At 66.5% G+C, this 108,662-nt stretch carries 112 protein-coding genes, 2 tRNA genes and 2 pseudogenes (1 of these 116 only partly in view); 63 read left to right on the forward strand and 53 right to left on the reverse strand.

Going from position 1 to position 108,662, the window contains the following annotated elements; genetic code table 11:
- A protein-coding gene (locus AC4OR5_RS14800; RefSeq protein ID WP_079200116.1) for a cysteine hydrolase family protein crosses the window boundary here: on the forward strand, window positions 1-82 show its 3' portion. Its footprint begins 422 nt before the window's first position; 82 of the gene's 504 nt are visible here — the last part of the coding sequence; its start codon lies off the left edge, out of view; the stop codon is at window positions 80-82.
- A gap of 3 nt (window positions 83-85) precedes the next feature.
- On the opposite strand, the gene AC4OR5_RS14805 is transcribed toward AC4OR5_RS14800, so the two are convergent.
- On the reverse strand, window positions 86-601 hold the full coding sequence (locus tag AC4OR5_RS14805) for an ankyrin repeat domain-containing protein (RefSeq protein ID WP_003091630.1): 516 nt from the start codon (window positions 599-601) through the stop codon (window positions 86-88).
- 490 nt (window positions 602-1,091) lie between these two features.
- Between AC4OR5_RS14805 and AC4OR5_RS14810 the strand changes: the two genes are divergently transcribed.
- The 13 genes from AC4OR5_RS14810 (at window position 1,092) to AC4OR5_RS14870 (ending at window position 11,706) form a co-directional block, all read left to right on the forward strand.
- Window positions 1,092-2,213 (forward strand): beta-ketoacyl-ACP synthase III, encoded by a 1,122-nt coding sequence (locus tag AC4OR5_RS14810; protein WP_003104436.1) that lies wholly within the window; start codon window positions 1,092-1,094, stop codon window positions 2,211-2,213.
- 2 nt (window positions 2,214-2,215) lie between these two features.
- Window positions 2,216-2,827 (forward strand): RNA polymerase sigma factor, encoded by a 612-nt coding sequence (locus AC4OR5_RS14815; protein WP_003091628.1) that lies wholly within the window; start codon window positions 2,216-2,218, stop codon window positions 2,825-2,827.
- Window positions 2,821-3,060: an anti-sigma factor family protein gene (locus AC4OR5_RS14820; RefSeq protein WP_003091627.1), complete on the forward strand. Its 240-nt coding sequence runs from the start codon at window positions 2,821-2,823 to the stop codon at window positions 3,058-3,060. The genes AC4OR5_RS14815 and AC4OR5_RS14820 overlap by 7 nt, the downstream gene beginning before the upstream one ends.
- A gap of 405 nt (window positions 3,061-3,465) precedes the next feature.
- Complete coding sequence (locus AC4OR5_RS14825) at window positions 3,466-3,780, forward strand: HvfA family oxazolone/thioamide-modified RiPP metallophore (RefSeq protein ID WP_003091625.1); 315 nt, start codon at window positions 3,466-3,468, stop codon at window positions 3,778-3,780.
- A gap of 18 nt (window positions 3,781-3,798) precedes the next feature.
- Window positions 3,799-4,653, forward strand: a complete 855-nt coding sequence (locus tag AC4OR5_RS14830; protein ID WP_058160255.1) for an HvfB family MNIO-type RiPP peptide maturase — start codon at window positions 3,799-3,801, stop codon at window positions 4,651-4,653.
- Window positions 4,650-5,384, forward strand: coding sequence for an HvfC family RiPP maturation protein (locus tag AC4OR5_RS14835; protein ID WP_003111723.1), 735 nt, complete (start codon window positions 4,650-4,652; stop codon window positions 5,382-5,384). The genes AC4OR5_RS14830 and AC4OR5_RS14835 overlap by 4 nt, the downstream gene beginning before the upstream one ends.
- Window positions 5,385-5,386: 2 nt before the next feature.
- On the forward strand, window positions 5,387-5,977 hold the full coding sequence (locus AC4OR5_RS14840; protein WP_003117603.1) for an HvfX family Cu-binding RiPP maturation protein: 591 nt from the start codon (window positions 5,387-5,389) through the stop codon (window positions 5,975-5,977).
- A 246-nt stretch (window positions 5,978-6,223) separates the two neighbouring features.
- Window positions 6,224-7,540 carry an outer membrane porin OprO gene (gene oprO, locus AC4OR5_RS14845; protein ID WP_003104423.1) on the forward strand — a complete coding sequence of 439 codons (1,317 nt, stop codon included), beginning with the start codon at window positions 6,224-6,226 and terminating at the stop codon, window positions 7,538-7,540.
- A 458-nt stretch (window positions 7,541-7,998) separates the two neighbouring features.
- Window positions 7,999-9,321 (forward strand): outer membrane porin OprP, encoded by a 1,323-nt coding sequence (gene oprP / locus AC4OR5_RS14850; protein ID WP_023106133.1) that lies wholly within the window; start codon window positions 7,999-8,001, stop codon window positions 9,319-9,321.
- A 167-nt stretch (window positions 9,322-9,488) separates the two neighbouring features.
- Complete coding sequence (locus AC4OR5_RS14855; protein WP_003091621.1) at window positions 9,489-9,788, forward strand: hypothetical protein; 300 nt, start codon at window positions 9,489-9,491, stop codon at window positions 9,786-9,788.
- Between the two features lie 124 nt (window positions 9,789-9,912).
- The gene (locus tag AC4OR5_RS14860; RefSeq protein ID WP_003091619.1) at window positions 9,913-10,725 is read left to right on the forward strand and encodes an SDR family oxidoreductase; all 813 of its coding nucleotides are present in this window, start codon (window positions 9,913-9,915) and stop codon (window positions 10,723-10,725) included.
- Window positions 10,726-10,957: 232 nt separating this feature from the next.
- Window positions 10,958-11,380 (forward strand): hypothetical protein, encoded by a 423-nt coding sequence (locus AC4OR5_RS14865; protein WP_003091617.1) that lies wholly within the window; start codon window positions 10,958-10,960, stop codon window positions 11,378-11,380.
- Window positions 11,377-11,706, forward strand: a complete 330-nt coding sequence (locus tag AC4OR5_RS14870) for a YnfA family protein (RefSeq protein WP_003091616.1) — start codon at window positions 11,377-11,379, stop codon at window positions 11,704-11,706. The genes AC4OR5_RS14865 and AC4OR5_RS14870 overlap by 4 nt, the downstream gene beginning before the upstream one ends.
- A gap of 78 nt (window positions 11,707-11,784) precedes the next feature.
- On the opposite strand, the gene AC4OR5_RS14875 is transcribed toward AC4OR5_RS14870, so the two are convergent.
- The gene (locus AC4OR5_RS14875) at window positions 11,785-12,072 is read right to left on the reverse strand and encodes a hypothetical protein (protein ID WP_003091615.1); all 288 of its coding nucleotides are present in this window, start codon (window positions 12,070-12,072) and stop codon (window positions 11,785-11,787) included.
- A gap of 166 nt (window positions 12,073-12,238) precedes the next feature.
- On the opposite strand from AC4OR5_RS14875, the gene AC4OR5_RS14880 reads away from it, so the two are divergent.
- Window positions 12,239-12,622 (forward strand): hypothetical protein, encoded by a 384-nt coding sequence (locus AC4OR5_RS14880; protein ID WP_003091614.1) that lies wholly within the window; start codon window positions 12,239-12,241, stop codon window positions 12,620-12,622.
- Between the two features lie 68 nt (window positions 12,623-12,690).
- A complete protein-coding gene (locus tag AC4OR5_RS14885) occupies window positions 12,691-17,037 on the forward strand; it encodes a DEAD/DEAH box helicase (protein WP_058160254.1) in 4,347 nt (1,448 codons plus the stop codon).
- A gap of 7 nt (window positions 17,038-17,044) precedes the next feature.
- Here the strand turns inward: AC4OR5_RS14885 and AC4OR5_RS14890 are convergent, their stop codons facing one another.
- Entirely contained in the window at window positions 17,045-20,524 is a 3,480-nt protein-coding gene (locus tag AC4OR5_RS14890; protein ID WP_031638922.1) for a PAS domain-containing hybrid sensor histidine kinase/response regulator, read from the reverse strand.
- Window positions 20,525-20,789: 265 nt separating this feature from the next.
- Here AC4OR5_RS14890 and AC4OR5_RS14895 point away from each other — a divergent pair, with 265 nt between their 5' ends.
- The 4 genes from AC4OR5_RS14895 (at window position 20,790) to AC4OR5_RS14910 (ending at window position 26,609) form a co-directional block, all read left to right on the forward strand.
- On the forward strand, window positions 20,790-21,377 hold the full coding sequence (locus AC4OR5_RS14895; protein WP_003119682.1) for a GNAT family N-acetyltransferase: 588 nt from the start codon (window positions 20,790-20,792) through the stop codon (window positions 21,375-21,377).
- Between the two features lie 66 nt (window positions 21,378-21,443).
- Complete coding sequence (locus AC4OR5_RS14900; protein ID WP_003091607.1) at window positions 21,444-22,298, forward strand: AraC family transcriptional regulator; 855 nt, start codon at window positions 21,444-21,446, stop codon at window positions 22,296-22,298.
- 96 nt (window positions 22,299-22,394) lie between these two features.
- Window positions 22,395-24,560 (forward strand): TonB-dependent receptor family protein, encoded by a 2,166-nt coding sequence (locus AC4OR5_RS14905; protein WP_016253145.1) that lies wholly within the window; start codon window positions 22,395-22,397, stop codon window positions 24,558-24,560.
- Window positions 24,561-24,734: 174 nt separating this feature from the next.
- Window positions 24,735-26,609 (forward strand): MFS transporter, encoded by a 1,875-nt coding sequence (locus AC4OR5_RS14910; RefSeq protein WP_003091605.1) that lies wholly within the window; start codon window positions 24,735-24,737, stop codon window positions 26,607-26,609.
- 60 nt (window positions 26,610-26,669) lie between these two features.
- On the opposite strand, the gene AC4OR5_RS14915 is transcribed toward AC4OR5_RS14910, so the two are convergent.
- From AC4OR5_RS14915 to rdgC, 4 genes are all read right to left on the reverse strand, one after another.
- A complete protein-coding gene (locus AC4OR5_RS14915) occupies window positions 26,670-26,879 on the reverse strand; it encodes a cold-shock protein (protein WP_003091604.1) in 210 nt (69 codons plus the stop codon).
- Window positions 26,880-27,093: 214 nt separating this feature from the next.
- A complete protein-coding gene (sugE, locus tag AC4OR5_RS14920) occupies window positions 27,094-27,408 on the reverse strand; it encodes a quaternary ammonium compound efflux SMR transporter SugE (protein WP_003091603.1) in 315 nt (104 codons plus the stop codon).
- Between the two features lie 139 nt (window positions 27,409-27,547).
- A complete protein-coding gene (locus tag AC4OR5_RS14925; RefSeq protein WP_058160253.1) occupies window positions 27,548-28,483 on the reverse strand; it encodes a bile acid:sodium symporter family protein in 936 nt (311 codons plus the stop codon).
- 86 nt (window positions 28,484-28,569) lie between these two features.
- Entirely contained in the window at window positions 28,570-29,490 is a 921-nt protein-coding gene (gene rdgC / locus AC4OR5_RS14930) for a recombination-associated protein RdgC (RefSeq protein ID WP_003091601.1), read from the reverse strand.
- A gap of 164 nt (window positions 29,491-29,654) precedes the next feature.
- Between rdgC and AC4OR5_RS14935 the strand changes: the two genes are divergently transcribed.
- The 4 genes from AC4OR5_RS14935 (at window position 29,655) to AC4OR5_RS14950 (ending at window position 31,642) form a co-directional block, all read left to right on the forward strand.
- Window positions 29,655-29,730, forward strand: a tRNA-Val gene (locus AC4OR5_RS14935).
- A 16-nt stretch (window positions 29,731-29,746) separates the two neighbouring features.
- A tRNA-Asp gene (locus AC4OR5_RS14940) sits at window positions 29,747-29,823 on the forward strand.
- A gap of 256 nt (window positions 29,824-30,079) precedes the next feature.
- The gene (gene bamJ, locus AC4OR5_RS14945) at window positions 30,080-30,841 is read left to right on the forward strand and encodes a BamJ family beta-barrel-assembly machinery protein (RefSeq protein ID WP_003091600.1); all 762 of its coding nucleotides are present in this window, start codon (window positions 30,080-30,082) and stop codon (window positions 30,839-30,841) included.
- Between the two features lie 369 nt (window positions 30,842-31,210).
- On the forward strand, window positions 31,211-31,642 hold the full coding sequence (locus tag AC4OR5_RS14950) for a YkvA family protein (RefSeq protein WP_003109163.1): 432 nt from the start codon (window positions 31,211-31,213) through the stop codon (window positions 31,640-31,642).
- Here AC4OR5_RS14950 and AC4OR5_RS14955 read toward each other — a convergent pair.
- Window positions 31,630-32,376: a substrate-binding periplasmic protein gene (locus AC4OR5_RS14955; RefSeq protein ID WP_034003494.1), complete on the reverse strand. Its 747-nt coding sequence runs from the start codon at window positions 32,374-32,376 to the stop codon at window positions 31,630-31,632. The two genes, AC4OR5_RS14950 and AC4OR5_RS14955, sit on opposite strands and share 13 nt — an antisense overlap.
- A 103-nt stretch (window positions 32,377-32,479) precedes the next feature.
- Here AC4OR5_RS14955 and AC4OR5_RS14960 point away from each other — a divergent pair, with 103 nt between their 5' ends.
- The 3 genes from AC4OR5_RS14960 to AC4OR5_RS14970 are packed head-to-tail and all read left to right on the forward strand — an operon-like array spanning window position 32,480 to window position 33,628.
- Entirely contained in the window at window positions 32,480-32,791 is a 312-nt protein-coding gene (locus AC4OR5_RS14960) for a helix-turn-helix domain-containing protein (protein ID WP_003114792.1), read from the forward strand.
- Window positions 32,792-32,793: 2 nt separating this feature from the next.
- A complete protein-coding gene (locus AC4OR5_RS14965) occupies window positions 32,794-33,159 on the forward strand; it encodes a hypothetical protein (RefSeq protein WP_003114793.1) in 366 nt (121 codons plus the stop codon).
- Window positions 33,149-33,628, forward strand: a complete 480-nt coding sequence (locus tag AC4OR5_RS14970) for an SEL1-like repeat protein (RefSeq protein ID WP_034025192.1) — start codon at window positions 33,149-33,151, stop codon at window positions 33,626-33,628. Before AC4OR5_RS14965 ends, AC4OR5_RS14970 begins: the two co-directional genes overlap by 11 nt.
- A 13-nt stretch (window positions 33,629-33,641) precedes the next feature.
- Here the strand turns inward: AC4OR5_RS14970 and AC4OR5_RS14975 are convergent, their stop codons facing one another.
- Window positions 33,642-35,390, reverse strand: coding sequence for a bifunctional diguanylate cyclase/phosphodiesterase (locus tag AC4OR5_RS14975; protein ID WP_003109167.1), 1,749 nt, complete (start codon window positions 35,388-35,390; stop codon window positions 33,642-33,644).
- 95 nt (window positions 35,391-35,485) lie between these two features.
- The gene (locus AC4OR5_RS14980; protein WP_079992419.1) at window positions 35,486-37,582 is read right to left on the reverse strand and encodes a carboxy terminal-processing peptidase; all 2,097 of its coding nucleotides are present in this window, start codon (window positions 37,580-37,582) and stop codon (window positions 35,486-35,488) included.
- 129 nt (window positions 37,583-37,711) lie between these two features.
- Here AC4OR5_RS14980 and AC4OR5_RS14985 point away from each other — a divergent pair, with 129 nt between their 5' ends.
- Entirely contained in the window at window positions 37,712-38,674 is a 963-nt protein-coding gene (locus tag AC4OR5_RS14985; protein ID WP_019371589.1) for an NAD(P)H-quinone oxidoreductase, read from the forward strand.
- A gap of 66 nt (window positions 38,675-38,740) precedes the next feature.
- Here AC4OR5_RS14985 and AC4OR5_RS14990 read toward each other — a convergent pair whose 3' ends face one another.
- The 6 genes from AC4OR5_RS14990 to AC4OR5_RS15015 are packed head-to-tail and all read right to left on the reverse strand — an operon-like array spanning window position 38,741 to window position 43,931.
- Complete coding sequence (locus AC4OR5_RS14990) at window positions 38,741-39,391, reverse strand: HAD family hydrolase (RefSeq protein ID WP_003091591.1); 651 nt, start codon at window positions 39,389-39,391, stop codon at window positions 38,741-38,743.
- Window positions 39,391-40,386 (reverse strand): ABC transporter ATP-binding protein, encoded by a 996-nt coding sequence (locus AC4OR5_RS14995; protein WP_003109170.1) that lies wholly within the window; start codon window positions 40,384-40,386, stop codon window positions 39,391-39,393. Before AC4OR5_RS14995 ends, AC4OR5_RS14990 begins: the two co-directional genes overlap by 1 nt.
- A gap of 2 nt (window positions 40,387-40,388) precedes the next feature.
- On the reverse strand, window positions 40,389-41,186 hold the full coding sequence (locus AC4OR5_RS15000; RefSeq protein ID WP_003091589.1) for an ABC transporter permease: 798 nt from the start codon (window positions 41,184-41,186) through the stop codon (window positions 40,389-40,391).
- Window positions 41,173-42,012, reverse strand: coding sequence for an ABC transporter permease (locus tag AC4OR5_RS15005; RefSeq protein WP_003091588.1), 840 nt, complete (start codon window positions 42,010-42,012; stop codon window positions 41,173-41,175). The genes AC4OR5_RS15000 and AC4OR5_RS15005 overlap by 14 nt, the downstream gene beginning before the upstream one ends.
- Window positions 42,009-42,818, reverse strand: a complete 810-nt coding sequence (locus tag AC4OR5_RS15010) for an alkaline phosphatase family protein (protein ID WP_003109171.1) — start codon at window positions 42,816-42,818, stop codon at window positions 42,009-42,011. Before AC4OR5_RS15010 ends, AC4OR5_RS15005 begins: the two co-directional genes overlap by 4 nt.
- 54 nt (window positions 42,819-42,872) lie before the next feature.
- Window positions 42,873-43,931, reverse strand: a complete 1,059-nt coding sequence (locus tag AC4OR5_RS15015) for an ABC transporter substrate-binding protein (RefSeq protein ID WP_003091586.1) — start codon at window positions 43,929-43,931, stop codon at window positions 42,873-42,875.
- A 363-nt stretch (window positions 43,932-44,294) separates the two neighbouring features.
- Here AC4OR5_RS15015 and AC4OR5_RS15020 point away from each other — a divergent pair, with 363 nt between their 5' ends.
- On the forward strand, window positions 44,295-45,011 hold the full coding sequence (locus AC4OR5_RS15020; RefSeq protein ID WP_003091585.1) for a UTRA domain-containing protein: 717 nt from the start codon (window positions 44,295-44,297) through the stop codon (window positions 45,009-45,011).
- A gap of 65 nt (window positions 45,012-45,076) precedes the next feature.
- Complete coding sequence (locus AC4OR5_RS15025; protein WP_058160251.1) at window positions 45,077-45,628, forward strand: GNAT family N-acetyltransferase; 552 nt, start codon at window positions 45,077-45,079, stop codon at window positions 45,626-45,628.
- A gap of 42 nt (window positions 45,629-45,670) precedes the next feature.
- On the opposite strand, the gene AC4OR5_RS15030 is transcribed toward AC4OR5_RS15025, so the two are convergent.
- From AC4OR5_RS15030 to minC, 5 genes are all read right to left on the reverse strand, one after another.
- Window positions 45,671-46,960, reverse strand: coding sequence for a M18 family aminopeptidase (locus tag AC4OR5_RS15030; RefSeq protein ID WP_023108577.1), 1,290 nt, complete (start codon window positions 46,958-46,960; stop codon window positions 45,671-45,673).
- Window positions 46,961-47,128: 168 nt separating this feature from the next.
- The gene (locus AC4OR5_RS15035) at window positions 47,129-47,764 is read right to left on the reverse strand and encodes an RluA family pseudouridine synthase (RefSeq protein WP_058160250.1); all 636 of its coding nucleotides are present in this window, start codon (window positions 47,762-47,764) and stop codon (window positions 47,129-47,131) included.
- A gap of 103 nt (window positions 47,765-47,867) precedes the next feature.
- Complete coding sequence (minE, locus tag AC4OR5_RS15040) at window positions 47,868-48,122, reverse strand: cell division topological specificity factor MinE (protein WP_003091581.1); 255 nt, start codon at window positions 48,120-48,122, stop codon at window positions 47,868-47,870.
- Window positions 48,119-48,934, reverse strand: coding sequence for a septum site-determining protein MinD (gene minD / locus AC4OR5_RS15045; protein WP_003091579.1), 816 nt, complete (start codon window positions 48,932-48,934; stop codon window positions 48,119-48,121). The genes minE and minD overlap by 4 nt, the downstream gene beginning before the upstream one ends.
- Window positions 48,935-48,995: 61 nt before the next feature.
- Window positions 48,996-49,787 (reverse strand): septum site-determining protein MinC, encoded by a 792-nt coding sequence (gene minC / locus AC4OR5_RS15050; RefSeq protein ID WP_003109174.1) that lies wholly within the window; start codon window positions 49,785-49,787, stop codon window positions 48,996-48,998.
- Window positions 49,788-49,946: 159 nt separating this feature from the next.
- Here minC and AC4OR5_RS15055 point away from each other — a divergent pair, with 159 nt between their 5' ends.
- Window positions 49,947-50,885: a lipid A biosynthesis lauroyl acyltransferase gene (locus AC4OR5_RS15055; protein WP_003091577.1), complete on the forward strand. Its 939-nt coding sequence runs from the start codon at window positions 49,947-49,949 to the stop codon at window positions 50,883-50,885.
- Between the two features lie 67 nt (window positions 50,886-50,952).
- Complete coding sequence (locus AC4OR5_RS15060; protein WP_003091575.1) at window positions 50,953-52,122, forward strand: patatin-like phospholipase family protein; 1,170 nt, start codon at window positions 50,953-50,955, stop codon at window positions 52,120-52,122.
- 63 nt (window positions 52,123-52,185) lie between these two features.
- Here AC4OR5_RS15060 and AC4OR5_RS15065 read toward each other — a convergent pair whose 3' ends face one another.
- The 4 genes from AC4OR5_RS15065 to AC4OR5_RS15080 form a co-directional block, all read right to left on the reverse strand.
- Complete coding sequence (locus AC4OR5_RS15065) at window positions 52,186-53,043, reverse strand: pirin family protein (protein WP_003116397.1); 858 nt, start codon at window positions 53,041-53,043, stop codon at window positions 52,186-52,188.
- A gap of 139 nt (window positions 53,044-53,182) precedes the next feature.
- Window positions 53,183-53,986 (reverse strand): MlaA family lipoprotein, encoded by an 804-nt coding sequence (locus AC4OR5_RS15070; protein WP_021265068.1) that lies wholly within the window; start codon window positions 53,984-53,986, stop codon window positions 53,183-53,185.
- 3 nt (window positions 53,987-53,989) lie between these two features.
- Complete coding sequence (locus tag AC4OR5_RS15075; protein WP_003091553.1) at window positions 53,990-55,351, reverse strand: alpha/beta fold hydrolase family protein; 1,362 nt, start codon at window positions 55,349-55,351, stop codon at window positions 53,990-53,992.
- Window positions 55,352-55,493: 142 nt separating this feature from the next.
- Complete coding sequence (locus AC4OR5_RS15080; RefSeq protein WP_003091551.1) at window positions 55,494-55,715, reverse strand: DUF2061 domain-containing protein; 222 nt, start codon at window positions 55,713-55,715, stop codon at window positions 55,494-55,496.
- A 292-nt stretch (window positions 55,716-56,007) separates the two neighbouring features.
- Here AC4OR5_RS15080 and AC4OR5_RS15085 point away from each other — a divergent pair, with 292 nt between their 5' ends.
- From AC4OR5_RS15085 to AC4OR5_RS15115, 7 genes are all read left to right on the forward strand, one after another.
- Window positions 56,008-56,865, forward strand: a complete 858-nt coding sequence (locus AC4OR5_RS15085; protein ID WP_021265067.1) for a glycine betaine ABC transporter substrate-binding protein — start codon at window positions 56,008-56,010, stop codon at window positions 56,863-56,865.
- A gap of 217 nt (window positions 56,866-57,082) precedes the next feature.
- Entirely contained in the window at window positions 57,083-57,394 is a 312-nt protein-coding gene (locus AC4OR5_RS15090) for a DUF485 domain-containing protein (RefSeq protein ID WP_019484618.1), read from the forward strand.
- Window positions 57,391-59,046, forward strand: coding sequence for a cation acetate symporter (locus tag AC4OR5_RS15095; protein WP_034015757.1), 1,656 nt, complete (start codon window positions 57,391-57,393; stop codon window positions 59,044-59,046). Before AC4OR5_RS15090 ends, AC4OR5_RS15095 begins: the two co-directional genes overlap by 4 nt.
- 89 nt (window positions 59,047-59,135) lie before the next feature.
- On the forward strand, window positions 59,136-60,935 hold the full coding sequence (locus AC4OR5_RS15100) for a CBS domain-containing protein (RefSeq protein ID WP_058160249.1): 1,800 nt from the start codon (window positions 59,136-59,138) through the stop codon (window positions 60,933-60,935).
- Window positions 60,932-61,558, forward strand: coding sequence for a 3'-5' exonuclease (locus AC4OR5_RS15105; RefSeq protein ID WP_003091543.1), 627 nt, complete (start codon window positions 60,932-60,934; stop codon window positions 61,556-61,558). Before AC4OR5_RS15100 ends, AC4OR5_RS15105 begins: the two co-directional genes overlap by 4 nt.
- A gap of 108 nt (window positions 61,559-61,666) precedes the next feature.
- The gene (locus tag AC4OR5_RS15110; protein WP_003091542.1) at window positions 61,667-61,825 is read left to right on the forward strand and encodes a DUF3309 family protein; all 159 of its coding nucleotides are present in this window, start codon (window positions 61,667-61,669) and stop codon (window positions 61,823-61,825) included.
- 198 nt (window positions 61,826-62,023) lie between these two features.
- Window positions 62,024-63,148 carry a GNAT family N-acetyltransferase gene (locus AC4OR5_RS15115; RefSeq protein WP_003109183.1) on the forward strand — a complete coding sequence of 375 codons (1,125 nt, stop codon included), beginning with the start codon at window positions 62,024-62,026 and terminating at the stop codon, window positions 63,146-63,148.
- A gap of 32 nt (window positions 63,149-63,180) precedes the next feature.
- Here AC4OR5_RS15115 and AC4OR5_RS15120 read toward each other — a convergent pair whose 3' ends face one another.
- The 5 genes from AC4OR5_RS15120 to AC4OR5_RS15140 form a co-directional block, all read right to left on the reverse strand.
- Entirely contained in the window at window positions 63,181-63,447 is a 267-nt protein-coding gene (locus AC4OR5_RS15120) for a DUF2790 domain-containing protein (protein WP_003091540.1), read from the reverse strand.
- 281 nt (window positions 63,448-63,728) lie between these two features.
- Window positions 63,729-65,561 (reverse strand): ABC transporter ATP-binding protein, encoded by a 1,833-nt coding sequence (locus AC4OR5_RS15125; RefSeq protein ID WP_010793237.1) that lies wholly within the window; start codon window positions 65,559-65,561, stop codon window positions 63,729-63,731.
- Between the two features lie 62 nt (window positions 65,562-65,623).
- Entirely contained in the window at window positions 65,624-66,187 is a 564-nt protein-coding gene (ppiA, locus tag AC4OR5_RS15130) for a peptidylprolyl isomerase PpiA (RefSeq protein WP_003114812.1), read from the reverse strand.
- Window positions 66,169-66,996 (reverse strand): alpha/beta fold hydrolase, encoded by an 828-nt coding sequence (locus AC4OR5_RS15135; RefSeq protein WP_003091537.1) that lies wholly within the window; start codon window positions 66,994-66,996, stop codon window positions 66,169-66,171. Before AC4OR5_RS15135 ends, ppiA begins: the two co-directional genes overlap by 19 nt.
- 6 nt (window positions 66,997-67,002) lie before the next feature.
- Window positions 67,003-67,932 carry a PA3225 family LysR-type transcriptional regulator gene (locus tag AC4OR5_RS15140; RefSeq protein ID WP_003091534.1) on the reverse strand — a complete coding sequence of 310 codons (930 nt, stop codon included), beginning with the start codon at window positions 67,930-67,932 and terminating at the stop codon, window positions 67,003-67,005.
- 199 nt (window positions 67,933-68,131) lie between these two features.
- Between AC4OR5_RS15140 and AC4OR5_RS15145 the strand changes: the two genes are divergently transcribed.
- Together AC4OR5_RS15145 and azoR3 are read left to right on the forward strand one after the other, a co-directional pair.
- A complete protein-coding gene (locus AC4OR5_RS15145) occupies window positions 68,132-68,449 on the forward strand; it encodes a hypothetical protein (RefSeq protein WP_003091533.1) in 318 nt (105 codons plus the stop codon).
- 146 nt (window positions 68,450-68,595) lie between these two features.
- Complete coding sequence (gene azoR3, locus AC4OR5_RS15150; RefSeq protein WP_003091530.1) at window positions 68,596-69,237, forward strand: FMN-dependent NADH-azoreductase AzoR3; 642 nt, start codon at window positions 68,596-68,598, stop codon at window positions 69,235-69,237.
- Window positions 69,238-69,490: 253 nt separating this feature from the next.
- Here the strand turns inward: azoR3 and AC4OR5_RS15155 are convergent, their stop codons facing one another.
- The 5 genes from AC4OR5_RS15155 to AC4OR5_RS15175 form a co-directional block, all read right to left on the reverse strand.
- The gene (locus AC4OR5_RS15155; RefSeq protein ID WP_031638930.1) at window positions 69,491-70,234 is read right to left on the reverse strand and encodes a DsbA family protein; all 744 of its coding nucleotides are present in this window, start codon (window positions 70,232-70,234) and stop codon (window positions 69,491-69,493) included.
- An 84-nt stretch (window positions 70,235-70,318) separates the two neighbouring features.
- The gene (locus AC4OR5_RS15160) at window positions 70,319-70,705 is read right to left on the reverse strand and encodes a glycine cleavage system protein H (RefSeq protein WP_023106147.1); all 387 of its coding nucleotides are present in this window, start codon (window positions 70,703-70,705) and stop codon (window positions 70,319-70,321) included.
- 111 nt (window positions 70,706-70,816) lie between these two features.
- Window positions 70,817-71,656 (reverse strand): SDR family oxidoreductase, encoded by an 840-nt coding sequence (locus AC4OR5_RS15165; RefSeq protein ID WP_058160248.1) that lies wholly within the window; start codon window positions 71,654-71,656, stop codon window positions 70,817-70,819.
- A 145-nt stretch (window positions 71,657-71,801) separates the two neighbouring features.
- Complete coding sequence (locus tag AC4OR5_RS15170) at window positions 71,802-72,419, reverse strand: glutathione binding-like protein (protein ID WP_058160247.1); 618 nt, start codon at window positions 72,417-72,419, stop codon at window positions 71,802-71,804.
- Between the two features lie 75 nt (window positions 72,420-72,494).
- Entirely contained in the window at window positions 72,495-73,049 is a 555-nt protein-coding gene (locus AC4OR5_RS15175) for an NAD(P)H-dependent oxidoreductase (RefSeq protein WP_003091518.1), read from the reverse strand.
- Between the two features lie 101 nt (window positions 73,050-73,150).
- Here AC4OR5_RS15175 and AC4OR5_RS15180 point away from each other — a divergent pair, with 101 nt between their 5' ends.
- Complete coding sequence (locus AC4OR5_RS15180; protein ID WP_023106151.1) at window positions 73,151-74,104, forward strand: LysR family transcriptional regulator; 954 nt, start codon at window positions 73,151-73,153, stop codon at window positions 74,102-74,104.
- Between the two features lie 79 nt (window positions 74,105-74,183).
- On the opposite strand, the gene AC4OR5_RS15185 is transcribed toward AC4OR5_RS15180, so the two are convergent.
- The 3 genes from AC4OR5_RS15185 to AC4OR5_RS15195 form a co-directional block, all read right to left on the reverse strand.
- A complete protein-coding gene (locus AC4OR5_RS15185) occupies window positions 74,184-75,077 on the reverse strand; it encodes a DMT family transporter (protein ID WP_003130462.1) in 894 nt (297 codons plus the stop codon).
- 9 nt (window positions 75,078-75,086) lie between these two features.
- Window positions 75,087-75,422, reverse strand: coding sequence for a tRNA-binding protein (locus AC4OR5_RS15190; RefSeq protein ID WP_003091512.1), 336 nt, complete (start codon window positions 75,420-75,422; stop codon window positions 75,087-75,089).
- Between the two features lie 64 nt (window positions 75,423-75,486).
- Complete coding sequence (locus AC4OR5_RS15195) at window positions 75,487-76,251, reverse strand: helix-turn-helix domain-containing protein (protein WP_003091511.1); 765 nt, start codon at window positions 76,249-76,251, stop codon at window positions 75,487-75,489.
- Window positions 76,252-76,397: 146 nt separating this feature from the next.
- Here AC4OR5_RS15195 and AC4OR5_RS15200 point away from each other — a divergent pair, with 146 nt between their 5' ends.
- Window positions 76,398-77,210 (forward strand): UDP-2,3-diacylglucosamine diphosphatase, encoded by an 813-nt coding sequence (locus AC4OR5_RS15200; RefSeq protein ID WP_003091510.1) that lies wholly within the window; start codon window positions 76,398-76,400, stop codon window positions 77,208-77,210.
- Window positions 77,207-78,262 (forward strand): glycosyltransferase family 4 protein, encoded by a 1,056-nt coding sequence (locus AC4OR5_RS15205; RefSeq protein ID WP_016263238.1) that lies wholly within the window; start codon window positions 77,207-77,209, stop codon window positions 78,260-78,262. Before AC4OR5_RS15200 ends, AC4OR5_RS15205 begins: the two co-directional genes overlap by 4 nt.
- Here the strand turns inward: AC4OR5_RS15205 and AC4OR5_RS15210 are convergent.
- Entirely contained in the window at window positions 78,252-79,643 is a 1,392-nt protein-coding gene (locus AC4OR5_RS15210) for an adenylate/guanylate cyclase domain-containing protein (protein WP_019485235.1), read from the reverse strand. The two genes, AC4OR5_RS15205 and AC4OR5_RS15210, sit on opposite strands and share 11 nt — an antisense overlap.
- A 218-nt stretch (window positions 79,644-79,861) precedes the next feature.
- A complete protein-coding gene (locus AC4OR5_RS15215; protein WP_003091504.1) occupies window positions 79,862-80,179 on the reverse strand; it encodes an Mpo1-like protein in 318 nt (105 codons plus the stop codon).
- Between the two features lie 142 nt (window positions 80,180-80,321).
- Between AC4OR5_RS15215 and AC4OR5_RS15220 the strand changes: the two genes are divergently transcribed.
- Window positions 80,322-81,335: an AraC family transcriptional regulator gene (locus AC4OR5_RS15220; protein ID WP_003130464.1), complete on the forward strand. Its 1,014-nt coding sequence runs from the start codon at window positions 80,322-80,324 to the stop codon at window positions 81,333-81,335.
- 22 nt (window positions 81,336-81,357) lie between these two features.
- Here the strand turns inward: AC4OR5_RS15220 and AC4OR5_RS15225 are convergent, their stop codons facing one another.
- From AC4OR5_RS15225 to AC4OR5_RS15245, 5 genes are all read right to left on the reverse strand, one after another.
- Window positions 81,358-82,002: an ABC-type transport auxiliary lipoprotein family protein gene (locus tag AC4OR5_RS15225; protein WP_003130465.1), complete on the reverse strand. Its 645-nt coding sequence runs from the start codon at window positions 82,000-82,002 to the stop codon at window positions 81,358-81,360.
- A complete protein-coding gene (locus tag AC4OR5_RS15230) occupies window positions 81,999-82,937 on the reverse strand; it encodes an MlaD family protein (RefSeq protein ID WP_003091500.1) in 939 nt (312 codons plus the stop codon). Before AC4OR5_RS15230 ends, AC4OR5_RS15225 begins: the two co-directional genes overlap by 4 nt.
- Before the next feature lies 1 nt (window position 82,938).
- On the reverse strand, window positions 82,939-83,733 hold the full coding sequence (locus tag AC4OR5_RS15235; RefSeq protein ID WP_003091499.1) for an ABC transporter ATP-binding protein: 795 nt from the start codon (window positions 83,731-83,733) through the stop codon (window positions 82,939-82,941).
- Complete coding sequence (locus tag AC4OR5_RS15240) at window positions 83,730-84,875, reverse strand: MlaE family ABC transporter permease (protein ID WP_023096529.1); 1,146 nt, start codon at window positions 84,873-84,875, stop codon at window positions 83,730-83,732. The genes AC4OR5_RS15235 and AC4OR5_RS15240 overlap by 4 nt, the downstream gene beginning before the upstream one ends.
- Before the next feature lie 66 nt (window positions 84,876-84,941).
- Complete coding sequence (locus AC4OR5_RS15245; RefSeq protein WP_003091497.1) at window positions 84,942-86,396, reverse strand: TrkH family potassium uptake protein; 1,455 nt, start codon at window positions 86,394-86,396, stop codon at window positions 84,942-84,944.
- A 157-nt stretch (window positions 86,397-86,553) separates the two neighbouring features.
- On the opposite strand from AC4OR5_RS15245, the gene AC4OR5_RS15250 reads away from it, so the two are divergent.
- Window positions 86,554-86,925 carry a YkgJ family cysteine cluster protein gene (locus tag AC4OR5_RS15250; protein ID WP_003114826.1) on the forward strand — a complete coding sequence of 124 codons (372 nt, stop codon included), beginning with the start codon at window positions 86,554-86,556 and terminating at the stop codon, window positions 86,923-86,925.
- A gap of 64 nt (window positions 86,926-86,989) precedes the next feature.
- Window positions 86,990-87,550 (forward strand): nitroreductase family protein, encoded by a 561-nt coding sequence (locus AC4OR5_RS15255; RefSeq protein ID WP_003109199.1) that lies wholly within the window; start codon window positions 86,990-86,992, stop codon window positions 87,548-87,550.
- On the opposite strand, the gene AC4OR5_RS15260 is transcribed toward AC4OR5_RS15255, so the two are convergent.
- The 7 genes from AC4OR5_RS15260 to AC4OR5_RS15290 form a co-directional block, all read right to left on the reverse strand.
- Window positions 87,531-88,007 (reverse strand): hypothetical protein, encoded by a 477-nt coding sequence (locus AC4OR5_RS15260; RefSeq protein WP_003138434.1) that lies wholly within the window; start codon window positions 88,005-88,007, stop codon window positions 87,531-87,533. The genes AC4OR5_RS15255 and AC4OR5_RS15260 overlap by 20 nt on opposite strands.
- A 43-nt stretch (window positions 88,008-88,050) precedes the next feature.
- Window positions 88,051-89,388 carry a sensor histidine kinase gene (locus AC4OR5_RS15265; RefSeq protein ID WP_003091493.1) on the reverse strand — a complete coding sequence of 446 codons (1,338 nt, stop codon included), beginning with the start codon at window positions 89,386-89,388 and terminating at the stop codon, window positions 88,051-88,053.
- A 114-nt stretch (window positions 89,389-89,502) separates the two neighbouring features.
- Window positions 89,503-89,943, reverse strand: a complete 441-nt coding sequence (locus AC4OR5_RS15270; RefSeq protein WP_003091492.1) for a Spy/CpxP family protein refolding chaperone — start codon at window positions 89,941-89,943, stop codon at window positions 89,503-89,505.
- A gap of 128 nt (window positions 89,944-90,071) precedes the next feature.
- On the reverse strand, window positions 90,072-90,749 hold the full coding sequence (locus AC4OR5_RS15275) for a response regulator transcription factor (RefSeq protein WP_003091491.1): 678 nt from the start codon (window positions 90,747-90,749) through the stop codon (window positions 90,072-90,074).
- Window positions 90,750-90,759: 10 nt separating this feature from the next.
- Window positions 90,760-91,134 (reverse strand): hypothetical protein, encoded by a 375-nt coding sequence (locus AC4OR5_RS15280; RefSeq protein WP_058160246.1) that lies wholly within the window; start codon window positions 91,132-91,134, stop codon window positions 90,760-90,762.
- Window positions 91,135-91,309: 175 nt separating this feature from the next.
- A complete protein-coding gene (locus AC4OR5_RS15285; RefSeq protein WP_003091489.1) occupies window positions 91,310-91,609 on the reverse strand; it encodes a YciI family protein in 300 nt (99 codons plus the stop codon).
- A gap of 1 nt (window position 91,610) precedes the next feature.
- Complete coding sequence (locus AC4OR5_RS15290; RefSeq protein WP_003091488.1) at window positions 91,611-92,198, reverse strand: septation protein A; 588 nt, start codon at window positions 92,196-92,198, stop codon at window positions 91,611-91,613.
- A 215-nt stretch (window positions 92,199-92,413) separates the two neighbouring features.
- Here AC4OR5_RS15290 and AC4OR5_RS15295 point away from each other — a divergent pair, with 215 nt between their 5' ends.
- From AC4OR5_RS15295 to AC4OR5_RS15320, 6 genes are all read left to right on the forward strand, one after another.
- Window positions 92,414-93,301 (forward strand): PHP domain-containing protein, encoded by an 888-nt coding sequence (locus AC4OR5_RS15295; RefSeq protein ID WP_003091487.1) that lies wholly within the window; start codon window positions 92,414-92,416, stop codon window positions 93,299-93,301.
- Window positions 93,298-93,927 carry an L-threonylcarbamoyladenylate synthase gene (locus AC4OR5_RS15300; RefSeq protein WP_003091486.1) on the forward strand — a complete coding sequence of 210 codons (630 nt, stop codon included), beginning with the start codon at window positions 93,298-93,300 and terminating at the stop codon, window positions 93,925-93,927. The genes AC4OR5_RS15295 and AC4OR5_RS15300 overlap by 4 nt, the downstream gene beginning before the upstream one ends.
- Before the next feature lie 34 nt (window positions 93,928-93,961).
- The gene (locus tag AC4OR5_RS15305) at window positions 93,962-94,852 is read left to right on the forward strand and encodes a segregation and condensation protein A (RefSeq protein ID WP_023111535.1); all 891 of its coding nucleotides are present in this window, start codon (window positions 93,962-93,964) and stop codon (window positions 94,850-94,852) included.
- A 144-nt stretch (window positions 94,853-94,996) separates the two neighbouring features.
- Entirely contained in the window at window positions 94,997-95,995 is a 999-nt protein-coding gene (gene scpB / locus AC4OR5_RS15310; protein WP_058152172.1) for an SMC-Scp complex subunit ScpB, read from the forward strand.
- Window positions 95,996-96,075: 80 nt separating this feature from the next.
- Window positions 96,076-96,606 (forward strand): hypothetical protein, encoded by a 531-nt coding sequence (locus tag AC4OR5_RS15315; protein ID WP_058160245.1) that lies wholly within the window; start codon window positions 96,076-96,078, stop codon window positions 96,604-96,606.
- 114 nt (window positions 96,607-96,720) lie between these two features.
- Complete coding sequence (locus AC4OR5_RS15320; RefSeq protein WP_003091481.1) at window positions 96,721-96,903, forward strand: DUF1289 domain-containing protein; 183 nt, start codon at window positions 96,721-96,723, stop codon at window positions 96,901-96,903.
- A 6-nt stretch (window positions 96,904-96,909) separates the two neighbouring features.
- Here AC4OR5_RS15320 and gap read toward each other — a convergent pair whose 3' ends face one another.
- On the reverse strand, window positions 96,910-97,914 hold the full coding sequence (gene gap / locus AC4OR5_RS15325; protein WP_003111068.1) for a type I glyceraldehyde-3-phosphate dehydrogenase: 1,005 nt from the start codon (window positions 97,912-97,914) through the stop codon (window positions 96,910-96,912).
- A 129-nt stretch (window positions 97,915-98,043) separates the two neighbouring features.
- Between gap and edd the strand changes: the two genes are divergently transcribed.
- From edd to oprB, 10 genes and pseudogenes are all read left to right on the forward strand, one after another.
- On the forward strand, window positions 98,044-99,870 hold the full coding sequence (gene edd, locus AC4OR5_RS15330) for a phosphogluconate dehydratase (RefSeq protein ID WP_003091478.1): 1,827 nt from the start codon (window positions 98,044-98,046) through the stop codon (window positions 99,868-99,870).
- Between the two features lie 102 nt (window positions 99,871-99,972).
- Window positions 99,973-100,968, forward strand: a complete 996-nt coding sequence (locus AC4OR5_RS15335; RefSeq protein ID WP_003091477.1) for a glucokinase — start codon at window positions 99,973-99,975, stop codon at window positions 100,966-100,968.
- A 34-nt stretch (window positions 100,969-101,002) separates the two neighbouring features.
- Window positions 101,003-101,731 carry a two-component system response regulator GltR gene (gene gltR, locus AC4OR5_RS15340; RefSeq protein ID WP_003091475.1) on the forward strand — a complete coding sequence of 243 codons (729 nt, stop codon included), beginning with the start codon at window positions 101,003-101,005 and terminating at the stop codon, window positions 101,729-101,731.
- 23 nt (window positions 101,732-101,754) lie between these two features.
- Window positions 101,755-103,176, forward strand: a complete 1,422-nt coding sequence (gene gtrS, locus AC4OR5_RS15345) for a two-component system sensor histidine kinase GtrS (RefSeq protein ID WP_003130488.1) — start codon at window positions 101,755-101,757, stop codon at window positions 103,174-103,176.
- Window positions 103,177-103,233: 57 nt separating this feature from the next.
- A pseudogene (locus AC4OR5_RS15350) lies at window positions 103,234-103,586 on the forward strand (endonuclease domain-containing protein).
- A 113-nt stretch (window positions 103,587-103,699) separates the two neighbouring features.
- The gene (locus AC4OR5_RS15355) at window positions 103,700-104,962 is read left to right on the forward strand and encodes an ABC transporter substrate-binding protein (RefSeq protein ID WP_003091472.1); all 1,263 of its coding nucleotides are present in this window, start codon (window positions 103,700-103,702) and stop codon (window positions 104,960-104,962) included.
- A gap of 100 nt (window positions 104,963-105,062) precedes the next feature.
- Window positions 105,063-105,995, forward strand: coding sequence for a carbohydrate ABC transporter permease (locus AC4OR5_RS15360; protein ID WP_003091471.1), 933 nt, complete (start codon window positions 105,063-105,065; stop codon window positions 105,993-105,995).
- Entirely contained in the window at window positions 105,988-106,833 is an 846-nt protein-coding gene (locus AC4OR5_RS15365) for a carbohydrate ABC transporter permease (RefSeq protein ID WP_003091470.1), read from the forward strand. The genes AC4OR5_RS15360 and AC4OR5_RS15365 overlap by 8 nt, the downstream gene beginning before the upstream one ends.
- A 32-nt stretch (window positions 106,834-106,865) precedes the next feature.
- On the forward strand, window positions 106,866-108,026 hold the full coding sequence (locus AC4OR5_RS15370) for an ABC transporter ATP-binding protein (RefSeq protein ID WP_019485242.1): 1,161 nt from the start codon (window positions 106,866-106,868) through the stop codon (window positions 108,024-108,026).
- 43 nt (window positions 108,027-108,069) lie between these two features.
- Window positions 108,070-108,662, forward strand: a pseudogene (gene oprB / locus AC4OR5_RS15375) (carbohydrate porin OprB); the annotation flags it as partial.

Raw genomic sequence — 108,662 nt, forward strand, 5'->3', positions numbered from 1 at the left:
TCGCTCGGGGGAGCTGGGTGTGCGCCTGTGGAAGCATCATTTCGGCCAGGTCGTCAGCCTGGCCGAGGTGCTGGCGGATTGAGGCTCAGTGGGGCCGACTGAGCAGCGCGACCGTGGCCTCGGCATTCATCATCCGCGCCGCCGCCAGCGGCGTCAGCCCGGCGGCGTCCTGGGCGTCACGACGGGCGCCGTGGGCCAGCAGGCTGGCGGCGACCTCGGCCTGGTTGAACATGGCCGCCATCATCAGTGCGGTCTTGCCGTCGGCCGAGGCGCCCTCGACGTCGGCGCCGCCGGCGAGGAGCAGTTCGACCATCGCCAGGTCGCCCTTGAACGCAGCGCCGGCCAGCGGTGTCTGCCCGGCCAGGTTGCGCAGGTCCGGGTCGGCCTTGTAGGCCAGCAGCAGGCGTACCGTGTCGGCGTGCCCATGGTAGCTGGCCAGCATCAGCAGGCTATCGCCCTTGTGGTTACGCAGGTTCGGCGGCAGGCCCTGTTGCAGCAGTTGCTCGAGGCGCTGGCTGTTGCCCTGGCGGGCCAGGTCGAACAGTTGGTGGACGAACTCCTGGGTTTCCATATCCAGTTCTGGGCGAGGGCTATCGGTCATGGGGCTGCTTCCTTGTGAATACCGGGTTTGCCGAATGATAGGCGGCCTTGCCGAGGTGGGCTGTTGAGCATTGCCTATGGGGCGGGTTGGCAAATTCAATCGATGGTTGGGGTGGGAAGGTGCCAGCCTGCTGTGACCGGAAGCCGGCCTGGTTGCGTCGTCTTTACAGTTCGATACGGATATCGGTGGCGAAAACGGGGAAAATAAACCGATCGTGCGCCTATCGGCTGTGCCCGGCGCGCACTCTGGAATATCCTTGTCGCCTTCGATACCACTGAGCGGTGCGCGCGCTTGCCGAAGCGAGGCGGTGGCACACTGCGCAATGGCCGACCTTGCCCGGGCCCTGTACGAAAGCGCGCCGCCAACGTCTTTTCGTAGAGCGCCCGGCATCGCCGCGAGCGAACCCGTTTCCGGTGCCGGCCCCAGGCGGGCACCGCTATGCCTAATCGGCCCCGTTCGACGGCGGCCCAGCGAGAGAAGAGGAACAACTGTGCATAAAGCCGTCATCAGCGGAACCGGTCTTTATACTCCGCCCTACAGCATCTCCAACGACGAGCTGGTGGAGAGCTTCAATACCTTCGTGCGCCAGTACAACGACCAGCACGCCGAGGCCATCGCCAAGGGCGAACTGGAGGCGCTGGCCGAGTCCAGCTCGGCGTTCATCGAGAAGGCGTCCGGCATCAAGAGCCGCTTCGTGATGAACAAGGAAGGCATCCTCGACCCGCAGCGCATGGTTCCGTACCTTCCCGAGCGCAGCAACGACGAGTGGTCGATCCTCTGCGAGATGGCCGTGGCCGCCGCCAGGGAGGCGCTGCAGCGTGCCGGCCGCAGCGCCGCCGACATCGACGGGGTGATCGTCGCCTGCTCCAACCTGCAGCGCGCCTACCCGGCGATCGCGGTGGAGGTGCAGGCCGCGCTGGGCATCCAGGGCTACGGCTACGACATGAACGTGGCCTGCTCCTCGGCCACCTTCGGTATCCAGGCCGCCACCACCGCGATCCAGACCGGCCAGGCGCGGGCGATCCTGATGGTCAACCCGGAGATCTGCACCGGCCACCTGAACTTCCGCGACCGCGACAGCCACTTCATCTTCGGCGACGCCTGCACCGCGGTGATCGTCGAGCGCGCCGACCTGGCCGTGTCGAAGCACCAGTTCGACATCGTCAGCACCAGGCTGCTGACCCAGTTCTCCAACAACATCCGCAACAACTTCGGCTTCCTCAACCGCGCCGACGAGAGCGGTATTGGCAAGCGCGACAAGCTGTTCGTCCAGGAAGGCCGCAAGGTGTTCAAGGATGTCTGCCCGATGGTCGCCGAGCTGATCGGCGAGCACCTGGCGGCCAATGAAATCCAGGTCGCCGAGGTCAAGCGCTTCTGGCTGCACCAGGCCAACCTGAACATGAACCTGCTGATCACCCGCAAGCTGCTCGGCCGCGACGCCGAGGCGCACGAGGCGCCGGTGATCCTCGACAGCTACGCGAATACCAGTTCCGCCGGCTCGGTGATCGCCCTGCACAAGCACCAGGATGACCTGCCCAGCGGCGCCATCGGGGTGCTCAGCTCGTTCGGCGCCGGTTACTCGATCGGTAGCGTGATCCTGCGTAAACACTGATCGTGGCGGCGCCTACCGACGCCGAGCTGCTGCCGCGCCTGCTGGCCGGCGAGCAGCGAGCCTTCCGCGAGCTGGTTGGCGCCTACCAGGGCGCCATGCGGGCCGTGGCCTGGGCGATCATCGGCAGATCGCATACCGAGGAAGTGGTGCAGGACGCCTGGCTCGCGGCGGTTCGCGGGCTGGACGGGTTCCAGGGGCGTTCGAGCCTGAAGACCTGGCTGCTGACCATCACCGCCAATACCGCCAAGAGCCGCTTGCGCCAGGTTCGCCGGGAAGTTTTCCTCGACGACCTGCCGGGGCCCCATGGTACGGTGGATGACCAGCGCTTTGCCGCCGACGGTCACTGGAGCCAGCCGCCGCACGCCTGGCACGAGGATTCGCCGGAAGCCCTGCTCACCGAGGGCGAACTGCGCGATTGCCTGGACAAGACCCTCAACGGTCTGTCCGAACTGCAGCGCAGCGTGCTGACCCTGCGCGAACGCCAGGGCTTGGAGCTGGAGGAAATCCGTGATCTCCTGGATATCACGCTTTCCAATGTCCGGGTGCTGCTGCATCGCGCCCGCCTGAAGGTCTTCGCCACCCTGGAGCATTTCGAGGAGACCGGCCAATGCTGAGTTGCAAGGAACTGGTCGCCCGGTCCAGCGACTTTCTCGATGGGCAACTGGACTTCCGTGGACAACTGGCGGTGCGCAGCCACCTGCTCATGTGCCGGCATTGCCGGCGCTTCATCCGCCAGATGCGCCTGACCCAGGCGACCGTGCGCCATCTGCCGGAAGGGCAGGGGCCGGAACTCGACCGCCTAGCCGCGCATCTCTCCGAGTTGCGCAAGGACGCCGCGCGGCGCTGAGCCGGGGTACCCTCGACACCAAGCCGCCGCCCGCGATTCGTGGGCGGCGGCTTTTTCGTTTCCGCTATCCGGCGTGGGCGAACCGGACCCGGCCTGGCGTGGGCGGCTCTCTCTTCCGCGTGACGAGGTCGAGGAGTGTGGCTGGGCTTGGCGGATATCGCTGCGCGATATGCGCCCTACGGAGGGGCGGCAATCCGTTTCGCTGGGCGGGCATCCGAAGTCGAGGAGAACGCCTGGGACCTGGCGGATATCGCCGACCGATATTTCTCCAGCAGGGGCAATCCCTGAGTTCAGGCAAAGGGACGGGAAATTTTTTTCGACTCCGCTGTAACGCCGCCGGGGGTGCTCCGTCCATTGGAGCGAGGACGCCATACCGGCGCCCGCTACCAACTTCAGGAGTTACCCATGAAAAAGATTTCCCTCGCTTCCTCCGTCGTCGGCGCTGCTCTGCTCGGCGTAGCCAGTGTCGGCGCGCATGCCGCGCAGAATCCCTTCGCCGTGCAGGAGCTGAGCAGCGGCTACAGCGTGGCTGCCGCCGAGAAGGCCAAGGAGGGTTCCTGCGGCGAGGCCAAGTGCGGTGCCGACAAGGGCAAGCGCGAAGCCTCCAAGGCCGGCCATGAAGGCAGCTGCGGTGCGGATCGCAAGGCCAAGGAAGGTTCCTGCGGTGGCGAGAAGAAGGCCGGCGAAGGCAACTGCGGCGCCGACAAGAAGAAGTCGTAAGGCCTGAGGAGACGGACCATGCAACGGGAATTCGTCAGCGGCGCCGGGCTAGGCCTGCGTCGCGCGCTGCTGGAGCCGCTCGGCGTCGGCGATGAGGTCCGGGTCGACTTCCTCGAGGTCGCCCCGGAGAACTGGATCGGCATCGGCGGCCGTCTCGGCCGCCAGTTCCGCGAGCTGACCGAGCGCCTGCCGTTCCTCTGCCATGGTCTGTCTCTCAACCTCGGCGGCTACGCCCCGCTGGACATGTCGTTGCTGCGCGCGATCAAGGGTTTCATCGAGCAGCATGGCATCCGTGCCTACAGCGAGCACCTGTCGGCCTGCGCCGACGACGGCCAGCTCTACGACCTGATGCCGCTGCCGTTCAGCGACGAGTCGGTGCGCCGGGTCGCCGAACGGGTCAGGGTGGTACAGGACGTCCTCGAGCGGCCGTTGATCGTCGAGAACGTCTCGGCGTATGCGCGCTTGCCGGGCGAGCTGGAAGAGGTCGATTTCGTCCGCGCGGTACTGGAGGAAGCCGATTGCCAATTGCTGCTGGACGTCAACAACGTCTACGTCAACGCCTGCAACTTCGGTTTCGACGCCCACGCCTACATCGCCGCGATGCCCAGCCGGAGGATCGCCTACCTGCACATGGCCGGGCACGACGAACAGGGCGCCAGCCTGAAGATCGATACCCATGGCGCGCCGGTCTGCGATCCGGTCTGGGAACTGCTGGCACATGCCTATGCCTGCCATGGCGAACGCCCGACGCTGCTGGAGCGCGATTTCAACCTCCCGCCACTGAGCGAGCTGTATGCCGAAACCGATCGCATCCGCGAGCTGCAGCGGCGCAGCGGTGAAGCGCAACTGCGCAGCCTGGGGTACGGCACATGAACCACACGACCTTGCAACGGCGTTTCGCCGCACGTATCCGCGATCCGCAGCAGGCCTTGCCGCCCGGCATCGCGACGGAGCGCATGGCGATCTACGAGGAACTGTTCTTCAACAACCTGGACGGTTTCATCAGCAGCGGTTTCCCGGTCCTGCGCCAGTTGTTCGACGAGCCGCGCTGGCATCGCCTGGTGCGTGCCTTCATGCGCGAGCATCGCTGCCGCACACCGTACTTCAGCCAATTGGGCGAGGAGTTCATCGGCTGGCTGCAGGACGGCTACCGCGCGGAGGAGGGCGATCCGCCCTTCCTGCTGGAGCTGGCTCACTACGAGTGGGTCGAGCTGGCCCTGTCGCTGGCCGAGGCGCCTGTCGAGACGCTGCCGCAGGCCTGGTCGTGGTCGCCACTGGCCTGGCCGCTGGCCTATCGCTGGCCGGTCCATCGCCTGGGGCCGAGCCATCGGCCGGTGGAGCCGCCGGCCGAGCCGACCTGCCTGCTGGTCTGGCGCGATCCGGCGGAGCGGGTGCGCTTCCTGCACCTGTCGCCATTCGCCTATCGCCTCGCGCAGCGCCTGAGCGAGGAGGGGGAGGCGTCGGTGACGCTGCTGCCGTTGTTGCGCGAGTTGGCCGGAAGCTGCGGCCTGAGCGCCGACGCGGAGTATTTCGAAAATGCCTTCGCCTTGCTGGAGGACTGGCACGCCCAGGGCATCCTCATGGGCGAGGGCGCTCTGGAGTGATGATGAAGACTGTCTTCTTGCGTTTACAGCATGCCCTCGACGTCACCCGTCGAGCGGATTTCCTCGCCCCGCTGGCGCTGCGCCTGTACCTGGCGCCGGTGTTCTGGATGGCCGGCAGCCAGAAGCTGGCGGACATGCCGGCCACCATCGAGTGGTTCGGCAATCCCGACTGGGGACTCGGTCTGCCGTTTCCCGAACTGCTGGCCTGGCTCGCCGCGCTGAGCGAGGCCGGTGGCGCCGTGCTGCTGTTGTGCGGCCTGGCCGTGCGCTGGATCAGCCTGCCGCTGATGGTGACCATGCTGGTAGCGATCTTCGCCGTGCACTGGCCGAACGGCTGGCAGGCGATCGCCGATCCGTCCGCGCCGTTCGCCAACGCCCAGGTGCTGGAGGCTGGCGAGAAGCTGGCGCGAGCCCGGGAAATCCTGCGCGAATACGGCAACTACGACTGGCTGACGTCGAGCGGAAGCTTCGCCATCGTCAACAACGGCATCGAGTTCGCCGCGACCTACCTGGTGATGTTGCTCGCGCTGTTCTTCGGCGGCGCTGGCAAGTGGCTTTCTGCTGACTTCTGGATTGCGCGAAAATTGCGCTGAGATTTCTACCCATATCGAATAACCAGAAAGGCCCGTAGTAGAGGGCTTTTCGCGTTATTCGCATTGGAGATAAAAAGTTCCTCTGTAATGAAACATTTATCTCCATGCAATTTGGCTGCAATCTGCCATCGCCAAGATTCCCCCCAACACAAAGGGGCCGCCTTACGGCCAGCGCGGAACAAGGGGCGCGCTGTAGCCAGGCACTCGCGTGTTGCCAATGCACACACCATTAAGGGGAAATCTTCGATGATCCGTAAGCACTCGCTCGGCTTCGTTGCCAGCGCTCTGGCTCTGGCCGTATCTGCCCAGGCGTTCGCCGGCACCGTGACCACCGACGGCGCCGATATCGTGATCAAGACCAAGGGCGGCCTCGAAGTCGCCACCACCGACAAGGAATTCAGCTTCAAGCTGGGCGGTCGCCTGCAGGCCGACTACAGCCGTTTCGACGGTTTCTATACCAAGAATGGCAACACCGCCGACGCCGCCTACTTCCGCCGCGCCTTCATCGAACTCGGCGGCACCGCGTACAAGGACTGGAAATACCAGATCAACTTCGACCTGTCGCACAACACCGGCAGCTCCGACAACGGCTATTTCGACGAAGCTTCGGTCACCTACACCGGCTTCAATCCGGTCAACCTGAAGTTCGGTCGCTTCGACCCCGACTTCGGCCTGGAAAAGGCCACCAGCTCCAAGTGGGTGACCGCTCCCGAGCGTAACGCCGCCTACGAACTGGCCGACTGGATCAACACCCACCAGGACGGCATGGGCGCCCAGGTCAACTCGACCCTCGCCGACATGGCCTACCTGTCCGCCGGCGTATCCGCCAAGGACGCCGACGACAGCGACGGCGACAGCGTCAAGCAGTTCAACTTCCGCGGCGTGTTCGCGCCGATGCACGAAGCCGGCAATGTTCTGCATGTCGGCGTGAACTATGCCTACCGCGACCTCGACGACACCGCCTTCGACTCGCGCATCCGTCCGCGCCTGGGCATGCGCGGCATCGCCACCAGCGGCGGCAACGACGCCGGTGACAACGGCAACCGCGCGACCTTCGGCGGCGTCTCCAACTCGCCGGCCGGTTCCTACAAGGACGACAGCGTCTGGGGCCTGGAAGGCGCCTGGGCGATGGGCCCGTTCTCGGCCCAGGCCGAATACCTGGCACGCAAGCTGAAGGCCGATGACAACGCCTACAAGGACATCAAGGCCAAGGGTTACTACGCGCAACTGGCCTACACCCTGACCGGCGAGTCCCGCCAGTACAAGCTGGAGGGTGCCAAGTTCGACTCCGTCAAGCCGGAAAACAAGGAAATCGGCGCCTGGGAAGTGTTCTACCGCTACGACAACATCAAGGTGGAAGACGACAACGTCGTCGCCGATACCGCCACTCGCGAAGTCGGCGACACCAAGGCCAAGGCCCACAACCTGGGCGTGAACTGGTACGTCAACGATGCGGTGAAGATCAGCGCGGCCTACGTCAAGGCGAAGACCGACAAGATCACCAACAACAATGGCGACGATGACGGCGACGGCTTCGTGACCCGTTTGCAGTACGTGTTCTAAGAAGCGACAACGATCTGCTCCTGTTTTCGGCCTCGCTCCGGCGAGGTCTTTTTAATCGCTTCCTTACCCGGTTGTGGCGATGTTGGCAGCCTGCAACCGGGTCTTTCTTTCGTTACAGGTCTACCCGCAGGTACTGGCAGGAATATCCGAAAGCCAGACGGTTATCGGCAGAAACTCTTGTTTTTTATTGCAGTCATGCAATCTTCGCAAGGTTGCCGCAATATATGAAACAAGCTGTTACATCTGTCGCCCGGACCTGATGCCTCTAGGCCTGCGCCCTTATCCGACAGCATCATCCAGGCGCTATCCGGCTGCCTGTCACAAAAGCTTTCGCGCTTTGCAGTCTCGCTGTCACAACCCATCCAGATGATCCCCCTCCAGCAGCGCCGGCCGGCGATAGAACCGGCCGTTTCCGCGCTGCTCAAGACCATTCGAAATCCGAACAGGGGACTTACCTGATGATTCGCAGACACTCGTGCAAAGGGGTGGGGAGCAGTGTTGCCTGGAGTTTGCTGGGCCTGGCGATTTCCGCGCAGAGCCTGGCCGGGACCGTGACCACCGACGGTGCCGACATTGTGATCAAGACCAAGGGCGGCCTCGAAGTCGCCACCACCGACAAGGAATTCAGCTTCAAGCTCGGCGGCCGCCTGCAGGCCGACTACGGCCGCTTCGACGGCTACTACACGAACAACGGCAATACCGCCGATGCCGCCTACTTCCGCCGCGCCTACCTGGAGTTCGGCGGCACCGCCTACCGGGACTGGAAGTACCAGATCAACTACGACCTGTCGCGCAACGTCGGCAACGACAGCGCCGGCTACTTCGACGAAGCCTCGGTCACCTATACCGGCTTCAATCCGGTCAACCTGAAGTTCGGCCGCTTCTACACCGACTTCGGCCTGGAAAAGGCCACCAGCTCCAAATGGGTCACCGCGCTGGAGCGCAACCTCACCTACGACATCGCCGACTGGGTCAACGACAACGTCGGTACCGGTATCCAGGCCAGCTCGGTGGTGGGCGGCATGGCCTTCCTCTCGGGCAGCGTGTTCAGCGAGAACAACAACGATACCGACGGCGACAGCGTCAAGCGCTACAACCTGCGCGGCGTGTTCGCGCCGCTGCACGAGCCGGGCAACGTGGTGCACCTGGGCCTGCAATACGCCTATCGCGACCTGGAGGACAGCGCAGTGGATACCCGGATCCGCCCGCGCATGGGCATGCGCGGCGTCTCCACCAATGGCGGCAACGATGCCGGCAGCAATGGCAACCGTGGCCTGTTCGGCGGCAGTTCGGCAGTCGAGGGGCTGTGGAAGGACGACTCGGTCTGGGGCCTGGAAGGCGCCTGGGCGCTGGGTGCCTTCTCGGCCCAGGCCGAGTACCTGCGGCGCACGGTCAAGGCCGAGCGCGACCGCGAGGATCTCAAGGCCTCCGGCTATTACGCGCAACTGGCCTACACCCTCACCGGCGAGCCGCGCCTCTACAAGCTGGACGGCGCCAAGTTCGACACCATCAAGCCGGAGAACAAGGAAATCGGCGCCTGGGAGCTGTTCTACCGCTACGACTCGATCAAGGTCGAGGATGACAACATCGTCGTCGACAGCGCCACCCGCGAGGTCGGCGACGCCAAGGGCAAGACCCATACCCTGGGCGTCAACTGGTACGCCAACGAGGCGGTGAAGGTTTCCGCCAACTACGTCAAGGCGAAGACCGACAAAGTCAGCAATGCCAACGGCGACGATAGCGGCGATGGCCTGGTGATGCGCCTGCAGTACGTGTTCTGAGGCGGTCGGGCCCCTCCGGCGGGCGGGGCCCGTTTCCGCAGGATGTTACCCGCGTCATGAAATTGCCTGGTGGATGTCCGGGCGGGCCGCCCAGCTTGACCCAGGGCACAGATCGCATGGCGGCATCTGGCTATGCTGGTCCCTCGGAAACGCTCTGGGAGGGACTGATGATCGGCTGGGGACGTGCCTGTATTGGCGTCGGGGGACTGCTGTTGCTGGGCCAGTTGCTGGGGGGCGCCCTGCTGCTCGCGGACGACGGCGAAGCGACGCTGGCGGTCGAGCACTTCTGGCAATTCGTCTTCCTGATCCCGGCGATCCTGGTGGCACTGGGAATGTTCGTCCTGCAGCATCACGTGGGTTCCTTCGCCCAGTTGTACCGCCGGCGTCTCGATGGCGCCTCCTACCTGCTGGTTTCCTGCGGCATCGCCCTGGTCCTGGGCAAGCTCTGCGTCCTGCTGCTCGCCTGAGCCCCTCGCGCGGCCCGGCATGTCCGGGTTTGCCCGAGGCATTCAGCTTCCTGATTTAGCCGGAGGCCGCTGAAACCCTTGGTTACACTGGCCTTCATCACACGAACAGGAAGGCAGGACCCCTATGCAAAACCGCATGATGATCACCGGTGCCGGCTCCGGGCTGGGGCGCGAAATCGCCCTGCGCTGGGCGCGTGACGGCTGGCGCCTAGCGCTGGCCGACGTCAACGAAGCCGGCCTGGCGGAAAGCCTGAAACTGGTGCGCGAGGCGGGTGGCGATGGCTTCACCCAGCGTTGCGACGTACGCGACTACAGTCAACTGACCGCGCTGGCGCAGAGCTGCGAGGAGAAGTTCGGCGGCATCGACGTCATCGTCAACAACGCCGGGGTGGCCTCCGGCGGCTTCTTCGGCGAGCTGTCCCTGGAGGACTGGGACTGGCAGATCGCGATCAACCTGATGGGCGTGGTCAAGGGCTGCAAGGCCTTCCTGCCGCTGCTGGAGCGAAGCAAGGGCAAGATCGTCAACATCGCCTCGATGGCGGCGTTGATGCAGGGCCCGGCGATGAGCAACTACAACGTGGCCAAGGCCGGGGTGGTGGCGCTTTCGGAAAGCCTGCTGGTAGAGCTGGCGCTGGTCGAGGTCGGCGTCCATGTGGTCTGCCCTTCGTTCTTCCAGACCAACCTGCTGGACTCTTTCCGCGGCCCGAGCCCCGAGATGAAGCATCAGGTCGGCAAGCTGCTGGAGAGTTCGCCGATCAGCGCCGCCGACATCGCCGACTACATCCACGCCGAAGTGGCCAAGGGCAGCTTCCTGATCCTGCCCCACGAGCAGGCGCGGATGGCCTGGAGGATCAAGCAGCAGAACCCCCAGGCGATCTATGACGAGATGACCGCGATGGCCGGCAAGATGCAGGCCAAGCGTCAGCGCCAGGCCTGAGTGGAAATGGCTGCAGGCCAGCAGGGGCGCGGCTTTGCACCATTGCGGTGCGGCGCAGATAGTGCTTGCCCAAGGCGGTGCGATCGAGTAGCTTGAGTCACCGGCCTGCCTGCCGAAGTACGTTGGACCCCACAAGAAGCCTCGCTCATTTGCGAGGCTTTTTGCTTTTCCGGCCTCGCGCCCTGTGCTAGAAGGCTGCCTCTGCGAGTCCGTTCTGTTCTGGAGTACCCCTGTGGAGTCTGAATCCATCGTCTATGGCTGCATCCGCGACTGGCCGGGCGATTCGATGGAACGGCGCATGCGCCGTGCCGCCAACCGCCGCGTGCTGGACAGCCTGCCGGGCGGCGAGGCCTGGCCGTTCCTCGGCCGCGAGATGTTCAGCCGCTGCGAGCAGTCCGGGGCCGGGCTCTACCAGACCCAGATCATCCACTTCGGTGCCAGCTACCAGGCCATCGAATACGAGTGGAGCCTGTGGGTCGAGCAGTTCGAGGCGTTGCTCAGGCGCCTCTACTGGGCCAGCGCGGTGGTCCACCTGGAGACCGAAGTGAACGGCAGCCATACCTTTCGCTGGGAGTCCGAGCGTGGCTTCCATACCCCCCAGGAGAGCGACCTGCAGGTCCGCTGCGCCTGGGAGCGGGAGGGCGGGCGGCGGTGATCAACTACCTCTGGTTCGTCCTCGCGGCGTTCTGCGAAATCGCCGGCTGCTACGCCTTCTATCTCTGGCTGCGGCTGGGCAAGAGCGCCCTCTGGGTGCTGCCCGGCCTGCTCAGCCTGACCCTGTTCGCCTTGCTGCTGACCCGCGTGGAGGCCAGCTACGCCGGCCGCGCCTATGCCGCCTATGGCGGCATCTACGTCGCCGCGTCGCTGTTCTGGCTGGCTTTCGTCGAGCGCTCGCGGCCGCTATGGAGCGACTGGCTGGGCGTGGCCTTGTGCGTGGTCGGTGCCAGCGTCGTGCTGTTCGGCCCGCGCCTGTCGCAGTGACTCAGGCGGGGTGGGCGGCGCGCCCTTCACGGGCGCCGGACCCCGCCGTCCCGGGCCGCCGCACCCCGAACCGGCGGATCACTGCGAAGTGTTGCGCTGCACGTCGCCTTTTTCCTGATCCAGTTCCTTGAGCATCTGCGCGTAGGCATCGCAATCGCTCGGCCGGTTCTGTTCCGAGCGGGCTTCCTGGCGCTGGCGCAACTGCTCGTTGAGTTCCCTGGCCCGTTGCGGGTTCTTCTGGGTGATCGAGGCGACCTTGGTGGCGACTTCCTTGCCCATCTTTTCCGCCTCCGCTTCGGAACAGGCGAAGACCGGCGTGGCGACCAGCAGGGCGCAGGCGCTGGCGAGGGCGAAAAGCGGTTTCATGGCGTACTCCTGTGGGGTGGTCCTGAGCGGTGGAGCCCGGTCGAGCCGACAAAGTTCAGCCGCAACGCCGGACGGCGACCGATTCGAACCCTCGCGGCGGGTTGCGGGTCGCACGCATAGAGAGGGTGCGAAGGACCCTCGTCGCTTATGCCGCAGGAGGTATGCCATGACTCACGATTGGGATCTGGTCGAACGGTTGCTGCTGGAGGTCCGGCAGTCCGCCCACGAGAACTTCGCCCCGCGCGCCCATGCCGAACGCCTGGCCGAGGAACGCTCCCAGGCCGGGCAGCGGGTCGGCGACATGGATGCGTTGAAGCAGAAGGCCGCCGACTACGAGGCGATCCTGCTGGAGGGCGGTTTCATCGAGCCGCGTCCGGAAGAGCAGGGCGGCAATGGCGAGAACTTCGTCCTCACGCCGCGCGGCGAGCGCCTGCTCGGCCTGATCGGCGGCGAGACGCCGAAGGCCGCCGAGGCTCGCCGGCTGCTCGAGGAGAACGGCAGCGAAGCGCTGCACGCCGAGCGCTTCGACCGTTTCGTCGCCGGGCTCTGAAACTGCGCCCGACGGGCGATCGGCGGGGCTTGTGAGTCGCCCGCGGCGCCACCATAGTGCGGAGCATGATGCCTATTTCATCCTCTTCCGCCCGCCGCGCCGAGCCGGCTCCGCGGCCCCTGGCGGAGTTCCATCCCGCCGTCCGCCAGTGGTTCGAACGCCACTTCGCCGCGCCCACGCCGGCCCAGGTCGAGGCCTGGCCGGCGATCCGCGAGGGGCTTTCGACCCTGGTCGCCGCGCCCACCGGTTCGGGCAAGACCCTGACCGCCTTCCTCGCCGCCATCGATGCCCTGGTGGTGGAGGGGCTGGCCGCCGACGGCCAACTGGCGGATGCCACCCAGGTAGTCTATGTCTCGCCGCTGAAAGCGCTGTCCAACGACATCCGCATCAACCTGGAGCAACCGCTGGCCGGCATCCGCGAGGAGCTGGCGCGTCTCGGCCTGCCCGACGTCGATATCCGTAGCGCGGTGCGCACCGGCGATACGCCGCAGGTCGAACGCGGAGCGATGCGCAAGTGCCCGCCGCACATCCTGGTCACCACGCCCGAATCGCTGTACATCCTGCTCGGCTCGGAGTCGGGCCGGCAGATGCTCGCCGGGGTGCGCAGCGTGATCGTCGACGAGATCCATGCCCTGGCCGGCAGCAAGCGCGGCAGCCACCTGGCGCTGTCGCTGGAGCGCCTGCAGGCGCTGTGTCCGCGACCGCTGCTGCGGATCGGGCTGTCCGCCACGCAGAAGCCGATCGAGAAGGTCGCGCGCTTCCTCGTTGGCGCCAGCGGCAATCCGCGCGATCCGGCCTGCCGGATCGTCGACATCGGCTATACGCGCCCGCGCGACCTGGGCATCGAGGTACCGCCGGTGGCGCTGGAAGCGGTGATGTCCAACGACACCTGGGAGCTGGTCTACGACCGCCTGGCGCACCTGGCCGGCGAGCACCGCACCACCCTGGTGTTCGTCAACACCCGGCGCATGGCCGAGCGGGTCACCCGCTTCCTCGCCGAACGCCTCGGCAGCCGCCAGGTGGCGGCCCACCACGGCAGCCTGGCCAAGGAGCTGCGCCTGGATGCCGAGCAGCGCCTCAAGGCCGGGCAATTGAAGGTACTGGTGGCGACCGCGTCGCTGGAGCTGGGCATCGATATCGGCGACGTCGAGCTGGTCTGCCAGTTGTCGTCGCCGCGCTCCATCGCCGCCTTCCTGCAACGGGTCGGGCGTTCCGGGCACAGCGTCGGCGGCACCCCCAAGGGCCGGTTGTTCCCGACCTCCCGCGACGACCTGGTGGAATGCGCGGCGCTGCTCGACAGCGTGCGCCGTGGCGAGCTGGACAGCCTGGTGCTGCCGCGCCAGCCGCTGGACGTGCTGGCGCAGCAGATCGTCGCCGAAGTGGCCTGCCAGGAATGGCGCGAGGACGACCTCTATCGCCTGGTGATCCGCGCCGAGCCCTACGCCGGGCTGGAGCGCGAGCGCTTCGACGAAGTCCTGCGGATGCTCGCCGAGGGCTACCACTCACGCCTCGGCGTGCGCGGCGCCTATCTCCATCGCGATGCGCTCAACGGCCTGCTCCGTGGCCGCCGTGGCGCGCGGCTGACCGCGCTGACCTCGGGCGGGACCATTCCCGATACCGGCGACTACAGCGTGCTGCTGGAGCCGCAGGGCCTGCTGGTGGGGACGGTCAACGAAGATTTCGCGGTGGAGAGCCTGGCCGGCGACGTGTTCCAACTGGGCAACACCTCGTACCGGATCATCCGCATCGAGCCGGGACGGGTGCGGGTCGAGGACGCCCAGGGCCAGCCGCCGAACATTCCGTTCTGGCTGGGCGAGGCGCCGGGGCGCAGCGACGAGCTGTCGGCCAGCGTGGCGCGCCTGCGCGACACCCTCGACGAGCTGCTCGGCGAAGGTCAGGCATTGCCGGAAGGGCAGCGGCTGGAGCCAGCCATCGCCTGGCTCGGCGCCACCCTCGGGCTGGACGATGGCGCCGCGCGGCAGATCGTCGAGTACCTGGCCCGCGCCCGTCAGGCCCTGGGTGGCCTGCCCGGGAGCCGGCGGCTGGTGATGGAACGCTTCTTCGACGAATCCGGCGGCATGCAACTGATCATCCACAGTCCTCACGGCAGCCGCCTCAACCGCGCCTGGGGCCTGGCGCTGCGCAAGCGTTTCTGCCGCAGCTTCAACTTCGAGCTGCAGGCGGCGGCCACCGAGGACGCGATCATCCTCTCGCTGTCCACCAGCCACAGCTTTCCCCTCGACGAGGTCTGGCGCTACCTGCATTCGGCGAGCGCCGAGCACCTGTTGGTACAGGCCGTGCTCGACGCGCCGCTGTTCGGCGTGCGCTGGCGCTGGAACCTGACCACCTCGCTCGGTTTGCCGCGCTATGCCGGCGGTCGCAAGGTGCCGCCGCAACTGCTGCGGATGAAGAGCGAGGATCTGCTGGCCAGCGTGTTCCCCGACCAGGTGGCGTGCCTGGAGAATATCGTCGGCGAGCGCGAGGTGCCCGATCACCCGCTGGTGGCGCAGACCCTCGACGACTGCCTGCACGAGGCGATGGATTGCGAGGGCTGGCTGGCCCTGCTGCGCGACATGGAGAGCGGCGCGGTGGACTTGCTGGCGCGCGACCTGCCGGCGCCTTCGGCGTTGGCGGCGGAGATACTCACCGCGCGTCCCTACGCCTATCTCGACGATGCGCCGCTGGAGGAGCGGCGTACCCAGGCGGTACAGAATCGCCGCTGGAGCGATCCCGAGTCCGCCGACGACCTCGGCGCCCTGGACCTTGAGGCGATCGAGGCGGTGCGTGGCGAGGCCTGGCCGGAAGCGCGCAACGCCGACGAGATGCATGAGGCGCTGAACAGCCTGGGCTACCTCACCTCGGGCGAGGCCGAGGCCAATCCGGGCTGGGGGGAATGGCTTGCGCAACTGTCGGAGCAACGCCGCGCCGGACGCCTGGACTGCGCAGGCAGCATTCTCTGGCTGGCGGCGGAGCGCCTGCCGGCGATGCGCCTGGTGCATCCCGCGGCGAAGGTGCCCGACGCTTTCCAGGCGCCTCGCGGCTATCCGCCGCCGGACTCGGCGGAAGCGGCGACCGTGGAGCTGACCCGCGCCCGCCTGGGTGGCTTCGGGCCACGTACGGCCGGGCAGTTGGCGGCCGACCTGGGCATCGGCCTGGCCGACCAGCAGTACGCGTTGGCCGCCCTGGAGCGGGAAGGCTATGTGTTGCGTGGCCGCTTCAGTCCTGGCGCGACGGAAGAGGAGTGGTGCGAACGCCATCTGCTGGCGCGCATCCATCGCTATACGGTGAAGCGCCTGCGCCGGGAAATCGAGCCGGTGCAGCGCGCCGATTTCATGCGTTTCCTGTTCGACTGGCAGCGCCTGGCGCCGGGCACCCGTGGCCGGGGTGCGGAGTCCCTGGCTACGGTGGTCGAGCAGCTGGAAGGCTTCCAGGCCGCGGCGGCCGCCTGGGAAAGCGAACTGCTGGCAGCGCGGGTGGCCGACTACGCCAGCCATTGGCTGGACCAGCTGTGCCGTTCCGGACGCATCGTCTGGGCGCGCCTGGCCGGACGCAGCAAGGCCGCCGGCGGTCCGCTGCGCAGCGCGCCGATCGTGCTCCTGCCGCGCCGCGAGCTGGGGCTCTGGAGCGTCCTGCAGCGCGACGCGCCGGAGCCGGAACTGTCGCCGCGCGCGGCCAGGGTACTGGAGGTGCTGCGCGAGCAGGGTGCATCGTTCTTCGACGAACTGAGCCAGGACGCCCACCTGCTGCGCAGCGAGCTGGAGAACGCCCTCGGCGAGCTGGTCTCGGTCGGCCGGGTCAACGCCGACAGCTTCGCCGGGCTGCGCACCCTGCTGATGCCGGCGGACAAGCGCAGCCGCCAGGAGCGCCGCTCGCGCGGCCTGCCGGGCGGCATGCAGGACGCCGGGCGCTGGGCGCCGCTGCGCCGGGCGAAGGCGGAAGAGGCGGGGCAGCGTTTGCCGGCGGAGGTCCTCGAACATGTCGCCCGGACCCTGCTGCGGCGCTATGGGGTGGTCGCCTGGCGCCTGCTGGAGCGCGAGGCCGACTGGCTGCCGCCGTGGCGCGAGCTGCTGCGCGTCTACCATCGCCTGGAAGCGCGCGGCGAGATTCGCGGCGGGCGCTTCATCGCCGGCCTGGCCGGCGAGCAGTTCGCCTTGGCGGAAGCGGTCGGCCTGTTGCGCGAGGTGCGCAAGCGGCCGCCGGATGGGGCGATGCTGGTGGTGTCGGCAGTCGATCCGTTGAACCTGGTCGGCGGCCTGCTACCCGGCGAACGGGTGCCGGCGGTGACCGGCAACCGCCTGCTCTATCGAGACGGAGCGCCGCTGGCGGCGCTGGTAGCCGGCAAGGTGCGGATGCTCGCGGAAGTCGACGGCGAGACCGCGCAGCAGATCCGTGCGCTGCTGATCCGCCGTCACTGAGGCCCGCTCAGCGCAGGCTCAGATGGCGGCTGAGCAGGGCCCGCAACGCGGCCGGCTTGACCGGCTTGGACAGGTAGTCGAGGCCGGCAGCATGGATCTCCGCCACCAGTTCCGGCCGCGCGTCGGCGCTGATCACCACGCCCGGCACCGGCTCGCCCAGGCGCGTGCGCAGCCAGGCCATCAATTGCGTACCGGTCTCGCCGTCGTCCAGGTGATAGTCGATCAACGCCAGTTGCGGGCGCATCTCGCTGTCCAGCAGCGTGGCGCATTCCTCGCGGCTGCGCGCGGTCCAGACCTGGCAGCCCCAGCGGCTGAGCAGGCTGTTCATGCCGGCGAGGATGCTGTCCTCGTTGTCCACGCAGAGCACCTGGGCGCCGTTCAGCGCCTGCGCCGGTTCGGTCTTGTGGCCGTTGGCCAGGGCCGGCGGCGCCTGCCGCGCCAGCGGTACGCGGACGCTGAAGACGCTGCCCTTGCCCGGCCAGGAACGTACCTCCAGCGGATGGCCGAGGACCTTGCAGAGCCGGTCGGCGATCGCCAGGCCGAGACCGAGGCCTTTCTCCGCGCGGGTCTGGTGGCTGTCCAGGCGCTTGAACTCTTCGAAGATGACTTTCTGCTTGTCCGGTGGGATGCCCGGCCCCTGATCCCAGACTTCCAGGCGCAGGCAGCCGTCCTCGCGGCGCACGCCGAGCAGCACGTGGCCCTTGGCGTAGCGGAAGGCGTTGGTCAGGAAGTTCTGCAGGATGCGCCGCAGCAGCTTGATGTCGCTGTCCACCCGCAGCTGGCTGCCGCGCAGGCGGAAATGCAGGCCCTGTTCCTGGGCCAGCGCCTTGAACTCGACGCCGAGGGCATCGTAGAGGTTGTTCAGCGGGAACGGGTTGCGTTCGGCGCTGACCCGGCCGCTTTCCAGGCGCGAGATGTCCAGCAGGTCGGTGATCAGGTCCTCGGCGGAACGCAGCGACGAGTCAAGGTGCTGCACCAGGTCGCGGACCTCTCCGGGCAGCGCGTCCTGGTGGGCGAGGGCGGCGGAGAACAGCCGCGCGGCGTTCAGCGGCTGCATCAGGTCGTGGCTGACGGCGGCGAGGAAGCGGGTCTTCGACTGGTTGGCGGCCTCGGCGTTGCTCTTCGCCTCGCTGAGTTCCTGGTTCAACTGCGAGAGTTCCTGGGTACGCTCCTGGACCCGCTGTTCCAGCGACTCGTTGGCGCCCTTGAGGCCCTGTTCGGCCTCGCGGTAGGCGGTGATATCGGTGAAGCTCATGACGAAGCCGCCGCCGGGCATCGGGTTGCCGATCAGCTCGATGACCCGGCCGTTGGGGAACAGCCGCTCGGAGGTGTGCGGAGTGCCCTGGCGCATCCAGTACAGGCGCTTGGCCACGTGCATGTCCGGATCGCCGGGCCCGCACAGGCCGCGATCGGCGTTGTAGCGGATGATGTCGGCGATCGGCCGGCCGACGTAGATCAGCCCGTCCGGGTACTCGAACAGTTCCAGGTAGCGGTGGTTCCAGGCCACCAGGCGCAGCGACTGGTCGACCACGCTGATGCCCTGGGTGATGTTCTCGATCGCGCCCTGCAGCAGGGCGCGGTTGAATTGCAGCACCTCGGAGGCTTCGTCGGCGATCCGCACCACGTCCTCCACCTGCATCTCGCGCCCCTCGATGGCGGCCTTCACCACCGCCCGCGCCGAGGACGCGCCGAGGACCCCGGCGAGCAGGCGCTCGGTGTGCGCGATCCACTCGTTGTTGGCGGTCTGGTTCGGGGTGAAACCCTTGCCCTGGCGGTAGGCGAAGCGGATGAAGCTTTGCCGCGCGCGTTCCTCGCCGACGAAACGCGCGGCGAGCATCAGCAGGTCTTCCACCTGCACCGCGAGCATGAAGCGCGAGTTCTGCCGCTGGGAGATCTCCTGGCCGATGAAGCGGCTGGCCTGCCAGTGCTCGGACACGCGGGTGCGCGAGAGCACCGAGACCAGGCCGAACAGGGCGAAGTTGCCGACCAGCGAGATCAGCACGCCCTGGGTCAGCGGCTCGATCGGCAGGCCGAAGGGATTGCTTGCCAGCCAGGTCAGGCCGGGGATGCGCTCCAGCGGCCAGCCGAGGCCCTTGGCCACCACCGGCAGGACCAGCGTATAGGCCCACAGCAGCGAGCCGGCGGCGAGGCCGGCGAAGACCCCGCGGCGGTTGGCCTGTTTCCAGTACAGCGCGCCGATCATCGCCGGGCCGAGCTGGGCGATGGCGGCGAAGGCGATCTGGCCGATGGTCGCCAGGCTGGCGCTGGAGCCGAGCAGGCGGTAGGCCACGTAGGCGAGCAGCAGGATCACCGCGATGCTCACCCGGCGCACGGTCAGCAGCCAGTGACGGAAGGCCTCGAAGGGCCGTTCGGTGTCCTTTTCCCGGCGTCGCAGCAGCCACGGCAGGAGCATGTCGTTGGAGACCATGGTCGACAGCGCGACGCTGGCGACGATGACCATTCCGGTGGCGGCCGAGGCGCCGCCGATGAACGCCAGCAGGGCCAGCGCCGGGTGCGCCTCGGCCAGCGGCAGGCTGATGACGAAGGAGTCCGGCATTACCCCGGCGGGCAGGTGCAACTGGCCGGCGAGGGCGATCGGCACCACGAACAACGCGGCCAGCACCAGGTAGATGGGGAACACCCAGCGCGCCAGGTTGAGGTCGCGTGGCTCGATGTTCTCCACCACGGTGACGTGGAATTGCCGCGGCAGGCACATGATCGCGGTCATCGCCACGCCGGTCTGCAGCAGCATCGCCGGCCAGTGCACGGTCTCTTCCCAGTAGTCGGCCAACTGCGGCGCGGCGCGGGCCTGGGAGAAGAGATCGGCGAAGCCGTCGTAGAGGCCGAAGGTGACGAAGATGCCCACGGCGAGGAAGGCGGTGAGCTTGACCAGCGACTCGAAGGCGATGGCCAGGACCATGCCGCGGTGGTGTTCGGTGACATCCAGGCTGCGGGTACCGAAGACGATGGTGAACAGCGCCAGCACCAGCGACACGATCAGCGCCGTGTCCTGGGCGCGGGTACCGGTGGAGTCGGCGCCGGAGCCGATCAGCAGATTCACCCCGAGGACGATGCCTTTCAGTTGCAGGGCGATGTAGGGCAGCACGCCGACCATGCAGATCAGCGCCACCACCACCGCCAGCGCCTGCGACTTGCCGTAGCGGGCGGCGATGAAGTCGGCGATGGAGGTGATGTTCTCCTGCTTGCTGATCATGATCATCTTCTGCAGCACCCAGGGCGCGAACAGCATCAGCAACACCGGTCCGAGGTAGATCGGCAGGAACGACCAGAGCTGGTCGGTGGCCTGGCCGACCGCGCCGAAGAAGGTCCAACTGGTGCAGTACACTGCCAGGGAGAGGCTGTAGACCCAGGCGCGCAGGCGGGGTGAGAGCGGGGTGCGGCGACGGTCGCCATAGAAGGCGATGGCGAACAGGATGGCCATGTAGACCAGGGCGACCACGGCGATCAGCCCGATGGACAGCGACATGCGAACTCCGATGATGTCCCCGCGTGAAGCTGGCGTGAGGCGGGGGTCTTGCTTTCGCGCCAGTTTCGCACTTGTCGGCCCGCGCGTCAGGCCGCCTGCGACCAAGGTCGCACGCATGCTTGAGCCGGACGCGCGGAGTTGGTAGCGTGCCGGGCTGCGTGAGCGCGGACGGCCCCGGCGGCCGGCTGTCCGTTCATCGTAGCCGGTTTCGGCTGCGGCACTAAACGCGGCCGCTACGCTCTGATGGGAGCGGAGTTTTGCGTCGATGTCGAGGAGGGCGCCCATGTTCAAGCCGCTACCGATCACCCTGCAGCGCGGAGCCTTGCGTCTCGAGCCGCTGGTGGAAGCGGACATTCCCGAGCTGGTGAGCCTCGCCGAAGCCAACCGCGAGGCGCTGCAGTACATGGATGGACCGACGCGGCCGGACTGGTACCGCCAGAGCCTCGCCGAGCAGCGCGAGGGCAGGGCGTTGCCGCTCGCCGTCCGCCTCGGCGTGCAACTGGTCGGGACCACGCGCTTCGCCGAATTCCTTCCCGCCTTGCCGGCTTGCGAGATCGGCTGGACCTGGCTCGACCAGGCCCAGCACGGCAGCGGCCTGAACCGCATGATCAAGTACCTGATGCTCAAGCATGCCTTCGACAACCTGCGCATGGTCCGCGTGCAGCTCAGCACGGCGGCGAGCAACCTGCGCGCCCAGGGCGCCATCGACAAACTCGGCGCGCAGCGCGAGGGCGTACTGCGCAACCACCGGCGGCTGGCCGGCGGGCGGCTAGACGACACCTTCGTCTACAGCATCACCGACCACGAATGGCCGCAGGTCAAGGCGGCGCTGGAAGCCAGCTTCACCGGCTGAAGCCGGTTCCGTCGCTCCTGCGGTATGCTGGGCGGCCCGTCCGGACGGGCGAACGAGGAGACGGCAGTGCCGGACGAGACGAGCGGAGAACACACGCATTTCTGGCGCGCCGCCGAACTGGGCGGCGTCGAACTGCTGCACGCGCGCTATGTGGAGCAGCGCTTCGCGCCGCATGTGCACAGCAGCTTCGCCCTGGTCATCATCGAGCAGGGCGCGCAGCGCTTCCGCCATCGTGGCGGCGAGCACCTGGCCCCGCTGGGCAGCATGGTGCTGATCAACCCCGACGAAGTGCACACCGGCTCCAAGGCCCATGATGCCGGTTGGCTCTATCGCGGCTACTACCCGGAAATGGAGCAGATCGACGGGATTCTCGACGAGCTGGAAATCCATCATGGCGGCGTGCCGCGTTTCGCCGACAGCGTGATCCACGACCAGCCCCTGGCACGCGCCTTCGTCCACTTGCACCGCCTGCTGGCCGAGCATGCCGGCAGCCTGGAAACCCAGACCCGCTGGCGCGAGACGATGCTCGCCCTGTTCCGTCGCCACGCCCGCCTGCCAGAAGCGCCGAAGGCCGGGCAGGAGCCGTTGGCGGTGGCCCGCGCCCGCGAACTGCTGGCGGCGCGGTTGCTCGATCCGCCTTCGCTGGAGGAACTGGCGGCGGCGGTCAATCTGTCCCCGTTCCATTTTGCCCGGGTCTTCCGTCGCGCCACCGGCATGCCGCCCCACGCCTGGCTCAGGCAGCGCCGCCTGGAGCAGGCCAGGGCACTGCTCAAGAGCGGCCGGGCGCCGCTGGAGGTGGCCCTGGAGCTGGGCTTCGCCGACCAGAGCCACCTCGGTCGCCAGTTCAAGCAGGCCTACGGGGTGGCACCGGGTGAATACCGCTCGGCCTGCGCGCGCTCGTCCTTGACGACATACGAATAAGTCAAGCTCACATTTGCAAATCATTTGTATTTACGTTCTTTACGATTTGCCGTAATTTTGCGCCCCACTTTTTCCTGCGTCCCTGGGGGAGCCTCGATGTCGTCCGTGAGTTCGTTGTCGCGCCTGGCCGTCGCCATCGCGCTGGGTGTGTCCATGCAGGCGGCGCAGGCCGAAGAGGAAGCCAAGGAACTGGGCACGGTCACCGTGGTCGGCGACTGGCTGGGCGAAGCCGACCAGGCGGTGGTGCAGAACCATCCCGGCGCGCGCAGCGTGGTGCGTCGTCGGGAAATGCTCGAGAGCGGTGCGCAGAACGTCCGCGACGTGCTGCGCAAGGTGCCCGGCGTGCAAGTGCAGGACAACAACGGTACCGGCGGCAGCGACATCTCCCTGAACGTCGGGGTGCGTGGCCTGACTTCACGCCTGTCGCCGCGCTCGACGGTGATGATCGACGGCGTGCCGGCGGCGGTGGCGCCTTACGGCCAGCCGCAGCTGTCGATGATGCCGCTGTCCATCGGCAACCTGGAGAGCATCGACGTCGTGCGCGGCGCCGGCTCGGTGCGCTACGGCCCGCAGAACGTCGGCGGGGTGATCAACTTCGTGACCCGGGCGATTCCGGAGAAGTTCTCCGGCGAAATCGGCACCACCATCGAGCATGCCGGCCACGGCGGCTGGAAGAAGCTCAACCAGGCGTTCCTCGGCGGGACCGCCGACAACGGCCTGGGCGTGGCGCTGCTGTATTCCGGGGTGAAGGGCGCCGACTACCGCGACGGCAACAACGACAACGATATCGATGACGTGCTGCTCAAGACTCATTGGCAGCTCACCGACAGCGACCAGTTGGCGGCCAACTTCCACTACTACGACGCCTACGCCGATATGCCGGGCGGCCTGACCCAGGCGCAGTACGACGACGATCCCTTCCAGTCGGTGCGCGACTGGGACAACTTCCGTGGTCGGCGCAAGGACTTCTCGCTGAAGTACACCCGCCAGGTCGACGACCTCACCCAGTTCGAGGTGCTCACCTACTACAGCGACAGTTTCCGCGGCAGCAGCATCGCCGCGCGCAACCTCAGGACCATCACCTCGTACCCGCGCGACTACCATGTGTTCGCGGTGGAGCCGCGGGTCTCGCGGATCTTCTTCGCCGGCCCGACCACCCAGGAGATCGGCATCGGCTACCGCTACCTGAAGGAAGCGATGAACGAGCGCGCCAGCCAACTGGCCCTGGTCGACAATGTGCCGACCGTGCGTCCCGGCTCGGACGGCCATACCTACCAGGACCGTACCGGCGGTACCGAGGCCAGCGCCTTCTACATCGACGACAAGATCGATGTCGGCAACTGGACCATCACTCCCGGCATCCGCTTCGAGAAGATCGACAGCGACTGGCGCGACCGCCCGGTGCTCGGCCTGAACGGCAAGCCGGTGCAGGAGAAGAAGCGCAGCAAGGACTACAACGAACCGCTGCCGGCGCTGAGCCTGATGTATCACTTGAGCGACGAGTGGAAGCTGTTCGCCAACTACTCCGAATCGTTCGGCAGCCTGCAGTATTTCCAGCTCGGCCAGGGCGGCAGCGGCAACGATACCGCCGCCGGCCTGGAGCCGGAGAAGGCCAAGACCTACGAACTGGGCACGCGCTACGACAACGGCAGCTGGGGCGGCGAGATCACGCTGTTCTACATCGACTTCGACGACGAGCTGCAGTACGTCAGCAACGACGTCGGCTGGACCAACCTCGGCGCCACCAAGCACCAGGGCATCGAGACTTCCGGCCACTATGACTTCGCCGCTCTCGATCCGCGCCTGGACGGCCTGTCGGTCTACGGCAGCCTCACCTATACCCGCGCCACCTACGAAGGCGACATTCCCTCCTTCAAGGGGCGCGACCTGCCGCTCTACTCGCGCCAGGTGGCCACCGCCGGGGTGCGCTACGAGGTCGACCACTGGACCTACAACCTCGACGCCTTCGCCCAGTCCATGCAGCGCGCGCCAGGGCTGAGCACCGACAGCCAGGGCAACTTCACCCACAACTACATCACCGAGCCCAGCGCCGACGGCCAGTACGGCGACATTCCCGGCTACGTGACCTGGAATGCCCGCGTCGGCTACGACTTCGGCCCGCAGGCGTCGAACCTGAAGCTCGGCCTCGGGGTGAAGAACCTGTTCGACAAGCAGTATTTCACCCGCTCCAGCGACAACAATTCGGGAATCTACGTGGGTCAGCCGCGAACGCTGTTCATGCAGGCCAGCGTCGGTTTCTGAATATTCGGATGCGACTTGGCGCATCGTCCGACGACAGGCGTCCTGCGGCAACGCGGACGCCTGTTCTATGATGGGCGCGGAATTTCCATCGGAACGCTGTGGCCTGATCCGCGGTCCATGCAGTCCAATCGATGACGGGCTTCCTTTCGGCGGCCACGCAAGGTAACAAGGACGATGACCCAACATTCGCAATTCGCCCTGCTGGGCAAGCGGCGTTTCCTGCCGTTCTTCATCACCCAGCTGCTCGGCGCCTTCAACGACAACATCTTCAAGCAGTCGCTGATCCTCGCCATCCTCTATCACCTCAGCGTCAGCGGCGACCGCAGTCTGCTGGTCAACCTCTGCGCGCTGCTGTTCATCCTGCCGTTCTTCCTGTTCTCGGCACTGGGCGGACAGTTCGGCGAGAAGTACAACAAGGACGCGCTGATGCGCGCGCTGAAGCTGGCCGAGGTGGGCATCATGCTGGTCGGCGCTGCCGGCTTCGTCTTCGGCAGCCTGCCGCTGATGTTCGTCGCGCTGTTCGCCATGGGCACCCACTCGGCGCTATTTGGCCCGGTGAAGTATTCGATCCTGCCCCAGCACCTGCACGAGGACGAACTGGTCGGCGGCAACGCGCTGGTGGAGATGGGCACCTTCCTGGCGATCCTGGCCGGCACCATCGGCGCCGGCGTGCTGATGTCCCATGCGCATTACGCGGCGGCGGTGGCCACCGCGGTGGTGCTGGTGGCCGCCTGCGGCTACCTGGCCAGCCGCGGCATTCCGCGAGCGGCGGCGGCGCTGCCGGGGTTGAAGCTCGACTGGAACATCTTCGCCCAGTCCTGGAGCATCCTCCGCCTGGGGCTCGGCCAGCGCCCGGCGGTCTCGCGCTCGCTGGTGGGCAACTCCTGGTTCTGGTTCCTCGGCGCGGTCTACCTGACGCAGATCCCGACCTTCGCCAAGGAATGGCTGCACGGCGACGAAAGCGTGGTGACCCTGATCCTCACCGTGTTCTCGGTGGGCATCGCGCTGGGCTCGATGCTGTGCGAGAAGCTTTCCGGTCGCAAGGTGGAGATCGGCCTGGTGCCGTTCGGCTCGATCGGCCTGACCGTCTTCGGCATCCTCCTCTGGTGGCACGCCGGCGGCATTCCCCCAGGCGAGGCGCCCTACGACTGGCTGGCGGTGCTGCGCCACCATGAGACCTGGGCGGTGCTGGCCGACATCCTGTTCATCGGCATTTTCGGCGGCTTCTACATCGTACCGCTGTACGCCCTGATCCAGGCGCGCACCGACGAAGACAAGCGGGCCCGGGTGATCGCCGCCAACAACATCCTCAACGCCTTGTTCATGGTCGCCGCGGCGCTGGTCTCGATCCTCTTCCTCAGCGTCGCCAAGCTGTCGATCCCGCAGCTTTTTCTCGCTCTGTCGCTGATGAACGTCGCAGTGAACGTGTACATCTTCAAGATCGTCCCGGAATTCACCATGCGCTTCCTGGTCTGGCTGCTCAGCCACACCATGTACCGGGTCCGGCATGTGAATCTGGAGGCGATCCCGGACGAGGGAGCGGCGGTGCTGGTGTGCAACCACGTCTCGTACGTGGACGCGCTGCTGATCGCCGGCTCGATCCGGCGGCCGGTGCGCTTCGTCATGTACTACAGGATCTTCTCGCTGCCGGTGCTCAACTTCGTCTTCCGCACCGCCGGCGCGGTGCCCATAGCGGCGCGCCACGAGGACGAAGGGATCTACGAACGAGCCTTCCAGCGCATCGCCGACTACCTGAGGGACGGGGAGCTGGTGTGCATCTTCCCTGAGGGCAAGCTGACCGCCGACGGCGAGATGAATGAGTTCCGCGCCGGGATCGAGCGGATCATCGAGGAAACCCCGGTTCCGGTGATCCCCATGGCGCTGCAGGGCCTGTGGGGCAGCTTCTTCAGCCGCGACCCGAACAAGGGCTTCTTCCGCCGCCTGTGGTCGCGGGTAAGCCTGGTGGCCGGCGAATCGGTGGCGCCGGGGGCGGTGGAGCGCCTCGACCTGCAGGCGCGGGTGACGAGCTTGCGCGGCGAAGCTCGTTGATCGATCCGCAGAAACGAAAAAGCCCCGGCGATGCCGGGGCTTTTTTTGGCGAACTACAAGTTAGATAACTTGTACTTCGTCGGCTTGCAGGCCTTTCTGGCCGTTGACGACCACGAAGGAAACCTTCTGGCCTTCCTGCAGGCTCTTGAAGCCGGTGCCCTGGATGGAACGGAAGTGAACGAACAGGTCGTTACCGCTTTCCGGGGTGATGAAGCCGAAGCCTTTGGCGTCGTTGAACCATTTTACGGTGCCGTTCTGACGATTCGACATGGTGTAACTCCTGAAACAAAGTTGATTGCGGCGACGGAAATATCCGAGCCGGTAGGTACTGAGTTGCAAAGAGTACGAGGAGCCGAGGCGATGAGCGGACCGAGATCTACCACACCAGGTCACGATTCACTGTGACCCAAGCAAGCACAGTGGTCGCAGAGTACGCGATAAAACTGCGGAAAGCGATACCCCTCGGAGCATATTCGATGGATGTCTAATGGCTCAGCTTGAGGCCGACCAGTCCGCAGACGATCAGCGCGACGCTGGCCAGGCGCAGCAATGCCATGGATTCGCCGAACAGGACGATCCCGGCGATTACCGTGCCGACCGCGCCGACCCCGGTCCAGACGGCATAGGCGGTGCCCAGCGGCAGGTGCTTCATGGCCAGGCCGAGCAGGCCCAGGCTGACCAGCATGGCGAGCGCCGTGAGGACCGTGGGAAGCGGCTTGCTGAAGCCTTCGGTGTATTTCAGACCAACGGCCCAGCCCACTTCGAACAGGCCGGCGAAAAACAGGATGATCCAGGACATGGCGATCTCCAGGGCAACGGGTGGCGGGGCCGTCCCCGTTCGATCACCGGCCGGAGGCGGGTGGTGAGGTCGTCCTCACTGCGTGCGGTATTTTGCATGGTTCATCGGTCGGGACAAGGCTTCCCGACCGGGACCCAGTTCAACGCGGCGTATCTTCCATACGCCGGAACAGGGCGGCCAGCAGCGAACCGGAGAGATTGTGCCAGACGCTGAACAGCGCGCTGGGCACCGCTGCCAGGGGCGAGAAATGGGCGTTGGCCAGCGCCGCGCCGAGCCCCGAGTTCTGCATGCCGACTTCGATGGCCAGGGCCTTGCGCTGCGCCAGCGGCATGCCGGTCAGCTTGCCGGTGAGATAGCCGAGCGACAGGCCGAAGCCGTTGTGCAGCATCACCACGGCCATGATCAGCAGGCCGGACTCGGCGATCCGCGCCTGGCTGGCGGCCACCACCGCGGCGATGATCACCACGATGCTGAATACCGAGACCAGCGGCAGCACCTCCGCCACCTGCCGGGTGCGCTCGCCGAGCAGGCGCTGTGCCAGCAGGCCGAGGGCGATGGGCACCAGCACCACCTGGAGGATCGACAGGAACATCGCCGCGAATGACACCGGCAGCCAGGCCGAGGCCAGCAGCCAGACCAGCGCCGGCGTGACCAGCGGGGCGAGCAGGGTGGTCACCGAGGTGATCGCCACCGACAGGGCGACATCGCCACGGGACAGCCAGGTCATCACGTTGGAAGCGGTGCCGCCGGGGCAGCAGCCGACCAGGATCACGCCCACCGCGATCTCCGCCGGCAACTGCAACAGGCGACAGAGCAACCAGGCCAGGCCGGGCATGATGACGAACTGGGCCAGCACGCCGATCAGCACCCGTATGGGGTGCCGGGCGACCTCGCGGAAGTCTTCGCCCTTGAGCGTCAGGCCCATGCCGAACATCACCAGGCCGAGCAGCGGCGCGATGGCGACGGTGAGCGGGAGGAACCAGGCCGGCCGGAAGAAGGCGAGGATGGCGAACAGCAGGACCCAGAACGGGAAGCTGGCGCTGACGAAACGGCTCAGGGCGGTCAGGGCATGCATGGGCTTTCCTTGTTATTGGACGGCCGCCAGTCTGCCATGCCGGGCGCGACTCTCCCAGCGGCGGGCGCCGCCGGGAGAGCGGGGCGTCAGACGCCCTGGGGGATTTCTTCGCCGCCGAGGGCCTCGAAGAGCGCCGGAAGGAATTCGGCGAAGGTCAGCATCATCAGGGTGAAGCTGGCATCGAGCTGGCCGAGGGCGTCTTCGCCGCCGTCCTTTTCCGCCTGCTCCTGCAGCAGGTCTTCGAAGCGCAGGCGCTTGACCGCCAGCTTGTCGTCGAGGACGAAGGACAGCTTGTCCGACCAGGCCAGGGACAACTGGGTGACCAGCTTGCCGGCGGTGAGATGCAGCTGGATTTCCTCGCTGGTCAGGTCCTGGCGCTTGCAACGGACCACGCCGCCGTCCTCGTGGGTGTCGCGCAGCTCGCATTCGTCGAGCACGTGGAAGTCGCCGGCGGCTTCCTGGGTCTTGACCCAGTCGGTGAGGGTCGCGGTCGGCGCGACCTTCACGCTCAGCGGGCGTACCGGCAGGGAGCCGAGCGCTTCGCGCAGCGTCGAGAGCAGGTCTTCGGCCTTCTTCGCGCTGGCCGAGTCGACCAGGATCAGGCCGAGGCTCGGCGCGATCGCGGCGAAGGTGCTGGAGCGGCGGATGAAAGCGCGCGGCAGCAGGGTCTGGACGATCTCGTCCTTCAGCTGGTCGCGTTCCTTCTTGTAGACCTTGCGCATCTGCTGGGCTTCGATCTCGTCGACCTTTTCCTTCAGTGCGTCACGCACGACGCTGCCCGGCAGGATGCGCTCTTCCTTGCGTGCCGAGATCAGGAAGAAGTCCTGGCTGACGTGTACCAGCGGTGCGTCCGGGCCTTTGCCGAACGGCGCGGTGAAGCCGTAGGTGGTCAGCTCCTGGCTGGCGCAGGGGCGGGCGGGTTTTTCGCCGAGGGCTTTCTCGAGGGAATCGGCATCCAGTTGCAGATCCTGGGTGAGGCGGTAGACGAGCAGATTGCGGAACCACATGGGGTCGTTCTCTCCGGGCACAAAGGACCCATTATTCCGCCGCTGGCGGCTCAGGCCAACCCCGGTCCGTCGCTAACTCCTTGGAACGGCAGAAAATTTTTTTCATCGAGGGGCTTGCCAGGGGCCGAATCGCTCCGTAGAATGCGCCCCACTTCGAGAGTGAAGGGTGATTAGCTCAGCTGGGAGAGCATCTGCCTTACAAGCAGAGGGTCGGCGGTTCGATCCCGTCATCACCCACCAATCTCGCAAGTTACGCGCAGCGGTAGTTCAGTCGGTTAGAATACCGGCCTGTCACGCCGGGGGTCGCGGGTTCGAGTCCCGTCCGCTGCGCCATTTCCTTCCTTCGCTTTATCTCTTGCGCTTCCTTCCCGCTTCATAATTCGACGTTTTTCGACGCTTCCTTTCCGCTGTTCTTCTGTCCTCGTTCCACGCGTTCGTTCTGCTATCTCCTTCATTTTTCGGAAAGTTCGGCCTTGAACTTATCCGCGCGCACCTGTTCCTATTGCCCATAGCCACTGGTCGCGACAGCCTGCTAAGCTCGCGGCTTCATCGAATATGCCCGAGCGGCGAACAGATTAAAGGACTCAGCATGAAACAACATCGGTTGGCAGCAGCGATCGCACTGGTCGGTCTGGTTCTCTCCGGCTGCGATTCGCAGACCAACGTTGAGTTGAAGACCCCGGCGCAGAAAGCTTCCTATGGTATCGGCCTGAACATGGGCAAGAGCCTGTCCCAGGAAGGCATGGACGACCTGGATTCGAAAGCCGTCGCCAAGGGCATCGAAGACGCCCTCGGCAAGAAGAAGCAGCAGCTCACCGATGAAGAGCTGACCGAAGCCTTCGCCTTCCTGCAGAAACGTGCCGAGGAGCGCATGGCCGCCATCGGCGACGAAAACGCCAAGGCCGGCAAGAAGTTCCTCGAGGAAAACGGCAAGCGCGACGGCGTGACCACCACCGCTTCCGGCCTCCAGTACGAAATCGTGAAGAAGGCCGATGGCCCGCAACCGAAGGCCACCGACGTGGTGACCGTCCACTACGAAGGCCGCCTGACCGATGGCACCGTCTTCGACAGCTCCATCGAGCGCGGCAGCCCGATCGACTTGCCGGTCAGCGGCGTGATCCCGGGTTGGGTCGAAGCCCTGCAACTGATGCACGTCGGCGAGAAGATCAAGCTGTACATCCCCAGCGAGCTGGCCTACGGCGCGCAGAGCCCGAGCCCGGCGATCCCGGCCAACTCGGTACTGGTCTTCGACATGGAACTGCTCGGCATCAAGGATCCGTCCAAGCCGGACGCGGAGCCCGAGGCCGGTGCCGCAGCGCAGCCCGAAGCCAAGGCGGACGCGAAGAAGTAATTCTTCCGCCGCGATGCATGAAACGCCCCGTCCATGACGGGGCGTTTTCATTTGCGGATTCGGCTGAACCCAGGCGCTGCCGCGAGGGTCTGAAAACAGGTCGAGGGCACGGCCGGTGTTACCCTTATGCACACATTTGTCGCACGTCGACCCGACCTACGGTATTGACCTCGGGTTGTCCGTTGCGCTAGGTCAAACCCTTGATTTTCAATGCTTTTAGAGCATTGTCTAAAAAGTGTCCGATCTGTCGGAAAGCCTGTAGCGACGGGCTTCTCGCCGACGGAAGGGGGGGCTGTTCACAAGGTTATCCACAGTATGCGTGGATAACCCGGAGAGCCTCGGCGGCAAGCGCTTGAGCGAGGTGGAAGGATGGATGCACCACGAGGATTCAGTCGTTACCTGGGGATCGCGGAACGTTTCCTGGCCCGTGGCCGGGTGCCCGCCTTGTTGATTGCGGTAGCACGCAAGCGCTCGCGCCTGAAGCTGGTGAAGAGCGACCTGCGCCTGCTGCAGGAACTGCTGGTGGCCTGGGTTCGCGGCGAATACCGCGGACTCAGCCGCCAGGCGTTGCTCTCGGTGATCGCGGCGCTGGCCTATTTCCTTTCGCCGGTGGATATCGTCCCCGACTTCATCTTCGGTGTCGGCTTGCTCGACGATCTCGCCGTCCTGGCCTGGGTAGTGCGTCGCTGGCAGTCCGAGCTGGATGCCTTCAAGGTCTGGCGCGACGCCCAGGGCGTCGAGACGCAGCAGGCGCTGCGAGAGCTGCCGGCTCCCAGGGCGGAGCGCGTTCAGGGTTCCTGAGGGGGTCGCAGGCTGTTTTCCAGCAGGCGCTCGATGCTGCCGTCCCTGACCATCTCGTCGAGCACCCGGTCCATACTTTCGACGGGGACCGGCAGTTGTCCGCCATAGATGCAGTGCATCCGATAGCTCTGCAGTACCAGCGGACTGACGCTCAGGCCCAGCTCGGGATGCTGGCGCGTCAGGTAGAGCAGCGGGCGGCGCATGTCCACCGCGGCGTCCAGGCGCGAACGCTTGAGCATCTGCACGCGACTGGCCAGGTCGCGGGTATCTTCGCGGCGAATTTCCCCGGCAGCGAAGGCCTGCATGAGATCGTCCGCGTAGACATAGCCTAGACTTGTACCCAGGGTCTTGCCGCGCAGCTCGGCGAAGTCGCGGATCGCCGGACGGTCGTCGCGCTGCAGCAGGACGTCCTGCTCTTCGAAGAGGGCGGGAGACCAATGGTAGCGTTCGGGTTTGCTATCCCATCCGGGGTTGGAGTTGCAGATCACGTGAATATGTCCGCTGGCCATGAAGCCGTCGATCCTTCGGTTCGGCGTTTCTACGAAACGCAGCGACAATCCCAGCCGCTGCGCGACCCGCTCCCCCAACTGGCGGGTGAAGCCGCCTTGCAGCTGGTGATCGACGATGTCCACGTAGGGCATGCCGTCGGCGGGGCTGAAGCCCCAGCGCAGCTCGCCGGCGAAGGCCTGTCCGACTCCCAGCAGGATGCACAAACCAAGACTTCTCCGGCGCACCCGTGGGCTCCTCCACCAGGCAGACTGTGTGACCAGGGCAGCAGTATAGCCAGTCCGCAGCGGCGCGGTGCCTGATAAGATGGCGGCTTGCAAGGAGACCGACATGAATGTCCAAGTGATCACGCGAGACGGCGAGGCGGAATACGCGGTGTTGCCCTGGGCCGAATACCAGGCGTTGCTGGCCGCCGCCGGTCGCCCGGCCGCCAGTGTCGCGGTGGAGACGACCGCGCCGGCGCCGCCTTCCGCGAGTCTGCTGGAGCGCCGCGAGGCGCGCGGCCTGAGCCTGGAACAGGTGGCCCGGGAGGTCGGTATCAGCCCTTCCTACATGGCGATGATCGAACGCGGCGAACGCGAGGCCAGCGAGGCCATCCTGTTCGCCCTGGAGCGTGTGCTGGGCAAAGCGACGGGGGCCTGACCTTGAGTGTGCTGATCAGCCGTAAACACTGGGATAGCCTGCTGCTGGAAATCGAGGATGCGCGTCGCCAGCGTCATCTGCTCACCTACCGGGCGCTGATCGAGCGCCTGCAACTGCCGACTCCGGCGATGACCACCCTCACCGCGGCTCTCGAGCACCTGGCATCGCTGGATGCGCGCTCGGGGCGTCCGTTGCGCAGTTCGCTGGTCATCAGCCAGGGCGCAAGCCGCTTGCCACGCACCGGTTTCTTCGAGTGCGTGGAGCGCCTCGGGCGTTTTTCCGGTCCGCCGGACGGCCCGGCCGCGGCTGGCTGGCATGCGGCGGAAGTGGTCCGTGTCTTCGAATTCGAGTATCCCGATGAACTCTGAATGGATCTGGCGCCTGCGCGCCCGCCTCGGTTACGGCGTGGCTCGGCAGTTGCTGGGCTGGCCCTGGCTGGTCAAGCAGCCGCGAGCCTGGCAGTGGATGCAGGGGCAGTTCTCGCGCATGGCCAACCTCGGACACCGCGACGCCCAGGCGTTCTACGGTCACCTGCTGCTGTTCCGTGGACAGGGCTTCGGCGCGCGCGAGGAGGGCCTGCGCCTGCTGCGCCTGGCTGCCAGCGCGGGCGATGGGAAAGCGGCCTACCAGCTCGGCGTGCAGGCGCTCAAGGGCGACAGCCGGCAAGCGCCCGACGCGCTGGCAGCCAGCCGCCACTGGGCACTAGCGGCAGAGGCGGGCCACCCGCTGGCGGCGCGCAAGCTGGCGGAACTCTACCGCGATGGAGGCCCGGGCCTGGCGCCGGACAGCGAGCGCGCCGAGTACTATGCGCAACGGGCGTCCGCGCTCGGTCTCTAGCTGAACGAACGGTTCAGGCGGCCTCGATCAGGTGCAGGCTGTAGCCTGGCACCGCCTTGGCCTGGCGCTTGGCTTCGGAGGCCAGCGTCGCCAGGTGCGCGGCATCCATTCCCTGGCAGGCTTCGGCCGGTAGATGCACCACGCCGACGGACAATGACAGCAGCGGGTACTCCTCGCGCTGGCCATGGCGGTTGTGCGCAACGAAACAGCCGGCTTCCAGGTGCTCGCGGCTGTAGAAGCGCCGGCATTGGCTCTGGAAGGTTTCCAGCAACCGGTCGATCCGTGTGCGCCAGTCCTCGGGGCCGAGCACCAGCATGAAGTCGTCACCGCCGATATGGCCGACGAAGTCGCTGCCCGGGTCGATCCGTTCGCTCAGGCACTGTGCCAGGCACAGCAGGACCTCGTCGCCGCGGGCGTAGCCGTAGAGATCGTTGAAGGGTTTGAAGCTGTCGATGTCGATGTAGCAGATCACCGCCTCGCGCCTTTGTTGCAGCAGGCGTTCGAGGCATTGCTGGATCGGCACGTTGCCGGGAAGCAAGGTGAGCGGATTGGCGTGCCGCGCCTGCTGGAGCTTTTCCTCGGTGATCAGCCTGAGCACGTCGATCACCCGGCCCATGCCCGCATAGTGCCCGCCGCGGGTGACGATGAAATCTTCCTCGATACGCTGGCGTGCGCGGCTGGTCAGCAGGCGGCTGACCTGCTGCAGGGTCTGGCCGAGTTCCACGGCGAGAAAATCGTCGCTCATCAGGCGGCTGATCGGCTTGCGCAGGAACAGGTCGCAGGCGAAGGGCCGGAGCAAGGCGTCGGTGAGCGCGTGGCGATGGACGATGCCGATGGGACGCCCCTCTTCGTCGAGGATCGCCAGGGAGTTCAGGTTGGCCTGGCGGCGGAAGATTTCCACCACTTCCTGGGTCGAGGTGCGAACGTCGACCGCGCGCTGTTCCAGCAGCAGCGCACGCAGGTCGCCGTGCTCGTCGCTGGAAGACTGGCTGGGGGCGCCAGCGCTGGGCAGCATCTGTTGTACGTCGCTCGCCGGGTGTTCCTGCGGGCGGCCGAACAGATAGCCTTGCACCAGGTCGACCCCCATCTCGCTAAGCACCGCCAGTTCCTCGGGCAGTTCGATGCCTTCGGCGATGACCTGGGCGCGAGAGGCTCGGGCCATCTTCAGGATGGAGCCGACGAACTCGCGTTTCACGGTGTCCAGGTGGATGCCGTCGACGAAGTGGCGGTCGATCTTCACGTAGTCCGGACGCAGTTCCGACCACAGGCGCAGGCTGGAGTAGCCAGCGCCGAGGTCGTCGAGGGCGATGGAGAAGCCCATGGCGCGATAGTGGTGCAGCGCGGTGTCGAGCAGGTCGAAGTCGTCGATGGGGGTCTGTTCGGTCAGTTCGATCACCACCCGGTTCGGCGAGATCCCCAGCTGTTGCAGCAATTGCAGGGTGCGGCCGGGCGGATGGCCGGCTTCGAGGAGGGACTCCGGAGAGACGTTGAGGAACAGCATGGCGTCGCCCTGGATGTCGCGGAAGCGGCTGAAGGCGCGTTGTCGGCAGAGCAGTTCCAGTTCGCTCAGCCGTCCGCATTGGCGGGCCACGGCGAACAACGCCAGGGGCGAGTGCAGCGGGCTGTTGGACGGACCGCGGGTTAGCGCTTCGTAGCCGACCAGACGCCGTTCGGAAAGCGAGAGGATGGGCTGGAACAGGCAGTGCAGGTCGCCGTGGGCCAGGATGCTGTCCAGGGCGCTCAACTGCTCGGTGACGGTCATGGAACGCTCTCGTCGCAATGAAAAAGGGCCGGTTGTGCAACCGGCCCCGTATTTCACGACAGTCCCGTGACTGTTTTATGACGCTCCCGCTGAACTCAGTGCTTGGCCACCGCCGAGTTGAGGTTCAGGTAGTCCAGCAGGATGTGCCCGGACTCGGTGAGGTAGGCGTCGTCCTGCGGCTTGGTCTTGTCGTCCTCTTCCGGCAGGGCGTTCTCGTCCTCGCGCTTGAGTTCCTTCAGCGGCTCCTGGCCCTTGGACTTGCGCAGGGCGTTCTCCATGGCCAACTGGCGGTTCTCGATGCTGGTCTGCTGGGCGCGGCGCTTGGCCTCGTTCAGGCTGACGGTCTTCTCCTTCATCAGCTCCTGGGCCAGCGCCAGGCGCTCGCGGGCGTAGACGAAGTCGGCGTTGTTCTCGGTGCGCGCGTCGTGCTGGGCCTTGAGTTGCGCGAGGAACGGCTTGAACGGGTTGGCCTCGTCCTTCACCACCGGGCGGATGGTGTCCCAGGGCATCGAGTCGGGCAGGGCGCTTTCGCCGATTTCCTTGTCGTCGACGATGGACGGGTAGCTGATGTCCGGGATCACGCCCTGATGCTGGGTGCTCTGCCCGGAGACACGGTAGAACTTCGCCAGGGTCAGCTTCAGTTCGCCGTGGTTGAGCGGCTGGATGGTCTGCACGGTGCCCTTGCCGAAGGTCTGTCCACCGAGGATCAGCGCGCGGTGGTAGTCCTGCATGGCGCCGGCGAAGATCTCCGAGGCGGAGGCCGAGAGACGGTTGACCAGCACGGCCAGCGGGCCGGTATAGAAGGCCTTGCCTTCGTCGTCGTTGAGCACGTCGACGCGGCCGTCGCTGTTGCGCACCAGCACGGTCGGGCCCTGGTCGATGAACAGGCCGGTCAGCTCGGTGGCTTCCTGCAGGGAGCCGCCGCCGTTGTTGCGCAGGTCGAGGACGATGCCGTCGACCTTGTCCTTCTGCAACTCGGCGACCAGCTTCTTCACGTCGCGGGTGGTGCTCTTGTAGTTCGGGTCGCCGGCGCGGTAGGCCTTGAAGTCCAGGTAGAAGGCCGGCAGGTCGATCACGCCGAGCTTGTAGCTGCGGCCTTCGTGGTCGACCTTGATGATGGATTTCTTCGCCGCCTGGTCCTCCAGCTTCACCGCCTCGCGGGTGATGGCGACGATCTTGCTGGTCTGGTCGTTCGGCGCGTTGCTCGCCGGAATCACTTCCAGGCGTACCTGGGAACCTTTCGGCCCGCGGATCAGCTTGACCACTTCATCCAGGCGCCAGCCGACCACGTCGACCATTTCGCCCTTGCCCTGGGCGACGCCGATGATCTTGTCGGAGGTGGCGATCTGCTTGCTCTTCGCCGCCGGACCGGCCGGCACCAGGCGTACGACCTTGACGTAGTCGTTGTCGCTCTGCAGCACCGCGCCGATGCCTTCCAGCGAGAGGCTCATGTTGATGTCGAAGTTTTCCGCGTTGTCCGGCGACAGGTACTGGGTGTGCGGATCGTAGGACTGGGCGAAGGCGTTGATGTAGGCCTGGAAGATGTCTTCGCTGCGGGTCTGCTTCAGGCGCGACAGTTGGTTCTTGTAGCGCTTGGTGAGCTGTTCCTGGATCGCCTTGTCGTCCTTGCCGGTGATCTTCAGGCGCAGGACCTCGTCCTTCACCTTCTTGCGCCAGAGGTCGTCGAGCTCTGCGGTGTCCTTCGCCCAGGGGGCCTTCTCGCGGTCGATCAGCAGGCTCTCGTCGACGCTGAAGTCGATCTTGTCGACGCCCTTGTCGAGCATCGCCAGGGCGTAGTCGAGACGGCTTTTCAGGCGGTCGAGGTGACGCTTGTAGATGACGAAGCCGGGATCGAGATCGCCGCTCTTGAGGAAGTCGTCGAACCTGTTGCGCCAGCGATCGAACTCGGCGATGTCGCCGGCGGTGAAGTACATCCGCGCCGGATCGAGCATCTTCAGGTAGCTGTCGTAGATCTTGGCCGAGCGTTCATCGTTCAGCGGCGGCTTGTTGTAGTGGTGCCGCTTGAGCAGCTCCACCACGTTGAGGCTGGCGATGACCTGCTCGCGGTCCGGCTGCAGGCTGTCCCAGGAATTCTGGGCGCTGCCGACGGAGACGGCGGTCGAGGCGAACAGCGGCAGCGAACTGGCGCCGAGGAGGAGCAACAGGGCGGTACGGGGCAGAAAACGCTTCATGCTGATTCGACTGATCGCGGAGTAATGACGCATATTAGGCCTTATTAGCCGGCGCCGGGTTCCCTTGGCGCAATGCAAAAAGCCCGACTCTGGGTGATCGGGCCGTGACAACCCCACTATGGAGGCAGCGTGAACGCATTGCAAGGTATCGAAGGTCGTGTCGAGTGGTCGGAAATCGCCGCCCCGTCCTGCGGTCAGGGCGAAATCCGCATCCGCGTGGCGGCCGCCGGACTCAACCGCGCCGACCTGTTGCAGAAGGCCGGGCTCTACCCGCCGCCACCCGGCGCCAGCCCGGCGCTGGGGCTCGAGTGTGCGGGTGTGGTCAGCGAGGTGGGCGCGGGCAGCACCTGGCAGGTCGGCGACCGGGTCTGCGCGCTGCTCGCCGGCGGCGGCATGGCCGAGGAAGTGGTGGTGGACGCGCGCCACGTACTGCCGGTCCCGGCAGGGCTGAGCCTGGCGGAGGCGGCGGGGATTCCGGAGGTCTACGCCACGGCCTGGCTGAACCTGTTCCAACTGGCGGCGTTGCAGCCCGGCGAGAAAGTGCTGCTGCACGCCGGCGCCAGCGGCGTCGGTTCGGCCGGCATCCAATTGTGCAAGGCGTTCGGCAACCCCTGCTGGGTCAGCGTCGGTTCTGCCGAACGCCTGGCCTACTGCGAATCCCTGGGCGCCGCCGGTGGCGCGCTGCGCAAGCAGAGCCTGGAATCGCTGCGCGATTTCGCCCCGTTCGACGTGATCCTCGACCCGGTCGGTGCCCGCTATGCCGGGTTGAACCTGGAGCTGCTGCGGAGCGACGGGCGCTGGGTGATCATCGGCCTGATGGGCGGCCGCGAGGCGCAACTGGACCTGGCACAACTGCTAGGCAAGCGCATCCAGTTGACCGGCTCGACCCTGCGTACCCGCGATACCGATTTCAAGGCGCAACTGATTGCCGAGCTGGGATTGAAGGTCTGGCCATTGTTCTCCGCCGGGAAACTCCGTGCGCAGCTGGAGCGAACCTTCCCGATCGGCGACGCCGAGGCGGCGTTCGAGGCGCTGGCGAGCAACCAGGTGCAGGGCAAGGTCGTGCTGGTGGTGGACCCATCGCTGGCCTGAGGAGCCGCTTCGGCACCGTCGAGGCGATGGAAAGCGCGATCCGCTCGCGCTTTCGCGGCGAGCCTGTCAGCGCCAGGCGTTGACCGGCCAGCCCATTTCCTTGGCGTAGGCGAGCAGGGTCGGGTCCGGATTGACCGTGTTCGGATGGCCGACCAGCTTCAGCAGCGGCAGGTCGTTGCGCGAGTCCGAATAGAACCAGGCGTCGGCCAGTTGGCGATCGTCTCCTTCCAGCAGGTCGAGCAGACGCAATACCTTGCCTTCGCGATAGGTGAGGGTGCCAAGGGTGCGGCCGGTGTAGTGTCCGTCGAGCACTTCGAGATCGATGGCGAGGACTTCGTCGACGCCGATCCGCGCCGCGATCGGCTTGACCAGGTGCACCCCGGATGCGGAGACGATCAGCACCCGGTCGTTGGCGCTGCGGTGGCGCGCCAGGCAGGCGCAGGCGTCGCTGTAGATCAGCGGCTCGATGACCTCCTCGACGTAGGCCTCCACTTCCCGCTCGACTTCCTCGACGCTGCGACCGATCAGCGGTTGCAGGGTGTAGTCCATGTACAGGTCCATGGACAGCTTGCCTTCGGCGTACTGCTCCATCAGTTCGGCGTCGCGGCGGACGAAGGATTCGTCGACCCAGCCGAGACTCGCCATGCGCTGGCTCCACAGGCTGGAGCAGTCGCCGTGGATCATGGTCTCGTCCAGGTCGAAGATCACCAGGCTCATCAAGCTACCTCTCGAATACTGTTGCGATCGATGACCAGCGTCAGCTGACTGCCGGCCGGATACAGGCGGTCTGCGCTGCGGTTGAGGACGTCGACGGTGAGTTCCACCCCGGCGGCCTCGACGCGGTAACGGATCACGTTGCCGAGCAGACTGTGCGAGCGTACCAGCGCCGGCACGCCTTCGCTCGGTTCGTTGCCCAGGCGCAGGGATTCCGGGCGGATCGCCACCTGTTGCGCGCAGGGCTGGCCGAGCAGGCGACTGGCCTGTTCGGCGTCGAGCAGGTTGTAGTTGCCGATGAAGCCGGCGGCGAAGGCGTTTTCCGGCGCGGTGTAGAGGGTCTCCGCGTCGCCGCTCTGGACGATGCGTCCGGCGTTCATCAGGACGATGCGGTCGGACAGGGTCAGCGCTTCTTCCTGATCATGGGTGACGAACACCGTGGTCAGCCCCAGCTCCTGCTGGATGCGGCGGATCTGTTCGCGCAGGTGCTTGCGGATGCGCGCGTCGAGGGCCGACAGCGGCTCGTCGAGCAGCAGCAGGCGCGGGCGCGTCACCAGCGAGCGGGCCAGCGCCACCCGCTGGCACTGGCCGCCGGAGAGTTGGTGCGGGTAGCGTGCGGCGTACTCGCCCAGTTCCACCAGTTCGATGGCTTCGGCGACCCGCTGCTTCAGTTCCGCCGCCGGCACCTTCTGCATGCGCAGGCCGAAGGCGACGTTCTGTTGCACGGTCATGTTGGGGAACAGCGCGTAGCTCTGGAACACCATGGCGATCCCGCGCTTCTGCGGCGGCAAAGGCACCACATCCTCGCCGTCGATGAGGATGCGCCCGCTGTCGACCTCGGTCAGCCCGGCGATGCAGCGCAGCAGGGTGGACTTGCCGCAGCCGCTGGGGCCGAGCAGGGTGACGAACTCGCCGCGGGCGGCGGCGAAGTCGATATCGCGGAAGATGCTGGTGGCACCGTAGCTCTTGTCGAGCTGTTCGACGCTGACGAACGACATGATCAGGCCTTGTCCTTGTTCAGTCGGTTGGCCGCCCAGGTCAGGACCAGGACGAACACGAAGTAGGAGACCACCACTGCGCTGGTGTAGTGGCCGCTGCTGTTGCGCATGTTGTTGAGGAACACCTGCAGGGTCTCGTAGCGGGTACCGACCAGCAGGTTGGCGAAGACGAATTCGCCGATGAGGAAGGAGAACGACAGCAGCAGGGCCACCATCACGCCCTTGCGCAGGTTCGGCAGCACGACCAGCAGCGCCGCCTTCCAGGTGCTGGCGCCGAGCAGGTGGGCGGCGTCCATCAGGTCGCGCAGGTTGATCGCCTGCAGGTTGTTGGTGATCGCCCGGTACATGAACGGCAGGGCGATGGTGAAGTAGCAGCCGACCAGCACCCAGGGCGTGCCGATCATTTCCAGCGGCCCGCTGGCATAGAGTTGCAGCAGGCCCACCGAGGAGACGATCGGCGGCACCGCGAAGGGCAGCAGGATGAGCACGTTCATCACGCCGTCCAGGCGCGGGAAGTGGTAGTGGATGACGAACATCAGCGGCAGGATCAGCAACACGCTGAACGCCAGGGCGCCGAAGCAGACCAGCAGCGAGCGGGCGAAGGCCAGCAGGAAGCGCTGGTCGCTCCACAGCGTCAGGTACCACTTCAGGGTCAGGCCGTCCGGCAGCAGGGTCGCCGACCACTGGGTGGCCAGCGAGTAGAGCAGGGTCGCCGCCAGCGGCAGGACCAGGATCAGGAACAGCGCGCAGACCACCAGGCGATGGTAGAGCGCGGCAGGACGTCGATCAGCGCGCGACATGGTAGCTCCTGCGCAGCAGCCATTGGTGGACCAGGGTGATCAGGGTCATCAGGCCGACCAGCACCATGGCCAGGGCGCTGGCCATGTTCGGGTCGGGGAACACGTCGCCGGCGACCAGCGCGCCGATGCGGATCGGGATCACGTTGAAGTTGCCGGTGGTCAGCGAGTACACCGTGGCGTAGGCGCCGAGGGCATTGGCCAGGAGGATGACGAAGGTGCCCAGCAGTGCCGGGGTCAGCACCGGGATGCCGATGTGTCGCCAGTACTGCCAGCCGTTGGCGCCGAGCAGCGCGGCGGACTCGCGCCAGTCCTCGCGCAGGGCGTCGAAGGCCGGGTAGAGCAGCATCACCCCGAGGGGGATCTGGAAATAGGTGTAGAGGATTATCAGGCCGGTCTTCGAGTAGAGATTGAAGTCGTCGATCCAGCCGGCCTGCTTGAGCAACAGGGTCAGCGCGCCGTTGAAGCCGAGCAGGATGATGAAGGCGAACGCCAGCGGTACCCCGGCGAAGTTGCTGGTCATGTTGGAGAAGGCCATGACGAAGTCGCGCAGGCGGCTGTCGACGTGGCGCAGCGAATGGCTGCCGAGCACCGCGATGAGCAGGCCGAGCAGGCTCGACCAGCCGGCGATCTCCAGGCTATGGCGGATCGCCTGGCGGTAGAAGGGCGAGCCGAACAGCTCGAGGTAGTTGGCCAGGCTCCAGGCATCGCTGGCCTTCAGGCTGTTCAGCGCGACCCAGGCCAGCGGCGCTATCTGGAAAATCACGAAGAACGCCGCGAAGGGCAGCAGGAACAGCAGCGCCAGCCATTTGCCGGAGAGTCGTTTCATGGGGCGAGCAGCTCCCGGCAGACGGGTTTGTCGTGGGCGGCGCCGAGGATTTCGCAGAGCGTGCCGCAGAGGTCGGTCTGCAGCGGTTGCGCCAGGTCGTCGCGGCTGAAGGCGTCGCCGAAGACGAACAGCGGCACCTCGCGCTCCTCCTCGAGGATGCCGCCGTGGCTGCGGTCCTCGTTCATTCCGTGATCGGCGGTGATCGCCACCTGGTAGCCGGCCGCCAGCCACTGGTGCAGGTATTCCGACAGCAGCGCGTCGGCGCGCCGCGCGGCGTTGCGGTAGGCGGGGCTGGCGAGGCCGTGCCTGTGCCCGGCGTCGTCGATGTTCATCGAGTGGACCAGCATGAAGTTCGGTGCGTGCCGGCGGCGCAGGCTTTCCGCATCGGCGAACAGGTGCGAGTCCGGATAGTGGTCGTTCCAGTAGAAGTGTCCGCGCTGGATCGGCAGTGCGCTGTCGTCGGTGTGGCGGTCGCGGGCCGGGTCGAACGGCGCGCGGTTGTACAGTTCGCTGACCCAGTGGTAGGCCGCTGCCGCGGTACTCAGGCCGGCCGCGCGGGCATAGTGGAACAGGCTCTGTTCCTGGCTCAGGCGGACCACGTCGTTGTGCAGGATGCCGCTATCGATCGGCGGCACTCCGGTGAGGATGCATTCGTAGAGCGGCCGGGACAGCGAAGGCAACTCGCATTCCAGGCGGTACGACTGGCCGCGGCCGGCGCCGCAGAGGGCCTGGAGATGCCCCATGCAGTCGCGGGCGACGCTGTGGTTGAGGCCGTCCAGCAGGACGAGGATGACGTCGTGGCGCATTCGGGGTATCCGTCGATGCGGGGCGGCCGCCGGCGAGGGCGGCCGCGCTCCGCGTCACTGCATGTTGATGATCACCGCTTCCTGCCACTGCCGCGGCAGGCGCTTGGAGGTTTCCTCCCAGGCCTTGGCGTCCTTGATCGGCTGGGCCTTGGCGTACTGCTCGTTGGGCAGCAGTTGGGCCTTCACGTCGTCCGGCAGGGTCAGGCTCTCGGCGCGGATCGGGCGCGCGTTGCCCTTGGCCAGGTTGATCTGTCCGGCGTCGCTGAAGATGTACTCGCGGGCGAGCTTGGCGGCGTTCGGGTGCTTGGCGTACTTGTTGATGATGGTGGTGTAGCCGGAGATCACCGAGCCGTCCGAGGGGATCAGCACCTCGAAGCGCTCCGGGTCGATCTGCTGGCGGTAGCTGAGGCCGTTGAAGTCCCAGACGATGCCGACTTCGACCTCGCCCTTTTCCAGGGTGGCGATCACCGGGTTGGTCAGCGACAGGCGGCCCTGCTTGGCGATCTTGCCGAAGAACTCCAGGCCCGGCTTGATGTTCTTCTCGTCGCCGCCGTTGGCGATGGCCGCGGCGAGCACCCCATTGACCGCCTGGGCGGCAGCGCTGACGTCGCCGATGGTGACCTTGTACTTGCCCTGCAGCAGGTCGGCCCAGCTGTGCGGTACGTCCTTCACCAGTTGTTTGTTGACGATGAAGGCGATGGTCCCGGTGTAGGCGAGCGCCCAGTGGCCGTCCTGGTCCTTGGCCCAGGCCGGGATCTGTTCCCAGGTGCTCGGCTTGTACGGCTGGCTGACGCCCTGCTGCACGGCGATGGGGCCGAAGGCGGCGCCGACGTCGCCGATGTCGGCGCTGGCGTTGTCCTTCTCGGCCTTGAACTTGGCCAGCTCCTGGGCCGAACTCATGTCGGTATCCATGTGCTTGAGCCCATACTTGCTCTCAAGGTCCTTCCAGGTGTCCTTCCAGTTCGCCCAGCTGTCGGGCATGCCGACGCTGTTGACCTGGCCTTCCTTGCGCGCGGCCTGTTCCAGCGCCTGCAGGTCCGCTTCGGCGGCCAACGCCAGGCCGCTGCCGAGGGCGATGGCGGTTCCCAGCAATGAAGCAAGCATGCGTTTCATTCGGTGCTCCTTCGTTCGAGAGGTTCGGTCGGGCAGCCTCGGGAGTTCTCGACGCTCCTTCGGGCGGGACTGCCGCGGGTGTGGTCTAGATCAGCAAGACCCAGGCCAATCTAGAGCCGCTGGATGACGGTTTCATGTCAGCTAGCCGCGCCTGGCATCGCCGCGGCTTGCATCCGCAGAAGCGTAGACCATGCTTAAGCCCTCGATTCCATGGGCGTCGGGCGCTTCCGGGAAGACCGCTGTCTTGTGCCTGTCACGTCCCGGTCATCTGGGTTTCCTAGCATCGGACGAGCCGGAGGCGCAGAGCGGGCCGGTGGAAGTGCCCCTGATTGGGGCTGGACTAGACCAATAAGGAAGCAGTCGATGCGTGACGAAGCGCTACCCACCGTAACGGCGATCTGCCGGGCGCTCAGCGAGCAGATCGGCCATGGTCTGCTGCCGGCGGGTGGCAAGCTGCCGGCCGAGCGCAAGCTCAGCGAGCTGTTCGCGACGACCCGGATCACCCTGCGCGAGGCGCTGATCCAGCTGGAGTCGCAGGGCCTGATCTACCGCGAGGAGCGCCGCGGCTGGTTCGTCTCCCCCGAGCGGCTGGCCTACAACCCGCTGGTCCGCAGCCACTTCCATGCGATGGTCAGCGAACAGGGCCGGGTGCCGGCGACCGAGGTTCTGTCGGCCCGGCAGATGCCGGCGAGCGCGGCGGTCTGCGAGCTGCTGGAGCTGCCGGCGCTGTCCAGCGTCTACCAGATCCGCCGGGCGCGGCGGGTGGACGGGCGGCTGGTGCTGTATGTCGAGCACTACCTGAACGCGCAGTACTTCCCCGGAATCCTCGGCCACGACCTGACCCGCTCGCTGACCGAACTCTATGCCAGCGAGTACGGCATCCACTATGGGCGGGTGCGTTTCGACATGGTGCCCACTGCACTGCATGCCGAGGCTGCGGCGCCGCTGAAGGTGGCGGTGGGCAGCCCGGCCCTGCGCATCAGCCGGATCAACCGCGACCAGCGTGGTCGGCTGATCGACTGCGACCTGGAGTTCTGGCGCCACGACGCCATCCATATCAGCGTCGAGGTACCGCAGTAACGCCACGCGTCGACGACCTGCGGCACCTTCTGCGAGGATGGGCTCCCGGGAAAAGGAGCCCTCGCATGTTCATACTGCCGATTTCGTCCGACCTGCACCTGGAGCTGCTCGACCAGCCGCGCGCCGAGGAACTGTTCCGCCTGGTGCGCGCCAACAGCGAGCACCTGGCGCCCTGGATGCCGTGGGTGCCACTGACGCAGAGCGCGGACGATACCCGCCGTTTCATTGGCGAAGGCCAGCGGTTGTGGGCGGAGCGCAGGAGTTGCCGCTGCGGGATCGCCGAATCCGGATGCCTGGTCGGCGTCATCGACCTGCACGATTTCACCGAGGACAGCCGCAGCGCCAGCATCGGCTACTGGCTGGCGGCGTCCGCGCAAGGGCGCGGGCTGCTCGCCAGGGCGCTGGGGAAGACGATCGAACTGGGTTTCCTTGGCTACGACCGGCAGCGCCTGGTGATCCGCTGTTCCACCGAGAACCTGCGCAGCCAGCGCGCCGCCGAGCGCCAGGGCTTCCGGCGCGACGGAGTGATCCGGGCCAACGAGATCATCGCCGGGCGTGCCCACGACCATGCGATCTACACGCTGTTGCGCAGCGAATGGCACGCTGCGCACGCCTGAGTGGCCCCGGGCGAATGCCCGGGGCGTGAGTGAGGCTGGCGCTCAGGGCAGCTCGCTGCTGGCGTAGAAGGCGCCGAGCACCTTGACCAGGTGCGCCAGGTCATGGCTGCCGGCCAGCTCGCGAATCGAGTGCATGGCGAAGGTCGGCAGGCCTATGTCGACGGTGCGCACGCCGACCTGGCTGGCGGTGATCGGGCCGATGGTCGAGCCGCATCCCATGTCGCTGCGGGTCACGAAGCTCTGCACCGGCACTTCGCTGTCCTGGCAGAGGTGGCGGAAGAAGCCGGCGGTTTCGCTGTTGGTGGCATAGCGCTGGTTGCTGTTGATCTTGATCACCGGACCGCCGTTCAGCGCCGGGCCATGGTTGGCGTCGTGCCTGTCGGCGTAGTTCGGGTGTACGCCATGGGCGTTGTCGGCCGAGACCAGCAGCGAGCGCTGGATCGCCCGGCTGAAGGCGTCGCCTTCCGGCAGCAGGCGGCGCAGTACCTGTTCGAGGAACGGACCGTCGGCGCCGCAATGCGAACAGGAACCGACTTCCTCGTGGTCGGTGCAGACCAGGATGCAGTTCTCGTCGCCTTCGGCGTTGAGCAGAGCTTCCAGGCCGGCGTGGCAGGACAGCAGGTTGTCCAGGCGCGCCCCGGCGATGAACTCGTCGTTGAGGCCTACCACCGCGGCGGACTGGGTGTCGTAGAACGACAGCTCGTAGTCCAGTACCACGTCGGCGGTGATGCCGTGCTCGCGCAGCAGCTGTTCGTCGAGCAGCAGGCGGAAGTCGGCGGCCTCGCCCGGCGCCAGCTGGGCGATGATCGGCGGCAGTTCGTTCTGCGCGTTGATCGGCCAACCCTCGTTGGCGGCGCGGTTGAGATGGATGGCCAGGTTGGGGATGACCGCGATGGCCTTGCGGAAGTCGACCAGGCGGCTTTCCAGCTTGCCATTGGCGCGGAAGGTGACGCGTCCGGCCAGCGACAGGTCGCGGTCGAACCAGGGGGCGAAGAGGGCGCCGCCATAGACTTCGACGCCGAGCTGGAGGAAGCCGTTGCGAGCGATCTCCGGGTTCGGCTTGACCCGCAGGCAGGGGCTGTCGGTGTGCGCGCCGACCAGGCGGAAGCCGCTTTCCAGGGGCGAGCGACGGCCCAGGCGGATGGCGATCAGCGACGAGTCGTTACGGGTCACGTAGTAGCGGCCGCCGGCTTCGGTGTGCCAGGCGTCGCGCTCGTCGAGGCGGCGGTAGCCGGCGGCTTCCAGGCGGCGGGCGAGGCTGGCGGTGGCATGGAAAGGCGTGGGCGAGGCCTTGAGGAAATCGATCAGGCCCTGGTTGAGTTCTGCGCGCATAGTGGCTCCGGACGGCAATCCATGCAGTCTATCGTATTGTCCGACGGGGTTCAGGTCGTTGGCGGCGGGGCCGGCCAGAAAAAGCGGAAGCTGGTCGTTGTATGGCAAGACGGGGTACCGGAAATCGGCGGGCGGCGTCCCGGCGGGCCGGGACGCGGCGGGGAAGGCTCAGAACGGCGCCGGCGACTCGAAGCGCAGGCGTTCGCCGCTCCGCGGATGGGTCAGGCACAGCAGGCTGGCGTGCAGGCACAGGCGTTCGTGGGCGGCGAGGGCTTCGGGGTTGGCGTAGAGGCGGTCGCCGAGCAGCGGATGGCCGATGGAGAGCATGTGCACGCGCAACTGGTGCGAACGGCCGGTGATCGGCGTCAGCTCGACCCTGCTCCAGCGCTCATGACGCTCGACCACACGCCAGAAGGTCAGGGCGTGGCGGCCGTGCTCGAAGTCCACCACGTGACGCGGCTTGGTCGGCGGGTCGTAGCGCAGCGGCAGTTCGATGCGCCCGCTGTCCAGTTCCGGCAGGCCCCAGCAAAGGGCGGTATAGGCTTTCTCGGTCTCGCGGTCGTGGAACTGGCGGGACAGCTCGCGGTGGCTGTCGGCGTCGCGGGCGAGCACCATCAGGCCGGAGGTTTCCCAGTCCAGGCGGTGGACGATGCGGGCCTCGGGATAGCCGTTTTCCTGCAGGCGGGTGACCAGGCAGTCCTTGTTGTCATCGGCGCGGCCGGGCACCGACAGCAGCAGGGTGGGCTTGTCGACCACCAGCAGAGCGTCATCCTGGTGAACGATTCGAATCTGGGACAGCGGCATAGCGAACGGGCTCATCGCCGGGAGGCGGCAGGGAGCCTGGCGGGCAGGCTCGGTGAAACGACTGCGGCGGCCAATGGCCGCCGCAGTATGGACCCTGGGCGAATCAACGATCCGGCAGGGTGATGTTGAGTTCCAGGATCGAGCAGTTGCCCTGGTTCTCCAGTTCCACCTGGATCTGCTCCTGGTCGATCGGTACGTACTTGCGGATCACTTCCAGCAGGTCTTTCTGCAACTGGGGCAGATAATCCGGCTGTGCGCGCTGGCCACGTTCGTGGGCAACGATGATCTGCAGTCGTTCTTTCGCGATGGAAGCGCTGTTCTGCGATTTCCGACTGCGAAAGAAGTCTAAAAGGCTCATTCACGTCCTCCGAACAGTCTTTGCAGGAATCCTTTCTTCTGCACATCGAGGAATCGATGCGGTATTTCCTTGCCGAGCAGGCGGTCGACCGCATCGCTGTACGCCTGGCCGGCGTCGCTCTGCTCGTCGAGGATCACCGGCACGCCCTGGTTCGACGCCTTGAGCACGGCCTGGGATTCCGGGATCACCCCGAGCAGGCGGATGGCGAGGATCTCCTCGACGTCGTCGACGCCGAGCATCTCGCCCTTGGTGACGCGCTCCGGGTTGTAGCGGGTCAGCAGCAGGTGTTCCTTGATCGGCTCCTCGCCTTTCTCGGCGCGCTGCGACTTGCTTGCCAGCAGGCCGAGCATGCGGTCAGAGTCGCGTACCGAGGAAACCTCGGGGTTGGTCACGACGATCGCTTCGTCGGCGAAGTACATGGCCAGGTGGGCGCCTTTCTCGATGCCCGCCGGGGAGTCGCAGATGATGTATTCGAAGTCCTTGCGCAGCTCGGCCATGACTTTCTCGACGCCTTCCTTGGTCAGGGCGTCCTTGTCGCGGGTCTGGCTGGCGGCCAGGACATGCAGGTTTTCGAGGCGCTTGTCCTTGATCAGGGCCTGAGTGAGGGTGGCCTCGCCGTTGACGACGTTGACGAAGTCGTACACCACGCGGCGTTCGCAGCCCATGATCAGGTCGAGGTTACGCAGGCCGACGTCGAAGTCGACGATGACGGTCTTGAAACCGCGCAAGGCCAGGCCGGTGCCGATAGCTGCGCTGGTGGTGGTTTTACCGACGCCACCCTTACCGGAAGTGACTACGAGAATTTTGGCCAAGGTGATTCACCCCAATGAAAAACGTAAGAATTCTGGTCCCTGAAAGTGGCGGCAGTATCCGTTAAAGGCGGGTGATGTTCAACACGTCACCCGACAGGCTGACGTGCACTGCCTTACCCCACTGCGGGCTGCGTCGCAGGTCCTCCGCGACCTTGTAGTTACCGGCGATGGAGACCAGTTCGGCGGCCAACTGCTGGCAGAAGATTCGTGCCGTGGCGTCGCCTTTCACGCCGGCCAGTGCGCGTCCGCGCATCGGGCCGTACACATGGATGTTTCCGTCGGCGAGAAGTTCCGCGCCGGGACTGACCGCGGCCAGCACGATCAGGTCGCCGCCGGCGGCGTAGATCTGCATGCCGCCGCGCACCGGAGTCTTCACCACCTTGGTCGGGCGGCTGACGGGATCGGCGGGCTTCTCTTCCGCCTTGGCCGGCTCGGGCCTGGCTTCACCGGCGCTCGGGCTGGGCTCTTCGGCAGGCTTGCGCGGGGCGCTGTCCTTGATGTCCAGCGGTCGTTCGCGGGCGCCCGAGGGCGGCAGCACCGGCAGGTCCAGGGCCTGGGCGGCGGCGATGTCCTCCTCGCGCCCGGCGCGGATCGCCAGGGTGCGCAGGCCGTGGCGGCGACAGACCTCGAGGAGCGCCGGCAGGTCGAGGCGGCCTTCGCCTTCGGGCAGCTTGTCGAGGGCCATGACCAGGGGGGTGTCGCGGAAGAAGTTGGGCGCTTGCGCCACCTTGTCGGCGAGTTGCCGTTCGAGCCTCGCCAGGTCGTTGTGCGCCAGTTCGAGGATGGTCACCGCGAGCATGCTGCCCTTGAGCTGGAATACGGGGTCTTGATCGAGGAGGTCGGCTTGGCTCATGGGGCTTGTCGGTCGTTGAATTGCAGGGACTTATAACGAGAACGCCGGATGCCCGCAAGCGTGGCAGATAGCCGGGGCGGCATCGATCGGCAACGCGGCGTCCCGCCGGGACGGCGGGCAGGGTAGAATGGCGGGCTTTGATCGTCGTCGGAACCGTCCATGGATCGCCCCCGTTTCTCCAGCGCTTTCCTCCATCCCCGCTACTGGCCGCTCTGGTTCGGCCTGGGGCTGCTCTGGCTGGTGGTGCAGTTGCCTTATCCCGTCCTGCTGATGCTCGGCCGTGGCCTGGGGGCGCTGATGTACCGCTTGGTCGGCTCGCGCCGCGAGATTGCCGCGCGCAACCTCGAACTGTGCTTTCCGGAAAAGTCGCCCGCCGAACGCGAGCGTCTGCTGAAGGAGAACTTCGCCTCCAGCGGCATCGCCTTCTTCGAGATGGCCATGAGCTGGTGGTGGCCGAAGGCGCGCCTGGCCCGTCTTGCCCATATAGAAGGCCTGGAGCATCTGCGCGAGGCCCAGGCCAAGGGCGAGGGGGTGATCCTCATGGCCCTACATTTCACCACCCTGGAGATCGGCGCGGCGCTGCTCGGCCAGGTGCACACCATCGACGGCATGTACCGTGAGCACGACAACCCGGTGTTCGACTACATCCAGCGCCGTGGCCGCGAGCGGCACAACCTCGATGCCACCGCCATCGAGCGCGAGGACGTGCGCTCGATGCTCAAGGTGCTGCGTGGCGGCCGCGCCATCTGGTACGCACCGGACCAGGACTACGGCGCCAAGCAGAGCCTGTTCGTGCCGCTGTTCGGCATCCCGGCGGCCACCGTCACCGCCACTACCAAGTTCGCCCGCCTGGGCCGGGCGCGGGTGTTGCCGTTCACCCAGAGCCGCCTGGCCGATGGCAGCGGTTACCGCCTGACCATCCACCCGCCGCTGGAGGACTTCCCCGGCGAGAGCGAGGAAGCTGATTGCCTGCGGATCAACCAGTGGGTCGAGCGTTGCGTGCGCCAGCAGCCCGAGCAGTACCTGTGGGCGCACCGGCGTTTCAAGACCCGCCCGCCAGGCGAAGCCAAGCTCTATCCGAAACGGCGCAAGCGCTGAGGACGGGCATTCCGGACGCGCGCGGGGTCTGGCTATACTCGCCGCAGTTCATGACGGAAGCCCCGCTGTGTCCGATCCCCTTGCCCCACGTCCGCCGCTCACCGGCCTGATCCTTTCCGGGGGCGGTGCCCGCGCGGCCTACCAGGTCGGCGTCCTGGCCGCCATCGCCGACCTGCTGCCGGACAGCGCCGGCAATCCTTTCCCGGTCATCGTCGGTACCTCCGCCGGCGCCATCAACGCCGTTGGCCTGGCTTGCGGCGCCCTGCAATTCCGCCAGGCGATCCAGCGCCTGACCGCGGTCTGGCAGGGATTCCGCACCGAACATGTCTATCGCAGCGACTGGCCGGGCGTGACCCGCCAGGCCTCGCGCTTCCTCGGCCATAGCCTGCTCGGCCTGGGGCGGCGGGTGCCGGTGGCGTTGCTGGACAACCGGCCGTTGCATGAGCTGCTGGCACGTGAGCTGGATTTTTCCGGGATTCATGCGGCGGTGCGCCAGCGCCAGTTGCGCGCGGTGGCGGTGACCGCGTTCGGCTACGAGTCGGGGCAGGCGGTGACCTTCTACCAGGGGCGCGCGACCATCGATCCCTGGGTACGCCATCGGCGCCTGGGCATTCCCACCCGCCTGGAGCTTCGGCACCTGCTGGCCAGCGCGGCGATCCCGCTGCTGTTCCCGCCGGTGCGGATCAACCGCGAATACTTCGGCGACGGCGCGGTGCGTTCCCAGGCGCCCATCAGCCCGGCGTTGCACCTGGGCGCCACGCGGGTGCTGGTGATCGGCGTCAGCGGCAACCCGGCCACCGGTGGCGACAGTGCCATGACCGGCCTGCCGCCGTCCGACCGACCGCCGAGCCTGGCGCAGATCGGCGCCCACCTGTTGAACAGCACCTTCATCGACAGTCTGGAAGGCGACATCGAGCAGTTGCAGCGGATGAACCAGATCGGCCAGTTGGTGGCGCCGGAGGTGCGCCGCCAGGCGGGTGGGCTGGAGCCGGTGGAGGTATTGCTGGTGTCGCCGAGCCGGCCGCTGGACGAGATCGCCGCGCGGCACTACCGGGAGCTGTCGCGGGTGCTGCGGCTTTTCCTGCGCGGTCCCGGAGCGACCCGCGCCAGCGGGGCGGGGGTATTGAGCTACCTGTTGTTCGAGCGCGGCTATTGCAGCGAACTGATCGAACTGGGCTACCACGATGCGATGGGCAAGCGGGCGGAACTGGAGCGCTTCCTGCGGATCGAGCGGTAAACCTTATTCAGGACGGGACAGGCGGAAGGAAAAAGCCGCCCCGAAGGGCGGCTCGCGCACGGCTCAGACGGCCAGGACACCGTCGCGATAGTCGCGTAGCGCCTGCTCGATTTCCTCGCGGCTGTTCATCACGAACGGACCGTACTGGACGATCGGCTCGCGCAACGGCTTGCCGGCGAGAACCAGTACCCGGGCGCCGGCTTCGCTGCGCAGGCTCAATTCCCCTTCTTCGGACAGCCGAGCCAGGCGATTGGTGGCGATTTCCACCGGGCGTTCGCCTTCCACCGTCAGGCTGCCTTCGTAGACGTACAGCAGCACGCGATGGCCGTCCGGCAGGCGCGGGGCGATGCGGCCGCCGGCAGGCAGTTGCAGGTCGTAGTAGTGCGGCTCGGTGTCCGGCCTTTCCACGGCGCCGATCTGCTGCGCCTGGCCGTCGTCGAAGCGACCGGCGATCACCGTGACCTTCACGCCTCCGGCGGTTTCCAGGCGCGGCACGTCTTCCGGCTCGATATCGCGATAGCCGGCCGGGGCCAGCTTGTTCTTCGCCGGCAGGTTGACCCACAGCTGGAAGCCACGCATCGCGCCTTCCACCTGTTCCGGCATCTCGCTGTGGATGATGCCGTGGGCGGCGGTCATCCACTGTACGCCGCCGGGCTTGAGCAGGCCGCGATTGCCGAGGTGGTCTTCGTGGCGCATGCGTCCTTCGAGCATGTAGGTCACGGTCTCGAAGCCGCGGTGCGGGTGCGAAGGGAAGCCGGCGACATAGTCGTCCGGGTTCTGGGTATCGAACTGGTCGAGCATCAGGAACGGATCGAAGCGTTCCGGGGACGGGCCGCCGATCACGCGGGTCAGGCGGACGCCGGCGCCATCGGAGGCGGGGTGGCCGGTATGCAGTTCGAGGACATCACGGTAGCGGGTCATGGGAACCTCCTGGTTCGTGTATGGCTCGATGATAGTCCTCTCTGGTCGATATATGGTTGCGAGTTTTATGTAATTCCTATCGATTTATTGAATTGTTCTGAGGAAAAGAAACCGCCGCACAGGGCGACGGTTCTTCGCCTCACTCGGCGATCTGCAGCTTGCGCGCCTCGGTATAGATGTAGCGCAGTTTCTCGTACTCGAACGGCGAGTTCATCTGGCCGTAGCGGAAGCTGGTGTTGTAGCGCCTGTCCACCACGCGCAGGGCGGTGATCTCCGGGTGGTCGCCGCTGGCCTGGGGAACGTTGAGGTAGTTCACCTGGTATTCGCCGACGTAGTCCACCACCAGTCCGCCGGTGTCGCGCAGGTTGGACGGGCCGAGGATTGGCAGCATCAGGTAGGGGCCGCCGCCCACGCCGTAGAAGCCGAGGGTCTGGCCGAAATCCTCGCTGCGCTTGTGCAGGCCCATCTTGGTCGCCGGGTCCCACAGGCCGAGCACGCCGAAGGTGGTGTTGAACAGCAGCCGCGCGGTGGTTTCCATCGCCGCCTTGCCCTTCAACTGGGCGAGGTTGTTCAGCAGGTTGGGCACGTCGCCGAGGTTGTCGAAGAAATTGCTCACGCCGCTGCGGACGAAGTGCGGGGTGACGTACTCGTAGCCTCGTACCACGGGCAGGAACACCCACTCGTCGAAGCGATAGTTGAAGTGGTAGACCCGGCGGTTCCAGGATTCCCAGGGATCGTACATGTTCAGTGCGTCGAGGGTGGCGCGCTCGAATTCGCGTTGATCCAGGCCGGGATTGAACTTGAGTTGGTCCAGCGGACGGCTGAAACCGTCGCCGTCGAGCTGACGTGGCGGCATTTCGACCGGCGCGGCGGCCTCGTCGGCCTGGGCGCTGGCGGCTGCGCTCAGCAGAAGGGCGAACATCCAGTGTGCGGTTCGGCTCATCGATCAGTTTCCTGCCTGCTGGGTGAGGGCCGCGCTGGCGACCTGGGTCTGTCCGGCGGCGGGCGTGGCGAAGAAGTCCAGCATGTCCTGCGCGTTGACCTTGTAGTTGAGGTTGCCGCAGTGACCGCCATAGGGATAGACGGTCAGGCGTTCGCCGAAGGTCCGGCGAAGGAAGCCGAGGTCGCCCGGGCCGAGGATGACGTCGTCGGCGTTGTGCATCACGGCGATCTTCGGGCTGTCGTGCAGATAGTCCTGCAGCTTGTAGAGGCTGACCTGGTTGACCAACTGGGTCAGGCTGCCGCCGTCGTAACGGGCTCGCCACATCGGGATCAGTTGCTCAGTCATGTAGCACTCGAAGTCGCACTGCAGCGCGCGCTTGAAGAAGGGCTCCAGGCTGGTGCCTTCGTTGATCGGGTAGTTCGGCGGGGTGATCAGGCCGCGACGGTTGACCAGGTCCGAGGTGAAGGCGATGTCGGCGGCGGAGAAACGGAACGAGGTGCCGATCAGCATGGCCATTTCCTCGTTGCTCAGGCGCTGCTTCGACTGCTGGAAGTCGTAGAGCATGGCGTCGTTGATGTCGACGTAGCCTTTCTGCCGGAAGTAGCGGGTCAGCTTGCTCAGCACCACCTCGTAGAAGGTGCGCGAGTCGGTGATGCCCTTGACCTGGGTTTCCACCAGTTTGTCGAGGTTGCTCACCGAGGTGTAGAGGTTCACCGGTGGATTGAGCAGCAGCACCTTCTTGAAGTTGAAGCTCTGGCGGCTTTCGTCGAGGTGGCTGACGAACGCGGCGTTCAGCGCCCCCAGGCTATAGCCGGTGAGGTAATAGTCGGTCACCGGCAGGTCGCGCTGCTGCGCGCGCACCGCCTGCATCACCCGGTACAGGTCATCGGCGTCGTCGCTGGAAAAGCCCGGTGTGGCGAAGCGCGAGGCGCTGGCCATGAAGTCCCAACTGGTCGGCGAGGACAACTGCACCACGTGGTAGCCGGCCTGGTAGAAGAGCTTCTTCAGGTATTCCGGGTAGCTGCTGGCATAGTGCGCGCCAGTCCCGGCGATGATGAAGATCAGCGGCGCCGCATGATCCTGGCGGGCCAGGCGGTAGCGCAGCTTCTTCACCGGCCAGAAGTTGTCCGGCAGGGCGAACTCGCGCTCCGGGCGCAATTTCAGGCTGTAGTCCTTCTGGTCGATGTCCTCGCTGTGCGGAAGCTCGGGACGCAGTTCCGGCGGCGTGGTGGCGATGGTCGCCTCGAACGGGTTGGTCAGTGGATAGCCGTAGCTCGCGGCGTCCACGTCCCGGGCCTGCGCCAGATTGGCACAACCGAGGGCGAGGCCGCCGAGCAGGGCAGCGAAACGGAGGAAGTGGGGCATCGGGGGAATCCCTTCGAGGGAAAAGTACTGAGTGAATATACTGCCGCTATGACAACTGCAAGCCTCAGTAGTGCAGTGGGTTATTGCAGCCAGCGTTCCAATCGGTCTTTCCCGCCTCTTGCCGTGCCTCGCGAATATCCCTTCAGGCGTGGCGGTGCAGCCAGCCGTGGGCGCTAGCCGGGCGCGGCGCGCCGTCTTTCTCGAAGCGTTTCCAGATCTTCTCGTGGAAGTAGAAACCGACCGAGTTGCACAGCGGCTCGACCGCCGCCACCAGCCCGCCGACCGCTATGCTGCCGGTCAGCGCGTAGGCCACGCTGAAGGCGATGATGAAATGCATGACGGTGAAAGTCAGGGTCTTGAGCATGGTGGCTCTCCTTTAACGAGAATCGTTCCTCTTTGTAGGGAGCCTATCCAGGCGGCCGGCCAAGCGGAAATCGGCCTGTCCAATCGAGAGCATAGAGCGCTTCGATCGCACCGTCGCGGAGCACATCCTTTGAGGGCCGCAGCGCAGTTCGGGACATGTCGTTATCGGGTGCGATGGGTGTCGTTCTCAGAGCAGTCCGCCGTCCGGGCGCGCCGATGATGGACGGCGGCACCGCAGAGTGCCGCGACCGCCGGGGAGCGTCCCCGGCGGCATAGAACAAGGGGTACGTCTGATGCGAATGATGCGACGACTGTTGTGCTGGAGTGCGGGCCTGGCAATGTCGGCGGCGGTGGGGATGGCGGCCGCGGCGGACAAGCCGGTGATCACCATCGGTTACGTGGACGGCTGGTCGGACAGCGTGGCGACCACCCATGTGGCCGCCGAGGTGATCCGCGAGAAACTCGGCTACGAGGTGAAGCTGATGCCGGTGGCGGCGGGGATCATGTGGCAGGGCGTGGCGCGCGGCAAGCTCGATGCCATGCTCTCGGCCTGGCTGCCGGGCACCCACGGTGCCTACTACGAGAAGATGAAGGATAAGGTGGTCAACCTTGCCATCAACTACCCGGACGCACGCATCGGCCTGATCGTCCCCGAATACGTGAGCGCCAACGGCATCGCCGACCTCCAGGCGCAGAAGGACGCTTTCGGCGGCCGCGTGGTGGGCATCGATGCCGGCGCCGGGGTGATGATCAAGACCGACGAGGCGATCAAGCAATATGGCCTCGACTACAAGCTGGTGGCCAGTTCCGGCAGCGGCATGATCGCCGAGCTGACCCGTGCCGAGAACGAGAAGAAGCCGGTGGTGGTGACCGGCTGGATTCCGCACTGGATGTTCGCCAAGTGGAAGCTGAAGTTCCTCGACGACCCGAAGAAGGTCTATGGCGATACCGAGCATGTCGACACCGTCGCCAACCCGGCGCTGGAAGCCAAGGCCAAGCCGGTCTGGGAGTTCCTGAAGAAGTTCGGCTGGAAGGATGGCAACGAGGTCGGCCAGGTGATGCTGGCGATCCAGGAGGGCGCCAAACCCGAGGATGCGGCGAAGCAGTGGGTGGCGGCCAACCCGGGACGGGTCAAGGACTGGGTGCAGTAGCACGGCTGGTTCGATTGGGGAACGCCGTGCCCGGGCAACCGGGCACGGCGTTTTTCCTTGCCGAAGGCTGGCTCCGGAATCTGCCGGAAGGCCCGGGAATACCGGTCTAGAGCGGCTGGCGAAACGCTACGACTAAAGTCGTCTGGAGCGCTTGCACCAGCGTCCTACAGTGGATATCGACGACATTCCGCGTCACCCCGCTGTGAGGATAAAAACAATGAACGACAGCATCTACCAGCGGATTGATACCAATCCGCGCTTCAAGGAGTTGGTGGCCAAGCGAGAGCGTTTCGCCTGGATACTTTCTTCGATCATGCTTGGCCTCTACGTGATATTCATCCTGCTGATCGCTTTCCAGCCGCAGCTGCTGGGCGCGCGTATCAGTCCCGATTCGTCCGTGACCTGGGGTATCCCGATGGGTATCGGACTGATCCTTGCCGCGTTCATCCTGACCGGCCTGTACGTGCGTCGCGCCAACGGCGAGTTCGACAGCCTGAACCAGGAAATCCTCAAGGAGGCGCAGCAATGATCGCTCGTCTCCTTGCCGCGCTCGGCCTTGCCGCCTTCGCTCCGGTCCTCTGGGCCGACGCGCTGACCGGCGACGTGCAGCGCCAGCCGCTGAACGTCGCGGCCATCGTCATGTTCGTCGCCTTCGTCGGCGCGACCCTCTGCATCACCTACTGGGCATCCAAGCGCAACCGCTCGGCGGCCGACTACTATGCCGCAGGCGGCCGCATCACCGGCTTCCAGAACGGCCTGGCGATCGCCGGCGACTACATGTCGGCGGCATCCTTCCTGGGTATTTCGGCGCTGGTCTTCACTTCCGGCTACGACGGCCTGATCTACTCGATCGGCTTCCTGGTCGGCTGGCCGATCATCCTCTTCCTCATCGCTGAGCGCCTGCGCAACCTGGGCAAGTACACCTTCGCCGACGTCGCCTCCTACCGTCTCAAGCAGAAGCAGATCCGCACCCTCTCGGCCTGCGGCTCGCTGGTGGTGGTGGCGTTCTACCTGATCGCGCAGATGGTCGGCGCCGGCAAGCTGATCGAGCTGCTGTTCGGCCTCAACTACCATGTCGCGGTGGTCCTGGTGGGCATCCTGATGGTGCTCTACGTGCTGTTCGGCGGCATGCTGGCGACCACCTGGGTGCAGATCATCAAGGCCGTGCTGCTGCTCTCCGGCGCCTCGTTCATGGCGATCATGGTGCTCAAGCACGTCAACTTCGACGTCAGCACGCTGTTCTCCGAAGCCATCAAGGTGCATCCGAAGGGCGAGGCGATCATGAGTCCGGGCGGCCTGGTCAAGGATCCGATCTCGGCATTCTCCCTGGGCTTCGCGCTGATGTTCGGCACCGCCGGGCTGCCGCACATCCTGATGCGCTTCTTCACCGTCAGCGACGCCAAGGAAGCGCGCAAGAGCGTGTTCTACGCCACCGGTTTCATCGGCTACTTCTACATCCTGACCTTCATCATCGGTTTCGGCGCGATCCTGCTGGTCAGCACCAACCCGGACTTCAAGGACGCCACCGGCGCCCTGATCGGCGGCAACAACATGGCGGCGGTGCACCTGGCCGACGCGGTGGGCGGCAGCCTGTTCCTCGGCTTCATCTCGGCGGTGGCCTTCGCCACCATCCTCGCGGTGGTCGCCGGGCTGACCCTGGCCGGGGCCTCGGCCGTCTCCCATGACCTGTACGCCAGCGTGTTCAAGGGCGGCAAGGCCAACGAGAAGGACGAGCTGCGGGTCTCGAAGATGACCACCGTGGCCCTGGGCGTGGTCGCCATCGTGCTCGGCATCCTCTTCGAGAAGCAGAACATCGCCTTCATGGTCGGCCTGGCCTTCTCCATCGCCGCCAGCTGCAACTTCCCGGTGCTGCTGCTCTCCATGTACTGGAAGAAGCTGACCACCCGCGGCGCCATGATCGGCGGCTGGATGGGCCTGATCACCGCGGTGGGCCTGATGGTCCTCGGCCCGACCATCTGGGTGCAGATCCTCGGCCACGAGAAAGCCATCTACCCGTACGAGTACCCGGCGCTGTTCTCGATGATCGTCGCCTTCGTCGGTATCTGGTTCTTCTCCATCACCGACAAGTCGGCGGCGGCCGACGAGGAGCGGGCGCGCTTCTTCCCGCAGTTCATCCGTTCCCAGACCGGCCTGGGCGCCTCTGGCGCGGTGGCCCACTAAGCGCTACGTGAAGGCGTAGCCCGAGGCGGCGGCCGGGTTTCCGGTCCGCCGCCTTTCGTTTCAGCGTCCCGGTCACAGCGAGATGAGCCATGCCTGACAGTTTCAACTTCGCCTCGCCGCCCTTCGACCAGTTGCGTCCCCATCAGCGCGAGACCCTCAAGCAGGCCCTCAGCGTAGGCTACTACGCGCCGGGGGAAACCTTGCTGGAGGCCGGTTCGGCGGTCCCCGGGCTGTTCGTCCTGCTCAAGGGCGTGGTCGAGGAGCGCGGCGACGACGGGCGGGTATTCGCCCAATACGCCGCGGACGACCTGTTCGACGTCCGCGGGCTGTTCTCCGGCAGCAGCAAGCACCGCTACCTGGCGATCGAGGAAAGCATCGTCTACGAGTTGCCGGCCAGTTGCTTCCACCAGTTGTGCGGGGAGAACCCGGGGTTCGCCCGCTTCTTCCAGGCCGACCTGGCGGCCAAGCGCCAGTTGGCCCAGCGCGACGGGCAGAACCTTGCCGAGTTCATCCTTACCCGCATCGCCCGCGAGCACTTGCTGCCGGCGCTGGAGGTGGAGGCCTCGCTGTCCCTCGGCGACGCCGCGCGCCTGCAATTGAGCCACGGCGCCGATGCCCTGCTGGTGCGGCTGGAGAGGGACGGGTCCGAACTCGGCATCGTCACCCGCACCGACCTCATGAGCGCGCACTTCCGCGACGGGCGCAGCGAGCTGGAGGCGATCGGGCCGTTGGCCCATGGTCCGCTGGCCAGCGTCGAACTGGGCGATTTCCTGTTCGACGCGATGATCCTCATGACGCGCCAGCGTATCGAGCGGGTCGCGGTCACCGAAGACGGCCAGGTGCTCGGCCTGTTGCACCTGACCCAGGTGCTCAGCCTGTTCTCCACCCATTCCCACGTCCTGGCGCTGCGCATCGCCCGCGCCGACGACCTCGGCGACCTGCGTCGCTGCGCGGAAACCCTGGACACCCTGATCGCTACCCTGGCCGGCAACGGTATCCGCCTGCGCTTCATCATGCAGCTGGTCAGCGCGCTCAACGAGCAATTGCTCGAACGGCTTTTCGAATTGTTGCTGCCGCCAACCCTGCGCGGGCGCTGCTGCTTGCTGGTGATGGGCAGCGAAGGACGCGGCGAGCAGTTGCTGAAGACCGACCAGGACAATGCCCTGGTCCTGGCCGACGATCTGCCGCAGGAACAGGCCCTGGCGATGATGCAGCGCTTCAGCGCGGCCTTGCTGGAGTTCGGCTATCCGCCCTGTCCCGGTGGAGTGATGGCCAGTCGGCCGGAATGGTGCAAGCCGCTGGCGGCCTGGCAGGCGGAGCTGCGCACGACGCTGCTGGAGGGCAAGCCGGAGCAGCTGTTGCGCCTGTCGATCCTGGCCGATGCCTGGCCGGTGGCCGGCAACCTGCAACTGTTCGAGCCGTTGCGTCGGCAACTGCGCGGTTTCGCCGACGGCGGCGAGCGCTGGCTGGCGGATATCGCGGCGGCGGCCCTGCAATTCGATACGCCGCTGACCTTCCTCGGCCAACTGAAGACCCAGGACGCCCGCCTCGATCTCAAGCGCGGCGGGATCTTCCCCATCGTCCACGGCATCCGCACCCTGGCCCTGCGCGAAGGCCTGGAGACCCGCGGGACCCTGGCACGGATCGAGGCGCTGAAGCGACACAAGGTCCTCGAAGCACGCCTGGCGGACGACCTGAGCGAGTCTTTCGAGCTGTTCCTGCAACTGCGCCTGACCCGCCAGTTGGCCGGCCAACGCGACGGTCGCCAGCAGGGCCTGGACGTCAGCGGCATGAGCCGCCACGATCGCGACATGCTGCGCTACGGCCTGCATGTGGTGAAGAAGTTCAAGCAGAGCGTGGCCCGTCAATTCCACCTGGAGACCCGATGAACACCATGGTCAAGTTGCCCGACAGCCGCTGGCCGGGCTGGCGCCGCCGGCTGTATTGGTGGATGCACGAGGCGGTCGAGGCGGAGGAAGTGATCTCCCTCGATCTCGAGACCACCAGCCTCGACCCGCGTCGTGCCGACATCCTCAGCATCGGCGCGGTGCTGGTGCGGCGCGGCAAACTGGTCATGGGCGAGCGCCTGGAACTCTACGTCGAGCCGCCGCCGAGCTTGGACGCGGAGTCGATCCGCATCCACAAGCTGCGCCGCGCCGACCTGGAGGGACAGTTGCAGCTGGAGCAGGCCCTGCGCCAGTTGCTGGCGTTCATCGGCGACCGGCCGCTGCTCGGCTACTACCTGTCGTTCGATGTCGCCGTGCTGAACCGGCACCTGCGCCAGCTCTTCGACCGACAGTTGCACAACCCTTCCATCGAGATTTCGTCGCTGTACCACCGGAAGGTCAGCCGGCATTTTCCCGACGCACACATCGACCTGCGCTTCGACACCCTGGCGCGGGCCCTGGATGTGCCGGTCAGCGGTCGCCATACCGCCCTCGGCGACGCCCAGGCGGTGGCGCTGATGTTCATGCGCCTGCTCAAGGGGCCGGCGCCCAAGGTCATCCACTGAGGCTGGAGGGCGCGGATTTATTGAATCTTCGTTGCTCGGCGGGGGTCGAGAACTACAAGGGCGGAATCTGCCGCCCTTTGCCCCATGAGCCGAACAGGAGCGACGCCCATGAGTCTCGGTACGATTCTTCTGATCATCCTGATCCTGCTGCTGATCGGCGGCCTGCCGGTCTTTCCTCATTCGCGCAACTGGGGCTACGGACCCTCGGGGATCGTCGGCGCATTGCTGGTGGTGCTGTTGGTCCTGTTGCTGCTGGGCATGATCTAGGGCCCGATCGGGAATGCCGTCGTGGTTGTCCGCCGTCGCGACGGGTATCGGCGGATAACGCCGTTGGCGTCATGCGCTCTACGTAGGATGGATCGAAGCCTTCGCTTGGTGAGGGGCGGTTTCATCGCGGGTCCGCCGGGCGCTTTTTTTCCATCGACCGGCTTCACTTGCCTTGCGTATCGCGCCAGACTGGCGCGCATGCCGATCCAGACGCTCGCCACCCTTGCCGATATCGACGCCGCCGAGTGGGACGCCTTGTTGCCTCCCGCCCAGCCATTCCTGCGTCATGCTTTCCTGTCCGCGCTGGAAGACAGCCGCAGCGTGACGCCCGCCACCGGCTGGCGCCCGGCCCATCGCGTGCTGCGCGATCCGCAAGGGCGGCTGTGCGCGGCGCTGCCGGCCTATGTGAAGGCGCACTCGTACGGCGAGTACGTGTTCGACTGGAGCTGGGCCGACGCCTGCCAGCGGGCCGGTATCCGCTACTACCCGAAGCTGCTGGTGGGGGTGCCCTTCACCCCGGTCGCCGGTGCGCGCCTGCTGGGCGAGGACGAAGGGTTGCAGGGGCTGCTCGCGTCCCTTGGCGAGGAGGCCGAGGCGAGCGGTCTGTCGAGCATCCATGTGAATTTCACCGACGCCCGGGCGGACACCTTGCTTGCCGCGCGTGACGGTTGGCTCGAACGCCTGGGCTGCCAGTACCACTGGCACAACCGCGGCTATCGGGACTTCCAGGACTTCCTCGAGGCCCTCAGTTCGCGCAAGCGCAAGCAACTGCGCAAGGAGCGCGAACAGGTCGGCGGACAGGGCATCGAGTTCGAATGGCGGGAAGGCGGCCAGTTGTCCGAGCTGGAGTGGGATTTCGTCTATCTCTGCTACGCCAACACCTACCTGGTGCGCGACCGCGATCCCTACCTGAGCCGCGAGTTCTTCGGCCTGCTGGCCGAGCGCATGCCGGAGGCGATCCGCGTGGTCTTCGCCCACCAGCGTGGCAAGCCGGTGGCGATGGCGTTCAGCCTGGTCGCTGGAGATACCCTGTACGGGCGCTACTGGGGATGCCTGGCCGAGTTCGACCGGCTGCACTTCGAGACCTGCTTCTACCAGGGCCTGGAATTCGCCATCGGCGCCGGCCTGGCGCGCTTCGACGCCGGCGCCCAGGGCGAACACAAGCTGATCCGCGGTTTCGAGCCGGTGCTGACGCGCTCCTGGCACTACCTGGCGCATCCCGGTCTGCGCGATGCCGTGGCGCAGTTCCTCGAACAGGAGCGGGCGGGAGTGCGCGCCTACGCCGAGGAGGCCCACGGCCTGTTGCCCTACCGCCAGGCCTGAAGGGGGCCGGAACGATAGGGCGTGGTGAGCGCTCAGCCGTTGCTGGTGCTGCCGCCCCATTCGAGGAAGCGGATCTTGTGCAGCTCGCCGCTATGGTCCTCGTAGACCACGGTCACCGGCACTACGCCGGTCCTGGTCGAATTGTCGGTACGGTGCAGGACATTCTTCACGTCCAGTTGCATGCCGTAGTGGTATTCCTCGACCGGCAGGCCGCGGCCCGGGTCCTTGTCCACGTCCTGGGCGAAGGCCATGGGGGCGAGGCTGGTGATGACGGCGGACACGACAGAGGCAAGTTTCATTCTGTGATTCTCCGTAGCGATGGGGCGAAACCCCCGGTACCGAGCACTGGCATCCTTGGTCGTCCGTGGCCGACGCCAGGTGGACGGGGACGATGCGGCAGGCGTCGGGATCGAGCCGGGGCACGGGTTCGATAAGAACACCGTTTCGCTGGCGGAAAAAATCGAAGCGCGTGCTAGTCGAGATCGACGGCGGTGATGATTGCCGCGCAAAGGCCCGTTGCAGAGCCTTTGACAAGGTCACCCAGGCCGGGCGGCGCGAGCCGCCGCCCGGTGCCGAGGCTTCAGTCGACGCCGACGAAGCCGCCGGTCTGGTGTTGCCAGAGGCGCGCATAGAGGCCGCCATGGGCGAGCAACTCGGCATGCGTGCCGCTTTCGGCGATGTGGCCCTTGTCCAGCACCACCAGACGGTCCATGCGCGCAATGGTCGACAGGCGGTGGGCGATGGCGATCACCGTCTTGCCCTGCATCAGGGTCTCCAGGCTTTCCTGGATCGCCGATTCGACTTCCGAGTCCAGCGCCGAGGTCGCTTCGTCGAGGATCAGGATCGGCGCGTCCTTGAGCAGCACCCGGGCGATGGCGATGCGCTGGCGCTGGCCGCCGGAGAGCTTCACCCCGCGTTCGCCGACGTGGGCGTCGAAGCCGCGGCGGCCCTCGGCGTCGCTGAGCAGCGGGATGAACTCGTCGGCGCGGGCCTTGCGCACCGCTTCCATGAGTTCCGCGTCGCTGGCGCCGGGGCGGCCGTAGAGCAGGTTGTCGCGGATCGAGCGGTGCAGCAGCGAGGTGTCCTGGGTGACCATGCCGATCTGCGCGCGCAGGCTTTCCTGGGTCACCCCGGCGATGTCCTGGCCATCGACCAGGATGCGTCCGCTCTCCAGGTCGTACAGGCGCAGCAGCAGGTTGACCAGGGTCGACTTGCCGGCGCCGGAAGGTCCGACCAGGCCGATCTTCTCGCCGGGCCGGACCTTCAGGTCGAGACCCTGGATCACGCCGCTGCCCTTGCCGTAGTGGAAGGCGATGTGCTCGAACTCCACCTCGCCGCGCTCTACCCGCAGCGGCCGGGCGTCCTCGCGGTCGACCACCTTGCGCGGCAGGGCGATGGTCTGCATGCCATCCTGGACCTGGCCGATGTTCTCGAAGATGCCGCCGACCACCCACATGATCCAGCCGGACATGTTGTTGATGCGGATCACCAGCCCGGTGGCCAGGGCGATGGCGCCCACCGAGATCAGCTCCTGGCTCCACAGCCACAGGGCCAGGCCGGTGGTGCCGGTGATCAGCACGCCGTTCATCACCGTGATGGTCACGTCCATGGAGGTCACTACGCGCCCGGCGCGTTGCGACTTGAGGGTCTGGTCGCCGATCGCTTCGCGGGCGTAGTCCTCTTCCTGGCGGGTGTGGGCGAACAGCTTCAGCGTGGTGATGTTGGTGTAGCCGTCGACGATCCGCCCCATCAGCTTCGAGCGCGAATCCGAGGCCTCCACCGAGCGGCGCTTGACCTGGGGAACGAAGTAGGCGAGGGCGCCGACGTAGGCGAACACCCACAGCACCAGAGGGATCATCAGGCGCCAGTCGGCCTCGGCGAACAGTACCAGGGCGCTGACGGTATAGATAAGCACGTGCCAGAGGGCGTCCACCACCTGCACCGCCGAGTCGCGCAACGAGTTGCCGGTCTGCATGATGCGCTGGGCGATGCGCCCGGCGAAATCGTTCTGGAAGAAGCCGAGGCTCTGCTTGAGCACGTAGCGGTGGTTCTGCCAGCGGATCAGGTTGGTCATGCTCGGGTTGATGCTCTGGTGCACCAGCATGTCGTGCAGGGCGTTGAACAGCGGGCGCAGGACCAGCGCCACCACCGCCATCCAGATCAGTTCGTTGGCGTGCACGCGGAAGAACTCCGCGCTGGGCGTGCTCTGGGCGAGATCGACGATGCGGCCGAGGTAGCTGAACAGCGCCACCTCGATCAGCGCGACGATCAGGCCGACCACCAGCAGGGCCAGGAACACCGGCCAGACCTGGCGCAGGAAGTAGACATAGAAACGCAGCACTTCGCTGGGCGGCATGCGTTCGGAAGCGCTGCGGAACGGGTCGATCAGACGTTCGAAACGACGATAAAGCATGATGGCTCTCTTCTGGAGCGGGCCCGTCCTGGGCCCGCCGGATCAAGCCCCTGCGGCTGGACTCAGAGGCGTTTGGCGGACAGGATCACCACGTCGTCGCTCGGCACGTCGGCGAAACCGTTGCGGCGGGTGGTGGGAACCTTGGCGATCTGGTCGACCACGCCCATGCCACGCACCACCTTGCCGAATACCGCATAGCCGAAGTCGCGGGCGCCATGGTTGAGGAAGTCGTTGTCGGTCAGGTTGATGAAGAACTGGCTGGTGGCCGAATCGACCACGCCGGTGCGGGCCATGGCGAGGGTGCCGCGCTCGTTGAGCAGGCCGTTGTCGGCCTCGTTCTTGATCGGTGCGCGGGTCTTCTTCTCCTGCATGCCGGCGCTGAAGCCGCCGGTCTGCACCATGAAGCCCGGGATCACGCGGTGGAACAGGGTGCCGTCGTAGTAGCCGCTGTCGACGTACTCGAGGAAGTTCTTCACGCTGATCGGCGCCTTGGCCGGATCGAGCTCTACCTCGATCTCGCCGAGGCTGGTGGCGATCAGGACGTGCGGCTTGGCGGCAGGCGTGGCGGCCAGCAGGGAACCGGCGAAGAGCAGGGTGCAGGCGGCGATCAGGAGACGTTTGAGCATGGTTGTTCCTTGGTTTTATCGATATCGGCGAGGAAGCCGAGCAGGGTGGTGTTGAAAATCTCGGGTTGGTCCATCGGCGTGGCGTGGCGGGAGTCCTCCACCACCACCAGGCGGGCGTCGGCGATCCGCTCGCAATAGGCCTGCTTCAGCGATACCGGCGTGTAGTCGCGATCCGCGCTGATCACCAGGGTCGGACAGGCGATCTCGGCCAATCGTTCCTGCACGCCCCAGCCGATGATCGCGTCGAGGCTGGCCAGGTAGGCGCGCTTGTCGTTCTCCGCCCAGCGCGCCTCGATCTTCTCTCGCAGCCCGGCCTGTTCCGCCTTGGGAAACAACAGCCGGCCGAGGGCGCGGCCGATGGTCCGCAGGCTGAGCAGGCGCGAGAGGAGCCTGCGCTTGGCCACTTCCAGGTGTTCGCGGGGCTTGCGCGGGATGACTTCCGGAGTGCTGTTGACGATGGTCAGGCTGCGCAGCAGGTCGGGGCGGTCGCAGGCCAACTGGAAGCCGATCATCCCGCCCATGCTGATGCCGACCAGGTGCACCGGGCCGCAGCCGAGCCGGTCGAGCAGCGCCGCGCAGTCATCGGCGAAGCCGGCCATGCTGTAGCCGCCGCGCGGCTTGCCGGAGCGGCCGTGGCCACGCAGGTCCGGGACCAGCAGGCGGTAGCGGCCCAGCAGGGCCGGCAACTGGTATTCCCAGTCGCGGGCGCTCGAACCCAGACCGTGCAGCAGCAGGACCGGCGCGCGCTCGGCGGGTCCGGGGTGGTCGTCGTAGACGAGGGTGCAGTCGCGGTGCTGGAAGTCAGGCATCTGCGTTCACTCGGCGGCCGGTTCGGGCGCCGCGAAGGGTGCGTTGAGCGGTACGTTGGCGAACGACTTGAGCATTTCCATGAGGATCTGGCTGGCCGGGCCGAGCGGCTTCTCCTTGTTGGTGTAGAGGTAGAAGCGGCTCTGCCGCACGCCGCCCTGGCTCAGCGGCAGCGGCTTGAGTTGGCCGCTCTGCAGTTCGCGCTCGATGATGTGTCGCGGCAGCCAGGCGAAGCCCAGGCCGTTGCCGACGAAGGTCGCCGCGGTAGCCAGGCTGCCCACCGTCCAGCGCTGTTCGGCACCGAGCCAGCCGTGGTCGCGCGGCTGTAGCCGGCCGCTGTCGCGGATCACCACCTGCATCTGGGTTTCCAGGTCCTGGTGGGTCAGCTCGCGTTGCAGGCGGTGCAGCGGATGGTCGGGGTGGGCCACGGCGACGAACTCGACCACGCTGAGGTCGGCGCCGAGGTGGCCGGGAATGATCAGGCCGCTGATCGCCAGGTCGGCGGCGCCCTGGATCAGCGCTTCCTCGACGCCGGAGAGCACTTCCTCGCGCAGCAGCACGCGACAGCCGCGGCTCTGCGGCATGAAGGCGGACAGCGAGCGGACGATCCGCGCGGTGGGGTAGGCGGCGTCCACCACCAGACGCACCTCGGGCTCCCAGCCCTGTTCCATGTGGTGGGCCAGTTCCTCCAGTTGCCCGGCCTGCTTGACCAGTTGCCGCGAGCGGCGCAGCAGCACCTCGCCGGCCTCGGTCAGCACCGCCTTGCGTCCGTCGATGCGCAGCAGCGGCACGCCGAGCTGTTCCTGCATGCGCGCCACGGTATAGCTGATCGACGATTGCGAGCGGTGCAGGGCTTCCGCGGCCTGGGCGAAGCCGCCGTGGTCGACCACCGCCTGCAGGGTCCGCCATTGGTCCAGGGTTACGCGTGGCGCTTTCATTTCCGCCTCCTCGAATGCAGGGATGCCTCGCCGGCGTTTCCGCGGCCGGCAGGCGATGACGAGTGCGCCGGAGGGGCGACTTCGCTTATCGTGTCGTCGGCATCCTGTACGGGATGGCTGTCCATTCTCTTGACGTACGGGATGCCGTGGTTTTCAGGGTGTTGCCATTTTTCCATCTGTCGCTACCGGGAGTCCGGCCATGAAAAGGCTTTGCTGTTTCGCACTATCGCTGCTGCCCCTGTCCGCTTTCGCCTATCCGATCGAGGTCGACCCGCAACTCAACGGCACCGAGGTCTCCTACAGCACCCAGGACATCGGTCGCGACATGGGCGCCATCCTCCTCACCAACCTGGGTGGCCAGGCGGCGGAATGCACGGCGGTGTTCCGCAACGGCCCGGAGACCCCGAAAGTGCGCAAGGGCGTGATCCAGCCCGGGCAGAACAGCAACTTCACCGCGCAGTTCGGCCGCGACATCATCAAGTTGCGGATCAAGCTGACCTGCAAGATCGCGAAATAGAGCGTTCTCTCACCGAAAGACTAGGTGTTGCCTGTTTATAAATCAATATGGTCGATATTTAACAGCGGTTTTTTCAACTTTTTAATCGATTAATCATTCTCTACCCTCACCTCCATCGTTGTATCGCAGTGAGTGGAGGTCGAGTCATGTCCCGTGTCCTGGTTATCGAGAGCAGTGCCCGCCAACGGGGCTCGGTTTCCCGCCTGCTGACGGCGGAATTCATCTCCCACTGGAAAGCCGCGCATCCCGCTGATCGCTTCCAGGTCCGCGACCTGGCGCGCGAGCCGCTGCCGCACCTCGATGAATTATTGCTGGGAGCCTGGACCACTCCCTGCGATGGCCATAGCGCTGCGGAAAGGCGCGCCCTCGAGCGTTCCAATCGCCTGACCGAGGAGTTGCGGATAGCGGACGTGCTGGTGCTGGCGGCGCCGATGTACAACTTCGCCATTCCCAGCAGCCTGAAGAGCTGGTTCGACCATGTGCTGCGCGCCGGCCTGACCTTCCGTTACGCCGAGCAGGGGCCGGAAGGCCTGCTACAGGGCAAGCGCGCCTTCGTTCTCACCGCCCGCGGCGGAATCTACGCCGGCGGCGGTCTCGACCACCAGGAACCCTATCTGCGCCAGGTGCTGGGCTTCGTCGGCATCCACGACGTCACCTTCATCCACGCGGAGGGCATGAACATGGGCCCGGAGTTCCGTGAGAAAGGCCTGGCGCGAGCCCGCGAGCGGATGCTGCAGGCGCTGGAAACGAACACTTCCCTTTGCGTCCCTCTGCCAACGCTCCGGTGATTGGACGCAGCACCCGGTCGAACCCCTTCCCCCCGCGTGTTCGACCGGGTTTTTTTATTTCGCGATGGTTCCAGGCCCCGGGTTCCGGAGCGCAGACAGTCTGGCAGGGGCTTTCGCGCTGGCGTTGTCGCATCGACACGGGTGAACGGCGCCAGGGGCAGCGGGGACTGCTGCAAGGAGGACGGTGGACCCTGCCCGCAGAATGCTGTTGGCGGGCCGTGCATTGCGCCACCCGCCTCACCGGTCCGGATGTTCAGTCGGTGCGCGCGCCCAGCAGATGTTCGATACGTTCGATCACGCTTGCCGCTGTGGTGGCGCCTGAACTCAGTTGCTTCAGATCACCAGCCAGGTCAAGCAGAAGGGTGGGGAATGCGCGTACGCCCCACTCTCCGCACTGGGCGAATTGCCGATAGACGGCTTGCCGTGCAGCGGCAGTGGTGAAATGCGCGCGGAAGTCTTCGAACGATAGCGAAGCGTCTTCGCAAATGGATCTATAAAAGTCCACGTTCTTGGGGTCCTCGCCCTCGACATAGAACTTGCGCTGCACGGCAGAGAAAAATGCCAGGGTTGCGGAGGCGACAGGCCGCTTCTGGTCGAGCATTTGCTCGGCGACCACAACGGCTCGGCAGGCAGGCTCCGTGTCATAGTCGAAATGCTTTGCCGACAGCAGGGAAAAACCGAATGGTTGACCGGTGACCTTGGCGATATGGGTCCATTCCCGGCGTAGAAACTCCCGGAACTCCGGCCCCCATGCGTCGCCCCCGCCCGCGCGCAGGCCGCCCATGGTGAGGGTGAAGCCGATACCCTTCTGTTCGCAGTACCGTGCGAGTTCTTCGAGCGTGGAGGAAATACCCCAGCACCAGGAGCACATGGGGTCGCCGATGTACCTGAGCGTGACTTCGCCGCCAGGGGCCTGCTTCGCCCCCTGGGGGAGGATGGGAGCAGCGTCGGGAATCCGGCAACTGCCGGTGGCCGGATCGCAGTTCATGAGTGTCATGGTTGGAGTCCACAGGTTGAGGCTGTATGGAGGTCTGCCGCGGCTATCGCGCCGCCAGCGCAGTGCCGGCCAGCCAATCGGTCGTCACGGGGCCCAGAACAGTTCGGCATAAGCCTTCTCGTCGAGCAACGCATCCAGTTGCCCCGGGTTGCTGAGTTTGACCCTGAAGAACCAGCCGGCGCGCAACGGGTCGGTGTTGGCAAGCGTCGGGGTGTCGCGCAAGGCCGTGTTGACGGCGATGATTTCGCCGGAGACGGGGGTGTACAGGTTCGTCACCGCTTTGTCCGACTCGATCTCGGCCGCGGCGGCTCCCTGCGCCAACGTCTCGCCGACGTTGGGCAGGATCACCGAAATCAGGTTGCCCAGGCCGGCCAGCGCCCGTGGGGTGACACCGACGACAACGCTGTCGATAGCGTGGCCATCGAGGGTGTCGGCGAGGCGAACCCAGTAATGGTCTTTGGAAAATTGCATGGACACGGTCGTCTCCCGTTCAACCTGGAAAAACAGAGGTTATGCTGGCGCCCCCAGGCGTTTCTGGTCGGCGCCTGCGACTTTCGACGCCCAAGGCGTCGCAGCCTGGCCCTAGGCCGTCAGGGCGGCGACCTTGTCTTGTGCGTATTCCCGCAGTGTCCGCGGTCTCTCGCCGGTGAGCTTCATGACATCGTCGGTCACTACGCTCATCCAGCCTTGGCGCACCGGGTGGAAGATCGAGGCCATGTGCGCCGCATTGGCGGCGGGCACACCGTTGTTCTCCAGCATGTCGATGAACGCCTTGTCCGATGTCGCGGCGTATCGCACGGGCTTGCCGGTCACTTCGGACAGGATCGCCGCGGCATCGGCATAACTGAGCGCTTCGGGACCGGTGAGGTTGAATGCTTTGCCGTCGAAAGCGGTTGAGGTGAGCGCGGCGATGGCGCTGGCCGCAATATCGCGCACATCGATGAAACTGGTCCTGCTATCGCCGGCTGGCAAGGCGATCTGACCCCGGTCGAGGCCGGCTTTCCAGAAGTGATGGAAATTGTCGGAGAACCAGTTCGGCCGCAAGATCACATGGGGCGTGCCGGATTTCTCCAACAGGATTTCCATTTGGCGCATGGGGTTGGCGTCATTCGCATCCACGCCAAAGGCGCTCTGGAAGACTATTTTCACCTTGCGGCTTGCGGCGGCTTCGACGAACGGCAGGAGCAGATCGCGTACGTTCAGGTAGCCGGCGGGCAGGAGCATGTAAGTGCGATCCACACCCTCCAGGGCGGCGGCGATGGTTTCCGGTTTGCCGAAATCGAAGGGCGTACTCTCGACTCCATCCATTTTCCGATTTGCGCGGGAAGCGGCCTTGACGGCCTCTCCCTTGGCCAGCAGGCCTTCGACTAACGGCTTGCCGACTGTTCCCGTCGCACCTAGAACAAGAATTTTCTTCGACATATCGATCTCCAGGATGTCCGCCTCGAGCAGCGGGACGCGTTCAGGAAAGTCCAGGGGGGCTGACGTCGGCTGCGAAACCCAGCCACGGGTCTCGTCTGTGCTAGCGCTGGCGTCAGTCCGCGTAGAACCGGTACCTAGCGAGGGCTCAGCACTGGTCGGGGTGTTCCTCCAGTCCTTCGGCCTGTAGCGCGGCCCTGACTGCCGGACGGGCTGCAATCCTGGCCATGAAATCCATCAATGCTGGGAATGGGGTCAGCGAAATGCCGAACAGGGCGCACCAGCGCGTAAGGGCGAAGAGATGTGCGTCCGCGACGGTGAACTCGTTACCCAGGATGTATGGGCGGCCGTCCGCGAGGAGGTTGTTCAGGTAGGCCACTTTGGCTATCACTGGGCGCTGCGCGGCCGTGGGATCGTCCGAAGGGGACAGGTAGAACAGCGGGGTGAAGGACTTGTGGTAATCCGAAGAGAGGTAATTCAGTATCTCGTGCAAACGGCTGCGTTCCAGTGTTCCGTTGGCTGGCACCAACGTTGGGGCGTAGCGATCCGCGAGGTATTGGCTGATGGCGGCGCCTTCGGTCAGCAAGCCGCCTTCGAACTCGAGGGCGGGCGCCGTGCCCTTCGGGTTGATCTGGAAGTAATCGCCGCCCGAGGCGGTCTTGTGCTGCCACAGGTCGACCTTGGCCAGTTCGTGAGGCACGTTGGCCTCGCGAAGCACGATGTGGATGGCCAGCGAGCAAGAGCCGGGGGAGTAGTACAGTTTCATGATCGATATCCTTCGAGGTAGTTGCAGGTTCAAGCGACGCGCGCAGGGTGCGCCGTTGATTCATCGGCGCCTGGCTCAGGCGTGCAGCTGTTGTCCGATCCTGGCGACGCGAGCGGCGTAGAGCTTCACGGTCTCGAGATCGCCGCTGGGAATGGCCTGGGCATCCGCGTCGGACGGCGACTGCACCAGCGCGCCGACCGAGGCGCCGAGGTTGTTGATATCCGCGCGGCTCGAGGCCGAGGTGTTGGCGGGAGCCAGGCCCAGGCTGACCCAGATGCCGCCGTGCTGGGACGCCAGCGTGTGCATGAGGATCAGGGAAACCTGCTTGTCGCCGTTCAGGCTTGCGCTGTTGGTGAAGCCGCCGAAGACCTTGTCCTGCCACTGCCGAACAAACCACTTCTTGGAAGTGGCGTCCGCGAACTTCTTGAATTGCCAAGGCACCGAGCCCATGTACGTGGGCGCGCCGAAGAGGATGGATTGCGCCTGGTCGAGCAGGTCCCAGGCTGCCTCGGGAATGTTGCCCTCGCTATCGATCTCGATCAGCGAAGCCTGTGCGCCTTCCGCCGCCGCTTGTGCTACGCGCTTGGTATGGCCATATCCGGAGAAATAAACAACGACTGCTTTTGACATGATGGTTCCCTGGTGGGTGGACGGAAGGAACCATAATTGGGATTGAGAATAAGAAAAATATTATCCAAAGTTACTCTTGGTTCAATAATCGCGAACAATCTATGGACAAACTCACCGCCATGGCCACCTTCGTGAAGGTGGTGGACGCCGGCAGCTTCACACGCGCGGCCGATGCCCTGGGCCTGCCGAAAGCTCGCGTTTCGCAGCGCGTCAGCGATCTTGAAAAGCATCTAGGCGTGCGCTTGCTCAATCGTACGACCCGTGCCCTGAGTCTTACGCACGATGGCAGCGCGTACTTCGACAAATGCCAGGTCCTGCTGCAGCAGATAGACGAACTGGAGGCCACGCTCAGGGGCGGGACGGCGACGCCCATCGGCCGGCTCAGAGTGGACTCCCTGATCACCATCGCCCGATGGGTGATCGCTCCAAGGCTGCACGACTTCCAGGCGCGCTACCCGAGGATCCAGCTGCGGCTGAGTAGTTCGGACCGGATCAGCAATCTGCTGGAGGACGGCATCGATTGCACGATCCGGGGAGGTGCGCTCAAGGATTCCAGCATGATCGCCAGGCATCTTTGCGACATCCAGATGGGCTTGTATGCCTCGCCCGAGTACCTGGCCTCCATAGGCGGTGTAGACAGTCCGGACGATCTATCGCAGTTCAGGCGGTTGAGCTGGTTCAGCGGCAGGGAGCGCAACCCGTTCATGTGGGAGCTGGAGTCCGGCCCGGAGCGTTTCGTGGTGCAGTCCGGCGATGGAATGCAGTTCGACGAACCCGACGTGGCTATTTCGGCCTGCATGGCGGGCAGCGGCATCTGCCCTGGCGCCCCATTCGCGGTGGCTGGATTCGTACGCGCAGGGAAACTTGTTCCGGTACTGCCGCAATGGCACTTTTCTGCGGCGCCGGTGCATGTCATCTACCCGGGCTCCAGGCACCTGTCGGTTCGTGTGCGCTGCTTTGTGAACTGGGTCATGGAGCTGTTCGCGGAGAACCCCGAGATACAGCTCACGCCCATCGCGCTGGCGCTCGAGTCCGGCCTCGCGCAACGAACCTGAGGCCCGCCGCCGCCATTCCGGGGCAGCTCGTACCTTCCGCGATCCGGTGCGCGTGACCCGGATGCAAGGCTCGGCGGGTTCAGCCCCGGTTAGCGGACAAGCCGTTGTCCGGGACCGGCCGGTTCCTGGCGCCGAGCCGCGCCGACAGCACGATGGCGAGGACGATCAGGGCGCCGCCGAGGAACATCCGCGGCCCCGGCGTCTCATGGAACAACAGCCAGGCGAAGGCGATCCCGTAGACTGGCTCCAGGGCGAATACCAGTGCCGCGGTGCGGGCCTTGACCACCGCCAGGCTGGCCACGAACAGGCTGTGCGCCAGGCCGGTGCAGAACACGCCCAGCAGGGCCAGCCAGAGCCAGTCGAGAGCGGGTAGCGCCGGCAGTTCGCCGACCGCGAACGGCAGCAGGCACAGGGCGACTACCAGGTTCTGCCAGAGCGCCGCCTGCACCGGGCCGACCTGCCCGCTGTTGCTGCGGTTGGCCAGCGACAGCAGGGCGAACAGCAGGCCGGAAAGGATCGCCCAGAGCAGGCCGAGGGTGGCGCCGCTGGCGAGGTCGAAGTTCGGCGTGACCAGCACCAGGCCAAGGCTGACCAGGACTACCAGCAGTCCTTCCGCGAGATGAATGCGCTCGCGGAAGAGCAGCCCTTCGAGGATTACCGTGAAGGCCGGGAAGCTGGCGAAGCCGAGGGTGGCGATGGCCACGCCGGCGGTCTTCACGGCGATGAAGAAACTCACCCAGTGCCCGGCCAGGAGCAGGCCGCAGAGCGCCAGGCGCAGCCATTGCGCGGATCCCAGGGCGCGCCAGGCCTGGCCCGCGAGGCGGGCGAAGAGGCCGAGGGCGAGCACCGCGAACAGCGCGCGACCGAACACGATCACCCCGGGGGAGGCGCTGGCCAGCTTGCCGAACACCCCGGTCAGGCCGAAGAGGAGGGCGCCGCCGTGCAGGGCGGCGAGGGCGGAACGTCGATTCATGGGGATCCTTCAGGCCAGGCGCGCACCGTTGGGCAGGGGCTTGTCGAAGCCGGCCAGGACCACCTTGTCCTCGCTATCGTAGACCCCGGTGACCAGGACCTCCGAGCGCACTCCGGCGATCTGCTTCGGAGCGAAGTTGCAGACGCAGAGGACCTGACGGCCGACCAGTTCCTCGGCCTGGTAGTGCGCGGTCAGTTGCGCACTGGAGGTGCGCAGGCCGAGCGGGCCGAGGTCGACCTCGAGGATGTAGGCGGGTTTGCGTGCCTTGGGGTTGGGTGCGGCGCCGAGTATGGTGCCGACGCGCAGTTCGACGCGTTCGAAATCCTGCCATTCGATGATGTCCATGCTGACTCCTGGTCTGTCGATGGGCAGAGAGTAAGGAGTCGCGACGGATTTGTCTGTCGTGCGGCTAGCCGGTTTTGTCGCGGGACTCGCGACGCAATTGCCGAGGGGTGACGCCGAACTCGCGGACCAGCGCCGCGGTGAAGGCGCTCTGCGAGGCGTAGCCGACCCGGGCGGCGATCTCGCCCACCGCCAGGCTGCTCTCCAGCAGCAGTTCGTGGGCCTGGTGCAGGCGTCGGCTGCGCGCGTAGTCCATGGGCGTCTGCCCGGTCTCGGCGAGGAACAGGCTGTGGAAGCGCGCCACCGAAAGACCGGCCAGCCGTGCCAGGTCGGCGACCTGCAACGGATGGGCGGCATGGCGGTCGAGGTAGGCGTCCAGGCTGGCCAGCGGCAGGCGGGGCTGCTGGCGCGGCGGCTGGCGCTCGCTGGCCAGGCTGGCGAGGAGCAGGCCGGCGCCCTGGTGGGCGATCACCGGGTCGTTGATCGGGCCGCTGGCCAGCCAGTTCACCAGTTGGCCCTGGGCGGGCGTCAGCGACAGCGCCTGCGGTCGCTCGAACAGCCGCCGACCGGCTTCGGCGTGTTCGCCCAGGCCCAGCAGCAGGCTGCCGTCGCAGGGCAGGTCGAGGACCAGGCAGCGGCTGCCGGCGGGACTCGAGCAGGCATGCCGGGCTTGCGCCGGCACCACCGCGAAGGTCTGCCGCAACACGCGGCTGCCGCGCCCCTCGACCTCGAACTCGAGGCAGCCGCTGAGGCCCAGGACCAATTGGGCATGGTCATGGCTGTGGACGATCTGGTCGTGGCTGTAGTGGCGCAGGGAAAGGATCGAACCCATGGCGAAGCTCCCGGAGGCAGGCGCCCAGTCTACCCGCTGGCGCCGGCGACAGACAGTCGCGCCCTGTCACGCAACGGTCGCCGGCCTGTCACAGTCGTTTCACCGGCGCCGTCCAAGATCGGAAAAACACCGTCGGAGACCCGCCGATGAGCACCGCGCAACGCTTCACCTCGAACCGCAAGCAGCGGGTTCGGACCCTGTGGATCTCGGATGTCCACCTGGGGACGCGGGATTGCCAGGCCGAACACCTGGCGGCGTTCCTCAAGCGCTACCACGCCGATCGCATCTACCTGGTGGGCGACATCATCGACGGCTGGAAGCTGCGCGGCGGCATCTACTGGCCGCAGGCGCACACCAACGTGATCCGCCGCCTGCTCACCCTGAGCAAGCGCGGCACCGAGGTGATCTACGTCACCGGCAACCATGATGAATTCCTGCGCCGCTATTCGAGCCTGATCCTCGGCAACATCCGCCTGGTCGACGAGGCGGTGCACAGTACCGCCGACGGCCGCAAGCTGCTGGTGATACACGGCGACCAGTTCGACGTGATCACCCGCTACCACCGCTGGCTGGCGTTCCTCGGCGACTCCGCCTACGAGTTCACCCTGCTCCTCAACCGTTGGCTGAACCACTGGCGGCGGCGCTGGGGCTACGGCTACTGGTCGCTGTCGGCGTACCTCAAGCACAAGGTCAAGACCGCGGTGAACTTCATCAGCGACTTCGAGGAAGCCATCGCCCACGAGTGTCACAAGCGCGGGCTCGACGGGGTGGTCTGCGGGCACATCCACCATGCCGAGATCCGCCGCATCGAGGGCGTCGACTACCTCAACTGCGGCGACTGGGTAGAATCCTGCACGGCGCTGATCGAACATTGGGACGGCAGCATCCAGCTCTACCGCCTGGCCGAGGAGCAGGCGCGGCTGGCGGCGCAGGCCGCGGCGGTCGAGCCGGCGGCATGAGGCTATTGATCGTCAGCGACGCCTGGTTACCGCAAGTCAACGGAGTCGTCACCAGCCTGCTGGCCCTGCAGCGCGAGCTGGAACTGCTGGGCCACCAGGTACGGGTGCTGTCGCCCGCCGACTTCCGCTGCCTGCCCTGTCCCAGCTATCCGGAAATCCCCCTGGCCTGGAATCTCTGGCGCCTCGGCGGGCTGATCGAGGCCTTCGCCCCGGATGCCGTGCACCTGGCCACCGAGGGGCCGCTCGGCTGGGCCGCGCGGCGCTGGCTGGGCAAGCGCGGCCTGGACTTCACCTCGGCGATCCATACGCGTTTTCCCGAATACCTGCGTGACCGCTGTCCGTGGCTGCCGCTGTCCTGGGGCTATGCCTTCCTGCGCGCCTTCCATCGGCCGAGCCGGGCGGTGCTGGTGAGCACCCCGCGCCTGCGCGACGAGTTCTGCGCCTGGCGCTTCCAGCACCTGCGGCTGTGGCGCAAGGGCGTCGATACCGAACTGTTCCATCCCGCCGAGACACCCGCGGCGGAAGAGCGGCCGCCGGTGTTCCTGTATGTCGGGCGGCTGGCGACGGAAAAGAACCTGGAGGCGTTCCTCGATCTCGAACTGCCGGGCGAAAAATGGCTGGTGGGCGACGGCCCGCAGCGGGCGGCGCTGGAGCAGCGCTATCCACAGGCGCGTTTTCTCGGCTACCGCCATGGCCGCGCACTGGCCGACGCCTACCGGGCGGCCTCGGTGCTGGTGTTTCCCTCGCTGACCGATACCTATGGCCTGGTGATGCTCGAAGCCCTGGCCTGCGGCGTGCCGGTGGCGGCCTTCGCCGTGCCGGGGCCGCTGGATGTATTGCAGCAGGGCGTGACCGGGGTCATGCACGAGGATCTTGGCGAAGCCTGCCGCCAGGCGCTGGCGCTGGATCGCCAGGTCTGCGGGCGCTGGGCGCGGGAGCAGTCCTGGCGGGTTTCGGCGGAGGAGTTCCTGGCGCTGCAGGCGAGCGGTCCGCGGACTGCGCCGGAATGGCGCGACGAACTGCCGGCGGCGCTCGACGAACTCAGAGGATGACCTTGTCGCGTAGGCGCTCGGCGGCCTGTTGCAGGGCCTGGATGACCCGTTCCTTGTCGTAGTTCTGGATGTTGTTGGTGTCCAGGTACATGGAGAAGCCGGGCAATTCGTGCTCGACGTAGCTGGGCGCGGCGCCGAGGTCGCGGCGCGAGTCCACCACCTGGTAGATCTGCACCGGGCGGCTGAAGCCCTTGACCGCGATCTGGCCCTTGTCGCGGCACATGATCACGTCCTTGATCAGCGAGTAGGTCTCGTGGGAAATGAGGATTTCGCCGGCTTCCGAGGCGCTTTCCAGGCGGCTGGCGAGGTTCACCTCGCGGCCGATGATGGTGTAGTCCATGCGCGTGTCGGCGCCGAAGTTACCCACCGTGCAATAGCCGGTGTTGATGCCCATGCGGATTTCCAGCGGCTTGGTGATGCCCTGGGCCCGCCACTGCTGGCGCAGCACCTTCATGTGCTTGCGCATGGCGATGCCCATCGATACCGCAGCCACCGCGTCCTTCTTCGCGCCCTGAGTGCTGGGGTCGCCGAAGAACACCATGACGCAGTCGCCGACGAACTTGTCGATGGTACCGCCGTACTTGAGGGCGATCTTCGACATTTCGTTGAGGTAGTTGTTGAGCAGGTCGGTCAGGGCCTCGGCTTCCAGCTCCTCGGATAGCTCGGTGAAGCCGCGGATATCGGAGAAGAACACGGTGAGCTTCTTGCGCTGGGTTTCCAGGCGCACGCTCTTCTTGCCGCTGAAGATCATTTCCCAGACCTGCGGCGACAGGTACTTGGCCAGGTTGCGCGCGAGCCGCGCGGCCTTTTCCTGCTCGCGGGCGATCTCCTGGCGCACCTGGGCCAGTCGCAGGCCCTGCTGGTGGCCGAAGAAGGCGGTGATGCAGATGTACAGTCCGCAGAACAGGATGCTGACCGCGGCCACCTCGACCGGGGTATTGCCCAGCAGCGGCGGGGCGACGAGCACGGCGACCAGCAGGGCGCTGCTGGCCGATACCAGCAGGGCCATGCCGAGCAGGCGCAGGCCGCCGATGACCAGCGCGGTGAAGCTCAGCACCAGCAGGAACATCAGGCTGGGCACCACGGAGAAGCCGAGCAGCGCCATGCCCAGGCCGCAGTGCACGGCGTCCACCGCGAGCAGGACGCGGGTCACCTTGCGCGGGTCGTGCTGGCGGAAGCGCTGGCCGAGGTGGTACGCCAGGTGCGGGTAGAGCAGCGCATAGGGCACCATCCAGAGGATGCCGTAGCTGAAATACTGGGTGTAGGTTCCCGCCGCGATGCTGGCGCCACAGGCGATATAGGCCAGCACGCGCGAATAGTATTCACGCATGGACGCGACGGACCGGCTCGTCGGCGAGCGGTCGGGGAGGGTAGGCTTCATGCGCTGGAGAGGATCCCTGTGTATTTTCGTCCTGGCTCGGCTTCGTGAGCTTTCCGCCTGAGGAATGGCGGTTGGCCAGGTTGCTGGCGGAATCTTAACCAAGCGTTTGCGCGGCGGCCAGTGACAGCTGAGCGATAGTTCAGGAAAGCGCACCGATCCGGGACCGACGGTCGTCCCGGCGGAGCGACCGGCCCGGGCGGCCGGCCGCGCGGGACGGGTCAGAAGCGGATGCGGCCGGTGAAGGCGTCCTTGAGCATCACCCAGTCGCCCATGAACGACCACAGCGGGTACTTGAAGGTGGCCGGGCGGTTCTTCTCGAAGACGAAGTGGCCGACCCAGGCGAAGCCATAGCCGACCAGCGGCAGCGCCAGCAGCCATAGCCACTGCTGGCTGGCCACGGCGAGGAACAGCACCGCCAGCACCAGCAGGCTGCCGACGTAGTGCAGGCGGCGGCACACCGCATTGCTGTGTTCCTGCAGGTAGTAGGGGTAGAACTCGGCGAAACTGTGGAAACGCTCGTCGTCAGGGCTGCTCATGGAATGCCTCCTCTCGTTGTGTCCGCGCAGTGTAGTGCGGGCCGCACGATGTCGCGGATGACATACAGGGCCAGTTTAGTATCCTTGGGCCGCCAGGCCGGTCGACGGTCGGCGTGCCTCCCGCCAGAACAAGAAGAGACCGATGCCGGAACGTACAACCTTGTCCAGCTGGGTCCAGGGCATCGTCCTCGCCCTGGAGCTGGAAGGCCTCGACGGACGCCAGCTGTTCGCCGAGCTGGGCCTCGACTACCAGGCCCTGCAGGACCCCGACGCGCGCTTCCCGCAGGATGCGATGAGCCGTCTGTGGCAGCGTGCGGTGGCGCTCAGCGGCAACCCGGCGATCGCCCTGAACATCGCCCGGGTCCGGCGCCCGGCTTTCCACGTCGTCGGCTATGCGCTGATGTCGAGCCGCAACCTGGCGGAAGGCTTCGCGCGCCTGGAACGCTACCAGCGGATCATCGCGGAAGCCTCCGACCTGACTTTCCGCCGCACGCCGCAGGGCTATCGACTCGGCGTCACGGTGCATGGCGATCGCCTGCCGGCGCCGCCGCAGAGTGCCGAATGCTCGCTGGCCTACCTGGTGGACATGGTCCGCTGGATCACCGGCCGGCCGCTGGACCCGCTGGCGGTGGAACTGCCTGGCGCGCCCCGCGAGCCGCTGGCACCCTATGCCGAGCTGTTCCGCGCGCCGCTGCGCTTTCACGCCGAGGAGTTCGCGCTGGTGTTTTCCCGCGTCGACCTCGAGACGCCGCTACCCTCGGCCAACGAGGCGCTGGCCCAGTTGCACGATCGCTTCGCCGGCGAATACCTGGCGCGTTTCAGCACCAGCCGCATCACCCATCTGGCCCGGCAGACCCTGTGCCGGCTGTTGCCGCAGGGAGAACCCAAGCGCGAACGAGTGGCCCAGGCGCTGCACCTGTCGCAGCGCACCTTGCAACGACGCCTCCAGGAGGAGGGCACCAGCTACCAGCAACTGCTCGACGACACACGTCGGGATATGGCCGATCAGTATCTCCAGCAGCCCGGCCTGACCTTGCTGGAGGTCGCCTACCTGCTGGGTTTCGCCGATCCGAGCAATTTCTTCCGGGCATTCCGCCGCTGGTTCGGCTGCACGCCCAACGAATACCGGGCGCGCCGCCAGGAGCGCCCGGGCTAGTCGCCAGGCCAGGCGGTACGCTTCAGGGCTGCCCGGCGGGTTGCGCCGAGGCCTGGCGCAGGGTCCAGTCGAGGACCTGGGCCGACAGCGTATCGCCGGCCTTGCCGAAGGCGCTGACCACCGCCGCGACCTTCTTGCCGTCCACCGGCTGGCTGACCTCGAAACGCCGGCTGGCGACCACGCGCTTGTCGTCGGTACGCACCAGGCGCGCGTCGTAGCGGATCAGCGCGCTGGCCTGGCCGTTCGGGTACTCGGTCTGGAAGGCGCGAAGGTCGCCGCCCAGTTCGAAATCGGCCTGCAGGTTGCTGTCGTCGCTGCTCAGGCCGCGGACCCGGCCGTCGGCCTGGAACGCCTGCATCAGACGGTCACGCAGCAGCGACGGTGCCGGATCGCTCCAGCGCGCGCCCTGGTACACGCTGATTTCGTCGCCGTGCGGGCGCACCGCGATGCGCGGGCTCTCCAGCACCAGGCTGGTACGCGGCCGGGCGATCCGCAGCGACCAGTCGACCGGCCGCGCGGCGGCGCTGGCCGGAGGGTTGTGCACCGGTAGCAGGTAGACCTGGAGGACCTGCGCTTCCGGCAGGATCGAGCAGGCGCCGAGGGTGGCGAGCGCGGCCAGGCCGGCGGCCAGGGACAGGCGACGCAGCGGGCGAAGGGCGAGCCTCATGGGGTGAACTCCTTGGTTTTTTCCCGGCCCAGCAGGTAGTTCGCCGGGTTCTCTTCCAGGCGCCGGCTGATTCCGCGCAGTGCCGCCAGGGTATCGCGCAGTTCGCTGACCGCCGGGCCCAGCTCGGCGAGTCCCTGGATGCCGCCGTCCAGCGAGTGGCGATTCTCGCTGATCAACTGGTCGAGGGTGGCGCTGGTGCGCTCCAGCGAAGCCATGGTCTTGTTGGCGTTTTCCAGCATCCCCTTGCCTTGCTCGTTGAGCAGGCCGTTGGCGCTGCGCATCAACTCGCTGGCCTGGGCCAGCGCGGCGTTGGCCTGCCTGCTCGCCTGGGCCAACTGCTGCATCACCGCGCTGACGTTCTCGCGCTCGGCGGAGAGCGCGCCGGTGGCCTGGTCGAGATGGTCGAGGGTGCGGCTGATGCGCGCTGTGTTTTCCTCGGAGAGCAGGTTGCTGAAGCGCGCGATGAGCTGGTTGATGTTGCCCATCAGGTCTTCGCCGTTGCTCAGCAACTGGGTCAGCGGCGAGGGCGTGGCGACGATCACCGGGATCTTCCCGTCCTTGCCCTCCAGCATCGGGCTGGCGGGCGTGCCGCTGCTGAGCTGGATGATCGAGGTGCCGGTGATCCCGGTGAGCGCCAGCTTGGCGGTGGTGTCCTGCTTGATCGGCGCGCTGGCCACCACGCGGATGCGTGCCCAGACCTTGCGCGGGTCCTGCGGATCGAGGCGGAGGAAGGCCACGTCGCCGACCTTGATCCCGCTGTACTGCACCGAGCTGCCCTGGGAAAGGCCGCTGACCGCTTCGTTGAAGACGATGTCGTAGTAGTTGAACTTGCCCTCCGAGCCGGACTTGGCCAGCCACAGGCCGAAGAGCAGGGCGGCGCCGATCACGATCACGCTGAACAGGCCGATCAACACATGGTGGGCTCGGGTTTCCATCTCAGTGATTCTCCGGCACGGCGGCGGCTTGGTGGGCGGCGCGCCCGCGCGGCCCGTGGAAGTATTCGCGGACCCAGGCGTCGTCGGTGGCGGCGACCCGTTCCAGGGTATCGACCACCAGGACCTTCTTCTGCGACAGCACGGCGACCCGGTCGCAGATGGTGTACAGGGTGTCCAGGTCATGGGTGACCAGGAACACCGTCAGGCCGAGGGCGTCGCGCAGGGTACGGATCAGGTTGTCGAAGGCCGCCGCGCCGATCGGGTCGAGGCCGGCGGTGGGCTCGTCGAGGAACAGGATGTCCGGGTCCAGCGCCAGGGCGCGGGCCAGGGCGGCGCGCTTGATCATGCCGCCGGAAAGCGAGGCCGGATACTTGTCGCCGGCGTTGGCCGGTAGCCCGGCCAGGGCCAGCTTGACCTGGGCCAGGTGCTCGGCGTCGGCGCGCGGCAGGCCGGCGTTCTCGATCAGCGGCAGGGCGACGTTCTCCACCACGGTAAGCGAGGAAAACAGCGCGCCCTGCTGGAACAGCACGCCGAAGCGCCGTTCGACCAGGGAGCGGCGCTCCTCCGGCAGTTGCAGCAGGTCTTCGCCGAACACCCGCACGCTGCCGGAGGTCGGCCGGCGCAGGCCGACGATACTGCGCAGCAGCACCGACTTGCCGGTGCCGGAGCCGCCGACCACGCCGAGGATCTCGCCGCGACGGACGTCGAGGTCGAGGTGCTCGTGGACCGCCTGGGCGCCGAAACGGTTACACAGGTCGCGGACCTGGATGATCGCCTGCGGGTTGTCCTGGCTCACCAGCCCATCTCCATGAAGAACAGCGCGGCGAGGGCGTCGAGCAGGATCACCACGAAGATCGAGTGGACCACGCTGGTGGTGGTGTGCTCGCCCACCGACTGGGCGCTGCCGCTGACCTTGAAGCCTTCCAGGCAGCCGATCACGGCGATCAGGAAGGCAAACAGCGGGGCCTTGCTGATACCGACCAGGAAATGCTGTACGCCGATTCCGTCCTCCATGATCGACAGGAACATCGCCGGCGGGATGTCCAGGGTCCAGGCGCAGACGGTCATGCCGCCGACGATGCCGCAGAGCATGCCGACGAAGGTCAGCATCGGCAGCGATACCAGCAGCGCCAGCACCCGCGGCAGCACCAGCAGCTCGATGGGGTTGAGGCCGAGGGCGCGGATCGCGTCGATCTCCTCGTTGGCCTTCATCGAACCGATCTGCGCGGTGAAGGCGCTGGCGGTGCGGCCGGCCATGAGGATCGCGGTGAGCAGCACGGCGAACTCGCGGAGGAAGGAGAACACCACCAGGTTGACCGTGTAGATGGTCGCGCCGAAGTTGGCCAGCACCGTGGCGCCGAGGAAGGCGATCACCGCGCCGACCAGGAAGGTCAGCAGGGCGATGATCGGCACCGCGTCCAGGCCGCTCTTCTCGATGTTCGCCACCAGCGGCGTGACCCGCCAACTGGCCGGGCGGACCAGGCTGCGGAGCAGGGTCTCCAGGGTCAGGCCGATGAAGCCGAGGAGTGCCTTGAGGTGCAGCCAGAAGGTCTCCATGGCACAGCCGATGCGAGCCAGCAGTTCGATGGCGGTGGTCGGCGGCTTGGGTTTTTCCGGTTCGCAGAAGTCGTGCAGGGCGTGGCCGACGGTCTTCAGCAGGGCCTGGCGCTCGCGCGGCAGGCCGGGCTCCAGCTCGGCGAGGTCGGCCAGCCGCTCGGCGCCGAGCAATTCGGCGAGCAGGGCGGCGCCGGCGGTATCCAGGGCGCCCAACTGGCTCAGGTCGAAGCTGGCGTTGGCCGCCACTTCGCTGCGCAGGCGCGTCACCTCGCGCTCCAGAGCCGTGTAGTGGGCGAGCGTCCAATCACCTATGGCTCTGACGCGGGCGGGCTGGGTGGAGCTATCCAGGCTCACGTGGCCGGGTTGCGGCTGTGTCGTCATGGTGCAGAAGCTTACACCGGCTTTTCAGTCCCTGAGTAGAGCCATTGCAGACAGGCCCGTGAGCGCTCAGTGGCGCCAGAACGCCGGGGTCAGCAGGACCAGCACGGTGATGATCTCCAGGCGGCCGAGCAGCATGCCGGCGGCCAGCAGCCACTTGGCGGCGTCCGGCAGGCTGGCGAAGTTGCCCGAGGGGCCGATGATGGGGCCCATCCCCGGGCCTACGCCGGCCACGGTGCTGGCGGCGCCGGTGAGGGCGGTCATCCAGTCCAGGCCGATCAGCGACAGGCAGAGGGCGAGCAGGCAGACGACGATGGCGAAGAAGAACGAGAAGGTCAGGATCGAGCGGACGATTTCCTCGTCCAGGCGATGGCCGTTGTAGTTCTGCTTGAGCACCGCGCGCGGGTGGATCAACTGGTAGAGGTTGGCCTTGAGCAGGGTGTAGGCGACCTGGAAGCGGAAGATCTTGATGCCGCCGGCGGTAGAGCCGGAGCAACCGCCGATGAAGCCGAGGTAGAAGAACAGCATGATCGAGAAGTGCCCCCACATGCTGTAGTCGCCGAGGGCGAAGCCGGTGGTGGTGACCACCGAGGTGACATTCACCGCGACGATGCGGAAGGCATCCATCCAGGGCAGCTTGGAGGTTACCGCGTACCAGGTGCCCATCAGCAGCCAGGTCACCAGCAGCAGGCCGAGCAGGCCGCGGACCTGCTGGTCCTTGATCAGCGCCTTGCGGTGTCCGCGCAGGGTGGCGACGTAGAGCGCGAACGGCAGGCTGCCGAGGATCATCACCACTACCGCGGTCCAGTGCACCGCCGGCTGCTTCCACTTGGCCAGGGATTGGTCGGAGGTGGAGAAACCGCCGGTGGAAATCGCCGACATGGCGTGGTTGACCGCGTCGAACGGGCTCATGCCGGCGCCCCAGAAGGCCAGGCTGCCGAGCAGGGTGATGCCGACATAGGTGGCGACGATGTACTTGGCGACCATGTGCGAGCGTGGCAGGACCTTTTCCGAGCGGTCCGAGGATTCGGTCTGGAACAGGCGCATGCCGCCGATCCGCAGCATCGGCAGGATCGCCACGGCCATGGCGATGAAGCCGATGCCGCCCAGCCAGTGCAGCAGCGAGCGCCAGATGAGGATGCCCGGGGACATGTCGTCCAGCCCGCTGAGCACGGTGGAGCCGGTGGCGGTGATCCCCGACATGCTTTCGAAGAAGGCATCGGTGTAGCTGATGTGCTGCTGCAGGACGAACGGCAGGGCGGCGAAGATGCATACCAGCACCCAGCTCGATACGGTGAGCATGTACATGTCCCGCGGGCGCAGGTGGACATGCTCGGGACGCCCCGGCAGGACCAGGCCGAGGCCGGTGACGAAGGTGGCGACGCTGGACCAGATGAACGCCTGGATGCCTTCGGTACGGTCGAAGGCGAGCATGGTCAGGATCGGGACCAGCATGCTGGCGGCCAGAGTGATCAGGAAGATGCCGATGATGAAACCGAGGATGCGTAGGGTCGGCAAGGCCATGGATCGTGGGGCTCTGGGCGGTGGCGGACCGGTCATTCTACCAGCCGTCCGCGGAGAGTAAATCTGCCGCTGCGCCCCTCTTCACAGCAGCCGCGAAATCGCTAGAATCTCGCTTCGCCCGCCGGCGCTCGCCGGTTTCTCTGGTGTTCTGCCAACCATGTCCACTGACAATCCGTGTCTTACCTGCGGCGCCTGCTGTGCGCATTTTCGTGTGTCTTTCTATTGGGGCGAGTGCCGTTCCGCAGGCGGCGTCGTACCCGACGAACTGACCGTCCGCATCAGCCCGCAGATGGTCGCCATGAGCGGTACCGAGAACAAGCCGGCGCGCTGCGTCGGGCTGCTCGGCGAGGTCGGTTGCGGTGTTCGCTGCACCGTCTACGAGCAGCGCTCGAGTACCTGCCGCGAGTTCGAGGCGGCCTGGGCCAACGGCCAGCCCAACCCGGCCTGCGATGCCGCGCGCGCCGCCTACGGCCTGCCACCGCTGACCCCGCCGCTGCAGCCGCACCTGGCGCCGGGACGGGTCGCCTGAGAGCGGGCGTGAGCCTGGCGATTGCGTCTACAATGGCGATTTCGTTTCTGACAGGAGTTCGCCCATGGAGGCTCTCGACGCCTTGCTCACTCGCGTTTCCCACGCCCGCCTGAGCGATCCCGCGCCCTCGCCGGAGCAGCTCGACCGGCTGTTCCGGGTCGCCTTGCGTGCCCCGGACCACGGGCAACTGCGGCCCTGGCGCTTCATCGTGGTAGAAGGCGAAGGCCGCCGGGCCCTGGGCGACCTCTACGCCCGCGCCCTGGCGAGCCGCCAGCCGGACGCCGCCGAGGAAGCGCTGGCCAAGGCCCGCAACATGCCGCTGCGGGCACCGCTGCTGGTCGTGGCGGTGGCCTGCCTGCAGGATCACCCGAAGGTGCCGCATGGCGAGCAACTGCTGGCCGCCGGCTGCGCTGCCCACGGCCTGGTGCTGGGCGCCTATGCCCAGGGACTGGGGGCGATGTGGCGGACCGGCGAGATGGCCACCGATCCGGTGGTGCACGCCGGCCTGGGGCTCGGCGAGCAGGAGCGGATCATCGGTTTCGTCTACCTGGGTACGCCGATGGGTGAGTTGCGCACGCCGGCGGAACTCGACCCGACGGCCTTCGTCAGCGCCTGGCCGGGCTGAGCGGCAACAGCAGGCGTACGCACCAATACGCGCCCTGGGCGTGCCAGAGCAGTCGTCCGCCCTGCCAGCCGGCCAGTCGTCGGGCGGCTTCCACGGCCGCCGGCAGCCAGCGCCGGCCTTCTTCCGCCTGGCCGAGGATGTCCAGGCGCAGCCGGCCGTGGCGCGCGTCCAGCGCCGGATTCAGCGTGATGCGCTGCCACGGGCGCGCCTGCGCGGCGCCGCCGAGCAGGCCGTAGAGCGCCTCGTGCAAGGCCGGGCGCCAGCTTTCCAGCGGCCAGGTGCCGCGCTCCGGCAGGCTCAGGTCGAGGCGCGCCCAGCGTTGCCGCAGTTGCTGGACGACCTGTCCCAGCTCGACCGCCAGGACCAGCGATTGCGGCTCGTCGCCGGGAAGTTCCGGCGGTGCGATGGCCTGGGCGAGCGGGCGTTCATCGAGGAACAACGAAGCGGGAAGAGTCATGCCGGATGCTCCAGGGGGAAGTGCCGCGCATCAGGGCGCGGCGTCATTCGGTCGCCTTGCGCCGTAGCGGCAGGCTGAGGGTGGCGATGAAGCCGCCGTCGGGATGGTTGCCCAGGCGCAGGTGCCCGCCGTGGCGCTCGATGGCGCGGCGGGCGATGGCCAGGCCCAGGCCGTGTCCCGGGCTGCTCTGGTTGGGTGCGCGGAAGAACGGTTCGCCCAACTGCTCCTGCAGTTCGACGGCGATGCCCGGCCCATGGTCGCGGACGCTCAGGCGCAGGTAGTCGCCGGCGCTGCTGGCGCGCACCTCCAGCGGTTGGCCGGCGGGGTTGAAGCGCACGGCGTTGCGCAGCAGGTTGTCCACCGCGCGCTCGAACATGTCCGGCCAGCCGTCGATGCTCAGGTCAGGCGCCACTTCCAGGCGGATATCCTGCTCCGGAGCCAGCAGCAGGGCGTCTTCGCGCAGCCGCTGGAGCAGCGGCAGCAGGGCGATCCGTTGGCTCGCGCCGGGTTCGGCGTCGAGCCGGGCGAGGGCGAGGATCTCGCCGATCAGCGCTTCCAGGCGGTCGCATTCCTGTTCCAGGCGCGGCCACATCTGCGCCCGCGCTTGCGGTTCGGCGCGTTCGGCCAGGGCCAGGGCGATGCGCAGGCGCGCCAACGGCGAGCGCAGTTCGTGGGACACGTCGCGGAGCAACTGTCGCTGGCTGCCGATCAGGCTTTGCAGGCGTTCGCCCATGCGGTTGAAATCGCGCGCCAGGGTGCCCAGTTCATCGCCGCGCCGCGCCAGGCGGGCCAGGCTGTCCTTCTGGTAGGCGGTCTGGCCGAGGTCGTGCACGGCGCGCCGCAGACGGTTCAGCGGACGGGTGATGGACAGCGTCAGCAGCAGGCTGAACAGGGTCAGCACCACCAGTGCGATGCCCAGCGCGCTGAGCGGCCAGAGCAGGCTGCCGCGGTGCCAGGCCTCCAGCTCCGGGTGCGGGATGCGGTAGATGAACAGATAGGTATGGTTGCTCTGCGGGCTGACGTATTCCTGGCTCAGTTGGCGCCAGGGGAAGCGCGGCAGGTTGCGGTCGCTGGTGCGCGGCGGGCGGTGGCGGGGGCGCGGCAGGTAGGTGCCGTCGACCAGGCGCTGGCCGCTTTCGTCGAGCACCTGGATGGAAATCCCGTAGTCGCGGCGGCGTTGCTCCAGCAAGCCCTGGGCCGCGTAGCTGCCCTGTTCTTCGTAGAGGGCGGTCCACTGCTCGGCGAGATCCTTCAGGCCGGGATGGCGGGCGATGATCCAGGTGTCCTGGTTCAGCGCGCGACCCAGCAGGATGGAAAGCCCGGCTACCAGCAGCAGGGCCAGCCAGAAGGCGGCGAGGATTCGCCAGAAGAGTGAACGCATGGTTTTCCTGTTGAATCGCATGTCGGGCCGGCCGCGTGGGTAAACCCCTAGGATATGCGATTCCGGCTGGTCGGAAGACCGCTACCGGAGGACCCGGTAGCGGTGGCTCGGACGTCAGTTGGACTTCTTGTCGGCCTTCCATTGCTGGAATTCGGCCCACTCTGCCTTGCGCTGCTCGCGCTTCTTCTGCAGTTCGTCGAACTTCTTCTGCTGCTCGGGGGTGAGCAGGGCGCGGATGTCCTTCTGGGTCTTCTCGTGGCTGGCCTTGAGTTCGTCCTTCAGGGCCTTCTGCTCGGCTGCCGGCAGCTTGGCCAGGTAGCGCTGGGTGATCTCGTGGCGGGCCTTCATCTGTTCGCCCATCAGTTTGCCCATCTGCTGGCGCTGTTCGCGGGTCAGGTTCAGTTCCTTCATCGGTCCGCCATGCCGGGGACCGTGCTGGCCCATCATGTGGCCGCCTTCCATCGGCGGGGGCGGCAGGTCGTTGGCGGCGGGCGCGGCCATGGCGAAGGTCGGCAGGGCGGCGGCGATGAACAGGGCGGTTAGCGTCTTGCGCATGGTGTTTCTCCTTTCTGGGTCCGGCCATTTACCGGATGAGCCCAGTCTAGGGAGGTCAAGGTCAAGCGCGGTCAGGCCTGGGTAAAGCTTGGGTAAAGACCTTGTGTCGGCGGGCTGACGAAACCCGCTCAGTGGCTGTAGTAGTAGCCGCGGCCGCGCAGGGCGAGGATGCGCGGGCTGCCGTCGGGGTGGCTGCCGAGCTTCTTGCGCAGGTTGCTGACGTGCATGTCCAGGCTGCGGTCGTAGAGGGTCAGCTTGCGGCCCAGCGCCAGTTGCGCCAGGGCCTGCTTGTCCAGCGGCTCGCCGGGCTGGCGCAGGAGCGCTTCGAGGATGCGGCTTTCAGAAAGGGTCAGGCTGATCTCCTGGCCGTCGATCTGCGCCACGCCGCGCGTCAGGTTCAGCGACAGGTCGCCCAGTTGCATCTGCGCGCTGGGCTGCGCCGGGTGGGTTCGCCGCAGCACGGCGCGCAGCCGTGCGGTGAGTTCGCGCGGGTCGCAGGGCTTGGCCAGGTAGTCGTCGGCGCCCAGTTCCAGACCGAGGATGCGGTCCAGCGGCTCGCCGCGGGCGGACAGCATCAGCACCGGCAGGTCGGGATGGTCGCCGCGCAGTTGCTTGAGCAGTTCCAGGCCGCTGCCGTCCGGCAGCATCACGTCGAGCACCACGGCATCCGGCGTCTGCTCGGCGAGGGCGCGACGGGCCTGGGCGCCGTCGTGGCTGGCACGCACGGAGAAACCTTCCTGGACCAGCCAGGTACCGAGCAGCTCGCAGAGCTCCCGGTCATCGTCGATCAACAGCAGTTCGCTCATCGGGTGTCGCTCAATTGATCCATTCGCGTCGCTGTCGCCGGCGGCCGCGGCTCAGGGCGCCGAGGACGAACGCGAGCAGGGCGGTGGCGGCGCCGGCGACATACCAGGTCTGCTCTTCTGTGAGCAGCGGCGGTTGCCGCTGCGCCTGGGCCGCCTGCAACTGCTCGCGCAACTGGCGGTTCTCCTGGCGCATACGACTGACCAGTTCGTCGCGCTGGCGTTCCGTTTCCACCAGGCGGCGCTCCAGTTCGGCGGTAGCCTGCGCAATGGAAGGCTGCGCGGCTGGAATCGGTGCTGGCGCGGGTTCCTCGGCCTGGGCCAGGGAAGCTCCCAGGCTCAGGCTCAGGCTCAGCAGCAGGCAATGGGCAGTGGATGGACGCATCATGACTCCTTGTACCGATGAAGCGACGGATTGCACTGTCTTCCGGTTCGCCCTTCCGGCTCGGCGAAAGCGCCGGGCCGGCCTGGTTGCGCTGCGGCGGGCACCGGAAAGCGGCGTCCGGTGCGAAAACGTTTGCCGGGAGGGCGACCGGGCCGGCCGCCGGTACCCGGCGACTGCCTCAGGGCAGGACTTTCTTGAACGGCTTGACCACCACCTCGGCATACACCCCGGCGGCCCGGTAGGGGTCGGCCTCGGCCCAGCTCTGCGCCGCGGCCAGGGAATCGAATTCGGCGACGATCAGGCTGCCGGTGAAGCCGGCGGCGCCCGGGTCGTTGCTGTCGATCGCCGGGTGCGGGCCGGCGAGTACCAGGCGGCCTTCTTCCTTCAGCTGTTCGAGGCGGGCCAGGTGGGCCGGGCGGCTGGCCAGGCGGCGTTCCTGGGAAGCGGGGATGTCACGGGCGATGATCGCGTAGAGCATGTCAGTCCTTGGGCTTTTCGCCGGTATCGGCGTCGTGCAGGTGGCGAGCCAGGAACAGGCCCTGGCCGATCAGGAACAGCAAGGTCATGCCGAGGCTGCCGAACACCTTGAAGTCCACCCAGAAGTTCGGATAGGTGAAGACCACGTACAGGTTGGCGAAGCCGCACACCAGGAAGAACACCACCCAGGCGATGTTCAGGCGCACCCAGAGGCCCTGCGGCAACTGGATGGCATGGCCCATGATGCGCTGGATCATCGGCTTGTCGCCGATGAAGTGACTGCCGGCGAAGGCCAGGGCGAACAGCCAGTTGACCAGCGGCGCCTTCCATTTGAGGAAGGTGTCCTCGTGGAAGGCCAGGGTCAGGCCGCCGAGGACCAGGCAGGCGCCGAGGGTGAACCACTGGCTCTTTTCCAGGTGGCGGTGCTTGAGCCAGAGGGCGCCGTAGACGATCACCGAGGCGAGGATCAGGGTCGCGGTCGCGCCGTAGATGCCACTCAGATTGAACCCGGCGAACTCGACGTTCTGAGGGTCTATCTTGTAGACGATGAAGAACAGGATCAGTGGGATGAAATCGATGAATTGCTTCATGGTGGCAGTCAGGACACGGTTGAAGCGGCATAATAGCAACCTCTGGATGTTCTGAAACAGTCATCCTGTCTTTCCGAATGCGTCAGGCCTGTGCCGCAGGCGCATTCGCCAGGTGGAGCAGGCTCCCCGGACCCATGAACGGTACGTCTCGATACCGCGAGGCAGCGAATCGGCGTTGCTTCATCACCATTCTTCATTGGAATCAGGATTCAGCCATGCGTGTCGATCTGCATTGCCACAGTACCGCCTCCGATGGCGTTCTCGCGCCCGCCGCCCTGGTGCAGCGGGCCCACGAGAAAGGCGTCGGGCTGCTGGCGCTGACCGACCACGACACCCTGGAAGGCCTGCCGGAAGCCCACCAGGCGGCCGCTCGACTCGGTATCGAACTGGTCAACGGCGTCGAGCTGTCCTGCACCTGGGGTGGCGCCACCATCCATGTGCTGGGCTACGGTTTCGACCTCGACGCCGCTCCCCTGCGCCAGGCCACCGAAGCCCTGCACCGCGGCCGCTGGGCGCGCGCCGAGGAAATCGACCGACGGCTGGCGGCCAAGGGTATGCCCGGGGCGCTGGAGGGCGCGCGGGCGATCCAGCGGGCCCTGGGCGACAGCGGCAACGCGCCGGCGCGGCCGCATTTCGCCGAGTTCCTGGTCCAGGGCGGCTGGGTCAAGGATCGCGCCGACGCGTTCCGCAAGTGGCTGGGGGCCGGCAAGCTGGGAGACGTCAAGCAGCACTGGCCGACCCTGGAGGAAGTGGTCGGCTGCCTGCGCGAGGCGCGCGCCTGGATCAGCCTGGCGCACCCGTACCATTATGATTTCACCCGGACCAAGCGCCGGCGCCTGGTCGCCGACTTTCTCCAGGCCGGCGGACACGCCATCGAGGTAGTCAATGGCGTGCAGCCGGCCGAACAGGTCGGTACCCTGTCGATCCTGGCCCGCGAGTTCGGCCTGATGGTCACCGCCGGCAGCGATTTCCACGCGCCGGGCGACTGGTCCGAACTGGGCATGTACCGGGCGGTTCCAGAGGACCTGCCGGCCATGTGGCCGCGTTTCGCCAGGCATTTTCGCGATACCGAACGTCATTCCGAAGCCAAGGGGGCCGAATGAGCCAGTTCTTCCAGATCCATCCGGAAAATCCCCAGCCGCGGCTGGTCAAGCAGGCGGTGGAAATCGTCCGCCAGGGTGGGGTGATCGTCTATCCCACCGACTCGTCCTATGCCCTGGGCTGCCGCATCGGCGAAAAGACCGCGGTGGATCGCATCCGCCGCATCCGCCAACTGGACGACAAGCACAACTTCACCCTGGTCTGCCGCGACCTTTCCGAGCTGGGCGTCTATGCCAAGGTCGACACCGGCCTGTTCCGCCTGCTCAAGGCGCACACCCCCGGTCCCTACACCTTCATCCTCAGCGCCACCCGCGAGGTGCCGCGCATGCTCCTGCACCCCAAGCGCCGCACCATTGGCCTGCGCGTGCCGAACTGTCCGATCGCCCGGGCGCTGCTGGAGGAACTGGGCGAACCGCTGATGAGCGTGAGCCTGATCATGCCCGGCAGCGGCGAGCCGCTGAACGATCCCTATGAAATGCGCCAGGTACTGGAACACCAGGTCGACCTGATCGTGGACGGGGGCTATGGCGGCGGCGAGGCCTCCACCGTGATCAGCCTGACCGACACCGATCCCGAAGTGATCCGCGTGGGTTGCGGCGATCCGGCGCCGTTCATGCAGCCGGCCTGAGCGCCGCCCGAATCCGCCCACCACGAGCCTACCGATGCAGGACGATAACCCGGTCAACGCCGCCCCCCCTCCAGCCGAACCCGCCGCCGAGCGGGTGCCGCTGCAACTGGCGCTGGTCTACGGCGAGGCGGTCACCGAGCTGCCGCAGGACCTCTATATCCCGCCGGACGCGCTGGAGGTCTTCCTCGAGGCCTTCGAGGGCCCGCTCGACCTGCTGCTGTACCTGATCCGCAAGCAGAACATCGACATCCTGGATATCCCGGTGGCGGAAATCACCCGCCAGTACATGGGCTATGTCGAGCTGATGAAGGCGGTGCGCCTGGAGCTGGCCGCCGAGTACCTGGTGATGGCGGCGATGCTGGCGGAGATCAAGTCGCGCATGTTGTTGCCGCGCTCGGCGGAAGCCGAGGAGGAAGAGGAAGATCCGCGGGCCGAGCTGATCCGCCGCCTGCAAGAGTACGAACGGTTCAAGAAGGCCGCCGAAGACCTCGACGAACTGCCCCGGGTCGGCCGCGACGTGCTGGTGCCGGCGGTGGCTGCTCCCGAGGCGCGGGCGCGCAAGCTGCTGCCGGAGCTGGCGCTGCAGGAGCTGATGCTGGTGATGGGCGAGATGCTGCGCCGCGCCGACCTGTTCGAGAGCCACCAGGTGACCCGCGAGGTACTGTCCACCCGCGAACGCATGAGCGAAGTGCTGGAGCGCCTGAAAGGCGGCGCCTTCGTGCCCTTCATCCAGTTGTTCACCCTGGAGGAGGGCAAGCTCGGCGTGGTGGTCACCTTCATGGCGATCCTCGAACTGGTCAAGGAGCAGATGGTGGAACTGGTGCAGAACGAGGCTTTCGGCGCCATCCATGTGCGCCTGCGGATAGCCCGCGAAGCGGAGGAAGGCGAAACCCTGGAGGAAGCCCTGGAGGACGATTTCGAGTGAGCGCGCCGCGCCGCTGGCCGTTCGTCCTCCTGCGGACGGTCGCCTTTTCCGAGCTTCCGGCTTCGCTCCCTGCCGTGGCCTGTTAAGCTGCATGCCCGACTCCGCTATCTTTCCCTCTTCCTGGCTCCGGTATCCGTTGCGACGATGAACCTGTCCGATCCCCACGAACTCGCCACCCTGCTCGAAGGCATCCTCCTCGCGGCCGGCAAGCCGCTGTCGCTGGAACGCCTGGCCGAGCTGTTCGACGAGGCAGAGCGGCCGGAGCCGGGGCAGTTCCGCGACGCCCTGGCGATCCTGGCACTGTCCTGCGCAGGGCGCTCCTTCGAGCTGAAGGAAGTCGCGTCCGGGTATCGCCTGCAGATTCGCGAGCGTTTCTCGCCGTGGGTCGGCCGCCTCTGGGAGGAGCGTCCGCAGCGCTATTCGCGCGCGCTCCTGGAAACCCTGGTGCTGATCGCCTACCGCCAGCCGATCACCCGTGGCGAGATCGAGGAGATCCGCGGCGTGGCGGTGAACACCCAGATCGTCAAGACGCTGATGGAGCGGGAGTGGATCCGCATCGTTGGCTACCGCGAGGTGCCGGGGCGCCCGGCGATGCTGGCGACCACCAAGGCGTTCCTCGATTATTTCAACCTGAAGAGCCTCGACGAGCTGCCGCCGCTGTCGGCGCTGCGCGAGATGGAGCCCGAGCCGGAACCGCCGGTCGAAGTGGCGCCCGCGGCGCAGCCGCCGCGCGACGATCTCGACGAGGATGCGATTCCCGCCTCGATCCAGGCCCTGGCCGATCGCGCCATCGCCGAGGCCGGGGAAAGCCTCGAGGAGATCGAGGGCGAGGCCGGCGAGCCGGAGAAACCGCGCGAGGAAACCAGCTTCCGCAGCCTGCTGCTGGAACTGGACGAGATGGAGCAGGGCCTGAAGACCGACTTCGACGACCTGCTCGACCCTCCGGAGCCCTCGGAGCAGGGCGACGAGTCCGCCGAGCCAGCGGCTGGGCCGATTCCCGTGGCCGCGGAGCGCGCCGTCGAGCCTGCCGTCGCGGAGGCTGTCGCGGGCGCCGATCCCGATGACGAAGAGCGCGCCCTGGCGGAGGCCATGCGCGAGGAGCGCGAGGCACTGGACGCCGACGACGACTGGCCGCGCCGCTGACCGTCGTTCCACCCTGTAGAATTCATCCGGCCGCGCCGGCGAGGCCGGCCCGCTCCGTTTCATCGACCCTGGAACTCCCCATGAAAGAGACCCTGAACGAACTGATCACCCTCATCAGCACCGGCTGCATGGGCGACGAGGAGATCCGGCGGATCGCCGACGAGGCGGCCCAGGCCTACGCCGATCCGGCAGGGTTCCTCGCCGCCAACCCGGACATCAACTACGACGACAGCTTCCCGATCCCGCTCGGCGAGTGGGTGGTGGTCGGTAGCCTGCCGGATATCGTGCTGTTCCAGGCCGATACCTATGCCGAGCTGTTCGCCCGGATCGTCGCCTCCTTCGGCAAGGACGTGGCGTTCAACATCAAGCCGAAGCAGTTGCTCAAGACCGAGCCGCTGGTCGCCCTCAACCGTATCCAGGTGCAACTGAGCAGCATGTATCCGGAAAAGGGCGGCTACGTGCTGGTGGATTTCAGCGAGCCGCTGGACGACGAGTTGCAGGCGGTGCTGGTCTATACCCAGGACCTGCCGCGGGTCATGGCGCTCTGCGTCGAGGCCGGCATCTATGCCGCGCCTGCCTACGAAAGCCTGCGCGACGCCGAGGCCGAGTGACCGCGGGCCGCTCGATCGGCCCGATAGTCATTCCCTCCTGGACGCCGGCCCACCGCCTGTCGTGAAGTGACGGGCGAGGACCGGTTGCGGTCCGCGCCGAAAAAGGGGGAACGCTTGAAAAGTCCTTGCATCAATATCTGTGAGTTCGATGCCGACGTGTGCCGTGGCTGCGGGCGTACGCGCCAGGAAATCCGCGCCTGGAAGCGCGCGGACAAGGCCGAGCAGCGACTGATCCTCGCCGAGGCCGACCTGCGCCTGCTGGCGTTGCAGGCGCGCGGTCGGCGCAAGTTCCGCTGAGGCGCGTCAGTCGCGGGCGGCGGCCAACGCCAGGGCGCTGTCCAGCATGCGGTTGGAGAAGCCCCATTCGTTGTCGTACCAGGCCATCGCCTTGACCAGCCGGCCGCTGACCTTGGTGTGGTTGGCGTCGAAGATCGACGAGCGCGGGTCGTGATTGAAATCCACCGACACCAGCGGCTGGGTGTTGTAGCCGAGCACCGGAGAGCCCTCGCTGGCCTCGCGCAGCAGGCGGTTGACCTCGTCTACGCTGGTATCCCGGGCCACCTGCACGGTGAGATCGACCAGCGACACGTTGATCACCGGCACCCGCACCGCCAGCCCGGTAAGCTTGCCGGCGAGTTCCGGCAGGACCTGGCCGACCGCCTCGGCGGCGCCGGTCTTGGTGGGGATCATCGACTGGGTCGCCGAACGTGCGCGGTACAGGTCCGGGTGGTACACGTCGGAGAGGTTCTGGTCGTTGGTGTAGGCATGGATGGTGGTCATCAGGCCGTGCTCGATGCCCAGCTCGCGATGCAGCACCTGGGCCACCGGTGCCAGGCAGTTGGTGGTGCAGGAGGCGTTCGAGACGATCCGATGGGAGGCGCGCAGCACCTCGTGGTTGACGCCGTAGACCACGGTGGCGTCGACGTCCTTGCCGGGCGCCGAGATCAGCACCTTGCCGGCGCCGGCCTGCAGGTGGGCGGCGGCTTTGTCGCGGCTGGTGAAGAGCCCCGTGCACTCGAGCACGATGTCCACGCCGAGGCTCTTCCAGGGCAGTTCCGCCGGGTTGCGGATGGCGCTGACGGCGATGCGGTCGCCCATCACCCGCAGGCTCTCGGCATCGTGCTCGACCTCGCCGGGAAAGCGTCCATGGACGCTGTCGTACTGGAACAGATGGGCGTTGACCGCGGCGTCGCCGAGGTCATTGATCGCCACTACCTGCAACTGTTCGCGGTAGTGGCCGGTATACAGGGCGCGAAGAACGTTTCGGCCGATGCGACCGAAGCCGTTGATGGCCAGGCGGATAGTCATAATGAGGTCGTCTCTTTTCTATTGTTGTGGTAAAAACCATTACATTTCGTCCAGAAAGAAAAGTAAACATCCTTCAACCGATGATTATGTTGTAAAAACAACAATTGATAGTCTGTAGGAGAATCTGCCATGCACCCTCGTGTGCTCGAAGTCACCCGCCGCATCCAGGCCCGTAGCGCGGCCACTCGCCAGCGCTACCTAGAGATGGTCCGGGCGGCGGCCAGCAAGGGGCCGCACCGCGGCACCCTGCCGTGCGGCAACCTCGCCCACGGGGTCGCGGCCTGTGGCGAAAGCGACAAGCAGACCCTGCGGCTGATGAACCAGGCCAACGTGGCCATCGTTTCCGCCTACAACGACATGCTCTCGGCGCACCAGCCGTTCGAGCGCTTTCCGGGGCTGATCAAGCAGGCGCTGCACGAGATCGGTTCGGTCGGCCAGTTCGCCGGCGGCGTGCCGGCCATGTGCGACGGGGTGACCCAGGGCGAGCCGGGCATGGAACTGTCGCTGGCCAGCCGCGACGTGATCGCCATGTCCACCGCCATCGCGCTGTCTCACAACATGTTCGATGCGGCGCTGTGCCTGGGCGTCTGCGACAAGATCGTGCCGGGCCTGCTGATCGGCTCGCTGCGCTTCGGCCACCTGCCCACCGTGTTCGTCCCGGCCGGGCCGATGCCGACCGGCATCTCCAACAAGGAAAAGGCCGCGGTGCGCCAACTGTTCGCCGAGGGCAAGGCCACTCGCGAAGAGCTGCTGGCCTCGGAAATGGCCTCCTACCATGCACCCGGCACCTGCACCTTCTATGGCACCGCCAATACCAACCAGTTGCTGGTGGAGGTGATGGGCCTGCACTTGCCCGGTGCCTCCTTCGTCAACCCGAACACCCCGCTGCGCGACGAACTCACCCGCGAAGCGGCACGCCAGGCCAGCCGGCTGACCCCCGAGAACGGCAACTACGTACCGATGGCGGAGATCGTCGACGAGAAGGCCATCGTCAACTCGGTGGTGGCGTTGCTCGCCACCGGCGGCTCGACCAACCACACCCTGCACCTGCTGGCGATCGCCCAGGCGGCGGGCATCCAGTTGACCTGGCAGGACATGTCCGAGCTGTCCCATGTGGTGCCGACCCTGGCGCGCATCTATCCGAACGGCCAGGCCGACATCAACCACTTCCAGGCGGCCGGCGGCATGTCCTTCCTGATCCGCCAACTGCTCGACGGCGGGCTGCTTCACGAGGACGTACAGACCGTCGCCGGCCCCGGCCTGCGCCGCTACACCCGCGAGCCGTTCCTCGAGGATGGCCGGCTGGTCTGGCGCGAAGGGCCGGAACGGAGTCTCGACGAAGCCATCCTGCGTCCGCTGGACAAGCCGTTCTCCGCCGAAGGCGGCTTGCGCCTGATGGAGGGCAACCTCGGTCGCGGCGTGATGAAGGTCTCGGCGGTGGCGCCGGAACACCAGGTGGTCGAGGCGCCGGTACGGATCTTCCACGACCAGGCCAGCCTGGCCGCGGCCTTCAAGGCCGGCGAGCTGGAGCGCGACCTGGTCGCCGTGGTGCGTTTCCAGGGCCCGCGGGCGAACGGCATGCCGGAGCTGCACAAGCTCACCCCGTTCCTCGGGGTCCTGCAGGATCGTGGCTTCAAGGTGGCGCTGGTCACCGACGGGCGCATGTCCGGGGCGTCGGGCAAGGTGCCCGCGGCCATCCATGTGAGTCCGGAAGCCATCGCCGGTGGTCCCCTGGCGCGCCTGCGCGACGGCGACCGGGTACGGGTGGATGGGGTGAACGGCGAGTTGCGGGTGCTGGTCGACGACGCCGAATGGCAGGCGCGCAGCCTGGAGCCGGCGCCGCAGGACGGCAATCTCGGTTGCGGCCGCGAGCTGTTCGCCTTCATGCGCAACGCCATGAGCAGCGCGGAAGAGGGCGCCTGCAGCTTTACCGAGAGCCTCAACGGCTGGCGCTGATTCTGATAGGTCGATGTCCGCCGGCGCTTGGCTGGCGGCTGTCTCTCCGGCAACATCTGCCGACCGTCCCGCCCTGGCGCGGGGCATTGCGGTTCAACGACGATGAATAACGACAACAAGAGAAGCGCCGGCGGCCTCGGCCTGGTCGGCGATATCGGCGGCACCAATGCGCGTTTCGCGCTCTGGCGCGGGCAGCGCCTGGAATCCATTGAGGTGCTCGCCTGCGCCGACTACCCGCGGCCTGAACTGGCCGTGCGCGACTACCTGGCGCGGATCGGCGAATCGGTGGCGAACATCGACTCGGTCTGCCTGGCCTGCGCCGGTCCGGTCGGGGCGGCCGATTTCCGTTTCACCAACAACCACTGGGTGATCAATCGCGCCGCGTTCCGCGAGGAGCTGGGGCTGGATCACCTGCTGCTGGTCAACGACTTCAGCACCATGGCCTGGGCCGCCTCGCGGCTGGGCGCGGACGAGCTGGTGCAGGTCCGCGCCGGCAGCGCCCAGGCGGATCGCGCCCGGCTGATCATCGGTCCCGGCACCGGCCTTGGCGTCGGCAGCCTGCTGCCGCTGGGCGGGGGACGTTGGGAAGTGCTGCCCTGCGAGGGCGGGCATGTCGACCTGCCGGTCACTTCGCCGCGCGACTTCGCGCTCTGGCAGGGCCTGCAGGCGCGCTACGGACATGTCTCCGCCGAGCGCGCACTGTCCGGCAACGGCCTGCTCGCCCTCTATGAAATCAGCTGTGCCCTGGACGGGGTCGCCGTACGCGCGAGCAGTGCGGCGGAAGTCGGTGCCCTGGCCATGGCCGGCGACGCCCAGGCGGACGCCGTGCTGGAGCACTTCTTCCTGTGGCTGGCGCGGGTCGCCGGCAACGCGGTGCTCACCGTCGGCGCGCTCGGTGGCGTCTACATTACCGGCGGCATCGTCCCGCGTTTCCTCGAGCGTTTCATCGCCAGCGGCTTCGCCGAGGCCTTCGCCAGGCGTGGCAAGACCAGCGGCGCTTACCTGCAGGACGTACCGGTGTGGGTCATGACCGCCGAACATCCGGGCCTGCTCGGCGCCGGGGTCGCCCTGCAGCAGGCCCTGGACGCCGAGGGCTGAGTCGGCGTCGAGCAACCGCATAAGGAGGAGCCTCGTGAGCGCGAACGGACGATCGATCCTGCTGGTGGACGATGACCAGGAGATCCGCGAATTGCTGGAGACCTACCTGAGCCGCGCCGGCTTCCAGGTCCGCAGCGTTTCGCGGGGCGCCGACTTCCGCCAGGCGCTGTGCGAGGAGGAGGCGAGCCTGGCGATCCTCGACGTGATGCTGCCGGACGAGGACGGCTTCAGCCTCTGTCGCTGGATTCGCTCCCACCAGCGCCTGGCCTGCATGCCGATCATCATGCTCACCGCCAGTTCCGACGAGGCCGACCGGGTGATCGGCCTGGAACTGGGCGCCGACGACTACCTGGGCAAGCCGTTCAGCCCGCGCGAGCTGCTGGCGCGGATCAAGGCCCTGCTGCGCCGCGCGCAGTTCACCCAGGTGCGCGGTGGCGACGTACTGGCCTTCGAGGACTGGCGACTGGATACGGTCAGCCACCGGCTGTTCCACGAGGACGGCGAGGAGTTCTTCCTCAGCGGCGCGGATTTCGCCCTGCTCAAGCTGTTCCTCGACCATCCGCAGCAGATCCTCGACCGCGACACCATCGCCAACGCCACCCGCGGCCGCGAGGTGCTGCCGCTGGAGCGCATCGTCGACATGGCGGTCAGCCGCCTGCGCCAGCGCCTGCGCGACACCGGCAAGGCGCCGCGGCTGATCCAGACCGTGCGCGGCAGTGGCTACCTGCTGGCGGCGCAGGTGCGGCCGCACCTGCAGCCATGAGCGAACGGCGGCGCTGGTCGCCGGTGCCGCGCTCGCTGCTCGGGCGCATGCTGCTCCTGACCCTGCTCGCGGTGCTGGTCGCGCAAGGGCTTTCCAGCCTGTTCTGGCTGTCGCACCTGCGCTCCAGCCAGCGCGAGGGCCTGCTCACCAGCTCGCGCAGCCTGGCCTACTCGATGGCGGCCAGCGTCAGCTACTTCCGTTCCCTGCCGCTCGGCTACCGTCCGCTGGTGCTCGACCAGTTGCGCAGCATGGGCGGTACGCGCTTCTTCGTCTCGCTGAACGACCGGCCGCTGGAGATGCGTGCCCTGCCGGACACGCCGAACAAGCAGGCGGTGCTGGAGATCGTCCAGGACGTGTTGCATCAACGCCTGGGCAAGGAGGTCGAGCTGCAGGTCGAATTCGTCAGTCCCGACGAGCTGCGCCTGTTCAACGGCGCGCTGAAACTCGACGAGCTGCCGCGTTCCTGGGCGCACTACGCGCTGACCCTGGAGCCGGTGAACCCGCCGGTGCTGGTGACCCAGATCCGCATCGGCGACAGCGAGTGGCTGTACATCGCCAGCCTGATGCCGGCGCCGTACGTCAGCCTGGAACCCGAGGGACTGCAACCGCAGCAGGTGCTCTCGATCGTTTTCACCAGCCTGTTGCTGCTGCTTTTCACCGGCTTGCTGATGCATTGGCAGAGCCGTCCGCTCAAGCGCCTGGCGCGCGCCGCCCGCGACCTGGCCCTGGGCAGTCCGTCGGCAGCGCTGGAGGAACGCGGCGCCAGCGAACTGGTGGAGGTGGCGCGCGCCTTCAACACCATGCACGAGCGCATCGACCGCTACCTGAACGAGCGCGGGCAGTTGTTCAGCGCCATCTCCCATGACTTGCGTACGCCGATCACCCGCCTGCGCCTGCGAGTAGAACTCCTCGAGGACGAGCGCTTGCAGGAGAAGTTCGGGCGCGACCTGGACGAGCTGGAACTGCTGGTGAAGGGCGCGCTGCAGTGCGTGAAGGACACCGATATCCACGAGAACGTCGAGCCGGTCGACCTTAACCTGTTGCTCCAGCACATCGCCGAGCCCTACCTGGCCGATGGCCGGGTGGAGGTCGTCGGTCGCGCCGCGGAGCCTTATCCGGGCAAGCCCCTGGCGCTCAAGCGCTGTATCGGCAACCTGCTGGACAATGCGCTGAAATACGGCGAACGCGCCCGCCTGAGCCTGGAGGACGGGCCGGAAGCGGTGGTGCTGCACGTCGACGACGACGGCCCCGGCGTGCCCGAGCAGCGCCTGGAACAGATCTTCGAGCCGCGCTTCCGCCTGTCTCCGCGAGGGCAGGGCTACGGGCTGGGCCTGGGCATCGCGCGCAACATTGCGCACACCCATGGCGGCGAAGTCAGTTTGCAGAACCGTCGCGAGGGCGGCCTGCGGGTCAGCCTGCGCTTGCCGCGCCTGGGGCTGGAGTGATGGGCTGGCCTGCCGGGCCCTTGAACGAGGCAGGTAGGCACGAGGTTCTCCCGTGTTCTGCGGCAGCCGCAGACAGAGGCGGAGCGGGCGCTATGGCAGTGTTTGCGCGGGCATCGATTACTCCGGCTGAAGTTTCGTCGGCAGAAGATTCTCGGGCGTACATCGTCGATTTCGTCTGTCATGAGCGGATGCTGGTGATCGAACTGGATGGCGGGCAGCATGTGGGTTCTCCGGCCGATACCTGGCTGGAGAGCCGGGGTCCAGGGTACTGCGGTTCTGGAACGACAACGTGCTGGCGCGCAGGGAGGTGGTGCTGGAGGTCATTCTCGTGTTGTAGGAGGTTTCTGTCGCGAAACCGCCTTGCCGAGTTCAAGTCCAGATTTTCCTGCTCTGCCTCAATCCCAATGTAACCACTCCGTGACAAACCCGGATCGCTTCGTTACCCGCGACGCGGAACGCTTGAATAGACTCGAAGCATTGCAAGCGCAGACTTGCTCCGAATAACAAGAAGAAGGTTTTCCTCATGAATGCGATCCGTCGCCTCTCTGCCGTCATCTGTCTTTCCTCCCTCTGTCTCTCCCCGCTGCTGGCTCAGGCCGGCGAAGTCGAAGTGCTGCACTGGTGGACCTCCGCCGGCGAGAAGCGCGCCGCCGAAACCCTGAAGAAGCTGGTCGAAGCCAAGGGCCACACCTGGAAGGACTTCGCCGTGGCCGGCGGTGGCGGCGAGGCGGCGATGACCGTGCTGAAGACCCGCGCGGTGTCCGGCAATCCGCCGGCCGCGGCGCAGATCAAGGGGCCGGATATCCAGGAGTGGGGCGAACTGGGCCTGCTCGCCGACCTCAACGCGGTGGCCGCCGAAGGCAAGTGGGACAGCCTGCTGCCGAAGCAGGTGGCGCAGATCATGAAGTACGACGGCGACTACGTAGCAGTGCCGATCAACGTACACCGGGTCAACTGGCTCTACATCAACCCGGAAGTGTTCAAGAAGGCCGGCGCCACCCCGCCGACCACCCTCGACGAACTGTTCGTCGCCGCCGACAAGCTCAAGGCTGCCGGTTTCACGCCGCTGGCCCATGGCAGCCAACCGTGGCAGGACGGCACCGTGTTCGAGAACCTGGTGCTGAGCAAGATGGGCCCGGAAGGCTATCGCAAGGCCTTCGTCGAACAGGACAAGGCGACCCTCACCGGAGCGCAGATGGTCGAGGTGTTCGCCGCGCTGAAGAAGCTCCGCGGCTACGTCGATGCCGACGCCGCCGGTCGCGAATGGAGCGCCGCCACGGCGATGGTGATCAACGGCAAGGCCGGGATGCAGATCATGGGCGACTGGGCGAAGAGCGAATTCACCGCCGCCGGCAAGGTGCCGGGCAAGGACTACCAGTGCCTGCCGTTCCCCGGCACGCAGAAGGCCTTCGACTACAACATCGACTCGCTGGTGATGTTCAAGCTGAGCAACGCGGAGAACCGCAAGGCCCAGGAAGACCTGGCGCGCAGCGTGCTCGATCCGTCCTTCCAGAAGGACTTCAACCTCAACAAGGGCTCCATCCCGGTTCGCCTGGACGCCGACATGGCGCCGTTCGACAGTTGCGCCCAGCAGTCGATGAAGGACTTCAAGCAGGCTTCCCAGGACGGCAACCTGGTGCCGAGCATGGCCCACAGCATGGCCGCTTCCAGCTACGTGCAGGGGGCGATCTTCGACGTGGTGACCAACTTCTTCAACGACCCCGCCGCGGACCCGCAGAAGGCCGCCCAGCAACTGGCGGCCGCCATCGAGGCGGCGGCGCAGTAAGTCCCTGGCGCGGAGCCCGGCCTGGGCTCCGCTCGATCCTCCCGACTGGCTCCGTGCCGCCGAGCGGCACGGGTGGGTTCCTTCGCACGCGAGAAAACGCATGGCGACCAATTCCCCTGTCTATCCCACGGCTCCGGTAGCGCCTCGTCGCGTCTCGCCGCTCGATCGCCTGCAAGGCTGGCTGCCGAAGCTGGTGCTGGCGCCAAGCGTGGTCGTGGTGCTGTTCTGCATGTATGGCTACATCGGCTGGACGCTGCTGCTGTCCTTCACCAACTCGCGCTTCATGCCCAGCTACAAGTGGGCCGGGCTGAGCCAGTACCAGCGCCTGTGGGACAACGACCGCTGGTGGGTGGCGAGCAAGAACCTGCTGCTCTTCGGCGGCTCGTTCATCGCCATCTGTCTGGTGCTCGGGGTGTTCCTCGCGGTGCTGCTGGACCAGCGTATCCGCCGCGAAGGCTTCATCCGCACCCTCTACCTGTATCCCATGGCGTTGTCGATGATCGTCACCGGCACCGCCTGGAAGTGGCTGCTCAATCCAGGCCTGGGCCTGGACAAGCTGCTCCGCGACTGGGGCTGGGAAGGTTTCCGCTTCGACTGGCTGGTGGACCCGGAGCGGGTCGTCTACTGCCTGGTGATCGCCGCTGTGTGGCAGGCCTCCGGCTTCGTCATGGCGCTGTTCCTCGCCGGCCTGCGCGGGGTCGACCCGGCCATCGTGCGCGCCGCCCAGGTCGACGGTGCGAGCCTGCCGACCATCTACCTGCGCATCGTCCTGCCGAGCCTGCGCCCGGTGTTTTTCAGCGCGCTGATGATCCTCGCCCATATCGCGATCAAGAGCTTCGACCTGGTAGCGGCGATGACCGCCGGCGGGCCGGGTTATTCCTCCGACCTGCCGGCGATGTTCATGTATGCGCATACCTTCACCCGTGGCCAGATGGGGCTCGGCGCGGCGAGCGCGATGCTGATGCTCGGCGCGGTGCTGGCGATCGTGGTGCCTTACCTGTATTCCGAACTGCGAGGCAAGCGCCATGCGTGACGCGTCCCTGAACCCGAGCTTCAGCGTCAGCCGCCTGGCCGTGCATCTGACCCTCTGGGGCGCCTGCGCGCTTTACCTGGTGCCGCTGCTGGTGATGCTGCTGACCAGCTTCAAGACGCCAGACGACATCCGCACCGGCAACCTGCTGTCGCTGCCCGACACCTTCACCGTCATCGGCTGGCTCAAGGCCTGGGACAGCGTCGGCGCGTTCTTCTGGAACTCGGTGCTGATCACCGTGCCCGGCGTGCTGATCTCCACCTTCATCGGCGCGTTGAACGGCTACGTGCTGTCGATGTGGCGCTTCCGCGGTTCCCAGCTGTTCTTCGGCGCGCTGTTGTTCGGCTGCTTCCTGCCGTTCCAGGTGATCCTCCTGCCGATGTCCTTCACCCTCGGCAAGCTCGGCCTGGCCAATACCACCAGTGGCCTGGTGCTGGTCCACGTGATCTACGGCCTGGCCTTCACCACGCTGTTCTTCCGCAACTATTTCGTGGCGATCCCGGATGCCCTGGTCAAGGCCGCGCGCCTGGACGGCGCCGGTTTCTTCACCATCTTCCTGCGCATCCTGCTGCCGATGTCCACGCCCATCGTGATGGTCTGCCTGATCTGGCAGTTCACCCAGATCTGGAACGACTTCCTGTTCGGCGTGGTGTTCGCCAGCGGCGATTCGCAACCGATCACCGTGGCCCTGAACAACCTGGTGAACATCACCACCGGGGTCAAGGAATACAACGTCGACATGGCCGCGGCGATGATCGCCGCGCTGCCCACGCTGGTGGTCTACGTACTGGCCGGCAAGTACTTCGTGCGCGGCCTCACCGCCGGCGCCGTGAAAGGCTGAGACGGGTCGCTGACCTCGGAGACGAACGAAACATGGCAACCCTCGAACTGCGCAACCTGCACAAGAGCTACGGCAGCGGCCTGGCCGATACCCTCAGGGACATCCGACTGAAGATCGACTCCGGCGAATTCCTGATCCTCGTCGGGCCCTCGGGCTGCGGCAAGTCGACCCTGATGAACTGCATCGCCGGGCTGGAGAGCATCACCGGCGGTGCGATCCTGGTGGACGGCCAGGACATCAGCGGCATGAGCCCCAAGGACCGCGACATCGCCATGGTCTTCCAGTCCTACGCCCTGTACCCGACCATGAGCGTGCGCGAGAACATCGCCTTCGGCCTGAAGATCCGCAAGATGCCCCAGGCCGCCATCGACGAGGAGGTGGCGCGGGTGGCCAGGCTGTTGCAGATCGAGCATCTGCTCGAACGCAAGCCGTCGCAGCTCTCCGGCGGCCAGCAGCAGCGGGTGGCCATGGGCCGGGCGCTGGCGCGGCGGCCCAAGGTCTACCTGTTCGACGAGCCGCTGTCCAACCTCGATGCCAAGCTGCGGGTGGAAATGCGCACCGAGCTGAAGCTGATGCACCAGCGGCTGAAGACCACGACCGTGTATGTCACCCACGACCAGATCGAGGCCATGACCCTCGGCGACAAGGTGGCGGTGATGAAGGACGGCGTCATCCAGCAGTTCGGCACGCCGCAGCAGATCTACAACGACCCGGCCAACCTGTTCGTCGCCAGCTTCATCGGTTCGCCGCCGATGAATTTCATTCCGTTGCGCCTGCAGCGCCGGGACGGACGCTGGACCGGCCTGCTCGATAGCGGCCAGGACCGTATCGAACTGCCGCTGAGCCTGGAGCCTGGCCTGGAGGAGGGGGGCGAGCTGATCCTCGGCGTACGGCCCGAGCAGATCGCCCTGGGCGATGGCAGCGCTGCCCATGACCTGCGTACCGAGGTCGAGGTGCTCGAACCGACCGGGCCGGACACCCTGGTCTTCGTCACCGTCAACCAGGTCAAGGTCTGTTGCCGCCTGGCGCCGGACGTCGCGCCGGCCGCGGGCAGCGGCATGAGCCTGCGCTTCGATCCCGCGCGGGTCCTGCTGTTCGACGCGCAGAGCGGCGAGCGCGTGGCCGTGCGCACGGCGGGCGTGGCGGCGGAGAAGGTCACCGCCTTGAACGGCAATCGCCAGAAGAACTCCTGAATCCTTTCGTACTGCCTAGACCACAACCACGAGGACGCTGGAAATGTACAAGAACAAGAAAACCAGACCGGCCGCCAGGACCGTTGGCTGCCTGTTTGCCCTTGGAGCGCTGGGCTTGGGGAGCGCGGCGCACGCCGCCGAGGCGTTCTCCCCGAACTCGAAATGGATGCTCGGCGATTGGGGCGGCAAGCGCACCGAGCTGCTGGAGAAGGGCTACGACTTCAAGCTGGAGTACGTTGGCGAGGCGGCGGCCAACCTCGACGGCGGCTATGACGACGACAAGACCGGGCGCTACACCGACCAGTTCGCCCTGGGCGTGCACATGGACCTGGAGAAGATCCTCGGCTGGAAGGCCACCGAGTTCCAGTTCACCGTCACCGAGCGCAACGGCAAGAACCTTTCCAACGACCGCATCGGCGACCCGCGTGCCGGGCACATCAGCTCGGTGCAGGAGGTCTGGGGCCGCGGGCAGACCTGGCGGCTGACCCAGCTGTGGCTCAAGCAGCAGTACTTCGACGGCGCGCTGGACGTGAAATTCGGCCGTTTCGGCGAGGGCGAGGACTTCAACAGCTTCCCCTGCGATTTCCAGAACCTGGCCTTCTGCGGCTCGCAGGTGGGCAACTGGGCGGGGAGCAT

The sequence above is a fragment of the Pseudomonas sp. YA1 genome, from assembly GCF_058680555.1.

Coding starts and splice junctions, on each gene's coding strand:
- AC4OR5_RS14805 (WP_003091630.1), bottom strand. CDS start 601: ATGACCGATAGCCCTCGCCCAGAACTGGATATGGAAACCCAGGAGTTC.
- AC4OR5_RS14820 (WP_003091627.1), top strand. CDS start 2,821: ATGCTGAGTTGCAAGGAACTGGTCGCCCGGTCCAGCGACTTTCTCGAT.
- AC4OR5_RS14825 (WP_003091625.1), top strand. CDS start 3,466: ATGAAAAAGATTTCCCTCGCTTCCTCCGTCGTCGGCGCTGCTCTGCTC.
- AC4OR5_RS14830 (WP_058160255.1), top strand. CDS start 3,799: ATGCAACGGGAATTCGTCAGCGGCGCCGGGCTAGGCCTGCGTCGCGCG.
- AC4OR5_RS14835 (WP_003111723.1), top strand. CDS start 4,650: ATGAACCACACGACCTTGCAACGGCGTTTCGCCGCACGTATCCGCGAT.
- AC4OR5_RS14840 (WP_003117603.1), top strand. CDS start 5,387: ATGAAGACTGTCTTCTTGCGTTTACAGCATGCCCTCGACGTCACCCGT.
- oprO (WP_003104423.1), top strand. CDS start 6,224: ATGATCCGTAAGCACTCGCTCGGCTTCGTTGCCAGCGCTCTGGCTCTG.
- oprP (WP_023106133.1), top strand. CDS start 7,999: ATGATTCGCAGACACTCGTGCAAAGGGGTGGGGAGCAGTGTTGCCTGG.
- AC4OR5_RS14855 (WP_003091621.1), top strand. CDS start 9,489: ATGATCGGCTGGGGACGTGCCTGTATTGGCGTCGGGGGACTGCTGTTG.
- AC4OR5_RS14860 (WP_003091619.1), top strand. CDS start 9,913: ATGCAAAACCGCATGATGATCACCGGTGCCGGCTCCGGGCTGGGGCGC.
- AC4OR5_RS14875 (WP_003091615.1), bottom strand. CDS start 12,072: ATGAAACCGCTTTTCGCCCTCGCCAGCGCCTGCGCCCTGCTGGTCGCC.
- AC4OR5_RS14880 (WP_003091614.1), top strand. CDS start 12,239: ATGACTCACGATTGGGATCTGGTCGAACGGTTGCTGCTGGAGGTCCGG.
- AC4OR5_RS14885 (WP_058160254.1), top strand. CDS start 12,691: ATGCCTATTTCATCCTCTTCCGCCCGCCGCGCCGAGCCGGCTCCGCGG.
- AC4OR5_RS14890 (WP_031638922.1), bottom strand. CDS start 20,524: ATGTCGCTGTCCATCGGGCTGATCGCCGTGGTCGCCCTGGTCTACATG.
- AC4OR5_RS14895 (WP_003119682.1), top strand. CDS start 20,790: ATGTCGAGGAGGGCGCCCATGTTCAAGCCGCTACCGATCACCCTGCAG.
- AC4OR5_RS14905 (WP_016253145.1), top strand. CDS start 22,395: ATGTCGTCCGTGAGTTCGTTGTCGCGCCTGGCCGTCGCCATCGCGCTG.
- AC4OR5_RS14910 (WP_003091605.1), top strand. CDS start 24,735: ATGACCCAACATTCGCAATTCGCCCTGCTGGGCAAGCGGCGTTTCCTG.
- AC4OR5_RS14915 (WP_003091604.1), bottom strand. CDS start 26,879: ATGTCGAATCGTCAGAACGGCACCGTAAAATGGTTCAACGACGCCAAA.
- sugE (WP_003091603.1), bottom strand. CDS start 27,408: ATGTCCTGGATCATCCTGTTTTTCGCCGGCCTGTTCGAAGTGGGCTGG.
- AC4OR5_RS14925 (WP_058160253.1), bottom strand. CDS start 28,483: ATGCATGCCCTGACCGCCCTGAGCCGTTTCGTCAGCGCCAGCTTCCCG.
- rdgC (WP_003091601.1), bottom strand. CDS start 29,490: ATGTGGTTCCGCAATCTGCTCGTCTACCGCCTCACCCAGGATCTGCAA.
- bamJ (WP_003091600.1), top strand. CDS start 30,080: ATGAAACAACATCGGTTGGCAGCAGCGATCGCACTGGTCGGTCTGGTT.
- AC4OR5_RS14950 (WP_003109163.1), top strand. CDS start 31,211: ATGGATGCACCACGAGGATTCAGTCGTTACCTGGGGATCGCGGAACGT.
- AC4OR5_RS14960 (WP_003114792.1), top strand. CDS start 32,480: ATGAATGTCCAAGTGATCACGCGAGACGGCGAGGCGGAATACGCGGTG.
- AC4OR5_RS14970 (WP_034025192.1), top strand. CDS start 33,149: ATGAACTCTGAATGGATCTGGCGCCTGCGCGCCCGCCTCGGTTACGGC.
- AC4OR5_RS14975 (WP_003109167.1), bottom strand. CDS start 35,390: ATGACCGTCACCGAGCAGTTGAGCGCCCTGGACAGCATCCTGGCCCAC.
- AC4OR5_RS14980 (WP_079992419.1), bottom strand. CDS start 37,582: ATGAAGCGTTTTCTGCCCCGTACCGCCCTGTTGCTCCTCCTCGGCGCC.
- AC4OR5_RS14990 (WP_003091591.1), bottom strand. CDS start 39,391: ATGAGCCTGGTGATCTTCGACCTGGACGAGACCATGATCCACGGCGAC.
- AC4OR5_RS14995 (WP_003109170.1), bottom strand. CDS start 40,386: ATGTCGTTCGTCAGCGTCGAACAGCTCGACAAGAGCTACGGTGCCACC.
- AC4OR5_RS15000 (WP_003091589.1), bottom strand. CDS start 41,186: ATGTCGCGCGCTGATCGACGTCCTGCCGCGCTCTACCATCGCCTGGTG.
- AC4OR5_RS15005 (WP_003091588.1), bottom strand. CDS start 42,012: ATGAAACGACTCTCCGGCAAATGGCTGGCGCTGCTGTTCCTGCTGCCC.
- AC4OR5_RS15010 (WP_003109171.1), bottom strand. CDS start 42,818: ATGCGCCACGACGTCATCCTCGTCCTGCTGGACGGCCTCAACCACAGC.
- AC4OR5_RS15015 (WP_003091586.1), bottom strand. CDS start 43,931: ATGAAACGCATGCTTGCTTCATTGCTGGGAACCGCCATCGCCCTCGGC.
- AC4OR5_RS15020 (WP_003091585.1), top strand. CDS start 44,295: ATGCGTGACGAAGCGCTACCCACCGTAACGGCGATCTGCCGGGCGCTC.
- AC4OR5_RS15025 (WP_058160251.1), top strand. CDS start 45,077: ATGTTCATACTGCCGATTTCGTCCGACCTGCACCTGGAGCTGCTCGAC.
- AC4OR5_RS15030 (WP_023108577.1), bottom strand. CDS start 46,960: ATGCGCGCAGAACTCAACCAGGGCCTGATCGATTTCCTCAAGGCCTCG.
- AC4OR5_RS15035 (WP_058160250.1), bottom strand. CDS start 47,764: ATGCCGCTGTCCCAGATTCGAATCGTTCACCAGGATGACGCTCTGCTG.
- minE (WP_003091581.1), bottom strand. CDS start 48,122: ATGAGCCTTTTAGACTTCTTTCGCAGTCGGAAATCGCAGAACAGCGCT.
- minC (WP_003109174.1), bottom strand. CDS start 49,787: ATGAGCCAAGCCGACCTCCTCGATCAAGACCCCGTATTCCAGCTCAAG.
- AC4OR5_RS15055 (WP_003091577.1), top strand. CDS start 49,947: ATGGATCGCCCCCGTTTCTCCAGCGCTTTCCTCCATCCCCGCTACTGG.
- AC4OR5_RS15065 (WP_003116397.1), bottom strand. CDS start 53,043: ATGACCCGCTACCGTGATGTCCTCGAACTGCATACCGGCCACCCCGCC.
- AC4OR5_RS15070 (WP_021265068.1), bottom strand. CDS start 53,986: ATGAGCCGAACCGCACACTGGATGTTCGCCCTTCTGCTGAGCGCAGCC.
- AC4OR5_RS15075 (WP_003091553.1), bottom strand. CDS start 55,351: ATGCCCCACTTCCTCCGTTTCGCTGCCCTGCTCGGCGGCCTCGCCCTC.
- AC4OR5_RS15080 (WP_003091551.1), bottom strand. CDS start 55,715: ATGCTCAAGACCCTGACTTTCACCGTCATGCATTTCATCATCGCCTTC.
- AC4OR5_RS15085 (WP_021265067.1), top strand. CDS start 56,008: ATGCGAATGATGCGACGACTGTTGTGCTGGAGTGCGGGCCTGGCAATG.
- AC4OR5_RS15090 (WP_019484618.1), top strand. CDS start 57,083: ATGAACGACAGCATCTACCAGCGGATTGATACCAATCCGCGCTTCAAG.
- AC4OR5_RS15095 (WP_034015757.1), top strand. CDS start 57,391: ATGATCGCTCGTCTCCTTGCCGCGCTCGGCCTTGCCGCCTTCGCTCCG.
- AC4OR5_RS15100 (WP_058160249.1), top strand. CDS start 59,136: ATGCCTGACAGTTTCAACTTCGCCTCGCCGCCCTTCGACCAGTTGCGT.
- AC4OR5_RS15105 (WP_003091543.1), top strand. CDS start 60,932: ATGAACACCATGGTCAAGTTGCCCGACAGCCGCTGGCCGGGCTGGCGC.
- AC4OR5_RS15110 (WP_003091542.1), top strand. CDS start 61,667: ATGAGTCTCGGTACGATTCTTCTGATCATCCTGATCCTGCTGCTGATC.
- AC4OR5_RS15115 (WP_003109183.1), top strand. CDS start 62,024: ATGCCGATCCAGACGCTCGCCACCCTTGCCGATATCGACGCCGCCGAG.
- AC4OR5_RS15120 (WP_003091540.1), bottom strand. CDS start 63,447: ATGAAACTTGCCTCTGTCGTGTCCGCCGTCATCACCAGCCTCGCCCCC.
- AC4OR5_RS15125 (WP_010793237.1), bottom strand. CDS start 65,561: ATGCTTTATCGTCGTTTCGAACGTCTGATCGACCCGTTCCGCAGCGCT.
- ppiA (WP_003114812.1), bottom strand. CDS start 66,187: ATGCTCAAACGTCTCCTGATCGCCGCCTGCACCCTGCTCTTCGCCGGT.
- AC4OR5_RS15135 (WP_003091537.1), bottom strand. CDS start 66,996: ATGCCTGACTTCCAGCACCGCGACTGCACCCTCGTCTACGACGACCAC.
- AC4OR5_RS15140 (WP_003091534.1), bottom strand. CDS start 67,932: ATGAAAGCGCCACGCGTAACCCTGGACCAATGGCGGACCCTGCAGGCG.
- AC4OR5_RS15145 (WP_003091533.1), top strand. CDS start 68,132: ATGAAAAGGCTTTGCTGTTTCGCACTATCGCTGCTGCCCCTGTCCGCT.
- azoR3 (WP_003091530.1), top strand. CDS start 68,596: ATGTCCCGTGTCCTGGTTATCGAGAGCAGTGCCCGCCAACGGGGCTCG.
- AC4OR5_RS15155 (WP_031638930.1), bottom strand. CDS start 70,234: ATGACACTCATGAACTGCGATCCGGCCACCGGCAGTTGCCGGATTCCC.
- AC4OR5_RS15160 (WP_023106147.1), bottom strand. CDS start 70,705: ATGCAATTTTCCAAAGACCATTACTGGGTTCGCCTCGCCGACACCCTC.
- AC4OR5_RS15165 (WP_058160248.1), bottom strand. CDS start 71,656: ATGTCGAAGAAAATTCTTGTTCTAGGTGCGACGGGAACAGTCGGCAAG.
- AC4OR5_RS15170 (WP_058160247.1), bottom strand. CDS start 72,419: ATGAAACTGTACTACTCCCCCGGCTCTTGCTCGCTGGCCATCCACATC.
- AC4OR5_RS15175 (WP_003091518.1), bottom strand. CDS start 73,049: ATGTCAAAAGCAGTCGTTGTTTATTTCTCCGGATATGGCCATACCAAG.
- AC4OR5_RS15180 (WP_023106151.1), top strand. CDS start 73,151: ATGGACAAACTCACCGCCATGGCCACCTTCGTGAAGGTGGTGGACGCC.
- AC4OR5_RS15185 (WP_003130462.1), bottom strand. CDS start 75,077: ATGAATCGACGTTCCGCCCTCGCCGCCCTGCACGGCGGCGCCCTCCTC.
- AC4OR5_RS15190 (WP_003091512.1), bottom strand. CDS start 75,422: ATGGACATCATCGAATGGCAGGATTTCGAACGCGTCGAACTGCGCGTC.
- AC4OR5_RS15195 (WP_003091511.1), bottom strand. CDS start 76,251: ATGGGTTCGATCCTTTCCCTGCGCCACTACAGCCACGACCAGATCGTC.
- AC4OR5_RS15200 (WP_003091510.1), top strand. CDS start 76,398: ATGAGCACCGCGCAACGCTTCACCTCGAACCGCAAGCAGCGGGTTCGG.
- AC4OR5_RS15205 (WP_016263238.1), top strand. CDS start 77,207: ATGAGGCTATTGATCGTCAGCGACGCCTGGTTACCGCAAGTCAACGGA.
- AC4OR5_RS15210 (WP_019485235.1), bottom strand. CDS start 79,643: ATGAAGCCTACCCTCCCCGACCGCTCGCCGACGAGCCGGTCCGTCGCG.
- AC4OR5_RS15215 (WP_003091504.1), bottom strand. CDS start 80,179: ATGAGCAGCCCTGACGACGAGCGTTTCCACAGTTTCGCCGAGTTCTAC.
- AC4OR5_RS15220 (WP_003130464.1), top strand. CDS start 80,322: ATGCCGGAACGTACAACCTTGTCCAGCTGGGTCCAGGGCATCGTCCTC.
- AC4OR5_RS15225 (WP_003130465.1), bottom strand. CDS start 82,002: ATGAGGCTCGCCCTTCGCCCGCTGCGTCGCCTGTCCCTGGCCGCCGGC.
- AC4OR5_RS15230 (WP_003091500.1), bottom strand. CDS start 82,937: ATGGAAACCCGAGCCCACCATGTGTTGATCGGCCTGTTCAGCGTGATC.
- AC4OR5_RS15240 (WP_023096529.1), bottom strand. CDS start 84,875: ATGACGACACAGCCGCAACCCGGCCACGTGAGCCTGGATAGCTCCACC.
- AC4OR5_RS15245 (WP_003091497.1), bottom strand. CDS start 86,396: ATGGCCTTGCCGACCCTACGCATCCTCGGTTTCATCATCGGCATCTTC.
- AC4OR5_RS15250 (WP_003114826.1), top strand. CDS start 86,554: ATGTCCACTGACAATCCGTGTCTTACCTGCGGCGCCTGCTGTGCGCAT.
- AC4OR5_RS15255 (WP_003109199.1), top strand. CDS start 86,990: ATGGAGGCTCTCGACGCCTTGCTCACTCGCGTTTCCCACGCCCGCCTG.
- AC4OR5_RS15260 (WP_003138434.1), bottom strand. CDS start 88,007: ATGACTCTTCCCGCTTCGTTGTTCCTCGATGAACGCCCGCTCGCCCAG.
- AC4OR5_RS15265 (WP_003091493.1), bottom strand. CDS start 89,388: ATGCGTTCACTCTTCTGGCGAATCCTCGCCGCCTTCTGGCTGGCCCTG.
- AC4OR5_RS15270 (WP_003091492.1), bottom strand. CDS start 89,943: ATGCGCAAGACGCTAACCGCCCTGTTCATCGCCGCCGCCCTGCCGACC.
- AC4OR5_RS15275 (WP_003091491.1), bottom strand. CDS start 90,749: ATGAGCGAACTGCTGTTGATCGACGATGACCGGGAGCTCTGCGAGCTG.
- AC4OR5_RS15280 (WP_058160246.1), bottom strand. CDS start 91,134: ATGATGCGTCCATCCACTGCCCATTGCCTGCTGCTGAGCCTGAGCCTG.
- AC4OR5_RS15285 (WP_003091489.1), bottom strand. CDS start 91,609: ATGCTCTACGCGATCATCGCCCGTGACATCCCCGCTTCCCAGGAACGC.
- AC4OR5_RS15290 (WP_003091488.1), bottom strand. CDS start 92,198: ATGAAGCAATTCATCGATTTCATCCCACTGATCCTGTTCTTCATCGTC.
- AC4OR5_RS15295 (WP_003091487.1), top strand. CDS start 92,414: ATGCGTGTCGATCTGCATTGCCACAGTACCGCCTCCGATGGCGTTCTC.
- AC4OR5_RS15300 (WP_003091486.1), top strand. CDS start 93,298: ATGAGCCAGTTCTTCCAGATCCATCCGGAAAATCCCCAGCCGCGGCTG.
- AC4OR5_RS15305 (WP_023111535.1), top strand. CDS start 93,962: ATGCAGGACGATAACCCGGTCAACGCCGCCCCCCCTCCAGCCGAACCC.
- scpB (WP_058152172.1), top strand. CDS start 94,997: ATGAACCTGTCCGATCCCCACGAACTCGCCACCCTGCTCGAAGGCATC.
- AC4OR5_RS15315 (WP_058160245.1), top strand. CDS start 96,076: ATGAAAGAGACCCTGAACGAACTGATCACCCTCATCAGCACCGGCTGC.
- gap (WP_003111068.1), bottom strand. CDS start 97,914: ATGACTATCCGCCTGGCCATCAACGGCTTCGGTCGCATCGGCCGAAAC.
- edd (WP_003091478.1), top strand. CDS start 98,044: ATGCACCCTCGTGTGCTCGAAGTCACCCGCCGCATCCAGGCCCGTAGC.
- AC4OR5_RS15335 (WP_003091477.1), top strand. CDS start 99,973: ATGAATAACGACAACAAGAGAAGCGCCGGCGGCCTCGGCCTGGTCGGC.
- AC4OR5_RS15355 (WP_003091472.1), top strand. CDS start 103,700: ATGAATGCGATCCGTCGCCTCTCTGCCGTCATCTGTCTTTCCTCCCTC.
- AC4OR5_RS15360 (WP_003091471.1), top strand. CDS start 105,063: ATGGCGACCAATTCCCCTGTCTATCCCACGGCTCCGGTAGCGCCTCGT.
- AC4OR5_RS15365 (WP_003091470.1), top strand. CDS start 105,988: ATGCGTGACGCGTCCCTGAACCCGAGCTTCAGCGTCAGCCGCCTGGCC.
- AC4OR5_RS15370 (WP_019485242.1), top strand. CDS start 106,866: ATGGCAACCCTCGAACTGCGCAACCTGCACAAGAGCTACGGCAGCGGC.